This is a genomic window from Streptococcus sanguinis, assembly GCF_050225395.1.
Lineage (GTDB): Bacteria > Bacillota > Bacilli > Lactobacillales > Streptococcaceae > Streptococcus.
Window position 1 is genome coordinate 920,459 of record NZ_CP071431.1, and the last position, 114,813, is coordinate 1,035,271.

The 114,813-nt window shown below is 44.1% G+C and carries 111 protein-coding genes and 5 pseudogenes (2 of these 116 only partly in view); 104 read left to right on the forward strand and 12 right to left on the reverse strand.

All coding sequences use genetic code 11. The features are described 5' to 3' along the window. From aroB to J1C81_RS04845, 36 genes and pseudogenes are all read left to right on the forward strand, one after another. A protein-coding gene (gene aroB / locus J1C81_RS04670) for a 3-dehydroquinate synthase (protein ID WP_002914847.1) crosses the window boundary here: on the forward strand, positions 1-857 show its 3' portion. 211 nt of this gene lie to the left of the window's left edge; only the last 857 of its 1,068 coding nucleotides appear in the window; its start codon lies beyond the left edge, outside the window; its stop codon occupies positions 855-857. A gap of 90 nt (positions 858-947) precedes the next feature. Then, on the forward strand, positions 948-2,114 hold the full coding sequence (gene aroC, locus J1C81_RS04675) for a chorismate synthase (RefSeq protein ID WP_002914848.1): 1,167 nt from the start codon (positions 948-950) through the stop codon (positions 2,112-2,114). A 16-nt stretch (positions 2,115-2,130) separates the two neighbouring features. Beyond that, entirely contained in the window at positions 2,131-3,237 is a 1,107-nt protein-coding gene (locus J1C81_RS04680) for a prephenate dehydrogenase (protein ID WP_002914849.1), read from the forward strand. Between the two features lie 18 nt (positions 3,238-3,255). Further along, positions 3,256-3,594: a YlbF/YmcA family competence regulator gene (locus J1C81_RS04685; protein ID WP_002897285.1), complete on the forward strand. Its 339-nt coding sequence runs from the start codon at positions 3,256-3,258 to the stop codon at positions 3,592-3,594. A gap of 133 nt (positions 3,595-3,727) precedes the next feature. Beyond that, entirely contained in the window at positions 3,728-5,011 is a 1,284-nt protein-coding gene (gene aroA, locus J1C81_RS04690; RefSeq protein ID WP_002914850.1) for a 3-phosphoshikimate 1-carboxyvinyltransferase, read from the forward strand. After that, entirely contained in the window at positions 5,004-5,480 is a 477-nt protein-coding gene (locus J1C81_RS04695; RefSeq protein ID WP_002914851.1) for a shikimate kinase, read from the forward strand. Before aroA ends, J1C81_RS04695 begins: the two co-directional genes overlap by 8 nt. Then, a complete protein-coding gene (gene pheA, locus J1C81_RS04700) occupies positions 5,477-6,310 on the forward strand; it encodes a prephenate dehydratase (protein ID WP_002914852.1) in 834 nt (277 codons plus the stop codon). Before J1C81_RS04695 ends, pheA begins: the two co-directional genes overlap by 4 nt. Positions 6,311-6,328: 18 nt before the next feature. Further along, a complete protein-coding gene (locus J1C81_RS04705) occupies positions 6,329-7,678 on the forward strand; it encodes an LCP family protein (RefSeq protein ID WP_002914853.1) in 1,350 nt (449 codons plus the stop codon). An 84-nt stretch (positions 7,679-7,762) separates the two neighbouring features. Then, entirely contained in the window at positions 7,763-9,133 is a 1,371-nt protein-coding gene (gene rlmD / locus J1C81_RS04710) for a 23S rRNA (uracil(1939)-C(5))-methyltransferase RlmD (protein WP_080556968.1), read from the forward strand. A gap of 199 nt (positions 9,134-9,332) precedes the next feature. Then, on the forward strand, positions 9,333-10,232 hold the full coding sequence (locus tag J1C81_RS04715) for an ABC transporter ATP-binding protein (protein ID WP_002897293.1): 900 nt from the start codon (positions 9,333-9,335) through the stop codon (positions 10,230-10,232). Next, positions 10,222-10,962: an ABC transporter permease gene (locus J1C81_RS04720; RefSeq protein WP_002897294.1), complete on the forward strand. Its 741-nt coding sequence runs from the start codon at positions 10,222-10,224 to the stop codon at positions 10,960-10,962. The genes J1C81_RS04715 and J1C81_RS04720 overlap by 11 nt, the downstream gene beginning before the upstream one ends. Continuing rightward, positions 10,955-11,536: an ABC transporter permease gene (locus J1C81_RS04725; protein WP_002897295.1), complete on the forward strand. Its 582-nt coding sequence runs from the start codon at positions 10,955-10,957 to the stop codon at positions 11,534-11,536. Before J1C81_RS04720 ends, J1C81_RS04725 begins: the two co-directional genes overlap by 8 nt. Positions 11,537-11,702: 166 nt before the next feature. Next, complete coding sequence (gene gggC / locus J1C81_RS04730) at positions 11,703-13,244, forward strand: streptosactin export ABC transporter GggC (RefSeq protein ID WP_002914855.1); 1,542 nt, start codon at positions 11,703-11,705, stop codon at positions 13,242-13,244. A gap of 186 nt (positions 13,245-13,430) precedes the next feature. Then, positions 13,431-14,102: a CPBP family intramembrane glutamic endopeptidase gene (locus tag J1C81_RS04735; protein WP_032909697.1), complete on the forward strand. Its 672-nt coding sequence runs from the start codon at positions 13,431-13,433 to the stop codon at positions 14,100-14,102. Between the two features lie 300 nt (positions 14,103-14,402). Then, the gene (locus tag J1C81_RS04740; RefSeq protein ID WP_002914857.1) at positions 14,403-16,151 is read left to right on the forward strand and encodes a glycoside hydrolase family 13 protein; all 1,749 of its coding nucleotides are present in this window, start codon (positions 14,403-14,405) and stop codon (positions 16,149-16,151) included. Between the two features lie 161 nt (positions 16,152-16,312). After that, on the forward strand, positions 16,313-16,855 hold the full coding sequence (locus J1C81_RS04745; protein WP_032909698.1) for a ClbS/DfsB family four-helix bundle protein: 543 nt from the start codon (positions 16,313-16,315) through the stop codon (positions 16,853-16,855). Positions 16,856-16,888: 33 nt separating this feature from the next. After that, positions 16,889-17,734 carry a DUF4300 family protein gene (locus J1C81_RS04750; RefSeq protein WP_002914859.1) on the forward strand — a complete coding sequence of 282 codons (846 nt, stop codon included), beginning with the start codon at positions 16,889-16,891 and terminating at the stop codon, positions 17,732-17,734. Between the two features lie 46 nt (positions 17,735-17,780). Further along, positions 17,781-18,092 (forward strand): annotated as a pseudogene (locus J1C81_RS04755) (hypothetical protein). A gap of 200 nt (positions 18,093-18,292) precedes the next feature. Beyond that, positions 18,293-21,574, forward strand: coding sequence for an ATP-dependent nuclease subunit B (gene rexB, locus J1C81_RS04760; protein WP_002914861.1), 3,282 nt, complete (start codon positions 18,293-18,295; stop codon positions 21,572-21,574). Continuing rightward, complete coding sequence (gene addA, locus J1C81_RS04765) at positions 21,571-25,245, forward strand: helicase-exonuclease AddAB subunit AddA (RefSeq protein WP_002914862.1); 3,675 nt, start codon at positions 21,571-21,573, stop codon at positions 25,243-25,245. Before rexB ends, addA begins: the two co-directional genes overlap by 4 nt. Positions 25,246-25,278: 33 nt before the next feature. Next, positions 25,279-25,584: a DUF4298 domain-containing protein gene (locus J1C81_RS04770; RefSeq protein ID WP_002914863.1), complete on the forward strand. Its 306-nt coding sequence runs from the start codon at positions 25,279-25,281 to the stop codon at positions 25,582-25,584. Between the two features lie 470 nt (positions 25,585-26,054). Next, the gene (hisC, locus tag J1C81_RS04775) at positions 26,055-27,113 is read left to right on the forward strand and encodes a histidinol-phosphate transaminase (protein WP_002914865.1); all 1,059 of its coding nucleotides are present in this window, start codon (positions 26,055-26,057) and stop codon (positions 27,111-27,113) included. A 55-nt stretch (positions 27,114-27,168) separates the two neighbouring features. Beyond that, complete coding sequence (locus J1C81_RS04780) at positions 27,169-28,158, forward strand: ATP phosphoribosyltransferase regulatory subunit (RefSeq protein ID WP_002914866.1); 990 nt, start codon at positions 27,169-27,171, stop codon at positions 28,156-28,158. Continuing rightward, entirely contained in the window at positions 28,155-28,799 is a 645-nt protein-coding gene (gene hisG, locus J1C81_RS04785; RefSeq protein WP_002904747.1) for an ATP phosphoribosyltransferase, read from the forward strand. The genes J1C81_RS04780 and hisG overlap by 4 nt, the downstream gene beginning before the upstream one ends. Next, positions 28,796-30,088 (forward strand): histidinol dehydrogenase, encoded by a 1,293-nt coding sequence (gene hisD, locus J1C81_RS04790; protein ID WP_002914867.1) that lies wholly within the window; start codon positions 28,796-28,798, stop codon positions 30,086-30,088. Before hisG ends, hisD begins: the two co-directional genes overlap by 4 nt. A gap of 10 nt (positions 30,089-30,098) precedes the next feature. Beyond that, positions 30,099-30,683, forward strand: coding sequence for an imidazoleglycerol-phosphate dehydratase HisB (gene hisB / locus J1C81_RS04795; protein ID WP_002914868.1), 585 nt, complete (start codon positions 30,099-30,101; stop codon positions 30,681-30,683). Positions 30,684-30,717: 34 nt separating this feature from the next. Further along, positions 30,718-31,341: an imidazole glycerol phosphate synthase subunit HisH gene (gene hisH / locus J1C81_RS04800; protein ID WP_032909699.1), complete on the forward strand. Its 624-nt coding sequence runs from the start codon at positions 30,718-30,720 to the stop codon at positions 31,339-31,341. Next, on the forward strand, positions 31,319-32,041 hold the full coding sequence (hisA, locus tag J1C81_RS04805; RefSeq protein ID WP_002914870.1) for a 1-(5-phosphoribosyl)-5-[(5-phosphoribosylamino)methylideneamino]imidazole-4-carboxamide isomerase: 723 nt from the start codon (positions 31,319-31,321) through the stop codon (positions 32,039-32,041). Before hisH ends, hisA begins: the two co-directional genes overlap by 23 nt. A 2-nt stretch (positions 32,042-32,043) precedes the next feature. Further along, the gene (gene hisF / locus J1C81_RS04810) at positions 32,044-32,802 is read left to right on the forward strand and encodes an imidazole glycerol phosphate synthase subunit HisF (RefSeq protein ID WP_002914871.1); all 759 of its coding nucleotides are present in this window, start codon (positions 32,044-32,046) and stop codon (positions 32,800-32,802) included. Further along, positions 32,802-33,146, forward strand: coding sequence for a phosphoribosyl-AMP cyclohydrolase (hisI, locus tag J1C81_RS04815; RefSeq protein ID WP_002914872.1), 345 nt, complete (start codon positions 32,802-32,804; stop codon positions 33,144-33,146). The genes hisF and hisI overlap by 1 nt, the downstream gene beginning before the upstream one ends. 116 nt (positions 33,147-33,262) lie before the next feature. Further along, positions 33,263-33,577, forward strand: coding sequence for a phosphoribosyl-ATP diphosphatase (hisE, locus tag J1C81_RS04820; protein WP_002914873.1), 315 nt, complete (start codon positions 33,263-33,265; stop codon positions 33,575-33,577). Positions 33,578-33,610: 33 nt separating this feature from the next. Next, the gene (locus J1C81_RS04825) at positions 33,611-34,360 is read left to right on the forward strand and encodes a PHP domain-containing protein (protein WP_002914877.1); all 750 of its coding nucleotides are present in this window, start codon (positions 33,611-33,613) and stop codon (positions 34,358-34,360) included. Between the two features lie 11 nt (positions 34,361-34,371). Next, positions 34,372-34,842: a GNAT family N-acetyltransferase gene (locus J1C81_RS04830; RefSeq protein WP_002914880.1), complete on the forward strand. Its 471-nt coding sequence runs from the start codon at positions 34,372-34,374 to the stop codon at positions 34,840-34,842. A gap of 16 nt (positions 34,843-34,858) precedes the next feature. After that, the gene (locus tag J1C81_RS04835; protein ID WP_002914882.1) at positions 34,859-35,785 is read left to right on the forward strand and encodes a helix-turn-helix transcriptional regulator; all 927 of its coding nucleotides are present in this window, start codon (positions 34,859-34,861) and stop codon (positions 35,783-35,785) included. Positions 35,786-35,868: 83 nt separating this feature from the next. Then, entirely contained in the window at positions 35,869-36,234 is a 366-nt protein-coding gene (locus J1C81_RS04840; protein ID WP_002914884.1) for a nuclear transport factor 2 family protein, read from the forward strand. A gap of 197 nt (positions 36,235-36,431) precedes the next feature. Beyond that, positions 36,432-36,830 carry a hypothetical protein gene (locus tag J1C81_RS04845; RefSeq protein ID WP_002914886.1) on the forward strand — a complete coding sequence of 133 codons (399 nt, stop codon included), beginning with the start codon at positions 36,432-36,434 and terminating at the stop codon, positions 36,828-36,830. Between the two features lie 74 nt (positions 36,831-36,904). On the opposite strand, the gene J1C81_RS04850 is transcribed toward J1C81_RS04845, so the two are convergent. Continuing rightward, positions 36,905-37,075 (reverse strand): DUF3042 family protein, encoded by a 171-nt coding sequence (locus J1C81_RS04850; RefSeq protein ID WP_002895160.1) that lies wholly within the window; start codon positions 37,073-37,075, stop codon positions 36,905-36,907. Between the two features lie 82 nt (positions 37,076-37,157). On the opposite strand from J1C81_RS04850, the gene miaA reads away from it, so the two are divergent. The 27 genes and pseudogenes from miaA (at position 37,158) to J1C81_RS04985 (ending at position 63,018) form a co-directional block, all read left to right on the forward strand. Then, a complete protein-coding gene (miaA, locus tag J1C81_RS04855) occupies positions 37,158-38,042 on the forward strand; it encodes a tRNA (adenosine(37)-N6)-dimethylallyltransferase MiaA (protein WP_002914888.1) in 885 nt (294 codons plus the stop codon). Between the two features lie 31 nt (positions 38,043-38,073). Then, on the forward strand, positions 38,074-39,312 hold the full coding sequence (gene hflX, locus J1C81_RS04860) for a GTPase HflX (RefSeq protein WP_002914889.1): 1,239 nt from the start codon (positions 38,074-38,076) through the stop codon (positions 39,310-39,312). Further along, complete coding sequence (locus J1C81_RS04865; protein ID WP_002914890.1) at positions 39,305-39,928, forward strand: hypothetical protein; 624 nt, start codon at positions 39,305-39,307, stop codon at positions 39,926-39,928. Before hflX ends, J1C81_RS04865 begins: the two co-directional genes overlap by 8 nt. Before the next feature lie 10 nt (positions 39,929-39,938). Continuing rightward, positions 39,939-40,868: a ribonuclease Z gene (rnz, locus tag J1C81_RS04870; RefSeq protein ID WP_002914892.1), complete on the forward strand. Its 930-nt coding sequence runs from the start codon at positions 39,939-39,941 to the stop codon at positions 40,866-40,868. Further along, a complete protein-coding gene (locus tag J1C81_RS04875; protein WP_002914894.1) occupies positions 40,865-41,620 on the forward strand; it encodes an SDR family NAD(P)-dependent oxidoreductase in 756 nt (251 codons plus the stop codon). Before rnz ends, J1C81_RS04875 begins: the two co-directional genes overlap by 4 nt. Positions 41,621-41,626: 6 nt before the next feature. Next, a complete protein-coding gene (locus J1C81_RS04880; RefSeq protein ID WP_002914895.1) occupies positions 41,627-42,337 on the forward strand; it encodes a class I SAM-dependent methyltransferase in 711 nt (236 codons plus the stop codon). A 116-nt stretch (positions 42,338-42,453) separates the two neighbouring features. Next, positions 42,454-42,909: pseudogene (locus tag J1C81_RS04885) on the forward strand (hypothetical protein); the annotation flags it as partial. Between the two features lie 65 nt (positions 42,910-42,974). Continuing rightward, a pseudogene (locus J1C81_RS04890) lies at positions 42,975-43,571 on the forward strand (HD domain-containing protein). A 99-nt stretch (positions 43,572-43,670) separates the two neighbouring features. Then, positions 43,671-45,893 (forward strand): single-stranded-DNA-specific exonuclease RecJ, encoded by a 2,223-nt coding sequence (gene recJ / locus J1C81_RS04895; RefSeq protein ID WP_002914898.1) that lies wholly within the window; start codon positions 43,671-43,673, stop codon positions 45,891-45,893. A 275-nt stretch (positions 45,894-46,168) separates the two neighbouring features. Beyond that, positions 46,169-46,681, forward strand: coding sequence for an adenine phosphoribosyltransferase (locus J1C81_RS04900; RefSeq protein WP_002914899.1), 513 nt, complete (start codon positions 46,169-46,171; stop codon positions 46,679-46,681). Positions 46,682-46,828: 147 nt separating this feature from the next. Next, positions 46,829-47,770 (forward strand): homoserine O-acetyltransferase MetA, encoded by a 942-nt coding sequence (metA, locus tag J1C81_RS04905; RefSeq protein ID WP_002914901.1) that lies wholly within the window; start codon positions 46,829-46,831, stop codon positions 47,768-47,770. An 8-nt stretch (positions 47,771-47,778) separates the two neighbouring features. Beyond that, entirely contained in the window at positions 47,779-48,459 is a 681-nt protein-coding gene (locus J1C81_RS04910) for a DnaD domain-containing protein (RefSeq protein WP_002914903.1), read from the forward strand. Positions 48,460-48,526: 67 nt separating this feature from the next. Then, entirely contained in the window at positions 48,527-49,315 is a 789-nt protein-coding gene (gene yghU / locus J1C81_RS04915) for a glutathione-dependent disulfide-bond oxidoreductase (protein WP_002914904.1), read from the forward strand. Between the two features lie 145 nt (positions 49,316-49,460). Further along, entirely contained in the window at positions 49,461-50,150 is a 690-nt protein-coding gene (locus J1C81_RS04920; protein WP_002914905.1) for a tRNA (adenine(22)-N(1))-methyltransferase, read from the forward strand. Continuing rightward, entirely contained in the window at positions 50,137-50,934 is a 798-nt protein-coding gene (locus tag J1C81_RS04925; protein WP_002914906.1) for a Nif3-like dinuclear metal center hexameric protein, read from the forward strand. Before J1C81_RS04920 ends, J1C81_RS04925 begins: the two co-directional genes overlap by 14 nt. An 11-nt stretch (positions 50,935-50,945) precedes the next feature. Continuing rightward, on the forward strand, positions 50,946-52,040 hold the full coding sequence (locus J1C81_RS04930; RefSeq protein ID WP_002914908.1) for an NAD(P)/FAD-dependent oxidoreductase: 1,095 nt from the start codon (positions 50,946-50,948) through the stop codon (positions 52,038-52,040). 1 nt (position 52,041) lies between these two features. Beyond that, a pseudogene (locus J1C81_RS04935) lies at positions 52,042-52,552 on the forward strand (NUDIX domain-containing protein). A 22-nt stretch (positions 52,553-52,574) separates the two neighbouring features. Then, on the forward strand, positions 52,575-53,399 hold the full coding sequence (gene tmpA / locus J1C81_RS04940) for a ZIP family manganese transporter TmpA (protein WP_002914911.1): 825 nt from the start codon (positions 52,575-52,577) through the stop codon (positions 53,397-53,399). Positions 53,400-53,533: 134 nt separating this feature from the next. Then, on the forward strand, positions 53,534-54,403 hold the full coding sequence (gene rfbA, locus J1C81_RS04945) for a glucose-1-phosphate thymidylyltransferase RfbA (RefSeq protein ID WP_002914912.1): 870 nt from the start codon (positions 53,534-53,536) through the stop codon (positions 54,401-54,403). 4 nt (positions 54,404-54,407) lie between these two features. After that, positions 54,408-55,001, forward strand: coding sequence for a dTDP-4-dehydrorhamnose 3,5-epimerase family protein (locus J1C81_RS04950; protein WP_015605114.1), 594 nt, complete (start codon positions 54,408-54,410; stop codon positions 54,999-55,001). Between the two features lie 242 nt (positions 55,002-55,243). Next, positions 55,244-56,290: a dTDP-glucose 4,6-dehydratase gene (rfbB, locus tag J1C81_RS04955; RefSeq protein ID WP_002909476.1), complete on the forward strand. Its 1,047-nt coding sequence runs from the start codon at positions 55,244-55,246 to the stop codon at positions 56,288-56,290. 203 nt (positions 56,291-56,493) lie between these two features. Beyond that, on the forward strand, positions 56,494-57,093 hold the full coding sequence (locus J1C81_RS04960; RefSeq protein ID WP_002914914.1) for a hypothetical protein: 600 nt from the start codon (positions 56,494-56,496) through the stop codon (positions 57,091-57,093). Between the two features lie 90 nt (positions 57,094-57,183). After that, positions 57,184-58,044 carry a GNAT family N-acetyltransferase gene (locus J1C81_RS04965; protein ID WP_002914915.1) on the forward strand — a complete coding sequence of 287 codons (861 nt, stop codon included), beginning with the start codon at positions 57,184-57,186 and terminating at the stop codon, positions 58,042-58,044. Positions 58,045-58,108: 64 nt separating this feature from the next. Continuing rightward, entirely contained in the window at positions 58,109-58,741 is a 633-nt protein-coding gene (locus J1C81_RS04970; RefSeq protein WP_032909700.1) for a copper homeostasis protein CutC, read from the forward strand. 34 nt (positions 58,742-58,775) lie between these two features. Next, a complete protein-coding gene (locus J1C81_RS04975; protein ID WP_002914917.1) occupies positions 58,776-59,447 on the forward strand; it encodes an MmcQ/YjbR family DNA-binding protein in 672 nt (223 codons plus the stop codon). Between the two features lie 87 nt (positions 59,448-59,534). Continuing rightward, complete coding sequence (locus J1C81_RS04980) at positions 59,535-61,277, forward strand: ABC transporter ATP-binding protein (protein ID WP_002914918.1); 1,743 nt, start codon at positions 59,535-59,537, stop codon at positions 61,275-61,277. A 1-nt stretch (position 61,278) separates the two neighbouring features. Next, positions 61,279-63,018 carry an ABC transporter ATP-binding protein gene (locus J1C81_RS04985; protein ID WP_002914919.1) on the forward strand — a complete coding sequence of 580 codons (1,740 nt, stop codon included), beginning with the start codon at positions 61,279-61,281 and terminating at the stop codon, positions 63,016-63,018. 49 nt (positions 63,019-63,067) lie between these two features. On the opposite strand, the gene J1C81_RS04990 is transcribed toward J1C81_RS04985, so the two are convergent. Continuing rightward, positions 63,068-64,387: a PLP-dependent aminotransferase family protein gene (locus J1C81_RS04990; RefSeq protein ID WP_002914920.1), complete on the reverse strand. Its 1,320-nt coding sequence runs from the start codon at positions 64,385-64,387 to the stop codon at positions 63,068-63,070. Between the two features lie 39 nt (positions 64,388-64,426). Between J1C81_RS04990 and J1C81_RS04995 the strand changes: the two genes are divergently transcribed. Beyond that, positions 64,427-65,293 (forward strand): pyridoxamine kinase, encoded by an 867-nt coding sequence (locus J1C81_RS04995; protein WP_002914922.1) that lies wholly within the window; start codon positions 64,427-64,429, stop codon positions 65,291-65,293. After that, positions 65,274-65,840 (forward strand): ECF transporter S component, encoded by a 567-nt coding sequence (locus J1C81_RS05000; protein WP_002914924.1) that lies wholly within the window; start codon positions 65,274-65,276, stop codon positions 65,838-65,840. Before J1C81_RS04995 ends, J1C81_RS05000 begins: the two co-directional genes overlap by 20 nt. 64 nt (positions 65,841-65,904) lie before the next feature. On the opposite strand, the gene trhA is transcribed toward J1C81_RS05000, so the two are convergent. Together trhA and J1C81_RS05010 are read right to left on the reverse strand one after the other, a co-directional pair. Next, entirely contained in the window at positions 65,905-66,552 is a 648-nt protein-coding gene (trhA, locus tag J1C81_RS05005) for a PAQR family membrane homeostasis protein TrhA (protein WP_032909701.1), read from the reverse strand. After that, the gene (locus J1C81_RS05010; protein ID WP_002914929.1) at positions 66,536-66,997 is read right to left on the reverse strand and encodes a DUF1836 domain-containing protein; all 462 of its coding nucleotides are present in this window, start codon (positions 66,995-66,997) and stop codon (positions 66,536-66,538) included. Before J1C81_RS05010 ends, trhA begins: the two co-directional genes overlap by 17 nt. A gap of 129 nt (positions 66,998-67,126) precedes the next feature. On the opposite strand from J1C81_RS05010, the gene J1C81_RS05015 reads away from it, so the two are divergent. From J1C81_RS05015 to J1C81_RS05055, 9 genes are all read left to right on the forward strand, one after another. Then, positions 67,127-67,711, forward strand: a complete 585-nt coding sequence (locus J1C81_RS05015; RefSeq protein ID WP_002914932.1) for a VanZ family protein — start codon at positions 67,127-67,129, stop codon at positions 67,709-67,711. 16 nt (positions 67,712-67,727) lie between these two features. Continuing rightward, positions 67,728-68,456: a peroxide stress protein YaaA gene (gene yaaA, locus J1C81_RS05020; protein WP_002914933.1), complete on the forward strand. Its 729-nt coding sequence runs from the start codon at positions 67,728-67,730 to the stop codon at positions 68,454-68,456. 64 nt (positions 68,457-68,520) lie between these two features. After that, on the forward strand, positions 68,521-68,820 hold the full coding sequence (locus J1C81_RS05025; protein ID WP_173334373.1) for a TIGR04197 family type VII secretion effector: 300 nt from the start codon (positions 68,521-68,523) through the stop codon (positions 68,818-68,820). After that, positions 68,820-69,179, forward strand: a complete 360-nt coding sequence (locus tag J1C81_RS05030) for a hypothetical protein (protein WP_002914937.1) — start codon at positions 68,820-68,822, stop codon at positions 69,177-69,179. The genes J1C81_RS05025 and J1C81_RS05030 overlap by 1 nt, the downstream gene beginning before the upstream one ends. Further along, the gene (locus tag J1C81_RS05035; RefSeq protein WP_002914938.1) at positions 69,170-70,804 is read left to right on the forward strand and encodes a polymorphic toxin type 44 domain-containing protein; all 1,635 of its coding nucleotides are present in this window, start codon (positions 69,170-69,172) and stop codon (positions 70,802-70,804) included. Before J1C81_RS05030 ends, J1C81_RS05035 begins: the two co-directional genes overlap by 10 nt. Continuing rightward, complete coding sequence (locus J1C81_RS05040; RefSeq protein ID WP_002914939.1) at positions 70,801-71,298, forward strand: hypothetical protein; 498 nt, start codon at positions 70,801-70,803, stop codon at positions 71,296-71,298. The genes J1C81_RS05035 and J1C81_RS05040 overlap by 4 nt, the downstream gene beginning before the upstream one ends. Positions 71,299-71,360: 62 nt before the next feature. Beyond that, positions 71,361-71,915, forward strand: coding sequence for a hypothetical protein (locus J1C81_RS05045; protein WP_002914940.1), 555 nt, complete (start codon positions 71,361-71,363; stop codon positions 71,913-71,915). A gap of 97 nt (positions 71,916-72,012) precedes the next feature. After that, a complete protein-coding gene (locus J1C81_RS05050) occupies positions 72,013-72,555 on the forward strand; it encodes a hypothetical protein (RefSeq protein ID WP_002914941.1) in 543 nt (180 codons plus the stop codon). Continuing rightward, positions 72,552-73,097, forward strand: coding sequence for a hypothetical protein (locus tag J1C81_RS05055; RefSeq protein ID WP_002914942.1), 546 nt, complete (start codon positions 72,552-72,554; stop codon positions 73,095-73,097). Before J1C81_RS05050 ends, J1C81_RS05055 begins: the two co-directional genes overlap by 4 nt. 226 nt (positions 73,098-73,323) lie before the next feature. Here the strand turns inward: J1C81_RS05055 and J1C81_RS05060 are convergent, their stop codons facing one another. Both J1C81_RS05060 and J1C81_RS05065 read right to left on the reverse strand, forming a co-directional pair. Further along, the gene (locus J1C81_RS05060; RefSeq protein WP_002914943.1) at positions 73,324-73,872 is read right to left on the reverse strand and encodes an NADPH-dependent FMN reductase; all 549 of its coding nucleotides are present in this window, start codon (positions 73,870-73,872) and stop codon (positions 73,324-73,326) included. 85 nt (positions 73,873-73,957) lie between these two features. Continuing rightward, complete coding sequence (locus J1C81_RS05065; protein ID WP_002914945.1) at positions 73,958-74,404, reverse strand: MarR family winged helix-turn-helix transcriptional regulator; 447 nt, start codon at positions 74,402-74,404, stop codon at positions 73,958-73,960. 114 nt (positions 74,405-74,518) lie between these two features. Between J1C81_RS05065 and J1C81_RS05070 the strand changes: the two genes are divergently transcribed. The 12 genes from J1C81_RS05070 (at position 74,519) to J1C81_RS05125 (ending at position 86,037) form a co-directional block, all read left to right on the forward strand. Then, complete coding sequence (locus J1C81_RS05070; RefSeq protein WP_002914946.1) at positions 74,519-75,007, forward strand: DUF5590 domain-containing protein; 489 nt, start codon at positions 74,519-74,521, stop codon at positions 75,005-75,007. After that, entirely contained in the window at positions 75,004-76,185 is a 1,182-nt protein-coding gene (locus J1C81_RS05075) for a pyridoxal phosphate-dependent aminotransferase (RefSeq protein WP_002914947.1), read from the forward strand. The genes J1C81_RS05070 and J1C81_RS05075 overlap by 4 nt, the downstream gene beginning before the upstream one ends. 265 nt (positions 76,186-76,450) lie before the next feature. Beyond that, positions 76,451-76,918 carry a hypothetical protein gene (locus tag J1C81_RS05080; RefSeq protein WP_002914948.1) on the forward strand — a complete coding sequence of 156 codons (468 nt, stop codon included), beginning with the start codon at positions 76,451-76,453 and terminating at the stop codon, positions 76,916-76,918. A 233-nt stretch (positions 76,919-77,151) separates the two neighbouring features. After that, positions 77,152-77,625 (forward strand): hypothetical protein, encoded by a 474-nt coding sequence (locus J1C81_RS05085; RefSeq protein WP_002914949.1) that lies wholly within the window; start codon positions 77,152-77,154, stop codon positions 77,623-77,625. A gap of 232 nt (positions 77,626-77,857) precedes the next feature. Then, positions 77,858-78,277, forward strand: coding sequence for a hypothetical protein (locus J1C81_RS05090; RefSeq protein WP_002914950.1), 420 nt, complete (start codon positions 77,858-77,860; stop codon positions 78,275-78,277). A 14-nt stretch (positions 78,278-78,291) separates the two neighbouring features. Beyond that, a complete protein-coding gene (locus J1C81_RS05095) occupies positions 78,292-78,885 on the forward strand; it encodes a hypothetical protein (protein ID WP_002914951.1) in 594 nt (197 codons plus the stop codon). A 9-nt stretch (positions 78,886-78,894) separates the two neighbouring features. Then, a complete protein-coding gene (locus tag J1C81_RS05100) occupies positions 78,895-79,245 on the forward strand; it encodes a hypothetical protein (RefSeq protein WP_002914952.1) in 351 nt (116 codons plus the stop codon). Between the two features lie 179 nt (positions 79,246-79,424). Beyond that, on the forward strand, positions 79,425-79,790 hold the full coding sequence (locus J1C81_RS05105; protein WP_002914953.1) for a VOC family protein: 366 nt from the start codon (positions 79,425-79,427) through the stop codon (positions 79,788-79,790). A 21-nt stretch (positions 79,791-79,811) separates the two neighbouring features. Continuing rightward, positions 79,812-81,158 carry an asparagine--tRNA ligase gene (gene asnS, locus J1C81_RS05110; protein WP_002914954.1) on the forward strand — a complete coding sequence of 449 codons (1,347 nt, stop codon included), beginning with the start codon at positions 79,812-79,814 and terminating at the stop codon, positions 81,156-81,158. A gap of 125 nt (positions 81,159-81,283) precedes the next feature. Continuing rightward, positions 81,284-82,471: an MFS transporter gene (locus J1C81_RS05115; RefSeq protein WP_002914955.1), complete on the forward strand. Its 1,188-nt coding sequence runs from the start codon at positions 81,284-81,286 to the stop codon at positions 82,469-82,471. Positions 82,472-82,568: 97 nt separating this feature from the next. Next, positions 82,569-84,311 (forward strand): ABC transporter ATP-binding protein, encoded by a 1,743-nt coding sequence (locus J1C81_RS05120; RefSeq protein ID WP_002914956.1) that lies wholly within the window; start codon positions 82,569-82,571, stop codon positions 84,309-84,311. Further along, on the forward strand, positions 84,301-86,037 hold the full coding sequence (locus tag J1C81_RS05125) for an ABC transporter ATP-binding protein (protein ID WP_002914957.1): 1,737 nt from the start codon (positions 84,301-84,303) through the stop codon (positions 86,035-86,037). The genes J1C81_RS05120 and J1C81_RS05125 overlap by 11 nt, the downstream gene beginning before the upstream one ends. Positions 86,038-86,122: 85 nt before the next feature. Here the strand turns inward: J1C81_RS05125 and J1C81_RS05130 are convergent, their stop codons facing one another. Both J1C81_RS05130 and J1C81_RS05135 read right to left on the reverse strand, forming a co-directional pair. After that, positions 86,123-87,331 (reverse strand): hypothetical protein, encoded by a 1,209-nt coding sequence (locus J1C81_RS05130; RefSeq protein ID WP_002914958.1) that lies wholly within the window; start codon positions 87,329-87,331, stop codon positions 86,123-86,125. Positions 87,332-87,421: 90 nt separating this feature from the next. Continuing rightward, positions 87,422-88,954, reverse strand: coding sequence for an ATP-binding cassette domain-containing protein (locus tag J1C81_RS05135; protein WP_002914959.1), 1,533 nt, complete (start codon positions 88,952-88,954; stop codon positions 87,422-87,424). A gap of 604 nt (positions 88,955-89,558) precedes the next feature. On the opposite strand from J1C81_RS05135, the gene J1C81_RS05140 reads away from it, so the two are divergent. The 6 genes from J1C81_RS05140 (at position 89,559) to J1C81_RS05165 (ending at position 98,219) form a co-directional block, all read left to right on the forward strand. After that, a complete protein-coding gene (locus tag J1C81_RS05140) occupies positions 89,559-89,750 on the forward strand; it encodes a hypothetical protein (RefSeq protein ID WP_002914960.1) in 192 nt (63 codons plus the stop codon). Positions 89,751-89,863: 113 nt separating this feature from the next. Further along, positions 89,864-91,648: a serine hydrolase domain-containing protein gene (locus J1C81_RS05145; RefSeq protein ID WP_002914961.1), complete on the forward strand. Its 1,785-nt coding sequence runs from the start codon at positions 89,864-89,866 to the stop codon at positions 91,646-91,648. Between the two features lie 234 nt (positions 91,649-91,882). Then, positions 91,883-92,695 (forward strand): CPBP family intramembrane glutamic endopeptidase, encoded by an 813-nt coding sequence (locus J1C81_RS05150; RefSeq protein ID WP_032909793.1) that lies wholly within the window; start codon positions 91,883-91,885, stop codon positions 92,693-92,695. Positions 92,696-92,797: 102 nt separating this feature from the next. After that, on the forward strand, positions 92,798-94,579 hold the full coding sequence (locus J1C81_RS05155) for a serine hydrolase domain-containing protein (RefSeq protein WP_002914963.1): 1,782 nt from the start codon (positions 92,798-92,800) through the stop codon (positions 94,577-94,579). Positions 94,580-94,643: 64 nt separating this feature from the next. Continuing rightward, positions 94,644-96,422, forward strand: coding sequence for a serine hydrolase domain-containing protein (locus J1C81_RS05160; protein WP_032909702.1), 1,779 nt, complete (start codon positions 94,644-94,646; stop codon positions 96,420-96,422). A gap of 18 nt (positions 96,423-96,440) precedes the next feature. After that, positions 96,441-98,219, forward strand: a complete 1,779-nt coding sequence (locus J1C81_RS05165) for a serine hydrolase domain-containing protein (RefSeq protein ID WP_002914965.1) — start codon at positions 96,441-96,443, stop codon at positions 98,217-98,219. Between the two features lie 57 nt (positions 98,220-98,276). On the opposite strand, the gene J1C81_RS05170 is transcribed toward J1C81_RS05165, so the two are convergent. Both J1C81_RS05170 and J1C81_RS05175 read right to left on the reverse strand, forming a co-directional pair. Then, positions 98,277-99,017 carry an amino acid ABC transporter ATP-binding protein gene (locus J1C81_RS05170; RefSeq protein WP_002895249.1) on the reverse strand — a complete coding sequence of 247 codons (741 nt, stop codon included), beginning with the start codon at positions 99,015-99,017 and terminating at the stop codon, positions 98,277-98,279. Next, positions 99,017-101,185 carry an ABC transporter substrate-binding protein/permease gene (locus tag J1C81_RS05175; RefSeq protein WP_011837081.1) on the reverse strand — a complete coding sequence of 723 codons (2,169 nt, stop codon included), beginning with the start codon at positions 101,183-101,185 and terminating at the stop codon, positions 99,017-99,019. Before J1C81_RS05175 ends, J1C81_RS05170 begins: the two co-directional genes overlap by 1 nt. A 195-nt stretch (positions 101,186-101,380) precedes the next feature. On the opposite strand from J1C81_RS05175, the pseudogene J1C81_RS05180 reads away from it, so the two are divergent. The 7 genes and pseudogenes from J1C81_RS05180 (at position 101,381) to J1C81_RS05210 (ending at position 107,971) form a co-directional block, all read left to right on the forward strand. Then, positions 101,381-102,313, forward strand: a pseudogene (locus J1C81_RS05180) (CPBP family intramembrane glutamic endopeptidase). 79 nt (positions 102,314-102,392) lie between these two features. After that, positions 102,393-103,340, forward strand: coding sequence for a CPBP family intramembrane glutamic endopeptidase (locus tag J1C81_RS05185; RefSeq protein ID WP_002914973.1), 948 nt, complete (start codon positions 102,393-102,395; stop codon positions 103,338-103,340). Positions 103,341-103,500: 160 nt separating this feature from the next. Then, positions 103,501-105,489 (forward strand): excinuclease ABC subunit UvrB, encoded by a 1,989-nt coding sequence (gene uvrB, locus J1C81_RS05190; protein ID WP_002914974.1) that lies wholly within the window; start codon positions 103,501-103,503, stop codon positions 105,487-105,489. 21 nt (positions 105,490-105,510) lie between these two features. After that, positions 105,511-106,008: a GNAT family N-acetyltransferase gene (locus J1C81_RS05195; RefSeq protein WP_002914976.1), complete on the forward strand. Its 498-nt coding sequence runs from the start codon at positions 105,511-105,513 to the stop codon at positions 106,006-106,008. A gap of 36 nt (positions 106,009-106,044) precedes the next feature. Continuing rightward, a complete protein-coding gene (locus tag J1C81_RS05200) occupies positions 106,045-106,590 on the forward strand; it encodes a DUF1697 domain-containing protein (protein WP_002914978.1) in 546 nt (181 codons plus the stop codon). A gap of 572 nt (positions 106,591-107,162) precedes the next feature. Next, positions 107,163-107,630, forward strand: a complete 468-nt coding sequence (locus J1C81_RS05205; RefSeq protein ID WP_002914982.1) for an 8-oxo-dGTP diphosphatase — start codon at positions 107,163-107,165, stop codon at positions 107,628-107,630. 44 nt (positions 107,631-107,674) lie between these two features. Beyond that, positions 107,675-107,971, forward strand: coding sequence for a hypothetical protein (locus J1C81_RS05210; protein WP_002914984.1), 297 nt, complete (start codon positions 107,675-107,677; stop codon positions 107,969-107,971). 117 nt (positions 107,972-108,088) lie between these two features. On the opposite strand, the gene J1C81_RS05215 is transcribed toward J1C81_RS05210, so the two are convergent. Continuing rightward, complete coding sequence (locus tag J1C81_RS05215; protein WP_002914986.1) at positions 108,089-108,619, reverse strand: transcription repressor NadR; 531 nt, start codon at positions 108,617-108,619, stop codon at positions 108,089-108,091. Between the two features lie 20 nt (positions 108,620-108,639). Continuing rightward, positions 108,640-109,164: an ECF transporter S component gene (locus tag J1C81_RS05220; protein ID WP_002914987.1), complete on the reverse strand. Its 525-nt coding sequence runs from the start codon at positions 109,162-109,164 to the stop codon at positions 108,640-108,642. Between the two features lie 274 nt (positions 109,165-109,438). On the opposite strand from J1C81_RS05220, the gene J1C81_RS05225 reads away from it, so the two are divergent. From J1C81_RS05225 to J1C81_RS05245, 5 genes are all read left to right on the forward strand, one after another. Then, positions 109,439-109,777: a zinc ribbon domain-containing protein YjdM gene (locus J1C81_RS05225; protein WP_002897401.1), complete on the forward strand. Its 339-nt coding sequence runs from the start codon at positions 109,439-109,441 to the stop codon at positions 109,775-109,777. Positions 109,778-109,784: 7 nt separating this feature from the next. After that, positions 109,785-110,417: a Pr6Pr family membrane protein gene (locus tag J1C81_RS05230; RefSeq protein WP_002914990.1), complete on the forward strand. Its 633-nt coding sequence runs from the start codon at positions 109,785-109,787 to the stop codon at positions 110,415-110,417. Between the two features lie 137 nt (positions 110,418-110,554). Then, a complete protein-coding gene (locus J1C81_RS05235) occupies positions 110,555-113,095 on the forward strand; it encodes a pneumococcal-type histidine triad protein (RefSeq protein WP_002914991.1) in 2,541 nt (846 codons plus the stop codon). A gap of 232 nt (positions 113,096-113,327) precedes the next feature. After that, positions 113,328-113,846: a bifunctional pyr operon transcriptional regulator/uracil phosphoribosyltransferase PyrR gene (gene pyrR / locus J1C81_RS05240; protein WP_002900180.1), complete on the forward strand. Its 519-nt coding sequence runs from the start codon at positions 113,328-113,330 to the stop codon at positions 113,844-113,846. An 8-nt stretch (positions 113,847-113,854) separates the two neighbouring features. Further along, on the forward strand, positions 113,855-114,813 hold the 5' portion of the coding sequence (locus J1C81_RS05245; RefSeq protein WP_002900181.1) for a uracil-xanthine permease family protein. It continues 325 nt past the right edge of the window; 959 of the gene's 1,284 nt are visible here — the first part of the coding sequence; its start codon is at positions 113,855-113,857; its stop codon lies off the right edge, out of view.

Sequence of the window (114,813 nt, forward strand, 5' to 3'; positions counted from 1 at the left end):
AGGGTGAAGCCAGCAAGAACTTAAAGACGGTCAACAAAGTCTATGAGTTTTTGGTCAAGGTTGGTCTGACCCGCAGTGATGGTATCGTGGCCTTGGGAGGTGGCGTTGTTGGTGATTTGGCAGGATTTGTTGCTTCTACCTACATGCGGGGCGTTCATTTCGTGCAGATTCCTACCAGTCTGACAGCTCAAGTGGATTCCTCTATCGGCGGTAAGACAGGTGTCAATACACCTTGGGCCAAGAATATGGTCGGGACTTTTACCCAGCCTGACGGAGTTCTGATTGACCCAGAAGTCTTGCATACCTTGGGCCAGCGGGAACTGATTGAAGGTATGGGCGAGGTGGTCAAGTACGGCTTGATAGAGGATAAGGAACTCTGGGATGAGCTTTCGGAAATGGATGGCAGTCCAGAGTCGATTTTGGAGCATGCAGAGAGCATCATCTACCATTCCTGCGATGTCAAGCGTAAGATTGTGGTCGAGGACGAGCTGGATAATGGCGTTCGCCTCTATCTGAATTTCGGCCATACTATTGGGCACGCTATTGAAGCAACAGCAGGCTACGGAAAAGTCATGCACGGTGAAGCTGTGGCGATTGGCATGGTACAGGTTTCTCGAGTCGCTGAAAAGAAATGCCTCATGCCAGCCGGGATTACAGAAGATATCATCCGTATGTGTCAGAAGTTTGCCTTACCGGTGGATTACCAGCCATGGAATGAGAATGCTCTCTATCAGGCACTGACCCATGATAAGAAGGCTAGAGGCAACTCTATCAAGCTAGTACTGGTGCCTGAGCTAGGTTCGGCTAGTATTCACCAGATTCCGCTGGAAGAGATGAAAGAATTTCTGAAGAAATAAGTGCCAGATGGAGTTTAAGACGATTGGACAGTTTGGATAAAAATAGACAGGTTGTCCATATCTTTCCATCCCAGAAATAGGAGAAAATGTATGAGATACTTAACAGCAGGAGAATCGCACGGACCACGTCTGACAGCTATTATTGAGGGAGTGCCAGCTGGTCTTCCTTTGACCGCTGACTATATCAATGCTGAGCTCAAGCGCCGTCAGGGTGGGTACGGTCGCGGTGCCCGCATGAAGATTGAGAGCGATCAAGTCGAGATTACATCTGGGGTTCGCCATGGCTTGACCATGGGCGGCCCGCTTACCCTCAATGTCACGAATCTGGATCATCAGAAGTGGCTGGAGATTATGAGCGCGGCAGATGTGGATGAAAAGAAAAAAGGGCTGCGCAAGATTACCAAACCACGCCCTGGCCATGCGGACTTGGTTGGTGGTATGAAATACCGCTTTGACGATTTGCGAAATTCCCTAGAGCGTTCTTCTGCCCGCGAAACGACCATGCGTGTAGCAGTCGGAGCAGTAGCCAAGCGTTTGCTGGAAGAAATCGGTATAGAGGCAGCCAGCCATATCGTGACCTTTGGCGGTATTGATATTGATGTCCCAGATCAGCTCACTGTAGCAGAAATAAAGGAAAGAGCTGCCCAGTCAGAGGTTTCCATTGTCAATCCCGAGCGCGAAGAAGAAATCAAGGCCTACATTGACCAGATTAAGAAAGACGGGGATACCATCGGTGGTGTCATTGAAACTGTCGTTGGTGGTGTGCCGGTTGGTCTGGGCTCCTATGTCCAATGGGACAAGAAGCTGGATGCCAAGATTGCTCAGGGAGTCGTGTCTATCAATGCTTTCAAGGGAGTTGAGTTTGGCGTAGGCTTTGAAGCCGGTCGTCTCAAGGGCAGTCAAGTCATGGATGAAATCCTCTGGTCTGAGGAAGATGGCTTCACTCGCAGGACTAATAATCTAGGCGGTTTTGAGGGCGGTATGACCAATGGTCAGCCAATCGTGGTTCGCGGTGTTATGAAGCCCATTCCGACCCTTTACAAGCCACTGATGAGTGTGGATATTGAGACCCACGAGCCTTATAAGGCGACAGTGGAACGGAGCGATCCTACGGCTCTGCCAGCGGCGGGTGTAGTCATGGAAAGCGTGGTGGCAACAGTTTTAGCCACCGAAGTTCTGGAGAAGTTTTCTTCGGACAATCTGGAAGAACTAAAGGATGCAGTAGCCCGCCATCGGGAATTTGTCAAGAACTTTTAGAAGTAAGGAGAAGGGCATGGAGAGAAAAACAGTCTATATCGCAGGTCTGGGACTGATTGGAGCTTCCTTGGCTCTGGGCATCAGGCGAGCTCATCCTGAGATAGAGATTCTTGGCTACAATCGCAGTGAGGAATCGCGCAGAGTTGCCTTGGAACGTGGAATGGTAGACCGGGTAACGGATGATTTCGCCTCCTTTGCTCCATTGGCTGATGTGATTATTCTGGCTGTGCCCATCAAGCAGACCATAGCATTTATCAAGGAACTAGCGGAGCTGGACCTGAAGGAAAATGTTATCATCTCTGATGCTGGATCGACCAAGGCAGAGATTGTGGCAGCTGCAGAAAAGTATCTGCAGAATAAGCCCGTCCGCTTTGTCGGAGCTCACCCGATGGCCGGAAGTCACAAGACCGGAGCCAATGCTGCCCATGTCACCCTCTTTGAAAATGCCTATTATATCTTCACCCCCTCTAGCCTGACCAAGCCTGGCACGCTTGAGGAAATGAAAGACTTGCTGAGTGGTCTTCATGCCCGCTTTATCCAGGTGGACGCAGCCGAGCACGACCGAGTTACCAGTCAAATCAGCCATTTTCCGCATATCCTAGCCTCCAGCTTGATGGAGCAAGCTGCAGCTTATAGCCAAGAGCATGAGCTGACCCAGTCTTTTGCAGCCGGTGGTTTTCGAGATATGACTCGGATTGCGGAGAGTGAGCCGGGTATGTGGACCTCTATCCTCTTGACTAATCCTCAAGCTATCTTGGAGCGGCTGGAAGATTTTAAAGACCAGTTAGACAAGGTTGCCGCAGCGATTGAGGCTAAGGACGAGACAGCTATCTGGGAATTTTTCGACCGAGGACGGCAGAGCCGCAAACAGATGGAAATTCATAAGCGAGCCGGTGTGGACAGTTTTTATGACCTCTTTATTGAGGTGCCCGACGAAGAAGATGCGATTTTGGGTATTTTGGAGCTTCTGCGCGGAATTTCAGTCGTCAATATTCGTATTAACGAGGAAAACCGTGAAGATATCAACGGTATTCTGCAAATCACCTTTAAAAATCACCAAGATTTAGAAAAATCTGCTAAAATAGTAAGAGAACATACGGATTACCTAGTGTCCGTAGACTAATATAGATTGGAGAACTCTATGTCAAATATTTATGATTTAGCCAATGAACTGAGCAGAAATCTGCGTGATTTGCCTGAGTACAAGGCAGTCGCAGAAAGTAAGAAAGCAGTGGATGCTGATAGCGAAGCGAAGGCTATTTTTGCGGACTATCTGGCTTTCCAGCAAGAGTTGCAACAGCTGGCTCAGACTGGTCAGGTACCGACTCAGGAGGTGCAGGACAAGATGACTTCCTTTGGCGAGAAGATTCAGGGCAATGCTGTTCTTTCTGAATTTTTCAATAAGCAGCAACAGCTGTCCATCTATCTGGCGGACATTGAGCGTATTATCTTTGATCCGGTGCAGGATTTGCTTAAGTAAGCTAATAAAAAAAGAAGAATCTGGGCTGAATATCTGGATTCTTTTTGCTTCAGCTAGGATTCCAGAAATTTTAAGAATTTCTGGTCTTTTTATGATAAAATAAGAAGCAACAAAGGAAAGTACGAGGTCACCTATGAAATTATCAATCAATGTAAGAGGCCTGAAGGGCCGTATCCGCGTACCTGGAGATAAATCTATCAGCCACCGTTCCATTATTTTTGGCAGTTTGGCCAAGGGGGTCACTACTGTTCGCGACATTTTGCGAGGAGAAGATGTGCTGTCTACCATGCAGGTTTTTCGTGACTTAGGCGTGCAGATTGAGGACGATGGAAATTTAGTCAAGATTCATGGCGTAGGATTTGAAGGCCTGCAAGCACCGAAAAATAAGCTGGATATGGGCAATTCTGGAACGTCTATCCGTTTGATTTCTGGTGTTTTGGCCGGTCAGGATTTCAAAGCGGAGATGTTTGGTGACGACAGTCTATCCAAGCGCCCTATGGATCGGGTGACCATTCCTCTGCGGCAGATGGGAGTCGAGATTGCTGGTCGGACTGAGCGTGATTTACCACCGCTCAAGATGAAGGGCAGTAGGGAACTGAAGTCTATTCATTATCAGCTGCCAGTGGCTTCTGCTCAGGTTAAGTCAGCCTTGATTTTTGCTGCCCTGCAGGCTCAGGGAGAGTCGGTTATTATAGAAAAGGAAATCACTCGTAATCATACAGAAGATATGATTGCCCAGTTTGGCGGGCAAATTGAGGTTGAGGGCAAGGAAATTCGCATTCAGGGCGGTCAGGAATTCACTGCTCAGGAAGTGACGGTTCCAGGAGACATTTCCAGCGCGGCCTTCTGGCTGGTAGCTGGATTGATTGTGCCGGACTCTAAGATTGTTTTAGAAAATGTTGGCATCAACGAAACTCGTACAGGTATTCTAGAAGTAATAGAGGCTATGGGCGGACGGATGACGCTGTCAGATGTCGATCCAGTAGCCAAGTCTGCTACCATCACCGTTGAGACGTCTGATCTTAAAGGAACGGAGATTGGCGGCGAGATTATCCCACGCTTGATTGATGAGTTGCCGATTATTGCTCTTCTGGCGACGCAGGCTCAGGGACGGACTGTCATTCGTGATGCAGAGGAGCTCAAGGTCAAGGAAACAGATCGTATCCAGGTAGTAGCAGACGCTCTCAATAGCATGAGCGCAGCTATTACCCCGACGGAAGACGGCATGATTATCGAAGGGAAAACACCTCTACACGGTGCACGGGTCAACACCCTTGGCGACCATCGCATCGGGATGATGACGGCAATTGCTGCTTTGTTGGCTCAAAGCGGTCAGGTAGAACTTGAGCGGTCTGAAGCCATTAAAACCAGCTATCCAAGCTTCTTCAGCGACTTGGAGGGCTTGATGCATGGCTAAGATATTGCTGGGCTTTATGGGAGCCGGAAAATCTACAGTGGCCAGAGGCTTAGCCCAAGACTTTGTTGATATGGATGAACTGCTCTGTCAGAGGCTGGGCATGTCTATCAAGGACTATTTTGATCAGCATGGTGAAGCGGCCTTTCGGGCTGCTGAAGCCCAACTCTTGGCTGAGTTGATCGATAAGGACTTGGTCGTCTCAACTGGCGGCGGTGTAGTCGTCAGCCCTGAAAACCGCAGATTACTGGCTCAGAATGCTGACAATATCTACCTGAAAGCAGATTTTGAAACGCTCTATCAGAGAATCCAGCAGGATGCTGAGCAGGAACGGCCCTTGTTCTTAAACCAGAGCAAGTCAGACTTGCAGCAGATTTTTGAGCAGCGTCAGGCCTGGTATGAGGAAGTGGCGACCCAGATTGTCGATACGAGGCTTAAAAGCCCGCAGGAAATTATTGAGGAAATTCAATGAAAATAGCATTTTTAGGTCCTAGAGGCTCCTTTTCTCACCATGTAGCCCAAGCTGCCTTTCCCAGCCAGGACTTGGTGCCCTATCAGAATATCACTGAGGTCATGAAGGCTTATGAGGCTAGGGAAGTGGATTACTCGGTTGTTCCGGTGGAAAATTCCATTGAGGGCAGTGTCCATGAAACCTTGGACTATCTCTTTCATCAAGCAGACATTCAGGCGGTGGCTGAGATTGTGCAGCCCATCAAGCAGCAGCTTTTAGTGACGGATTTAGAAAAGCCAATTGAGAAGATATTTTCTCACCCGCAGGCTATTGCCCAAGGAAAGAAATACATCCGCCAGCATTATCCGCAGGCTGCCATTGAGGTAACAGCAAGTACAGCCTATGCAGCTCGTTTTGTGGCAGAGCATCCTGAAAAGAATTTTGCGGCTATTGCCCCGCGCACGGCTGCAGCAGAGTACGGGCTCAAAGTAGCAGCCAGCGACATTCAGGAAATGGAAGAAAATTATACCCGCTTCTGGATTCTAGGTCATGAGGTGCCTGAGCTTCAACTGACCAAGACAGGAGACAAGCAGACATTAGCCTTGACCTTGCCTGACAATCTGCCAGGTGCCCTCTACAAGGCTTTGTCGACCTTCGCTTGGCGTGGGATTGACCTGACCAAGATTGAGAGTCGGCCTTTAAAAACGGCTCTGGGAGAGTATTTCTTCATTATTGACATTGACAACGAGCAGAAAAAATTGGCGGATTTTGCCTATCAAGAGTTGACAAGTCTTGGAATTACTTATAAAATTTTTGGTAGCTACAGTGTGTTTCTGATTCAGGACAAGTAGCAGTAGATTGGAGAAGAGATGAAGAAACCAGAAAATCTTAGCCATCATGAGCAGCTCCGCTTAGATTATCTTTACAAAAATTATTATTATCTAAACGATAAAGAAAAGAAAGAATTTGACTATCTGCGTCAGAAGTCCAAGGGGATTGGCGGTTCAGCCAGTGCGCCTGACCATGAAGAGCAGCCGCATACAGTTAGCGACGACTATGAGCAAGAGCCAGTGGAAATGGATTCTTCTGGCATCTTGCCCAAGTACCCTGAGCGTTCTTCTCGCAGTAGAAGGCAAAAGAAGGCGCCGGAAGCTCTGGCAGAAGCTAGTCTGGGACAAGACAAGCCCAAGAAGCCTCGCAAAAAAATCCGCTTGAAACGGATTCTGCTTTGGGCAGGGATTTTCCTGCTGATGGTCTTGGGGGGCATGATTTTCATGTTTATCAAAGGCTTGACGACAGCTCACAATGGCAATTCTAAACCAGCAGAAACAGAATTTTTTGACGGCAAGGATACTAAGGACGGAGTGAATATCCTCATTCTTGGGACGGATGGCCGGGTTGGTGACGACTCGACTGAGACGAGGACTGACTCCATTATGGTCTTGAATGTTGGCAATAAGGATCACAAGGTGAAACTGGTCAGCTTTATGCGTGATACCCTTATTCACATCGATGGCGTCAGCAATGAGTACACGGATCCGTCGCAGGCAGATTACTATGACCAAAAGCTCAATTCTGCCTACACGATTGGGGAGCAAAACCACAACCGCGGTGCAGACTATGTCCGCCAGATGCTCAAAGATAATTTCGATTTGGACATCAAATATTATGCACTGGTAGATTTCCAGACCTTTGCAACAGCTATTGATACCCTTTTCCCAAATGGTGTCAGCATGAATGCTCAGTTCTCAACCATTGATGGGGAGAAGGTGACAGAAGTTGAAGTGCCAGATGACCTGAATATGAAAGACGGTGTGGTGCCTAATCAAACAATCAAGGTTGGTCAGCAGCAGATGGACGGTCGGACCTTGCTCAACTACGCTCGCTTCCGTAAGGATGACGAGGGTGATTTTGGCCGGACCCGCCGCCAGCAGGAAGTTTTGACAGCTGTTTTCCAGCAGGTCAAAGATCCGACCAAGCTCTTTACCGGGTCAGAGGCTCTTGGTAAGGTCTTTGCCTTGACTTCGACCAATGTGCCTTACAGCTTCCTTTTGACTAATGGTCTCTCTATGGCAGGAGATTCCCGCAATGGGGTTGAGCGCCTGACGATTCCGGAAAATGGCGACTGGGTGGATACCTATGACATGTACGGTGGTCAAGGGCTCTTGATTGACTTTGAAGCCTATAAAGAAAGACTGCAGCAAATGGGTCTCAGATAAGATATATGATATAATGAAAGGTAGGACGATGTTCCGCCTTTTCTTTTGGGAAATGGCAGAGCGATAAAGCAGAAAGAGAAAAATATGTTAAAAAAGAATGATGTGATTGAAGTTGAAATCGTGGATCTGAGCCACGAGGGAGCAGGGGTGGCCAAGGCAGAAGGCTTGGTTTTCTTTGTGGAAAATGCCCTGCCGGGTGAGCTTATCCGTATGCGTGTGCTCAAGGTCAACAAAAAAATCGGCTTTGGCAAGGTAGAGGAATTTCTCCGTACCTCAGACCAGCGCAATGAAAATCTTGATATGGCCTATCTGCGTACGGGGATTGCCGACTTGGGGCATCTCAACTATCCAGCCCAGTTAGACTTCAAACGTAAGCAGGTCAAGGACAGTCTCTATAAGATTGCTGGTGTGTCCGATGTAGAGGTGCCGCCGACACTTGGTATGGAGCAGCCGCTGGGTTACCGCAATAAGGCTCAAGTGCCTGTCCGCCGTGTCAATGGCCAGCTGGAAACAGGATTTTTCCGGAAAAATTCCCATGACCTCCTGCCGATTGAAGATTTCTATATTCAGGATCCAGTCATTGACCAAGTTATCCTCTTTACACGCGACTTGCTCCGTCGTTTTGACCTCAAACCTTACGATGAGCAGGAAAAGACTGGACTTATTCGCAATCTGGTTGTCCGCCGTGGCCATTATTCAGGGGAAATCATGATAATCCTGGTGACAACCCGTCCTAAAATATTCCGAGTGGAGCAGCTGATTGAGCACTTGACAGAAGCCTTCCCAGCTATCAAGTCCATCATGCAGAATATCAATGACCAGCCCGGCAATGCGATTTTCGGAAAAGACTGGCGAACGCTATATGGTCAAGACTACATTACCGACCAGATGCTGGGAAATGACTTCCAGATTGCTGCGCCGGCCTTTTACCAAGTCAATACCGAAATGGCAGAAAAGCTCTATCAGACAGCCCTTGATTTTTCCGAGCTGACTGCAGATGATGTGGTGCTTGATGCCTACTCGGGTATCGGAACGATTGGGCTCTCTGTCGCGAAGCATGTCAAGGAAGTCTATGGTGTGGAAGTGATCCCAGAAGCGGTCGAAAATAGCCGAAAGAATGCAGAAATCAACGGCATTGCCAATGCCAGCTATGTCTGCGCTCCAGCTGAAGAAGCCATCCAAGACTGGCTTAAAGAGGGCATCCAAGCGGATGTCATCTTAGTTGATCCACCACGAAAAGGTCTGACAGAGAGCTTCATCAAAGCCAGCGTCAGCATGGAGCCCAAGAAAATCACTTATATCTCCTGCAATGTCGCCACTATGGCGCGTGATATCAAACTCTATCAAGAATTAGGATATGAGTTGAAGAAAGTCCAGCCGGTGGATTTATTTCCTCAAACGCATCATGTTGAGGCGGTATCACTGCTTGTACGAGCTGAGGTATCAGCGAAGTAGAAGTAGATGCTCCGACCATGGGATAGGACTCGTAGAATGAGGAGGGAAACCGACGAAATGATACGGTAAGTCCGAACCGCTGAGTGTGTAGCTCTGCTGGTGAAAAACTAGGAATATTTAAGTGAAAGTCATTCAAAATCCTTGTTTTTACATTCTTGGCAGTTCAAAGTATTAGTAATCGAAAGAGGTTAATGCAGCAATGAATGAAATTATTGTACGCAATCTAAAGAAAAATTTTCGTGGTAAAGTTGCATTGGACATTCCTAGCTTTGAATCGTATTCAGGAGAGATTGTTTCTATAGTGGGCACCAATGGTGCGGGTAAATCAACTTTCATAAAAATTATCTCTGGCTTAATGTTACAAGATGCAGGTGATGTATTTGTTTTTGGCAGTAAGAATACTTCGAAAGATATTCATAACAATGTCAAGCTTGTACTAGAAAGCGGTAGAGGCTACTACGAATACCTGACGGCAAATCAAAATATTGATTACTTTTTACATCTGAATAAAAGTTCGCGTAGTCAGGTTAAGGATGAATTGGAGGATTTATTTAATAAACTAGCTTTCCATCCCTATGTTGATGTATTGGTGTCCGAATTGTCACAAGGAACGAGACAAAAATTGTCTTTGATTATTGCGTTACTTTGTAAGCCAAAAGTATTGTGTTTAGATGAGCCAACCAATGGTCTGGATGTCATTGCCAAAAAGCAGTTTGCGAAATTATTACTAACTCTCAGTCAAGAAAAAGGAACCATTGTTCTCATGACGACTCATGATATCTATTTTGCAAAAGAAATATCAACAAGAATTTGTATCATGAGTAGAGGGAAAATAATACAGCAAGGTAGTTTTTCAGAAATCTTTGGGAAAAATACTAGGTGGATTAAATATAGAATTGGTATTTCTGATTCTGAAAAAGATGCTTTTGAGAGACTGTTTCCTGATTTATCTTATCAAGTAGAAAACGAAAGGTTGATTGTTGAAGTAAAAGATAGTCAGTTAAAAAATAATATCTTTAATAATTTTGAAATTATATTTTTTGAAGAAGTTGAAGAAAGCATCGAAGAAATATTGTATGAGGTTATCAATGATGATTAAAGAAATAAGAAGGGAGTTAAAGAGGCAGCTGCAAGAGATGATGCAGTTTAAATTTAATTTATTTTTTTCAAATTTTGGAATTTTGATAATGGTTTCAGCTTATCTTCAATACTTTAAAGATACACAAAGTAAATTTTTATTGTTATGCTTGTTATTTACTTGGTATTTTACGAGTCATAGTATTACGCATCCAACTTTTTTTATTGAGGATGACCTTTATGACAGAACTTTGATAAGTGTAATCCAGAGTAGTAAGAGTGTTTTTCATGTTTTAATGTTTAAAATTATTGTTCAGATATTGGTGGATCTAGTTAAAGCCATACCTATATTTATTATTTTATCCACGTTAAATGATATTGATTTTCCGGATAGTATCTTAAAGTTAGTTGCGAGTCTCGCTGCATGTATGCTAACTATTATTAGCATATATGGTTTAGGCTTTTGCCTATCAAGCCTCTGCTTCATTTTTAATCGTACTTCTAGCATTACATCGTTAATTTCTTATTTCATGCTGTATTTTACTGGCATACTAACACCGCTAGGTGGTTTATTTGGCTTTATAGGAAAGCTATTCCCTTACTATGCCTTGAGAAATTTTATTATTTCTCCGTCCTATCAGAGTATCTTTTTTATTATAGTTTATTGTGCAGTATATTGGTCAGCTGGAACTTTCCTATTTTTCACTTTATTGAACATTGCTAAAAAAAGAGGGAGTCTTTTCCATGTTTAGTGAATTAAGAAGATATTTTAATTATAGAGTTCGATACACGTTTGATAGTATTTGCGAAGTGATTTATTCCATGATTTTTATTACAGGAATCATTATTATTTTCAATAGTGATAAACCGATAAATCTACTCTATTTTTTTATTTATTATTCCATAACTAATGTGATATTGCTTGCTAATGAGGAGTTGGAATTTGAAATTCGCACTAATCAATATACAAATATCAAAACAACTAGACGTACACCAATGATGATTTATATTGCTAGATCAACAACTTATTTTATTTGGTCAACGCTCATTTTTTTGATTTCAATTATTCTATCTCATATGTTTTTTAATGGAAAATTTTTTATGCCCTCATTCCATTTAGTGGATTTGATTTTGATGTCAGTACTTAATTATGCTGTATTTTTTGTCTTATATACCATGGCAATTAAGTTAACAGAGCACTTTAAACGAGTATCCGTCTTATTGAATTTATTTAATACCATAATGCTATTTTATTCTGGACTAGTATTTCCAGCTCCCTTTGTTAGCTATGCAGATATGTTGAATATATTTTTGAATAAAAAATAAAAGTAAATTGCTATGTTTAGAACTAGTCATTTAAATCTTTCTCTGAAAGATTATAAAGTAGCCCTACGTTTAATGGTTTCATTCAAATATTCAGGCTCCAATTATATTCCCGTCTAGAAAAAACGACTATCTAAGTTGGTAAAAAACTTCAGGAGGTTTATACGCTATGCTTAGAGCTTATGTAACTAAAAAGTATTTATTCTTCTATTTCGTGGCGATTATGATTACTTGGCTGGAGGCTGTTATTACTCCAGCTTTGATTCAGTATATTGTCTCTAGTTTTACCAATCACCAGTTGCAGTTGCTGTGGCAGGTCTTGATTTGGGGGATTGTGGGGAATTTTATTCTCTTGCTGGGTTTGGCGGGGAAACGCTATTACTATGCACGAGTGCTGACGGACTTCAAGTCGGGTATTAAGCAGGCTATCTTTCAGACTTTCTTATATAGCCGTCGGATAGCGGATGAAGAGGTTTTGTCCGACCTGGAAAATGATGTAAAACAGCTAGAAGATAACTATATTGAGCCGACTGTCATTATCATTTCTTCTTTGGGATTTACAACTGTCTCCATCTGTTATGCACTCTGGACTAATTTTTTTCTAGGCTTGCTCTTTATCGTTTTTTATTCGATACCTGTCCTTTGTAGTAGCATAGGTTCCAAACGCTTGAATGCGATTACTAAGCAGAAGTTCCTAGCTAACCAAGGCTACGTCTCTCAGGTGACCAATATGATTGCTGGCGCTCGTTCCATACGGCATTATCTGGGACAAAGCTTGTTTTACAAACTGTTTTCCAAAGATTTGCATAAAGCTTTAGAGCAAGAAATCGCCTATGAAAAGCAACGGACGCTAAACAGTCTCTTTATCAATGGCATTGATGCCTTTTGCTCGGTTGCGCCGATTGTGATTGGTGGTTTTATGACCTATTATAACTACCTATCTGCAGCCAGCTTTGTTGGGATTTACCTAGTATCGCACAATATCGGCTACCAATTTCAGGAGCTATCTTACTTTATCAATACTAGGAAATCAGCCAAGTCTCTCTGTGATAAATATCAAAAATTGCTGGGAGAAGAGTTGACAACGCCTTCTGTTCTTAAAAGTTCCGTCTTTCCTATCCAGCTAGAGCAAGTCAGCGTAGAGCGTGATGGTCGAGAAATCCTAGCCCCTTGCGACCTTACCATTGAGGAAGGGGAAAAGATTGCCATTATTGGAGAAAGTGGGTCTGGGAAAACAACCTTACTTAACCTTATCTATGGAGAAATCAAGCCTAGTCAAGGTCGGATTCACTATCACGGACAAGAGCTAAACTCGGATGAACTTTATCAGGCAGGAGCCTACATTCTCCAGTCCAGTCATGTTTTTGATGGTTTGAGTCTAGAGGAAAACATCGCTTTGGGACAAGAACTGGATTCTGTAAGGATGGAAGAGATTCTGCAGCAAACTGGTTTGAAAGATCTCCAAGGGAAAACACCTAGCAATCAAACTCTGTCAGGTGGTGAGAAGCAGCGGCTAGAAATTGCCCGCGCTCTCTATCACAATCGTCAATTTATCCTGGCTGATGAAGTTAAAGCCAATCTGGACCTTAAAAACCAAGAGAAAATCAGTCAGCTTCTCTTCTCCCTCCCACAAGCACTTGTAGAAGTGATTCATCACTATAGCGAAGAGGACTTGAAGCTCTATGATAAGGTGATAAAACTGGAGAGATAGGTGGAGGCATAGATTTCAAAAAGGAGTGGCAGAGGCCACTCTTTTTGCGGGTTGTAAAATAAGATGATTAGATTTTTTTCCATTTATAATATACAATAATATTGATTCCGATTAGGAGATTGGAATTTATATTGTTCGATAAAAAAATATTGATGATGTCTTGCTAAATCAAGGAGGAATATTGTTTTGACTGATTCTGCTAAAATTGATAGAAAGTATTTTTATACTACAATCATTGGTTTATTTCTAATGGCAGTGTTGTCTTTGACAAAGATAATACCTGAACTTTCTTTATCAGGTCTCACTGTACTGATTGGTATTTTCTTTTTCTTTGTTCTTGAACATTTTGATAAAAAATCACATATAGAATCGGGCTTGCGCTTTAAATCATTTTTCGATGATCTTAAAAAACAAGGAGTAATTCTTTTGGTCTTGCTTCCTGTAGGATCTGCTGCAGCAACATTGCTTATTGGCGATATGGTATTTAAGGGTGCTTTTGCTATTCATGTTTTGGGAAGAGCGAATGGTATGTTATCCTTTGATAAAATACCAATCCTTATGGTTCAAATAGTAATCGCAGCCTTGGGGGAAGAAATTGCATGGAGAGGTTTCTTTCTTGGTAAGTCAATGAGAATTCTACCATTTTGGCTTTGTGCCATTCTATCTTCTTTATTGTTTGCGATAGCTCATATTTCTAGTGGAAGTATTGAACTTGTAAGCTATGATATTTTAATGATTTTTGTTGATAGTATCATCTATGCAATGATTTATAAAAAGTCTGGGAATTGTTTGATTTCTGCACTTTCTCATATTCTAGGAAATACTACAGGAATTCTTTTGATAATGATGTATAGCTAGAAAGGTTTTAATGTTATCTAGCTAATAAAGAATTTTCATTATAGGGAGGAAATAGTCACTATGATGAAAAGTGGGCTAAATGACTTGATTTATAAAAGTAAGAAATCTTTTTAAAAATTTGGATAACTAAAAGCCTTGTCTCCAAGGCTTTTTAATATTCCCTGATATATCTCCTATTCCCAAACCAGAACAATAGCTTGCAATCCTTTTTTTAAAATAGTATACTAGGGCTAGTCTATGGAATCGTTTGCATAAAATTGAAGCGACTTTAAGAAAGAGAAATATTTAGGAGATAAAAATATGGAATTAACAGCCATTTATCATAGACCAGAGTCGGAGTACGCTTATCTTTATAAAGAAGGTCAAGTGCATATCAGAATAAGGACTAAGAAAGAGGATATAGAGAAAATCCTTTTGCACTATGGGGATCCCTTTATTTTTCTTGAGGATTCTTATGAAGATACGAAAGAGATGGTCAAAGTGACTTCTGATGCCTTATTTGATTATTGGCAAGTAGCTGTCTCTGTGCGCTTTGCTCGGATTCAGTATTTGTTTGAGCTTGAGGATAAAGAAGGTCAAAGCATCTTGTATGGAGATAAAGGTTTCACTGACAATAGTCCGGAAAACCTTGCTTTAGAGGGCAACAGATTTAAACTCCCTTATATTCACGAAATTGACGGCTGCCAGGTTCCTGATTGGGTTTCAAAAACGGTCTGGTATCAGATTTTCCCAGAACGATTTGCCAATGGAAATGCTGAACTTTCGCCAGAGGGAGCGTTATCTTGGAATGCTGCTATCAGTCCTAAGACTACGGATTTCTTTGGTGGGGATTTACAAGGGATTATTGATCATCTGGATTATTTGCAAGACCTAGGAATTACAGGGCTTTACCTCTGCCCCATCTTTGAATCGCCAAGTAATCACAAGTACAATACGACGGATTACTTTGAAATTGATCGACACTTTGGGGACAAGGAGACTTTCCGTCAACTGGTGGAGCAAGCTCATCAGCGTGGCATGAGGGTGATGCTGGATGCGGTTTTCAATCATATGGGCGATCAATCTGCTCAATGGCAGGATGTTCTCAAGCATGGTGAAAAGTCTGTTTATAAAGACTGGTTCCACATTCAAAAGTTCCCAGTGACGAATGACAAGCTTATGAATCCCAAAGAACTGCCTTATCATACTTTTGCCTTTGCTAGCTATATGCCTAAGTTAAACACGGCTAACCCTGAGGTGAAAGACCATCTCTTAAACGTTGCGACCTATTGGATTGAACATTTTGATATTGATGCTTGGAGATTGGACGTGGCCAATGAGGTTGATCATCAATTCTGGCGAGATTTTCGTAAGGCTGTTTTGGCCAAAAAGTCTGACCTTTATATTCTTGGAGAGGTTTGGCATACCTCTCAGCCTTGGCTGAATGGTGATGAATTTCACGCTGTTATGAATTATCCCCTATCCGATAGTATCAAGGACTACTTTTTGAGCAGGCGCAAGAAGACCAGTCAATTCATAGCTGAGATTAACTGCCAGTCCATGTACTACAAGCAGCAGATTTCTGAGGTCATGTTCAATCTCTTGGATTCGCATGATACAGAGCGCATCTTGACGACAGCTAAGGGTGATATCCAGCTGGTCAAATCCGCACTCGCCTTTCTCTTTTTACAAAGGGGAGCGCCTTGCATCTATTATGGGACCGAGCTAGAATTGGGCGGAGCTATGGACCCGGATTGTAGACGGGTCATGCCTTGGGACCGGGTTTCAAGTAGCAATGATATGCTCAATTTTATGAAGAACTTGATTCAGCTTCGCAAAGATGTTGCGGACATTATTCAGCATGGGAAATTTACCTTAGAAGAAATCGCTCCTGATGTGCTGGCTTTAGAATGGGAACATGATCATCAAGCAATCTGGGCTATTTTTAATCTGTCCAAAGAGAATTATCTCTTAGACAGAGATTCAGCTGATTTGGTGAGCCATTGCCAAACTGATGACGAGAAACTTGTCATCTTACCAAAGGGATTTGTAGTTTATTCTAGCCTCTAACCGTAGCAGTAATTATCTTTCTTTTCTTCTTTCTGTTATAATATTATCAAATTTCGTTTTCGCGGGATGGAAATTATCCTACTTTAGGGCGTTCCTTCTTGATGATTATTGTAAGGTGATTGTTTATAAGCTGAGAAACTATGCAAAGGAGTGCAATTCTTATGCCCAGACCGAAAATTAAAGAAGATTTGATACTAGCTGCTAAGGAAAACTTTGAGAAGTTACAAACTCTCATTTCTAAGATGTCTGATAAAGAGTTAAATACGCCCTTTGATTTTTCTCGGGATGAAAAGAAGAAAGAGGCTCATTGGAGGCGGGATAAAAATCTAAGAGATGTTTTGATTCACCTCTATGAATGGCATCAGCTCTTGTTGAATTGGGTGCATTCCAATCAAAAGGGGCAAGAGCAGCCCTTTCTTCCTGCACCTTATAACTGGAGGACTTATGGCGAGCTGAATCTGGAATTTTGGAAGAAACATCAGAATACTTCTCTTGAAGAGGCAACTGAAATCTTTCATCAGTCCCATCAAGATGTTTTGGACTTGGCAGACACATTTACAAACGAAGAATTATTTTCAAAAAATGTTTATAAATGGGTCGGAGGGACTGTACTAGGTTCCTATTTTATAAGTGCTACTTCCAGCCATTATGACTGGGCCATGAAAAAGTTGAAGGCTCATCAGAAAAATTGTAAGGCAAAATAGTCTGTAGAAGACAAGAATTAGAGAGAAATAAGAATGAAGAAATACAGCAAAATAATCATGTCCTGCGCCTGCCTGGCTTTAGCTTTTGGGATGGCAGCATGTGCTAGTTCGCAGAAAAATAAAGAAACAAGTCAAACTACATCAACCTATTCAAATCTAAACAGTAAAAAGAGTGTCGAAGAAGTCAAGAATTTGTTGGCTGCCAACTTGGATAAAGACAGTGTCGATAACTTTGTCAATCTAGTCAATGACTACAATGGGCTTGTTGGCTCTACTGGATTAAGGGGTGATTTCACTAAATTCACCAAAACCGAATATGATGTAGAAAAAATCAATCCTCTATGGCAGGCAAAGAAGGGCGATTTTATCGGGACAAATTGCCGGATTAATACCTATACTTTGCTGAAAAATAGCCTCGACATCCCTCAAATAGAAAAAGATGATGAACTCTTGTTCATAGATAATGATTCGATTGACAAGGGCAAGCTCTTTGATGCCAAGGATAAGGAAGAGTTTAATATTCTATTCTCAAGAGTCAAGACTGAAGCGACTCAAGATGTAAAAGTCCATGCTAAGAAGATGGAGGAATACTTCAAGCAGTTCAAGTTTAGTGAAAAAGCACGGATGCTTTCAGTCATTGTTCACGATAATCTTGACGGCGATTCTCTCTTTGTAGGCCATGTCGGTGTCTTAGTTCCAGATAAAGACGGATATTTATTTATCGAAAAGCTGACCTTTGAAGAGCCATACCAGGCAATCAAGTTTGCGACCAAGGAAGATGTCTACAAATACTTGCAGACAAAATATAAGGACTACACAGGGGAAGGACTGGCCAAGCCTTTTATCATGGACAATGATAAGTGGGTAGAGGGTAAGTAGTGTGCTTCAGTTAGCATTAAGAAAATAGAACTGGGAGATTTAGCGTATGGAATTAAAAGATTTTACAGAAAAGGAACAGGAGCAGATTAATCAAGGGCTCAGCACTGCAGAAATTTCCGATAAGGAAGCTGCCCAAAAGATTCTGGCACTTGTGCCCCGAGAGTGGATTAAGAGGATTCCTTTCTTCGTGAGAGGGCATGCGACGACCAAGACGGTTGAGCGAGTTGCCAAGTAATATCCTGAACTTTATGCTGTCGCCAAGCAGCAAGGCGAACTTCCTGACAAGGAAAGAGAAGAATTGCGCCTGATAATGACAAGCATTTTTGAAGAAAAGATGAACAAGCATAAGATAAAATGAGTTCTTACTTTGAGAGAAGTAAGAGCCTTTAGGAAGTCACTGGAGGCAGTGGCTTTTTCATTTGTTTATGGACATGAAGAGGATGTCAATAAAGTCCTCTTGATGGCTGAGTACTAATTGGGATTTGGGATTATTCTCCATGAGAATTATTGGTAAAAATGGTATAATGTTCCTATATTTTCTAGAGGAAAAGGCAGGCTATGAAATTACTTTATACAGATATTCGCCATTCTTTGACCAAGGTTTTGGTGTCTGAGGCTGAGAGCTTGGTGGCGGCTGGTAAGCGAGTCTTTTATATTGCGCCTAATTCGCTTTCTTTTGAGAAGGAGCGGGCGGTTTTGGAGTGCCTAGAGAACAAGGCTTCCTTTGCCATTACGGTGACGCGCTTTGCCCAGATGGCTCGGTACTTTGTCCTCAATGATGTTCGGCAAGGGCAGAGTTTGGACGATATTGGTCTGGGAATGTTGATTTATCGGACCTTGACAGAGCTGGATGATGGAGAGCTTAAGGTCTATGGCCGGATTAAGAAGGATGCCCAATTTATTCAGCAACTGATGGATCTTTACCATGAACTGCAGACTGCCCAGATGTCCTTTGCGGATTTGGAATTTCTTGAGGAGCCTGAGAAGCGGGAGGATCTGGTCAAGATTTTTACAGCGGTAACTGCTGCTCTGAATAAGGGCGATTTTGATTCGTCTTCTCAGATTGCTGCTTTTACCCAGCATATTCTGGCTGGTGATGCGGATGAGGAGTTGGAGAATTTGGCCCTGGTCATTGATGGCTTTACTCGTTTTTCTGCCGAAGAGGAATACCTGGTCGGTCTCCTGCATCGAAAAGGTGTGGAGATTGTTATCGGGACCTATGCCAGCCAAAAAGCCTATCGAGCAGCTTTTCGTGAGGGCAATCTCTATCAGGCAAGCGTGGATTTTTTGAGAAAGCTGGCCGAGGACTATCAGGTCAAGCCTGACTATATCTCTCATGCAGAAGCAGAAGATGCCTTTGGACGGATTTCTAAGATCTTAGAGAGTCGTTATGACTTTTCAGAATCAACTGTTAGTCTTAGTGAGACAGACCGCTCGCAGCTCCAAATTTGGGCTACTATGAACCAGAAAGAAGAGCTGGAGTATGTGGCTAAGTCCATCCGACAGCGGGTTCATGATGGTGTGCGCTATAAGGATATTCGTCTGCTTTTGGGAGATGTGGAAGCCTACCAGCTTCAGCTCAAGACCATTTTTGATCAGTATCAGATTCCCTACTATCTGGGGCGCAGCGAGTCGATGGCCCAGCATCCGCTGGTCCAGTTTGTTGAGTCCTTGGAGCGGCTCAAGCGCTATAACTTCCAACTGGAAGACCTGCTCAATCTCTTAAAGACGGGGCTCTACGGCGATTTGACTCAAGAGGAGCTGGATCATTTTGAGCAATATCTGCGCTTTGCGGACATTAAGGGAGCAGCCAAGCTAGCCAAGGATTTCACGGCCAATAGCCAAGGGAAATTTGACCTAGACCGTCTCAATCATATTCGTCGTCGGGTCATGACTCCGCTGCAAGACTTTTTCAAATCCCGCAGTCAGACGGCGTCGGGGCTCTTAGCTAAGTTTACGGAGTTCGTCCAAGCAGCCCGTTTGTCTGATAATTTGACAGCTCTGCTACAGGGAGCAAGTCAGCAGGAGCAGGAGCGTCATGAGGAAGTCTGGAAGGCTTTCAGTCATGTCTTAGAGCAGTTTGCTCAGGTCTTTGCAGATAGCAAGGTCAAACTGGACGACTTTCTGGCCTTGGTCCTGTCAGGTATGCTTTTGTCCAACTATCGGACGGTACCAGCAACGGTAGATGTGGTCAAGGTCCAGTCTTATGACCTGATAGAACCTTTAGCCGCTCCTTACGTCTATGCAATCGGACTGACTCAAGAGCGTTTTCCGAAAATCGCGCAAAACAAGAGTTTGCTTAGTGATGAAGACCGGGCTCGACTTAATGATGCGACGGATTCTCAAGCGGAACTGCAGATTGCCAGCTCAGAAAATCTCAAGAAGAATCGCTATACGGCTCTATCGCTGATGAATTCTGCTACCAAAGAGCTGGTCTTGTCTGCGCCGGCCTTGGTCAATGAGGTAGAGGATAGTGTGTCGACCTATCTGCTGGAATTGACTGCGGCTCCACTTTCCTTGCCCATCATTGTCAAAAAGCCTCAGGCTTCTAGTGACGATATTGGCAGCTACCGAGCTTTGCTTTCTCAAATCATCGAGCTCCACCAAGAGGAGATTGACCGAGAGTGGACAGCAGAGGAGCAGACTTTTTGGGCGGTGGCTGTGCGGGTTCTCCGCAAGAAATTGGCAGCAGAAGGCATCAGCATTCCGCAAATCAGCAAGGAACTGAAAACGGAGACTCTGCAGTCGGAAACTTTGCAAGCCCTCTACCCTCAGGAGCAGCCCCTCCGACTTTCAGCCTCTGCTCTCAATGAATATTTCCGGCATCAGTATGCTTATTTTCTCAAGTATGTTCTACGCCTGCAGGAAGAGTGGACCATTCATCCAGATGCTCGCAGTCATGGGATTTTCCTCCATCGGATCTTTGAAAAGGTCCTGCAGGATGATTCGTCTGCCGATTTTGACCGGCGTTTAGCGCAGGCCATGGAAGAGACCAGCCGAGAGGCCGAGTTTGAGAGCATCTACAGCGAGTCAGGTCAGACCCGTTTTGCGCGCCAGCTCTTACTAGATACGGCGCGGGCGACCGGTCGTGTGCTGGCTCATCCAAGCGGGATTGAGACTATTGGCGAGGAGACTGGCTTTGGCTCAGCTTCTACGCCTTTCCTGACCTTGGAAAATGGCAGAGCAGTAACCGTGAGCGGTAAAGTGGATCGGATTGACCGTCTGACCAAGACCGAGAGTTTGGGAGTGGTGGATTATAAGTCTGGCGATATTAAGTTCAGCTTTGAAAAGTTCTTTAATGGACTGAATTCTCAGCTGCCGACCTATCTGGCAGCGATTGAGGAGTTAGCAGACTATCAAGAGGATAAGGGGACTTTTGGCGCCATGTATTTGCAGATGACCGATCCGATTGTGGCGCTTAAAGATACCAAGACCTTGGCGGATGCAGTCAATCAGTCTATGAAACCACTCCAGTACAAGGGACTTTTTGTGGCTGATGCTGTCAAGGAGCTTGGTCCGCTCTATGAAAAAAATAAGACCAACTTGCTGAGCCAGGAAGACTTGGACTTGCTGCTGGCCTATAATGCTTATCTCTACAAAAAAGTTGCAGAAGGCATTCTATCAGGCCACTTTGCAGTCAATCCTTATACAGAGAATGGGCGAAGCATTGCTCCTTATGTGGAGCAGTTCAAGGCCATCACTGGCTTTGAAGCCAATCTCCATTTGGGACAGGCACGCCAGCTAGAAAAACTAGATGCAAGCAAATTTGATAGGCGGCCAACTGGTGAGAAGTTGCGCCAGGCCTGGCTAGAAAAGATGAGGGAGGAGATGGAAAAATGAAGAGAATTCCTTTTTTAACTGCAGAAGAAATTGCTCTTAAGCAAGCCCAAGAAGCTGCTTCGGACAAGCCACAGAAAAAGACGGCAGAGCAGATTGAGGCCATCTACTCCTCTGGCCAGAATATTCTGGTCTCCGCTTCGGCCGGATCGGGTAAGACTTTTGTCATGGTCCAGCGGATTATAGACCAGATTCTTAGAGGTGTTGCTGTCAGGCAGCTCTTTATCTCAACCTTTACCGTCAAGGCGGCAGGCGAGCTAAAAGAGAGGTTGGAGAAGGAACTGGGGCAGGCCTTGAAAGAGGCCGATAGTCCTGAACTCAAGCAACATTTGGCCCAGCAATTAGCTGACTTGCCCAATGCTGACATCGGTACCATGGACGCCTTTACCCAGAAAGTGCTTAGTCGCTATGGTTACCTGCTTGGTTTGGCACCGAATTTTCGGATTCTCCAGTCTGCCAGTGAGCAGCTGATTCTGCAAAATGAAGTCTTTAGCCAAGTGTTTGACCATTACTATGACAGCGAGCGTCAGGCTTTGTTTAGCCGTTTGGTAAAGAACTTTACTGGTAAGCGCAAGGATTTATCAGGTTTCCGAGAGCAAGTTTATCGGATTTACAGCTTTCTGCAGTCAACTAGCAGTCCTAAGCGCTGGCTGGAGGAAACCTTCCTCTATGGCTATGAGCACAGCGACTTTGCAGCAGAGAGAGAGCGGATATTTGACCAAATCAAATCAGCCCTTTGGGAGTTGGAAGCTTTCTTTTCTGCCCATCTGGAGCATGAAGGAAGAGAGTTTGCGGGCGCCAAGTATCAGGAGAATGTCCAAGATGCTCTGACCGTCTTAGCAGTCCTCAATGAGCTGTCATCGATAGAGGAAACGGCTCAGATTCTCAAACAGATTGTGGCACTTTCCCAACTGTCCAATGGCCAGGCCTTTACAGCTCGGGTTGGCAAGAATGCAGACGAGCTCAAAAAAGAAATGGCCAAGGATTACAATGAAGCCAGGAAGCCTATGATTGAGCGATTGCGAAGCTTTGACCAGCAGCTTTATCAGCTGGACTTTATCGAGCAGCATCAGGATGAATGTCTGCCTCTGGTTGAGCTTCTGCGGGATTTTGTGGCGGACTTTGCACAGGCTTATTTGGAGCGTAAGAAGGTAGAAAATGCCTTTGAATTTGGTGATATCAGCCATTTTGCTATTGAGATTTTAGAGATTTTTCCAGAGGTGCGTCGCTTTTATCAGGAACGCTACCATGAGGTCATGGTGGATGAGTATCAGGATACCAACCATACGCAGGAGCGCATGCTGGACTTGCTTTCCAGAGGGCAAAATCGCTTTATGGTGGGCGATATCAAGCAGTCTATCTACCGCTTCCGTCAAGCGGATCCGCAGATTTTCAGTGATAAGTTTAAGGCCTATCAAGAGGATAGCAGTCAGGGCAAGCTAATCGTCCTCAAGGAAAATTTCCGGAGTCATCTTGAGGTGCTGGAAGCGACCAATGATGTTTTTAAACGCCTAATGGATGAAGAAGTCGGGGAAATTGACTATAATGAAACCCACTATCTGGTGGCTGGCAATCCAGCTAAATGTGAGCCTAATCCAGCTAACCTCGCTTCCTTCCTAATCTATGAAGGATCCAAGGATAGCCTGGAAGAGGAGGGTGATGAGGGCTTGCCGCAGGCAGTATCAGCTGGGGAAGTGGATCTAGTTATCAAGGAAATTATCCGCCTGCACAATGAAGAAGGAGTGGCTTTTAAAGATATCACGCTGCTGACGGCTTCCAGAACCCGCAATGATTTGATTTTAGCTGCCTTTGAGCAGCACCAAATTCCGCTGGCACCAGATGATGGCGCCGCAAACTATCTGCAGTCAGTGGAGGTTTTGGTTATGCTGGATACCCTTCGGACCATCAATAATCCACTGAATGACTATGCCCTGACTGCCCTTCTCAAGTCTCCCATGTTTGACCTTGGTGAGGACGAGCTGGCTCGGCTGTCCCTGCAGGCCAGTCAAGAGCATTCTCAGGAAAATCTTTATGAAAAGCTGGTTAATGCCCTTGAAGGAAGAGGTTTGAACTCTGATTTAGTCACTCAGGAACTGCAGAAAAAACTGCAGCATTTCCATGAGACCCTACAAAGCTGGCGGACCTATTCCAAGACGCATTCCCTGTATGATTTGATTTGGAAGATTTATCAGGACCGTTTCTACTATGACATGGTGGGAACTCTAGCCAATGGTGCCCAGAGACAGGCCAATCTCTATGCTCTCTCTTTGCGGGCTAATGAGTATGAAAAGTCTAGCTTTAAAGGTCTCTCTCGCTTTATCGGGATGATAGACCGTATCTTGGAAAATCAGCACGATCTAGCCAGTGTGCCAGTGGCGGCGCCTAAGGACGCCGTTCGTCTCATGACCATTCATAAGAGTAAGGGGCTGGAGTTCAAGTATGTCTTTCTGCTCAATATGGACAAGGCTTTCAACCGTCAGGATAGCAGCTCTGCTATTATCCTTAGCCGGACCAAAGGAGTCGGCATCAAGTATGTGGCGAATGTATCGGTGTCTGTGGAAGACCCCTATGCGCCGAATCAGCTGCGCATTTCCATGGATACGCTGCCTTATCAGCAGAATCTAGCGGAGCTGCAGTTGGCTAGTCTGTCTGAGCAAATGCGTTTGCTTTATGTGGCCATGACGCGGGCTGAAACCAAGCTTTATCTGGTCGGCAAGGGCAGTCAAGAGGCCTTGGATAAGCGTCAGTGGGGCAAGAGCCAGCAAGGGCGTTTGTCTGCCAGTCTGCGCAGCCAACTCAACAATTTCCAAGACTGGCTCTATGCCATTCAGGCTGTTTTTTCCGATGAGAATCTCGCCTACGAGACCCGTTTTGTCACTGATGAGGAGCTAACTGCTGAAGAGATAGGGCAGATTAATGAGCCTGTGCTCTTTCCAGCGGATGATTTGGCAGATAATCGTCAGTCGGATGATATCCGTCGGGCTCTGTATATTTTAGAAAGCGTGGATCAGCTGAATAGCCAGTATCGTTCTGCTATTGAGCTGCCTAGTGTACGAACTCCAAGCCAGATTAAGAAGTTTTATGAACCAATCATGGATACGGACGGACTGGACATCATGGATGAGCGAGCAGCTTTTCGGCCTCAGCCTAACTTTGACTTGCCTGATTTTGGCAAGAAAGCCAAAGTAACTGGGGCTCAAGTCGGCAGTGCTGTTCATGAGCTTATGCAGCGGATTCCTTTGGATAGCAGTCCCAGCATGGCTGTACTTCGTTCTGCTTTAGCTCAGGTTCAGGCCGATGAAGCGGTCAAAAAGCAGATTCAACTGCCTAAGATTGCATCGTTTTTCGAGACGGATTTGGGGCGACTCTTGATTGAGAACAGTGATAGAGTTCGTCGAGAAGCACCATTTGCCATGCTCAAGCAAGATGAGGACAGCGGTCAGGAGTTTGTTTTGCGGGGGATTTTGGATGGCTATCTGCTCTTTGAGGACCGGATTATCCTCTTTGACTACAAGACGGATAAATACAAAGAGCCATCTGAGCTGATTGCTCGCTATCGAAGCCAGCTAGACTTATATGCTCAAGCTCTCAGCCGCTCTTATGGCATTTCGCAGATTGAAAAATATTTGATTCTGCTAGGCGGTGAGCAGCTTCAGGTGGTTAAGGTTGACTAATTAGTTTGTCGTGTTCAGAAAGGAAGGAATCCTGTGGAACAGTTAGAACGCATTCAAAAAATGGAAAAGCACCTGAATAAATATTCTCAGGTATTGGCAAGAGCCCAGGAAGCTTTAGCTGAGTTGGAGCACTGCCAGTCAGATTATATTCAGTTGAGGGACTACTATACTGGTCAGGAATTTTTTGATGATTTAGAGTTCTCGAATGGACCGGATTTCCCTGAAAATATAGCTTGCGGCGTCTTAAGCGAAGATGCTGTCTATGACCTGATGGGGGAGCATTTTGAAACAGCGATTAATTTGTTGGATTTGTCCAGTGCTATGCTGAAAGAGCGTTAATACATTTAGAAAGAAAAAAATATTTAATTTTTTTCAATTTTCCTCTTGCTTTTTAATAAAAATTCATGTAGAATATTCAACAATAAATTGAAAGCGATGAGAGAAAAAGTCTGAGACAAGAAACAGAGAGTGCCTAATGGTGAGACGGCATGCAATCCTTAGACGACACATTCTTGAGTGCGGATGCGAAATCAGTCAGCAGTCTGAGACTAGTGTCCGACGGCTGATTGCCGTTATCAATCTGGAGTCTCGTACTCCCAGAGGGTCCTCAGGCGACTGGGGTCCGAATAAAGGTGGAACCGCGTGTCAACGTCCTTGCAAAGTTTTTTTGCGAGGTCTTTTTATTATACTGAACTCAGAAGATTCCCCCATTTTCCTTTACCAAGCGGTAAATTTCGTCTTTCATTTATTAGAAGTTCTAAAAGATAATCAGAATCATATAATGGCTAGTGTGAAAGAGAGGTGGCAAGATGGTGAAGCTAAAAGGTCTCAGGCAGATCAACCCCTATGTAGCGGGGCAGCAGCCCAATGAGCCAGACATGATTAAGCTCAATACCAATGAAAATGCTTATGGACCGAGTCCTAAGGTGGCAGAGATCTTACAGAACTTTGATGCCCAGGAGTTGCGCAAGTATTCCAGTTTGGATCAGGCAGAGCTCTGTCAGGCTTTGGCGACAAACTTGGGTGTATCACCCGACCAGCTCATTATTGGTAACGGCAGTGACGACATCTTGTCCATGACTTTCCTGGCTTTCTTTAACAGCGGCGAGTCGGTCTTATTTCCAGACTTGACCTATGGTTTTTACAAGGTCTGGGCGAATCTTTACCACGTGCCTTTTCGAGAAATCCCACTGACAGATGGTTTTGAGGTCCATCCGTCCGACTATTTTGGGGACAATGGTGGCATTATCCTAGCCAATCCCAATGCCCCGACGGGGATCTATCTGCCGCTGGATCAGTTGGTGGAAATTCTGGCGTCCAATCAGGATGTGGTCGTGGTGGTGGATGAGGCCTATATTCACTTTGGCGGTCAATCTGCCCTGCCTTTGCTTGACACTTATCCCAACCTCTTTATCGCACGGACCTTTTCCAAGGATGCTGCTTTGGCTGGTCTGCGGGTGGGCTACGGCATCGGTCATCCAGACTTAATAGCTGTCATGAAAGCTGTTAAGGACTCCATCAATCCTTACTCAGTGGATATGTTAGCAGAGCGCTTAGCTCTTGCGGCAGTGGAAGATTGGGATTATTATCGGGAGACCGGCAGATACATACAAGAGACCCGAGATTGGTTTGCTGGGGAATTGGCTGCGCTGGATTTTCAAGTCCTGCCCAGTCAGACTAACTTTGTCCTAGCCCACCCTACTAAAATTTCTGCAACAGAGCTTTTCCAGCAGCTAGAGGAGCGTCGGATTTATGTGCGGTATTTTCCAAAAGCAGAACGAATCAAAGACTTTCTGCGCATCTCTATCGGACAGCGAGAGGAGATGGAAGCAGTCTTGGCAGCTATCAAGGAAATTTGCAGCAGCTGAGAGTTTGACTCGGAGCCAGCCAATGTAAGAATAGAGTAAGAAAGGAAAGCAGCCTATGAATAAAATCACCCTTCCGATTGGCATGCATGACAAGCTTTTCAAGAGGGCGCGTGTGATTTACGAGATTGAGCGGGACATCAGTGATTTTCTGATGGCTCAGGGTTTCAATCGGATTGACACGCCGACTTTGGAGCACTTCGAGGTCTTCAGTGACCATGTGGAGCCCCATCATTATCATCTTTTCGATAAAAAAGGCGAGCTATTGGTGTTGAGGCCAGATGTGACCAGCCAGATTGGTCGGGTTATTGCTTCGACCAGGGTGCATACGCCGACTAAGTTTTCCTATTCAGGCAAGGTCTTTCACTATCAAGAAGAGCTGCGCGGTCTTGCCAACGAGCTCAGTCAAGCAGGTATTGAGATTATCGGCTATCCAGTTCGCGAGGCGGTGCTTGAGGCTATCAAGACAGCCAAACAGTCGCTGGATTTGGCGCAGGTTAAGTCTTATCAGTTCGAATTTTCCCATGCAGCAATCCTGCAGACAATTTTAGAGAGTCTGGCCTTGACTTCGCAGGAGGAGGCCCAGCTACTAGATTATATTCGAAAGAAAAATAGGACGGGGATCTTTGAATTCACCCAAACCAGATCGAGTGAGTTTGATGATTTTTTACAAGAACTTCCCTATTTGTTTGGTCCTAGCCAACAGGTTTTAGCTAGGGCTAGAGAGATAGTTAACAACGAGCGGATATTGACGGCTTTAGATGATGTGGAGCAGGTTTTGCAGAGTCTGCCAGACTTGCTAGATCAGACAATCATGGACTTGGGTCAGGTAGCGACCATGCCTTACTATACTGGATTGACCTTCAAGGTCTTTGGCGACCGTGTGCCAGATGCTTTTCTGTCTGGTGGTCGCTATGACCAACTTTTCAAGCGCTTCGGGGCAGCAGAGCTGACAGCTATCGGCTGGTCCTTAGACATTGACAGTGTCTATCAGGCCATTCATGATGACCTACCAGACGAGGGCGGAAAGGAAGGTGATGGCAGATGAGTCAGATTACCATTGCCCTGACTAAAGGGCGGATTGAGGAAGATACGGTCAAGCTCTTGACCCAGGCTGGCTTTGATATGTCCTTCATGGCAGACAAGGGGCGCAGCTTGATTTTTGAAAGTCCAGACAGTCGCTTTCGCTTTCTCTTGGTCAAAGGGCCTGACGTGACGACCTATGTGCGCCATGGAGTCGCTGATCTGGGCATCGTCGGCAAGGATATTCTTTTTGAGCATCCGACCGGCTATCTGGAACTGCTGGATCTGAACTTTGGCCTTTGTAAATTCTCACTGGCCTCGGTGCCCAGCTATGACCCTCATGATCATAAGCGCAAGCGAATTGCGACCAAGTACCCAACGGTAGCGACTGATTATTTTAATCAAAAAGGGGAGGATGTGGAAATCATCTCCATCCAAGGCAGTGTGGAGATTTCACCGGTGCTGGGTCTGGCGGATGCCATTGTTGATATTGTGGAGACAGGGCATACCCTGTCAGCTAACGGCCTGCTGGTATTTGAAGACATTTGTCGGGTGTCGGCTCGGCTCATTGCCAATCAGGCTTCCCTGAAAAATAACCCGGATATCATGCCTTTTGTAGCAAGGATTGAATCCCTAGTAGGAAGAAGAGAGGTGGCTTTTAAATGACAATTATCAAGCGTTTAAGCGGAAGTAACGAAGAAATTTCACGGATTTTATACGAAGAGCAGCTGCAGCTCAGCCAACAAAACTTAGATGTGGAAGAAGCGGTGGCTGAGATTATAGAAACGGTCAAACAAGACGGTGACCAAGCTTTAAGAGACTATACCATGCTCTTTGACAAGGTTGAGGTGACAGATTTTGAGATTGGGCAGGAGCTGATTGACAAGGCCTTTGAGGAGATTGATCCAGAGGTCTTGGTCGCCTTGAAAAATGCCCAAGCTAATATCGAATCCTACCACCGCCAGCAGTTGGAGACTGGTTTTGAGGACAGTCCCAGTGAGGGCGTTATCCGTGGTCAGTTGATTCGGCCGATTGAGCGGGTCGGAACCTATGTACCTGGCGGCACCGCAGCCTATCCATCTTCCGTCCTCATGAATGTTATCCCAGCTAAGATTGCCGGTGTCAAGGAAATCATCATGATTACACCGCCCCAAGAGCACTTTACTCCAGCGATTTTGGTCGCTGCCAAGCTGGCTGGTGTGGATCGGATTTTCCAAATTGGCGGAGCCCAAGGTGTAGCAGCTTTAGCCTACGGTACTGAGAGCATTCCCAAGGTGGATAAGATAACTGGGCCGGGCAATATCTTTGTGGCTACGGCCAAGAAGATGGTCTATGGTGTCGCGGGAATTGACATGATTGCTGGACCTTCGGAGATTGGAGTCATTGCAGATAGCTCAGCCAGTCCAGTCTATGTGGCTGCCGACCTTCTTTCGCAAGCTGAGCACGACAAGCTGGCTCGGGCTATTCTGGTGACCGACTCGGAAGAGTTGGCGGACCAAGTCGAAGCAGAGCTGGACAGACAGCTCAAAGAGCTGCCGCGAGAGGAAATCGCGCGTGCTTCGATTGAGAACAACGGCCGCATCATCCTTGCGCCTTCTAAGGAAGCCATGTTTGATCTTATGAATCAGGTGGCACCTGAGCATTTGGAAATTGCCATGAATGATGCTTACAGCTATCTGGATCAGGTTGAAAATGCTGGCTCTGTCTTTCTGGGGCACTATACCAGTGAGCCGATCGGTGACTACTATGCGGGAGCCAATCACGTTTTGCCGACCACAAGCACCAGCCGCTTTTCATCAGCTCTGGGAGTCTATGACTTCATCAAGCGCATTCAGTACACTCAGTACAGCCGTGCTGCTGTAGGAGCAGCTGACAAGGATATTACCAGTCTGGCCTATGCAGAAGGCCTGCAGGGACATGCTAAGGCCATCGAAGCCCGCAGACAGGAAAAATAAAGGAGTTGCCATGAGACAAGCTGAAATCAAGCGAAAAACACAGGAGACCGATATTGAGCTGGCTGTCAATCTGGACCAACAGGAGCCGGTAGCTATCGAGACCGGTGTCGGATTCTTTGACCACATGCTGACCCTTTTTGCCCGCCACAGTCGGATTTCTCTGGCGGTCAAGGCTGAAGGCGACCTTTGGGTGGACAGCCACCATACGGTTGAGGATGTAGGCATCGTGCTGGGGCAGGCTCTGCGTCAGGCTTTGGGAGACAAGGCTGGTATCAACCGCTACGGCACTAGCTTTGTGCCCATGGATGAAACGCTAGGGTTGGCCAGTCTGGACCTATCCGGCCGCTCCTATCTGGTTTTTGAGGCTGATTTTGACAATCCCAAGCTTGGGAATTTTGACACCGAGCTGGTAGAGGAATTTTTCCAAGCCCTAGCCTTTAATCTGCAGATGAATCTGCACCTGAAAATCCTTCATGGCAAGAACAGCCACCACAAGGCGGAAAGCCTCTTTAAAGCGACTGGACGAGCTCTGCGGGAGGCTATTACGATTAATCCAGAGATTCATGGAGTCAACTCCACCAAGGGCTTGCTCTAGCTTGTCCTTCTGAGTGAAAGGAGTTGATGTAGAGATGATAATTGTCATTGACTATGATGCGGGAAATACTGCCAATGTTCTCCGTGCTCTGGCTCAGGTCGGAGTAGAAGCGCGCCTGTCAGCTGATCCGCAGGAAATTTTAGCTGCCGATGGCTTGATTTTACCAGGTGTCGGTGCTTTTCCTGCGGCTATGCAGGAGTTGGAAAGGCGAGGGCTGGTCTCCGTTATCCAGCAGGCTGTGGCTGATGGCAAGCCTCTCTTGGGGATTTGCTTAGGTATGCAGCTCCTGCTGGAGTCGGGATTGGAGAATGGTCAAAGTTCTGGACTGGGTTTGATTCCCGGTGTTTGCCGCCGGATTCCGGATCAGGCTGGTCTGCCTGTGCCTCACATGGGCTGGAATGACTTACAGGTCCAGCAGTCGTCTGCTTTGACAGCTGATCTTGAGGGCCAGTCAGTCTATTTCGTCCATAGCTACTATACGGATGTTCCGGAGGAGTATTTGGACGTGACGGCTGATTACGGGCTGCCTATTCCAGCTATGATTCACCGAGGATCGGTCTTTGGCTGTCAGTTTCACCCAGAAAAGTCAGGGACTTTCGGTCTCGGTATCCTAGAGAAGTTTAAGGAGTATGTCTATGAAAATACTGCCCGCTATTGATATCAAAGACGGCCAGGCCGTCCGCCTTTTTAAAGGGGATTTTAGCCAGAAGACGGTAGTCAATCCCGATGTCTTGGAGCAAGCTCGAGTTTTCAAAGAAGCCGGGGTTAGCATGATTCATGTGGTTGACTTGGACGGAGCCTTAGAAGGTCGGGCGGCCAATCGAGATCTGATTGCCCAGATTAAAGCGGAAACTGGTCTAGCTATCCAAGTAGGGGGTGGTATCCGCAGTCTGGAGCAGATTGAAGATTATCTAGCGGTCGGCATTGACCGTGTCATTATTGGCTCTATGGCTGTTAAGAATCCTGCCTTTGTTGAGGCCGCACTGGAGCGCTTTGGGAGTAGCAAAATCGTGATTGGCATTGATGCGAAAGACGGTCTAGTTGCGACTGAGGGTTGGCTGGAAACCAGCAGTCAGGACTATATCAGTCTGGCGCTGGCCATGGAAAAGCTTGGCGTTCGCCTCTTCGTCTATACGGATGTGGACCGAGACGGGACTCTTACTGGCCCCAATATCCAGCATTACCAAAAATTGCTGGCAGCGCTCAAGGATGCTCAAGTCATTGCCTCTGGCGGCATTCAGTCAGCAGAGGATTTGGAAGAGCTGAAAAAGCTAGGCTTGGCTGGTGCCATTGTGGGCAAGGCCTATTACAGTGGACGAGTTAGCCTAGAGCAGATCAAGGAAGCAGAAAGGGGCTAGCCATGCTGAAAAAACGAATCATTCCCTGTCTGGATGTCAAGGACGGCCGGGTGGTCAAGGGTATCAACTTTGTCAATCTGACTGATGTGGGCGATCCAGTTGATGCGGCCAAGGCCTACTATGAAGCCGGCTGCGATGAGTTGGTCTTTCTGGACATTACAGCCACCCACGAGGAGCGGGACACGACGGTCGAGATGGTCCGGCGCGTGGCGGAGCAGGTTTTCATTCCCTTTACCGTTGGGGGCGGCATTCGTACGGTTGAGGACATGAAGCGGATGTTACAGGCTGGGGCGGATAAGGTTGCGGTTAATTCATCAGCACTGGCAAATCCTCAGCTTTTAGCTGACTGCGCTGAGAAATTCGGCAGCCAATGTGTGGTGCTGGCTGTGGATGCTAAGAAAGAAGCGGATGGTAGCTGGCATGTCTATCTGGCTGGCGGCCGCAAGGACAGCGGTCGCGACCTGTTAGATTGGGTTCAAGAAGCTGTCGGTCTCGGAGCGGGGGAAATTCTTTTGACCAGTATGGATAAGGATGGGACCAAGTCTGGTTTTGACTTGCCAATGCTGGAAGCCGTCTCTCAAGTGGTTTCCGTTCCTATCATCGCCTCTGGTGGTGCTGGCAGTAGCCAGCATATCCTAGAAGTTTTTGAAAAGACTGCAGCGACGGGTGCCTTGGCAGCCTCGATTTTCCATTATGGTCAGGTCTCCATCGCTGAAACCAAAAAAGCCATGCTGGAAGCTGGATTGGAGGTGCGCATCTGATGACAGAAGTAAAGTTAGATTTTCAAAAGCAAGGTGGTCTCGTACCTGCCATTATCTTAGACCACACCAGCAAAGAAGTCCTCATGCTAGCCTATCTCAATGAAGAAGCCTACCAGCTGACACACACCAGCGGTCAGATGTGGTACTGGAGCCGGTCACGTCAGGAGCTTTGGCATAAGGGAGCCACCAGTGGCCACTACCAGACTGTCAAAAAAATCACAGCTGACTGCGACCTAGATACCCTGCTGATCGAGGTAGACCAGCTGGGAGCAGCCTGCCATACCGGTGCCAAATCCTGCTTTTTCCATAAAATTTGGGATGAGGAAGACAGCAAAACTGACTAAAAGCTCCCTTGCTTTACTTTAGTACTTGCTTAATGCAAAAATAAAATTAAGACATCAGCCTGCCATTGGAAAGAATTGCTTTTTATAGTAAAATAAGGAAGATATAAGGAGATACGATGCTAGCAAAACTCTATCAAGAAGCCCTCAACCGCAAAAAAGAGCCCAAGGAAGGCTCCTATACCAGCTATCTCTACGACAAGGGGCTGGACAAGATTCTAAAAAAAGTCGGAGAAGAAGCGACAGAAGTGGTCATTGCGGCTAAAAATGCTGACAAGGACGAGATGGCCAATGAAACCGCTGATCTGCTCTACCATCTGGCGGTCGCTCTCGTCGAAACTGGCGTCAGTCTGGATCAGGTAGAGGCCGTCCTCCAGGCCCGACAGGGCAAGCAGAGCCGGATTCATGATCGACCTGAAATTGACCATTACTAAAGGGACACAAGATTTGCAGAAAGGCGGTCCAGCATGCGCGACAACCATCTTCATACCTATTTTTCCTATGATTCTGAGGCGGATTTCTGTGACTATCTGGACCATTACGAGGGCGAGATTGTCACCACTGAGCACTATGATTTGTCCAATCCCTACCCTTACGAAGCTGCCTCGCCCCACGATGATGTGCCTGACTATGAGGCCTATTCAGCAAAAATAGCAGAGCTGAACCAGCAATATGGCAACCGCATTAAAAAGGGGATTGAAATTGGCTATTACGCTCCGCGTAAAGACGATATCCTAGCTTTCCTAGCGGACAAGGATTATGACCTCAAGCTCCTGTCTGTCCACCACAATGGCAGTTTTGACTATCTGGAAGATCCAGTCTTGCAGCTGGATAAGATGGAGCTGATTCCCTCCTATCTGATAGAGTTAGAGCAGGCTATTGAGGCTGTGCCAGCAGATGTACTAGCTCACTTTGACTATGGTTTCCGGAAATTCGAGCTTACCGTAGAGGAGTTAAAAACTTTTGAACCAGAGCTGCGACAGCTTTTTAAAAAGATGATTAACCATGGTCTGGCCTTTGAGCTTAACTGCAAGTCCATGTATCTGTATGGTCACGAGGAACTTTATATCTACGCTCTTTCGCTAGTCAAGGAGCTGGGCGGCCAGCGCTTTTCAGTGGGATCAGACGGCCACAAGCTGGAGCATTTCCGATTGCAGTTTGACCGAGTGGCCAAAATCTTAGCAGAGGCAGGCATAGGTGAAGAGCAGTTGATCTAGAAGGAGAAATCATGGCCGAGATTAGGCCCTTAAAATCAGAGGAAATCCCGCTCTTAGAGGAATTTCTTTACCAAGTTATTTTTATTCCCCAAGGTCTAGCGCCGCTTTCTAGAAGCATCCTGAAAGAGCCATATTTAGAGATGTATATCAAGGACTTTGGTCAGCAGCCAGATGATTGGGCTTTAGCAGCAGAAGTGGACGGTCAGCTGGTCGGAGCCGTTTGGGTTCGAATCATGAAAGATTACGGCTATTATGACGACCAGACTCCCTCTCTGTCCATTTCATTCCTGCCTGAGTTCAGAGGTCAAGGTCTAGGGCAGCAGTTGATGACGGCCATGCTGGACTTACTCAAGTCCAAAGGCTGCCCAAGTGTCTCCCATTCTGTTTCCAAAGACAATCCTGCCGTTGGCTTTTATCAAAGACTGGGTTTTTTAACGGTTGAAGAGAGGGAAGATGACTATTTGATGCTGTGCCGATTGTAATAAGAAAAGAAAACTCATGAAATTAGAACGATTAATTTATATTCTGCTAGCCCTTTTGAATAAAAGACAGATAACAGCTAAAGAAATTGCTGAACGTTTTGAAATATCTACCCGCACAGTATATCGAGATATGGATACGCTCAGCTTAGCTGGAATCCCTATCTACTCTGAACGTGGGGATAAGGGTGGTTTTTCTATACCAGATGACTACAAGATGGACAGTAGCTTTTTCACAGAAGAAGAAAAGCAGTTTATCATCAATATGAGTCAAAATGTTGGCAAAATTGTCGGTCGTCCAAATTTTGACAGTATCGAGCATAAGCTTTCTTCTCAAGAAGCGACCGACAAGGTTAACCCTTTTTACTTCGATCTTACTTCCTGGTCTCTCAATACAAATTATTTACTTGAAATTGAACAGGCTATACAAACTGGGAAGAAAGTTTCCTTTTCTTATTTTTCTAAAAAACAAGAACAAAGCCAGCGAACGATTCTTCCTTATCGTCTGATTTTTAAACTAAATGCTTGGTATGTTATCGGCTATTGTTTAGAAAAGTTAGATTTTCGCTTTTTCAAACTCAGCAGGATTCGTGATTTGCAGCAACTAGAAGAGGGTATCGAAGCTGGAGATTACCCTCTTTTATCTCAAGAAAAGCTAGATCTTTTTCTAAATCCATCCAAAGATAAAGTTGAAGGCAGTAAAGAAGAAGTGGAGTTGATTTTCACAGAATCTGCGCTTCCAAAAATTTATGACCATTTCACAGAAGAAGAAATCACTGTTGAGCAAACCAGAATAAAGGTCCATGCTTTCAGAGCATTGACACCGGCCTTTTTCGAATTGATTTTAAGTTTTGCTCATCAAGTAAAAGTCATATCCCCAAAAAAATTGCAGGATAAATTAATTATTACTCTTCAAAAAAATCTTCAGCAATATGACAGACTGTAGTCATATTGCTTTTTGTATACTCTTAAGTGGGCTCAAGCTTTCATTAGTTTGAAAATTGCCTAAATTATTTTTGGAGGTTCCAAATGGATACAAGAAGATTAGCAGAAAGCTATTTTACCGCAGTCAATAAAGGTGGCTGGGAAGATTTCGTAGCTGAAAACTTTAATTATGGAATGTGCGACAGTCAGGAGATCAGGCAAGGGCGTAATGTTTATCTGCAAGGTGCAGGTCAATTCTACGCTTTGAGCCAGCATCTTGAAGTGAAGAAGTTATTGGTAGAGGGACGAGAAGTAGCTGCTTTAAATCGCTATCGCCTGCAGTCGCCGAGCGGAAAAGAACTAGAATTAGATGTCGCAGAATTTTTAAAATTTGACGAATCAGACAAATTAATTGCATCTAACATTTACTTTGATACTCATCGTTTCCAAGAGTTTATGCAAGGGAGATAAGCATGTAGAAAAGTCACCGAAAGGTGGCTTTTTTCAGTAACCAGTGACTCCTACAAATGCTTTATCGTATTATTTGTAAGTTTTCTTGCCAAGTGGTAAAATAAAGCCGAAATAAAATATGTTCTCCTAGAGCAATCTAATCGATTAAGAACAATTAATTTGACTGTTCTTCGTAGTCATATAAAGGAGTTGATTTTATGACTAATGCTAGGCGAGCAGTGCTAGCACTGAGCTTGGGTGTTTTGTTATTGTTAGCAGCGGGAATTCTACTGCAGGTTCATTTCTGGAGAATGATCATTTTGCTAGGTCTATTCTTTTTTGCGGAAGTATTTATCATCTGGTACTCGGGAAGTAAGTCTAAGTCGCAGATCAGTAGCAGGCAAAGCCTTGAACTCTTCTGGCTTTATATCAAACGCTTGAAAATTCTTTATATCATACTTATGTGTGTCGCGATTCCTTTCGTTTCTCTGTCTTCCAGTCCTGCTTTCGATTTGTTTTTTGTGCTTGAGTTGTTAGTATTCTTGCTCTTAAGCAATTATATCTTTAGCTCTTATGGCATTCAACCGCCCAAGAAAGAGAGGATTTTAAAAGTCTAATAGCTTTGATTACTGTTTTTTCAAAAAAGCAAAAAGCCTGGATTTTTCCAGGCTTTTTAGTGAAATGAGCAAGCTTAGTGTGCTACACGTTTGCGAGCTGCTTTTTTACGGTTTTCTTCGATGAAAGCCGCTTTTTGTTCTTCAGGTTCGATGACTTTTTTCTTGACGGCATAAACTGCGCCTGCCACAGCAGCAACAGTAGCTGCAACTCCTGTAAGAACGCCTTTTCCAAATCCTTTAGCCATGTGATTTCTCCTTTTCTGAACTTTTATTATTTATGTTATAATTAATAGTAACGAAAAATCAAAATTTTTTCAAGGAAAAAAGATGAAAACCAAGATAATTGTGATAGTGGGACCTACGGCAGTTGGAAAAACAGCTCTGAGTATCGAGGTAGCCAAGCGCTTCAATGGCCAAATCATCAGCGGTGATAGCCAGCAGGTCTATCGTGGCTTGGATATTGGCACGGCCAAGATTCGCCCTGAGGAGCAAGAGGGCATTCCCCATCATCTGCTGGATGTGCGTGAGGTTGGAGAGAGCTACTCGGCCTATGATTTTGTGACTGAGGCAGCTCAGGCTATTCGTGAGATTGAGGCCCAAGGGCAGCTTCCCATCATTTGCGGCGGCACAGGGCTCTATATCCAGAGCTTGCTTGAGGGCTACCATCTGGGCGGCTCCGTCCCTCACGAGGAGATTCTGACCTATCGGGCGCAGCTGGATAGTTGGTCGGATGAAGATTTGTTTGGGAAAATAGCAGAGCTGGGTATCGGGATTCCACAGATAAATAGACGCAGGGCTATGAGGGCGCTGGAGATTGCTCAGTTAGGTGGTCAACTAGAAAACAATCAACCAGACTATGAAGCACTGCTGATTTGCCTCGATGATGAGCGAGAGCGACTTTATGAGCGAATCAATCAGCGAGTTGATCTGATGATAGAAGCCGGACTTTTAGAAGAAGCCCGCTGGCTGTATGAGCGGGCTCCGACCAGTCAAGCCAGCAAGGGTATCGGCTACAAGGAACTTTTTCCCTACTTTGAAGGTCAGATGAGCCTAGAAGAGGCCTTGGACAAGCTCAAGCAGAATACCCGCCGTTTCGCCAAGCGCCAGCTGACTTGGTTTCGCAACCGGATGTCCGTGACCTTTTATCAGGTGGGAAATCCAGACTATAAAAATCAGGTCATGGAAGACATCAAGAATTTTCTGGACAAGTAGCTGGCTGACCAAGTCTTAGTAAGGATATGAGATGATAGAAACAGAGAAAAAAACAGAGCGTGTCTTTCTGGTCGGTGTGGAACTAGCAGACACGGAGAATTTTGACCTATCCATGGAGGAACTGCAAAGTTTAGCTAAGACGGCAGGGGCTGAAGTAGTCGGCTCCTATAGCCAGAAGCGGGAAAAGTATGATAGCAAGACCTTTGTTGGCTCTGGTAAGTTAGAAGAAATCCGGCAGATGGTTGATGCCGAAGAGATTTCGACCGTCATTGTCAATAACCGTCTGACACCTCGCCAAAATGTCAATCTGGAGGAAAGCTTGGGGGTTAAGGTCATTGACCGTATGCAGCTGATTTTGGATATTTTTGCCATGAGGGCTAGGAGTCATGAGGGCAAGCTGCAGGTGCATCTAGCCCAGCTCAAGTATCTGCTGCCTCGCTTGGTTGGCCAGGGGATTATGCTCAGCCGTCAGGCTGGTGGAATTGGCTCCCGCGGGCCTGGTGAAAGCCAGCTGGAGCTCAATCGACGTAGCGTCCGCAATCAGATTCATGATATTGAGCGCCAACTCAAAGCAGTGGAGAAAAATCGGGCTACCGTTCGTGAAAAGCGGTTAGAGTCCAGTATTTTCAAAATCGGCCTCATCGGCTACACCAATGCGGGCAAGTCCACTATCATGAACTGCTTGACCAGCAAGAGCCAGTATGAGGCCGACGAACTCTTTGCGACGCTAGATGCCACGACCAAGAACATCAACCTCAGTGGTCAGCTCAATGTCACGCTGACTGACACGGTCGGCTTCATTCAGGATTTGCCAACAGAGTTGGTCTCTAGCTTTAAGTCCACACTGGAAGAGAGCAAAAATGTCGATCTGCTGGTTCATGTCATTGACGCCAGCGACCCTCACCATGAGGAACACGAAAAGACTGTCCTCGACATCATGAAAGAGCTGGACATGCTGGATATTCCACGGCTGACTCTTTATAACAAAGCGGACAAGGCGGAGCATTTCACTCCGACCCTTACTCCTTATTCTTTGATTTCGGCTAAGGCGGACAATAGCAGAGCTCTTTTGCAGCAAGTCCTGCTGGAGCGGATGAAAGAGTTATTTTTACCTTTTACCATCAAGGTAGCGCCGGCTAAAGCCTACAAGATTCATGATTTAGAGAAAGTCGTGATTATGGGGAATCGAGAATACATAAACGATGTCGAAGTCATTTCAGGCTGGATTGCCGAGAAAAACAAATGGAAACTGGAAGAATTTTATGACTGATTATATTGACTTGGCCTTGAAATACGGCGGTTTTACAAGCCTAGACAGGGTCTACTTAGAGCAAGTATTGGCTGATCTGACAGAAGAGCAGAAGCGTAGCTTCATCACACCGCCACCCAGCGTTATCAATGCTTACTTTGCTGAGCTTTATCAAAAGAAAAGTCCGGAAGCCGCGACAGCCTATTTTTTAGAGATTAGCCAGGCGCTGGACTTGTGGAATGCGGAGCCTAGCTTTGTAGAAAATAAACCTTTTGTACGGCTTAATCTTTCTGGCAAGTCCTATGGATTTTGCTATGAGAGCGAGGAAGTCGGCTTGGTCTTTCCTGAAAAGCCAGAGCCAGTAACAGCCGATTTACTCTTTGAAATTGCCCAAGTCTTTCCACAGTACTTGGTCTACGAAGAAGCTGGGAGAATAAAAACGGCACCTCTCAAAACTGAATCTCAAGTCGTGGACAGTCAGGCGCTTACTGCTTTGACCGATTGGCAGCAGCTAGCGGATGGCGGTCAGAGAGTTCTGGGCTACAATCAAGATGAAGTCAGTCAGCTGGCTCAGTCCTATGCTGGAAAAAAATACTATCACTCGCAGAATCGCTCTGCCATGATTTATATCATTTAGAAAGAAAAACATGCAATTACAATTTTTAGGAACCGGAGCCGGTCAGCCCTCCAAGGCTCGCAATGTGTCCAGCCTTGTCCTCAAGCTGTTGGAGGAAATCAATGAGGTCTGGATGTTTGACTGCGGTGAAGGTACCCAGCACCAGATTTTGGAGACGACGATTAAACCGCGCAAAATCAGCAAGATTTTCATCACGCATCTGCATGGCGACCATATTTTTGGCTTGCCGGGCTTTCTATCCAGTCGTTCTTTTCAGGCTAATGAAGAACAGACAGACCTAGCAATTTATGGTCCCAAAGGCATTAAAAACTTTGTCCTGTCTAGCCTGCGCGTGTCTGGTTCTCGTCTGCCTTATCGGATTGATTTTCATGAGTTTGATGAAAATAGTCTGGGCAAGATTCTTGAAACGGACAAGTTCACTGTTTATGCGGATAAGCTGGATCACACGATTTTCTGTGTGGGTTATCGGGTGATGCAGAAAGATTTGGAAGGAACGCTGGATGCAGACAAACTTCGGGCAGCGGGCGTACCTTTTGGTCCCCTCTTTGGCAAGGTCAAAAACGGTCAGGATATCGTCCTAGAAGATGGGACCAAAATTATTGCAGCAGACTATATCTCAGCTCCTCGTCCGGGCAAAACCATTGCTATTTTGGGTGATACTAGGAAGACACCTGCCAGCGTTCGCTTGGCTGTGGCAGCAGATGTGTTGGTCCATGAAGCGACCTATGGCAAGGGAGACGAAAAATTGGCCCGCAATCATGGTCACTCTACTAATATGCAGGCAGCAGAAGTAGCCAAGGAAGCCGGCGCTAAGCGCCTCCTTCTCAATCATATCAGTGCTCGCTTTCTAGCTAAGGACATCAGCCAAATGCGCCGCGATGCCAGCGCTGTCTTTGAAAAGGTCCATGTGGTCAAGGACTTGGAAGAGGTGGAGATATGAGAACCATCATCATCACAGGGGCTAGCGGTGGACTGGCTCAGGAAATGGTTAAGCTCTTGCCCCATGACCGACTGATTTTGGTCGGACGGAGCAAGGCTAAGCTGGAAAAACTATATGGAGAAAGAGAAAATCTTGACCTAGTGGAGCTGGATATCACTGACAGCTCAGCTTTGGAAAGATTTGCTGAACGGATTGACAGCCAGTACGGTCGTGTTGATGTCCTGGTCAATAACGCTGGCTATGGGATTTTTGAAGAATTTGACAAAATCAGATCCAGTGATATCGAGGCCATGTTTGAGGTCAATACCTTTGCCCTGATGAATCTGTCCCGTATCTTTGGAGCTCGCATGAAGCAGGCAGGTCAAGGACATATCGTTAATATCGTTAGTATGGCCGGCCTCATTGCAAGTAGCAAATCAAGTCTTTACTCAGCGACCAAGTTTGCGGCGATTGGCTTTTCTAATGCCCTGCGTTTAGAACTCCTGCCTTTTGGGGTCTATGTCACGACGGTTAATCCAGGTCCTATCAAAACAGCCTTTTTCGATCAGGCAGATCCTGATGGTTCCTATGTAAAAGCAGTGGATAAGTATATCCTTGAGCCTGACTTTGTAGCTGGAAAAATCGTCAGTTCCTTTGGCAAAATGAAGCGGGAAATTAATCTACCTGGGATTCTCAATCTAGCTCACAAGCTTTATACCCTTTTTCCAAGAATTGCCGACAAGATGGCAGCCAATATGTTTAACTATAAGTGAGGTTTTATGACAGTTAATCTACAAGCTTACAAGGCTCATCTGCAGGCGCCTTGGGGCAAGCTTCAGTATGATATTGTTTTTGCCTTTCTAGAGTCACTTAATGGCCAGAAAATCCTTGATTTCGGCAGCGGTTTTGGAATTGTGGCTGATTTTCTAGCGGAAAAGAACCAAGTGACCGCCATCGAGCCGAACCCAGAAATGATTGCTGAGCGCAAGCAGGACTTTTTCTATGAGCAATTGCAAGGCAGCTTGGATCTTCTGCAAAAATTCCCTGACCAGTCTTTTGATGTCATCGTATGTCATAATGTCTTAGAGTATGTATCTGACCCTGCTCTTTATTTAGCAGAATTTTCCCGCCTCTTAAAAAAGGACGGCAAAATTTCTCTGGTCAAGCACCACGAGGTTGGGCGCATTATGCATACAGTGGTTTTTGAAAATGACCCAGAAAAGGCCCAGCAACTTTTGGCAGGTGAGGCATATCAAACTCACAACATGGGTGCTGCTAAGGTCTATCAGATTAAAGATGTGATTTCAGGTCTTCCGTTAGAAGTTGAGGATTATCAGGGAGTACGAATTTTTTACGGGCTGCAATCCAATGACTATAAAACTGCCCCTGACTGGTCTGAAAAGATGCTTGAAATGGAGCTGGCTGTCTGCAACCAATCTCCTTATCGTGACATTGCTGCCTTTCAGCATGTTTGGCTAGCCAAGTCCTAGGTCAAAGGAAAAAAGTGCTCATTTACATCTTAAACAAACCTCGTAAGGAGAATGCTTGATGCGAAGGAGAGAAGTCGTAGGGCTGGGGCAGCCAGTCAATTATGCCCTGCTCAGCATTTTTCACTAGCAGGAATGGCCTCTTCTATACGCCCATTTTTATCTATTTAGGCTACTTTCTAGCTGATTACGGGCAGATAGCCTTATTTCAGAAAAAACGCTGGCTGTCTCTTTTGTTGGCAAGTCTTTTCCTAGCAGGCGAAGGAGTACTGGTTTACATCAGGCAGGGACTGGATAAAAATTTTTTCTTTGCTCTCATTCCCTTTACGCTCTTCTTATTCAATTGGCTGTTAAAAACACGGTGGAAGCGTGAAAAAAATTGGCGACATTTAAAAAATCTAAGTATCTTTTATTTCTTCCTCCATCCTATCTTTATTGAGTTATCTTTTTTTCTGCTCAAATCCCAACAGCTGACCAAGTGGGAAAATGGCCGTTGGGCCTTCCTTTTGACGATTATCCTGACCCACCTGACGTCAGAGTTGGTGATTGGATGGCGAGGGAAGAAAATCATATAGAGCGTTAAGAGCAACTATCAATTTTGAATAGAATTAGCTATAAAAACATTTCAAAGGAGTTCCATATGCTTGAACGTCTACAGCAGCAGCTGGCTTTTACCAATGAGCTGGAAAAACTGAAAGCCACTCATCGCAACAATCGAACCTTGGACGCCTATCGTTTTGAAAATTCTGCTGAGCATAGTTGGCAGGGGGCGCTCATGGCGCTAGTCTTGCGAGAATACATCTCCGAAGAAGTCAATCTGGAAAAGGTCATGTCTATGTTACTGATTCATGATTTGGGCGAAATATATGCTGGCGATACCTTTATCTTTGACGACGTGGGTAAGAGAGATTCTTACGATAGAGAGCTGGAGTCCTTGAAAATCAGTTTGGACAAGTTGCCGTCAGATCAGCAGGATTCCTTTTTAGAGCTTTGGCAGGAGTTTGAAACTGGCATTAGCATAGAGGCTAAATATGCCCGAGTGTTGGATGCTCTGGTTCCTCTGCTCAATCACTTGGAAGTCGCTCAGCCCCATGACAACCCTCATGGCCTGACCAAGTCGCAGGTCATCGCTAAGAAATCCTTTATCTAAGAAACCTCTGAAACTCTTTGGGAATTAGCCCAGGAAGTTATTGACCAAAGCGTTGCCAAGGGGCTTTACCTAGATGAGGGAGACTGAGAGTTTTGCTCGTAGATAGAAAGTTTGAGACTGGTTGAACCAGTCTTTTCATGTTATAATATTCAGACAAGATTGAAGAGAGAAAGTGTATCATCCATCATGATTAGCTCAAAATATGACTGGCAGTTTGCCACTAATTTTACAGACGAAAAATTTTTAAAAAAGGCTAAGAAAGCTGGATTAGAACCTGCTGCTGCCAGTCTTCTTTACCAAAGAGGTGTGCAGACTGAGGAGGCTTTACAGGAATTTTTGGAGCCTGGTTTAGACCAGCTTCACGACCCTTATGATCTGCATGATATGGAGCGGGCAGTGGAGCGCATTCGCGCAGCGATTGAGAATTACGAGCAGATTTTAATCTATGGTGATTATGATGCTGATGGGATGACCTCGGCATCTATTGTCAAGGAAGCCTTGGAGCAGCTGGGGGCTGAGTGTCAGGTTTATCTGCCCAATCGCTTTACGGATGGCTATGGCCCTAATAGCAGTGTTTACAAATATTTTATTGAAAATCAAGGCATCTCGCTCATTATTACAGTAGATAATGGAGTGGCGGGCCTTGAAGCTATCGAACTGGCCCAGTCTCTGGGCGTGGATGTCATCGTGACGGATCACCACTCCATGCCTGAGGAGCTGCCAAATGCCTATGCTATCGTCCATCCGGAACATAGCGGAGCTGATTATCCTTTCAAGCATTTAGCTGGTTGTGGGGTGGCTTTTAAGCTGGCAACAGCCTTGTTGGAAGAAGTCCAAGTCGAACTTTTGGACTTAGTTGCTATTGGTACCATTGCCGATATGGTCAGTCTGACGGGGGAAAATCGGATCTTAGTCAAATACGGCCTTTCCGTCCTCAAAAATACCCAGCGGGTAGGACTTCAGGAACTTTTCAAAATTGCAGGCATTCAGCCAGACGAACTGGATGAAGAAACGGTTGGCTTCCAGCTTGCCCCCCGACTCAATGCCTTGGGACGGCTGGATGATCCCAATCCGGCGGTTGAGCTTTTGACAGGCTTTGACGATGAAGAAGCTCGTGACATTGCGCTCATGATCAACCAGAAAAATGACGAGCGTAAGGAAATCGTCCAGCAGATTTATGAAGAAGCACAAACCATGCTGGACCCTAAGAGACCAGTGCAGGTGTTGGCTAAGGAAGGCTGGAATCCTGGTGTGCTAGGGATTGTCGCTGGGCGCTTGTTGGAAGAGCTGCACCAGCCAGTCATAGTGCTTAATATTGAGGATGGCATCGCTAAGGGCAGCGCCCGCAGTATTGAAGCAGTCAATATTTTTGAGGCCTTAGACAGCCACCGTGACCTCTTTGTAGCCTTTGGTGGCCATGCTGGAGCAGCTGGAATGACTCTTGAAGCAGAAAAGCTAGCGGAGCTTGCTGACATCTTGACAGTTTACATTTTAGACAATGATTTGGATTTGACTGGCAAAACAGCCCTGTACTTAGATGAGGAGCTGCATCTGCCGGAACTGACCCTGGATACGCTCAAAAGCTTCGAAAAACTGGCTCCTTTTGGTATGGATAATAAGAAGCCGCTTTTTTACCTCAAGGACTTTAAAGTGGACAATGCTCGGACTATGGGGGCTGGCAATAGCCATCTCAAGCTGAAAATTTCCCAACAAGATGCATCTTTTGAAGTAGTAGCTTTTGGGCAAGGAAGCCTGGCGACAGAGTTTGCCCAGACCAAGAACCTGGAGCTGGCCGTCACCCTCTCTGTCAATAAATGGAATGGACAGACTAGTCTTCAGCTCATGCTGGTAGATGCACGTGTTGACGGAGTTCAGCTTTTCAATATCCGCAGCAAAAATGCGACGCTGCCTGACAAGGTTCCTGTCTTGCGTTTCACAGAGGAATTGCCGGATTTGACAAATAGCAGAGCAGTTGTGGTTTATGACCTGCCTGATGATTTGCGGGTCCTGAAGAATATTCTTCAGTCTCAGGATTTTGAAGCTATTTACTTTAAGAGTGAGATTGCCAAGCCATACTATCTGACAGGTTATGGTACCCGAGAGCAGTTTGCCAAACTCTACAAGACTATCTATCAGTTCCCCGAGTTTGATGTTCGCTATAAACTCAAGGATCTAGCAGCTTACCTGAAAATAGATCCTATTCTCTTGGTCAAAATGATTCAGATTTTTGAAGAGCTGGGCTTTGTCAGCATCACAGAAGGCGTCATGAAGGTCAATAAGGAAGCTGAAAAGAAAGAAATTGACAACAGTCACATTTACCAAGATCTCAAGCGCCTGGTCAAGGAACAAGAACTCATGGCACTGGGCACTGTGCAGGAGATTTATGATTATTTGATGGAAGCGGATTGAAAATTGTGCAGCTAATCTCGTTAAAAAGTGAGTGGCTTGGACCTATGGCTCAGCCTGTTAGCGAAAAGTAAGTTTCGTTCTTGGAGCTAGTAGAAGATGTGATTATAAAGAATAACCAACTCAATCCCGTCCTCAATATGATGGTCTATAAATGGCTCAGACATGATTTTTCAGATTAAATAATAGATACCAATAAAAAGTAAGTTTTCTGTTACCATTTGGATGAAAAAGTGATATAATAGAGAGTAAAAAATTTTTTTGAAAGAAAGTATATCATGAATTTAAAAGACTACATTGCAACAATCGAAAATTATCCAAAGGAAGGCGTGACATTCCGTGATATCAGCCCGCTGATGGCAGACGGAAATGCTTACAGTTACGCTGTTCGTGAGATTGTTCAATATGCGACAGACAAGAAGATTGACATGATCGTTGGACCGGAAGCTCGTGGCTTTATCGTGGGCTGTCCTGTTGCCTTTGAGTTAGGAATCGGCTTTGCTCCAGTCCGTAAGCCTGGCAAGCTTCCTCGAGAAGTTATCTCAGCTGACTATGAAAAAGAGTATGGTATGGATACCTTGACCATGCATGCGGATGCTATCAAGCCAGGTCAGCGCGTTCTGATTGTCGATGATCTTCTTGCGACCGGTGGAACAGTGAAGGCAACGATTGAGATGATTGAGCGCCTTGGCGGTGTAGTGGCTGGCTGTGCCTTCCTTATTGAACTGGATGAACTCAAGGGCCGCGAAGCTATCGGTGAATACGACTACAAGGTTCTGATGCACTATTAATACATAGTTTCTAGCTATATCTAGTTAGAGAAAAAGTATAATTGAAAACTATATCTCTTTTCAGTATAATGAAAGTACATTGGATAAACAAAGAATAGGCTGGAAAAGTATTTCCAAGCCTTTCTAACGATTGAAGGAGATATTTTCATGCCAATTAAGATTGATAAGAAACTGCCAGCTGTTGACATTTTAAATTCTGAGAATATCTTTGTCATGGATGACGATAGGGCGGACCATCAGGATATCCGCCCTCTGAATATTCTGGTACTCAATCTCATGCCCCAGAAAATGGTGACGGAGACTCAGATACTGCGCCATTTGGCTAATACTCCGCTGCAGTTGACTATTGACTTCCTCTACATGAGCTCTCATCAGTCTAAAACGACACGCGCAGAGCATATGGAGACTTTCTATAAGACTTTTGATGAGGTTAAAAATCGCTATTTTGATGGCTTGATTATTACTGGTGCGCCAGTAGAACATCTGCCATTTGAAGCAGTGGATTACTGGGAAGAGTTCCAGCAGGTGATTGAATGGTCCAAGACCCATGTCTTTTCGACTCTGCATATCTGTTGGGGAGCTCAGGCTGGACTTTACGCTCGCTACGGCGTTGACAAGCACCAGATGATGCGCAAATTATCGGGTGTTTATAGCCAGTCAGCTGATAGCAGCAATCTGCTTTTCCGTGGCTTTGACGATGAGTTTTATGCACCGCATTCCCGTCATACTGAAGTTCTGAAGGAAAATATTGTCAACCTGACCAATCTGGAAATTCTCTCATATGGTGAAGATACCGGCCTCTCCGTGCTGGCTAGCCGAGACTTGCGAGAGGTGTATAGCTTCGGTCACATGGAATACGACCGCGATACTCTATCCAAGGAGTATTTCCGCGATTTAAAGGCGGGCAAGAATCCACACATTCCAGAGAATTATTTCAAAAACGATGATGTCCATGCTACACCGGCCTTGCGTTGGAGTTCAGCCGCGGCACTCTTTTTCAGCAATTGGGTCAATTATGCTGTCTATCAGGAGACGCCTTTTGACTGGGAAAGTCCTGAAAATGATGTATCGTTTTTTGCTTATCTATAAGAGGTGACATGACTTATTTATCAGCTTTTAAATCGGGCAATCTAGTAATCCCGAGTGCCCTTCTTTTATATTTTAAGGACATCTTTGATTCCAGCGATGATTTTTTGGTCTGGCAGTTTTTCTATCTGCAAAATACGACTTCTCTGGAAGAGCTGGCGCCTAGTCAGATTGCGGAGCACATTGGCAAGACCTTGTCAGAAGTCAATCGCTCCATGTCCCATCTGACGGAGAAAGGTCTCCTGCAGTATAAGACCATTGAGCTGAATGGAGAGACAGAGGTTATCTTTGATGCTTCACCGGCTTTAGAAAAGCTGGATGAACTGCTGGCAGCTAAAAGCGGTCAGCAGACTGTGGCAAAGGCGCCTCAAAATGTTTTGAAAGACTTGGTGGAGACCTTCCAGCAGGAGCTGGGCCGTCTCCTGACACCCTTTGAAATTGAGGACTTGACCAAGACTGTTCAAGACGACAAAACCAATCCTGACTTGGTCAAGGCTGCCCTTCGTGAGGCTGTGTTTAATGGCAAAGCCAACTGGAAGTATATTCAGGCTATCTTGCGCAATTGGCGTAAAGAAGGCATCACTACACTTGCTCAGGTAGAAGCCAAGCGGGAAGAACGTGAAGCAGCTAATCCTCAAAACGTGACAGTTTCAGATGATTTCCTCAATGCCATGAATTTGTGGAAGGACTGACTTTATTTGATTTATAGTGGCCTGTTAGATATGACAGGCCCTTGGTTTTATAAAAAAGGAGAAAAGTATGACCTATCAATTACCAAAAGTCTGGTCTGCTGCGGACAGCGACCAAGGAAAATTTTCAGGTATCAATCAGCCTACTGCAGGCGCACGTTTTGAACAGAAGCTTCCTGTCGGTGAAGAGCCTTTTCAGCTTTATTCGCTTGGGACTCCAAATGGGGTCAAGGTGACGATTATGCTGGAGGAACTACTGGCAGCGGGTATCACTGAGGCTACCTATGACCTCTATAAGATCAGCATCATGGATGGCGATCAGTTTGGCTCAGATTTTGTGAAAATCAATCCCAACTCTAAGATTCCGGCCTTGTTGGACCAGTCAGGTCATAAGCCGATTTCTGTCTTTGAGTCTGCGAATATCCTGCTCTATCTGGCAGAGAAATTTGGGAAGCTGATTCCTTCAGATTTGGCTGGTCGGACTGAGGTGCTCAACTGGATCTTCTGGCAGACAGGCGCGGCGCCCTTCTTGGGTGGTGGGTTCGGTCATTTCTTTAACTATGCACCAGAAAAACTAGAATATCCTATCAACCGCTTCACGATGGAAGCCAAACGACAGCTGGATTTATTGGACAAAGAATTAGCCAAGAAAGCTTATATCGCTGGAGATGACTACAGTATTGCTGATATTGCTATCTGGTCTTGGTATGGTCAGTTGGTGCAGGATAGGCTCTATCCAGACGCAGCTGAGTTCTTGGATGCTGCATCCTACAAACATCTATCTGCTTGGGCGGAGAAGATTGCAGCTCGTCCGGCAGTCCAGCGCGGTTTAGCTGCTGAGTATCAGGAAATCAAATAAATAAGTGTCGGGTAGGAACAAACACCCCATCATCAAGTGGCGAGACAAAATCAGTTTATCAACAAGCTGATTTTTCCTCCGCTGCTTTTTTTATGCCCTTAAAAATGATATACTGAATAGAAGAATGTTTAGAAAAGAGTAAGCCATGCAAAAAAAGACTATTTCCCAACGCTTGGAGCGAGTAGCTGCTTTTGTGCCGGATGGGGCAAAGTTGCTGGATGTTGGGAGTGATCATGCCTATCTGCCTATTTACCTGATTCAGGAAGGACGGATTGAGAAGGCTCTGGCCGGAGAAGTGGTAGAAGGCCCTTTTCAGTCTGCCCAGAAAAATGTGTCAGAGCATGGGCTGACGGAGCAGATTGAGGTTCGCTTGGCTAATGGTCTGGCGGCTTTTGAAGCGGAAGATCAGATTGACACCATCGTTATAGCTGGCATGGGTGGTCGCTTGATTTCAGAGATTTTGGAAAATGGCAGAGCTAAGCTTGGAGCTATTTCCCGCTTGATTTTGCAGCCCAATAACCGAGAGGATGAACTTCGCAGCTGGCTGGTATCTAATGGCTTTCGCTTGCTGACTGAGGATAACTTAGAAGAGGCTGGTAAGTTTTACGAAATCCTGGTAGCAGAAGCTGGCCAGCAAACTTTGACAGAGCAAGAAAAACGCTTCGGACCTTTTCTGCTAGAGCAGCAATCGCCTGTTTTTCAGCTAAGATGGCAGAAAGAACTGAAGAAACTAGAAGGAGCTCTAGCCCATATCCCAGAAAAGAATGAGCTGGAACGCTCTGCTATGTCTCAAAAAATCGAAAGTATCAAGGAGGTGCTCCATGCTAGCAAGTAAAATCATTGCCCGTTATGAAGCCTACTGCCCGCAAGAACTGTCCATGGAGGGCGACATTTCAGGCTTGCAAATCGGGACTTTGGATAAGGAAGTGGACAAGGCTCTAGTGTCATTGGATATTCGCGAGCAGACAGTGGCGGAGGCCATTGAGGCTGGTGCTGGGCTGATTATCGTTAAACATGCGCCTATCTTTCGCCCGCTCAAGGACCTAGTGGCGGATAAGCCGCAAAATCAAATCATTTTAGACCTCATCAAGCATGATATTGCTGTCTATGTCAGCCATACCAATATTGATGTCGTGGAGGACGGGCTTAATGACTGGTTCTGTCAGCTTTTAGAGATTGAGGAGACAAGTTTTCTCAGACAAACGACGCCAGAAAACGGCATTGGACGTGTGGGGAGGATTGCTCCTCAGACCTTTGGGGACTTTGCGGCTAAGGTCAAGGCAACTTTTGGACTAGATAGTTTGCGTCTGGTTACTTATGAAAAAGCGGATCTCGAACGTGTGATTGAGCGTGTAGCTATCTGTGGCGGCAGCGGTCAGTCCTTTTATCCGGAGGCCATTGCTAAGGGAGCGCAAGTCTACATAACAGGTGATATTTACTATCACACTGCTCAGGAAATGCTGACAGAAGGGCTTTTGGCGCTGGATCCTGGACACCATATCGAGGTTCTTTTTACGGAAAAATTGAAAGAAAAATTTGAACTTTGGAAGTCAGAAGAGGGATGGGAGATTGAGATTCTAGCTAGTCAGGCTTCGACCAATCCTTTCCAGCATATTTGAGAGGGAGTGACATGAAAAGAGTAGCAGTGATTGGAGCTGGAATTGTTGGCTCAACAGCGGCTTATTATCTGTCCAAATCCCCATACGTGGAAGTGACTATCTTTGATGACGGCAAGGGGCAGGCAACCAAGGCAGCTGCAGGCATTATCAGTCCTTGGTTTTCCAAGCGTCGTAACAAGGCTTGGTACAGGATGGCGCGTTTGGGCGCTGATTTTTATCAGGACTTGATTACGGAACTGAAAGCAGCTGGAATCCAGACAGACTTTTACCAACAGACAGGTGTTTATCTGCTGAAAAAGGATGAGAGCAAGCTGCAGGAGCTTTATGATTTAGCTTCTAATCGCCGAGAAGAGTCGCCCTTAATAGGGGACCTGAGTCTTCTCAGCCGTCAAGAAGCCCAGGAGAAATTTCCAGATTTGCAAGGTTTTGAGTGGCTTCTCTATGCTTCCGGTGGTGCCCGTGTGGAGGGAGCACTCTTGACGGAGACGCTTCTGAAGGTCAGCAAGGCAGATCTGGTTGAGAAAAAGGTAAGCCTGGTAGTGGAAGGCGAGCAACTTCTTGTGGACGGACGCAGCTTTGACTGTGTCATCTTAGCTGTAGGGGCTTGGCTGGGAGAAATCTTGCAGCCACTGGGCTATAAGACAGATGTTCGGCCGCAAAAGGGACAGCTACGTGATTTCAAGCTGACTGAAAAGACAGATGACTATCCTGTTGTGATGCCTGAGGGCGAGCTGGACATCATTCCTTTTCTAGCGGGAAAGGTCAGCGTCGGTGCCAGTCATGAAAATGATCAGGGCTTTGATTTGACAGTTGATAAGACGGTATTGAATCAGTTGCAGCAAGAAGCGGAAACTTACTTGCCGAGGTTGGCTACTGCAGAGATTTTAGGTGAGCGCGTGGGAACACGGGCTTATACCAGCGACTTCGCACCTTTCTTTGGAGCTGTTCCAGACTTACCGCATGTCTACGCTGCCAGTGGATTAGGTTCTTCTGGTCTGACAACTGGCCCGCTTATCGGACGCCAATTGGCCCAGATGGCTCTAGGAGAAGCGGGGCTGCTGAATCCAGCTGACTATCCTATCGAACGGTATGTGAAGAAGGTTTGATATGACAGAAACCATTTTGAATTGGGTCAATATTTGTGTAAAAAAAGATGAAGAAATCCTACTGCTTAATCGCCAGCATGATAACTTTAAAGGGTGGATACAACAAGGCGGCTTCACCAGTCTGGGGATAGAAAAAGCTTAGCTTTTTACCTTCGTAAGAGTTTCCAGAATCTTTCTTCGAAGCTGCAAGGCGCGAATTAAAAGAAGAAACAGGGCTGACTGCTCTAAACATGAAATTGAAGGGAATTTCAGGCTTCACTAATCCGAGTAAAAAAGAACGGTATGTGTATTACGATTTTCTTTGTACTGCCTTTGAGGGGCAAGTCAGGGGAAACGATCATGAAGGGGAGCCCAAATGGTGGAAGATTTCGGAACTTGGCCAAATAGATATGCAGGACGACATACGTGAACGTTTGCCTCTCTACTGGCGGAAAGGCTCTTTCGAGCGGATTCATTACTGGAATGAGGAAGAACACTGTATCGGGGAAACCAAGACGATTTTGTATGATTGACTTTAGAGAATAAGGAGAAGTTATGGACTGGTTACGATCGCAGCCTGTGGTTATGCAGGCATTCTTGGCTGGGCTTTTTACATGGGGATGTACCATTGTGGGCTCGGCTGTTGTATTTTTCTTTAAAAAGGTCAGTCGCAAGTTACTGGATATTATGATGGGCTTTGCGGCAGGCGTCATGATTGCGGCTTCCTTTTGGTCGCTTCTGGCACCGTCAATTGAATATGCGCAAAGTTCTTATGGCAAGCTGTCCTGGCTGCCGGCAGCGATTGGTTTTTTAGTGGGAGGTTTTTTCCTAAGGCTGATTGATGCAGTAGTGCCTCACTTGCACTTGAGCAAGGACATTTCGGAGGCAGAGAGTGTTCCTGAGCATAGCCGAAAGAAGCTGTCCAAGACGGCTCTGCTTTTCTTAGCCATTACTATTCACAATTTTCCAGAAGGTTTGGCAGTCGGAGTAGCCTTTGGTGCTTTGGCCGCCAATCCTAGTCCAGAAGCCTTTGTCGGCGCGATTGGTCTAGCTTTGGGAATTGGACTGCAAAACGTCCCAGAAGGAGCGGCTCTGTCCATTCCGATTCGGACAGACGGTAAGTCTCGACTTAAAGCCTTTTACTGGGGTTCCATGTCTGCGATTGTAGAGCCAATCGGTGCAGTACTAGGTGCAGTTGCTGTGATGGCCATGACGGCTATTCTGCCCTATGCCCTTTCCTTTGCAGCAGGAGCTATGATTTTCGTGGTGGTAGAGGAGCTGATACCGGATTCGCAGACCAATGGCAATACTGATGTGGCGACTTTAGGTCTCATGGTGGGCTTTGTTCTCATGATGGTCTTAGATGTGGCTTTGGGTTGATATCGACTTAGAATCAAAGAGCGGAAGAAAGCGGAATTTCCGCTCTTTTTCTTTTATTTAAGGGAAGTGAAAAGGATGACATCCGCTTTCAAAAATGGTAGAATAAGGAGAATACATTAAGAGAGGAAACTCATATGAAAGGTATTATTCTTGCAGGTGGTTCTGGTACACGTTTGTATCCATTGACCCGCGCTGCATCAAAACAGCTCATGCCGGTTTATGACAAACCCATGATTTATTATCCACTTTCAACTCTTATGTTGGCTGGTATCAAGGACATCTTGATTATCTCCACTCCGACGGATCTGCCTCGTTTTGAGGATTTGCTGGGAGATGGCTCTGAGTTTGGCATCAAGCTCTCTTATGCAGAGCAGCCAAGTCCGGACGGATTGGCACAGGCCTTTATCATTGGGGCTGATTTCATTGGAGATGACCGCGTGGCGCTGATTCTTGGGGATAATATTTACCATGGACCAGGTCTGAGTAAAATGCTCCAAAATGCTGCTGCTAAGGAAAAAGGAGCAACTGTTTTTGGCTACCATGTCAAGGATCCAGAACGCTTTGGTGTTGTAGAATTTGATGAAAATATGAATGCTATCTCCATCGAAGAAAAACCAGAGCAGCCGCGCTCTAACTATGCAGTGACAGGACTCTATTTCTACGATAACGATGTTGTAGAGATTGCCAAGAATATTAAGCCAAGTCCTCGCGGAGAACTGGAAATCACTGACGTTAACAAGGCTTACTTGGATCGTGGCGATTTGTCTGTAGAGCTTATGGGACGTGGTTTTGCTTGGTTGGATACAGGAACTCACGAAAGTCTCTTAGAGGCAGCTCAATATATCGAAACAGTCCAGCGGATGCAGAATGTTCAGGTGGCAAATCTGGAAGAAATTGCCTATCGTATGGGCTATATCACTAAAGAGCAAGTGCACGAATTGGCGCAGTCGTTGAAAAAGAATGAATATGGCCACTATCTCTTGCGTTTGATTGGAGAAGAATAAGAAGATGACGGAACAATTTTTTGATAAGGAATTAGCAGCGCGTGAGGTTCCTGGAATTCCTGGAATGCTGGAGTTTGATATCCCTGTTCGCGGGGACAACCGAGGCTGGTTTAAGGAGAATTTCCAGAAGGAAAAAATGCTGCCGCTAGGCTTCCCTGAAAGCTTTTTTGCAGAAGGAAAATTGCAAAATAATGTCAGCTTTTCTCGTAAAAATGTCCTGCGTGGTCTTCATGCTGAACCATGGGACAAGTACATCTCTGTTGCAGATGACGGCAAGGTTTTGGGATCTTGGGTAGACCTGCGTGAGGGTGAGACTTTTGGCAATACCTACCAGACAGTAATCGATGCCAGCAAGGGTATTTTTGTGCCACGCGGCGTAGCCAACGGCTTCCAAGTCCTTTCTGACACGGTTTCCTATAGCTATCTGGTGAATGACTACTGGGCTCTGGAACTCAAACCGAAGTATGCCTTTGTCAACTATGCAGACCCAGCTCTAGGCATACAGTGGGAAAACCTAGAAGCAGCAGAAGTCTCAGAAGCAGACAAGAACCATCCGCTACTTAAGGATGTCAAACCTTTAAGAAAAGAAGATTTGTAAAAAAGAATTCTTTTTTGATTTATTATTGATACTGAAATATATGATTTCACTCAGCTCCTATCCGAGCGAAGCGAGTGGAAGAAATGATTGCCGCTGTGGTGTGTAAGTCACGTAACAAATTATTTAGTTTGTTACATGACAGGGGATTTTTGAGACATGAGGCTCAAAAATAAGTAATGAAACCGGAGGTTTGCTTGCGTCCCCACCACTTAAGGCAATTATAAAAAAGTTAAGGAATAAAAATGACTGAATACAAAAAAATTATCGTGACAGGCGGAGCTGGTTTTATCGGTTCTAACTTTGTCCACTATGTTTACAATAACTTTCCAGATGTCCATGTGACAGTGCTGGACAAGCTGACTTACGCGGGTAATCGTGCCAATATTGAAGAAATTTTAGGTGACCGCGTTGAGCTAGTTGTTGGAGATATTGCTGATGCAGCCTTGGTAGATAAGCTGGCAGCTGAAGCTGATGCTATCGTTCACTATGCGGCAGAAAGCCACAATGATAACTCGCTCAATGACCCGAGTCCATTTATCCACACCAACTTCATCGGAACTTACACACTCTTGGAAGCAGCACGTAAATACGACATTCGTTTCCACCATGTGTCGACTGATGAAGTCTATGGAGATCTTCCTCTGCGTGAAGATTTGCCAGGTCATGGAGAAGGTCCAGGTGAGAAATTTACGGCTGAAACCAAGTACAATCCAAGCTCACCTTACTCATCAACCAAGGCAGCTTCAGACTTGATCGTTAAAGCTTGGGTGCGCTCATTTGGTGTGAAAGCGACTATTTCTAACTGTTCAAACAACTATGGTCCTTACCAGCACATCGAGAAGTTTATTCCGCGCCAGATTACCAATATCCTGAGCGGTATCAAGCCAAAACTTTATGGCGAAGGTAAAAACGTTCGTGACTGGATTCATACTAATGACCATTCATCAGGTGTTTGGACGATTCTAACCAAGGGACAAATCGGTGAAACTTACTTGATCGGTGCTGACGGTGAGAAGAACAACAAGGAAGTTCTGGAGCTGATTCTCAAGGAAATGGGACAGCCAGCTGATGCTTATGACCATGTGACAGATCGTGCCGGCCACGACCTCCGCTATGCCATTGATGCCAGCAAGCTCCGCGATGAGCTAGGATGGAAACCAGAGTTTACTAACTTTGAAGCAGGTCTCAAAGAGACCATCAAGTGGTACACGGACAACCAAGACTGGTGGAAATCTGAAAAAGAAGCAGTTGAAGCCAACTATGCTAAGACCCAAGAAGTGATTAAATAAGAATTGGCTATCTATGATGAGCCTTGTAAAACTAGCGCTATGTGATTGAGAGGCTGGGATTATCTGTCCCAGCCTTTTCTCACAGGATTGTTAGCTTTTTAATATGTTTGTTACAGAAAATTATGCAAAAATAGTGTAAAATAAGATAAATCCTTGCTGTGTTTTTAGCTAAAGGGATTTTCTCAAATTAAAGGAATACAAACATGAAAATGGTAAAAAGAGTAGTGGGAATTGCTTTGGTGCTGTTGCTTGCAGCGGTGCTATTTCTGGTTCCTGCATCTGTTAATCAAAGTGAACAATTAAAAAATGTTCAAGGCAGTGCTTCCTGGATGAGTATTATTGAGCCGGCTTTGAGCAATGCCAATGTGACGGCACAGGGAGTTAGCACGGAAGTTTCTCTCAATAGCGTCCAGCTTAATCAGGTGCTCAAGTCTTCTCTGGCTGACTCTGAGAATCAGGAGCTGCTGAACAGTGTTTACAGTATTGAAGGCAATAAGCTGCGCATCCAGTATCCGGTCAAGCTTCTCTTTATTGATAGTAAGCTGGACCTAGAGGTGGATGTGACGGTGAGAGATAATGTCTTGCACATCACAATCGATAGTGCCAAGCTAGGCTCTCTTCCTATCCCTAAATCTTGGGTGACAGGCATGCTGAAGCAACAAATGCAGGCCTCTAATTCATCTATCACGACGGAGGGAGATAGTTTTCTTCTAGCTCTGCCGCAGAGTCAATTCAGCATTAACAAGATCAGCTTCCAGAACGGAGCTGCTAAAATCCAGTTCAGCATGGGTTATGGAATCTAAAAAAGAAAACTTCATTTGAGGAGGAGTCCTTCCGAATCAAATGGAGTTTTTATACTATTATTTGAGTAATGTCATTGTGAGGGGGAGAAGATGCCTATTCCTAATATCCAGCAAGAGGAGCTGATTGTTATTGATGACAATCTGCGTTTGCGGGCCTATGATGGCCAGTTTGAGTTAGCCTTAGATTGGTACCAAGATCCAGATACGATTTATATGATTGATGGCAGAAGAGACCCCTATCCGCCGGAGCGAGTTCAAAGAATGTATGAATATCTTGCTAGGCAAGGTGAAGTGTATTTTATTGAAGTATGGGAGCAGGAGTGTTGGTTGGCTATTGGGGATGTGACCTTTTGGCAAGATGATTTGTCTATTATCATTGGAAATGCGGACTACCGTAGGAAAGGAGTTGGCAAGAAAGTTCTTTCTGCTTTGATGCAGCGCGCACGCAATCTAGACTATCAGAAACTAACAGTTCAAGAAATTTATGATTTCAATCAGCCCTCTCGCAGTCTATTTGAGTCGCTTGGTTTCTATCCAACTCATGCTAGGGAGAGAGGTAGGTCCTATACACTTGATTTGACCTTGCCCATAGCGCAGATCCAGCCCAGTCAGTTCTACCTTTCACGGGAAAAGCTGGACAGGATTAGCATTGATTTTGACCAACAAGAACTTGAAGCTTTACCTGTCAAGCGCATGGATGGAAAAGTTTTCTTTACTGATGGACATAGCAGAGCCTTTAAGGCATATCAGGCTGGCCTCTCTCATATCCCCATCTATTATGATAGGGATGAGCTTAACTGGGATTTTTATCAATACTGTGTTCAGGCTTGTCAAGAAAGAGGTATCTTCTCGATAGCTGATTTACAGAACCGTATCTTGTCCAAGGAAGACTATCAGACCAAATGGCTTGATTGGTGTCAAAGAGAAGCTAGAAAATTTGATAAGAGCTGATATCACGATGTTCTTGTGTTATAATAGATAGAGGGAATCAATATATTAAATCAGAGGTGAGATGATGCTTTATGAATTTTGTGCGGAAAATGTAACCTTGTTAGAAAAGGCTATGAAGGCGGAGGCTCAACGGATTGAGCTCTGTGATAACCTGGCTGTCGGTGGCACGACGCCCAGCTATGGCGTAATTCAAGCTGCAATTGACTTAGCCAAGCCTTACGGTGCGACTGTGATGACCATGATTCGGCCTCGGGGCGGAGATTTTGTTTACTCGGATCTTGAAATTGAGATTATGCTGGCAGATATCCAAAAAGCCAAGGAAGCCGGCAGTCAGGGAGTGGTCTTTGGTGTCTTGACGGAGAAGAACGAAATAGATGTTTCGAAGATGCAACGCCTGCTAGAGGCTTGCAAGGGACTGGAAGTAGTCTTCCACATGGCTTTTGACTCAATCCCAGCTGAATACCAGTTTGGCGAAATGGACTGGCTGATTGAAAACGGTGTCCAGCGAATTTTGACCCACGGAGGACCTGCCAGTGAGCCGATTGAGGAGCATTTTGCTTGGCTGGACGAATTAATCGAGCATGCTGCTGATCGGATTGATATCATGCCGGGCGGTGGCATTCATCTGGGCAATCGTCAGCAAATTATAGATAGTCTGGCAGTTGACCAGCTGCATGGAACTAAAATTGTGTTTTAAGGAGGAGTAAGCTGCGCTAGCAGCGGCTAAGTAGATGTTGGAACTATTTAAAAAATACAAGGCTAATCCAGATAAGCTTCAGACTTACGGTTTTAAGGAGTCTGATGGAGCTTACCATTTTTCGCAGGAGATTATGAAGGGTGACTTTCGCTTGGAAGTAACTATCAGAGATGGGAAGCCAGATTATCAGGTCTTTGACTGTGATACTGATGACGCCTATCTGCAGGTCAAGATGGAGCAGGTGACGGGTGAGTTTGTTGGGCAGGTTCGTGAAGCTTGTCAGGCAGAACTGCTGGCTATCCGTCAGCACTGTTTTGATGAGGTTGGCTTTCTCTATGAGCAGAGTAAGCGACTGCGGGATCATGCATCTGAGGTTTATCAGGGGCAAATAGAGTACCTCTGGGAGAAGTCGTCCAAAAAGAGCTCGACTAAAGCTGGGGTTTTCCGCCATCAGGACAGTAAAAAATGGTACGGAGCCTTTCTGACAACAGACTGGTCTAAGTTTGAAGCAGAGCGAAGCGGCGCTATTGAGGTGCTGAATGTTAAGAATGACCATGTCGCAGAGCTGATTCAGAAAAAGGGGATTTACCCGGCCTTTCACATGAATAAGAAATATTGGCTCAGTCTGCCCTTGGATGATAGCCTGAGCGATCAGGAAATCTTTGATTTACTGGCTGTTAGTTACCAGCTGACCAGTAAAAAATAGAATCGAAGCACAGCGCTCCAATCCGCTGTGTTTCATTTTTCCTCAAAAAACAGTATAATAAAAAGACTAGTAAGAATAGGAGAAATTATGAATCTCATTAGAAAATTAGCCTGGTTTTTTAAGTTGGAAAAGCGGCGCTATATCATTGGTATCTTGGCCTTGTCCTTGGTAAGTGTCTTCAATCTGATACCGCCCAGAGTCATCGGTCAGGTTATTGACCGAATTGCTAGCAAACATCTGACTTCTCAAGAGCTGCTCTTTAATTTGCTGTTGCTGATTGCTTCAGCTTTTATCATGTACGGCCTGCGTTATGTCTGGCGCCTTTACATCTTAGGGACGTCCAATAATCTGGGACGGATTCTGCGTTCGCGGCTGTTTGAGCATTTCACCCAGATGTCTCCCTCTTTTTATCAGAAATACCGTACAGGGGACTTGATGGCTCATGCGACTAACGATATCAATGCGGTTGTCAGTTTGGCTGGTGGCGGAGTCATGTCAGCTGTGGATGCTTCTATTACAGCCTTGGTGACCCTGCTGACTATGTTTTTCATTTTGGACTGGCGGCTGACCTTGATTGCCATTGTGCCCATGCCCTTCTTGTCGTGGGGCACAGGCTTGATTGGTCGTAAAAATCATGAAAGTTTTAAGGCTGCTCAAGAGGCATTTTCGGATTTGAACAATAAGGTTCAGGAGAGTGTTTCAGGAATTCGAGTGACCAAGTCCTTTGGCTATCAGGAGGCGGAGACTCAGTCTTTTGCCAAGACAAATCAAGAAGTCTACGAAAAAAATGTTTTGGCTGCCAAGTACGATTCTCTTTTTGACCCCTTGGTTTTGCTTTTTATCGGTCTTTCTTATGTTTTGACCTTGATTTTCGGTGGAATTTTTATCTCCCAAGGACAGTTTACCATAGGAGAGTTGGTTACCTTTATCACTTATCTGGATATGCTGGTTTGGCCGCTGCAGGCTACAGGTTATCTTTTTAACATCGGCCAGCGAGGGGCAGTTTCCTATGAGCGGATTGAGAAACTGCTGGCTCAGGAGTCAGATGTCAAGGAAGCTGAACACCCCCTCTCTCATGCGGAAAATGGTCGATTGGATTATGACATTCATAAGTTTTCTTATGCCGAGGAGACTAGTTTATCGGATATTCATTTTTCCATTGAGCAGGGACAGACACTGGGAATTGTCGGTCAGACGGGCTCAGGGAAGACCACTCTTCTGCGCTTGTTGCTGCGGGAGCAGGATATCCAGGAGGGGGCTATCTATCTGAATGGCCATGATATCCGAGAGTACCGTCTCAAAGACTTGCGACGTCTCATCGGCTATGTACCACAGGAACAGATGCTCTTTGCTCTGTCTATTCGGGACAATATCCGTTTTGCTAATCCCCAGCTGACAGATAGTCAGGTTCTAGCTGCCGCTCAACTCTGCGGTGTGTATGAGGATATTCAGGCTATGCCAGAGGGGTTGGATACGATTGTCGGTGAGCGGGGCTTGTCTCTGTCTGGTGGGCAGAAGCAGCGCTTGGCGATGAGTCGGGCTATTATTACCAATCCTGAAATCCTGATTTTGGATGATTCCCTGTCGGCTGTCGATGCTAAGACAGAGCATCTGATTTTAGAAAATCTGAAGTCAGAGCGTGCTGGCAAGACAACCATCATCACAGCTCATCGGCTGTCGGCCTTGGTGCATGCAGACTTGATTTTAGTTATGGAAGAGGGGCGTATCAAGGAGCGGGGTACTCACCAAGAGCTGTTGGAGCAAAAGGGCTGGTATGCCCAGACTTATCATAATCAGCAGCTGGCAGAAAGCTTGAAGGAGGAAGATTAATATGAAAAAGAAAGCAACTTTTCATCGCCTCCTAGGCTATATGTGGCGCTACAGAATAGTGAGCAGCATGGCTTTGACATTTATCCTGCTGACGACTCTGGTCACAACAGCATTGCCGCTTCTGGCCCGCTATTTTATTGATCAGTTTATCGGCCGTAACCAAGCCTGGGCTGGCCTGCCTTTGCTGGCTCTTTATTATGGTCTTTTCCTCTTGCGGGTACTTTTTACTTTCTTGGGAAAGTATTTCTTTGCGCGTGTGGCTCAAAGTGTGGTTCGGGACTTGCGACAGGAAAGTTTTGCCAATATCCAACGCCTGCAAATGGCTTATTTTGATAGAACGCCAGCTGGTGCTATCGTTTCCCGCTTGACCAATGATACTCAGGCAGTCGCAGATATGTTCAGTGAGATTTTTTCTAATTTTTTGAGCTCCTTGCTGATTTTAGTTGTTACTTTGAGCGCTATGTTTGCCCTCAACTGGCAATTGACCTTGATGATCGCTCTCTTTTTGCCTCTGATGGCAGCCTCTATCTTGCTCTATCAGCATTTATCCAATCGTCAGCTGAAGCAGGTCCGAAATAAGCTTAGCGATTTGAATGTTAAGCTATCTGAGAGTATCGAGGGAATGCGGATTATTCAGGCATTTGGGCAAGAGAAGCGATTGCTGCGGGAATTTGAAGAAATTAACGGTCAGCATTTAGGCTTCACCAATCGCTATCTCAATATCAATAGTCTCTTTCTGAGGCCGGCCATGTCCCTGCTGAAAATCTTGGCTTATGGAGTGATTCTGACTTACTTTGGCTTGACTTGGCAAGTGGCGGGAATTACGGCTGGTATTATGTATGCCTTTATCCAGTATGTCAATCAACTTTTTAATCCTTTGATTGATGTTATGCAGAATTACTCTGTTCTGCAGACATCTATGGTTGCTGCGGAGCGGGTTTTTGAAATCATGGATCGCACAGATTATGAGCCTGAGCAGGCTAACCAAGACTTGCAAATCCAAGATGGCAGCATCGAATTCAAGCATGTTTCCTTTTCTTATGATGGAAAGCGAGATGTTTTGCGGGATATCTCCTTTTCTGTCAAAAAAGGGCAGACGATTGCCTTTGTGGGTTCGACTGGCTCTGGCAAGTCCTCCATTATCAATCTTTTCCTTCGTTTTTATGAGTTTGAGCGGGGGCAGATTTTGATTGATGGCCGTGATATTAAAGACTATAGCCAGGCGGAGTTGCGGCGAAAGATTGGCCTTGTTTTGCAGGATCCCTTCCTTTATCACGGTACAGTTGCTTCCAATATCAAGCTTTACCAAGAGCAGCTGACGCGAGAAGAAATTATAGAAGCGGCTAAGTTTGTAGATGCTCATGGCTTTATCAGTCAACTACCCCAAGGCTATGATGCCCCTGTGACTGAGCGGGGAGCGACTTTTTCCAGCGGTCAACGGCAGCTTCTAGCCTTTGCTAGGACCATCGCCACCAAGCCTAAAATCTTGATTTTGGATGAGGCGACAGCCAATATTGATTCGGAAACAGAGGAGCTGATTCAAGCCTCACTGAGAAAAATGCGGCGGGGTCGGACAACCATTGCCATTGCCCACCGTCTGTCTACCATTCAGGATGCCGACTGCATCTATGTCTTAGATAAGGGGTGCATTATCGAATCCGGCAGTCACGAAGAATTGCTAGCTCAAGATGGAACCTATAAGAAAATGTACCAACTGCAGGCTGGGATGATGGAGTCTTGAAAAACCTGATTATAAATGAAAGGTGTAGAATTCATTTGGAATTCTACACCTATTTTAAATAGTCTTTTAGTTTCTCTACATTTTCTTCTAAGTTATCATAAGGCAGCTTGGCATACTGGTAAGGGCAGCTAGCAAGGTAGCTCTGTTCAAAGAAGTCAAGCGGCAGACTGCTGTGTTTGAGAGCACTGACTGAAAAAAGTGACCTCAAGTCTAACAGAATGCCGTCCTTGGTCAAAAAGCTGGCTAGCGGCAGCTGAGCTTGCTCCAGTAGTATCTGGGCTTTTCTTGCTTCCTCTTCTTGAAGCTGCAGCAGCGCCAGCCTATTTTTTTCAAACATGAGACTGTCGATGTAGAGCGATAGGGCCTTCTGCATGATGAGGTTGCTGTCGTAGTCCACGGCGCTTTTGTAAGCGATGAAGGTTTTTTGAATCTGGGGTGGAAGGAGCAGGGCAGTAATCCTTAGGGCCGGGAAAAGGCTGGTAGAAAAGGACTTGATGTAGATGACTCGTTGGCTATTATCTAGATAATGAAAGGTCAGTTCTCGCCTGCCATCAAAGTCTGATAGATAGTCATCCTCTACAATATAGACATCATAGAGCTGTGCCAACCGAAGAATCTCTTCCTTGTCCTGACGACTGTAGGAGTGGCCCAAGGGATAGTGAAAACGCGGAATAGTGTAGAAAAACTTGATCTTTCCGCTTTGAAAAATCCTCTCAAGTTCTTGCAGATTAATCCCCTGTGGTGTCCTTTCAATGGTTTCATAAGAAAGTTTTTGCGCTAGCAGAAGATCATTAATCCGATGGTAGGTCGGCTGCTCTACTAAGATACGCTCTTTTTGGTTGGGAAAGTCAATCTGTGAGAGGATATAGAGGGCCTGCTGGGTGCCGGAAGTCAGTACCAGCTGATCCCTAGAAGCATAGACAGCAGAGTCCAGCATCAGTTTTTGCACAGAGCGGCGCAGATCCTCCAGTCCTTCCTGCTGAGGGTAGTAGTTGAAGAGATAATTTTCCCGACCGATCAGAGTTTCATTTACACAGAGTCGGAAATCCTCGTAGGCTTGATGGCGGTCGTCCCTCACAGGCAACTCCAAATCCTGCTTTTCTTCCTGAGCATTCTCCAGAACATAGTAGCCGCTTTTGGGAACAGCATAGATGTACTTCTGATACTTGAGCTCAATCAGAGCCTTTTGCGCGGTATCCTTGCTACAGTGATAACGCTCCGCTAGCTGTCGAACAGAAGGAATTTTCTGACCAGTAGCCAGTTTTCCCTCTTTAATATCCTTGGTAATCTTATCAACGATGCGTTGGTATTTTGCCTTGGTCATAAAACTGTCCCCATACAGATTTGATTTTTTCATATTGTAACTCATTTTCAGATATTTTACAATAGAGAGCAAGTAGGAGGAGTCATGAAAACAAAAACAGTCATTCTGGCTACAGATATTTCTGGCTTAGGTAAGGTTGCCGCAACAGCAGCCCTGCCGCTCTTTGCAATTTGCCAGCTAGAGGTTGCCCTCTTGCCAACCATGATTTTATCGTCCCATACAGGCGGTTTTCCAGACGTCTATATAGATGATTACACGCATGGGATGCTTGCTTTTTTGAAACAATGGCAGAGCCTTGAATTCGACTTTTCAGCTCTGGTAACAGGATATTTGAAGTCTGACATACAGGTGGAAAATTTGCTGCGCTTTAAAAAGGAAAAAAGCTTGCCCCTTATCGTGGATCCCATAATGGGGGACAAGGGGAACTTTTATCAGGGATTTTCAGATGCCCATCTAGACCATATGCGTCGCCTCTGCCAACATGCCGATTTGGTTCTGCCCAATTTGACGGAAGCCTGTTTGTTGTTAGAGGAACCCTACGAAGATAGTTTATCAGAAGATAGATGGGAGGACTACTGCAAACGTTTGGCTGAGTTAGGACCGAGCAAGGTCTTGTTGACTGGCTTGCCGATGAGAGAAAACCAGATTGGTGTGACTTATTTTGATGCAAGAACAGAAGAGTTTAACCTATTTTCCAGTCCAGCTCTGCCCCAACAATTTTTTGGAACAGGTGATATACTGACGACACTTGTAGCTGCGGCTTTTGTTCAGGGGCTTGATATCAAGCAAGCCCTGCCTGTGATTTTGAAGTTTATTGAAAAGAGCTTGTCACTTAGCTTTAAAGAGCAAATTGATCCAAAGAAGGGCGTTTTTTACCAGCCCTATCTAGGAGAGCTTTTCGCTGATTTTCAAGCCTTAATGGAGGAAAAAGATGAAGAAACAAACACTTGATTTGCAAACCTTAACCATGATTAGTTTATTTGCTGCTTTGATTTTTCTGAGCATTCAGTTTTTTAAAATTCCTGTGGGAGCTCAGTTTATTCACTTCGGAAATGCGCTGGTGGTAGTGGGCTGTCTGATTTTTGGCAGTAAACTCGGTTTTTTAGCGGCTGCTATTGGATTGGGAATATTTGACTTGTTAAATGGTTATGCAGCGGAAATCCCAGTTATCTTGTTAGAAGCACTTGCGGTGGCCGCGGTGATTCATTTTCTGTACGAAGGACTCTTTCAGAGAAAGGATAAACTAAGAAATATTCTTGTGACAGCAGTAGTAGCTGCTTTGGTGAAGATTGTACTCAATATCTTCAAGTACACTCTGACAGGAACACTGTTTGGTGGGAGTAGTTTACCAGCAGCCTTTTTGCTGGCAGTAGCTAAGATTACTGGTACATTTGGCTCCAGTCTAGCGACAGTCATCGCTGTCCCAATCTTATATCCAATCTTTAAGCAAGTCAGAAAAGCACACAAGCAAAGAAGGACTCCGGAAAAGCAAGGATGAATCAATAATCAGCATAAAAAAAGAAACCGTCTGAAAATCCTCAGACGGTTTTTGTGTTTTTCTATTACATAAAATAAACGATAGCAAGGTATTGCAGAGCAGAAGCCGCTAGAATGAAAAGGTGCCAAATCATGTGGAAGTAGGGCTTCTTTTGAGCATAGAAGCCGGCACCTACAGTATAGCAGAGGCCACCAGACAGCATGAGTCCCCAGAAGACTGGTCCGGTTTGACCGATAATCTGCGGAATGATAAAGACCACCAGCCAGCCCATAATCAGATAGAGAGCTAAACTGAATTTTTCATTGACCTTCTTAGCGAAAATCTTGTATAGAATGCCAAAGATGGTTGTGCCCCACTGGATGGCAATGATGAGATAGCCAAACCAGTTATTCATTAGCGACAGCACGACTGGCGTGTAGCTGCCAGCGATGGCGATGTAAATCATGGAGTGGTCGATAATGCGCAAGATATACTTGTGGGTTGAGCCATAGGACATTGAATGGTAGACAGTTGAAGAGAGGAACATGAGAAAGAGGCTGATGACAAAGATAGAAGTTCCGACAGCAGCCACCAAGCCGTGCTCTTCATAGCTATAAACGGCTGAGATAGGCAGCAGAATCAGCATCAGAACAGCCCCTACCGCATGGGTAACAGCGTTGGCAATTTCCTCTCCAAAGGATAGTTTTTTACTGAGTTTAAGCGCGTAGTTCAAGATTTTCTTCCTCCTCATTTGGTACTTGGATTAGGGATAAGGTCTTTTGATAGAGTTTAACTGTCTGGCAGGCTGTAGAAATGATGGGTGCCACCTCTAGCTTATTGCCATTCATGTAGTCAACGAAGTCATCATAAAGTTCTCGCGAATCTGCTTCTTTATGCAGCATATTTAAAGTAGCTGAAATTTCCTGGATAGAAAAGACCGTTTTTAAGGTCGTAATGGCAATCAAGCGAGCTACTTGGCGGCGTTGATATTTTTTCTTGACCGGCTTGGCAATATAGCCATGCTTGACATAGTTGTTAATCATAGAAGCGGTCAATCCCTTGTCAGCAGCTGAAATGGAAGAGCCACAGACATTGTTTACATAGAGCAGAACTTGGTCCAAATATAGGTCCAGTTCTGGTAATTCGTCCCACTTTGGAAAAACTTGTTGAGCGTTCAAATCTTTATCACTTTCTTATCTAGTCTTTATAACTAGATGATAACATCTCTGTAAATCAAAGTCAAGCAAAAAATAGAATGTCCCATTGAAATTTGATATAATTTTAAAAAGAAGAAAGGGAGGTTTCAGATGAAAAAACAAACAATCTTTGATATGGCAGCCTTCCTAGGCAGTCTGATTTTTTGGTCTTGGCTCTATATGCGCTTTTTTAATGCCTATGTAGCCGTCGTCTTTTACAAGAATCAGCCAGAGTGGAACCTGCTGATACCAGCTTCTATCATCCTAACATTGACAGCCATTAGCTCGCTTTTTATACGCGGCCTCTACAGTCGCCACATTCCTCGTTGGCTGGTGCTAGCCAGTTACACCCTCTATTTTCTCATTCTATTCTATGCCCTCTTTTTGAAAAATATCGGCAGGCAGGGCTTTAGTCTGGACTTGCAGTCTTTTACCTATAATTGGATTTATGGAGATAAGCTGGTACCCACCATGAATATCATTATGTTCATTCCGCTGGGCTTTCTCTGCAAGCTGTCATGGAAACATGTGGCTTATTTTACCTTGGCTATCAGTCTGGTTGAGGGGAGCCAATATCTCTTTCATCTTGGCATTTTTGACTTGGGTGATTTCTTGACCAATCTGCTAGGCTTCATTATCGGCAGCTATCTACTAGAGACAGCCTTGGGTAAATGGGTTGTCCACCATATTCACTAAATGAAAGAAGGAAACTATGAAAATTCTTATCCCAACTGCGAAAGAGTTGAATCTGACTGCGCCATCTGCAATCCCGAATCCACCTTCAGCACAAACTAAAGCTGTGTTGGATGAGTTGGCAGCCATGTCAGTAGCTAACTTGGCAACTTTTTATAAAATTTCTCCAGAAAGAGCAGAGGTAGAGTGGCAAGCTATTCAGGCTTTGCGAGAAGGAAATGCACAGTATGCTCCAGCCCTCTATCTTTTTGACGGCCTCATGTACCGCCATATCAAGAGAGAGGGTTATACTGAAGAAGAGAGTCGGTATATCGAGAAGCATCTTGCTATCACATCAGCCCTTTACGGTGTCATCCCGGCCCTGGAGCCCATAGTGCCCCATCGCTTGGACTTTATGATGCCGCTTAAGTTAGATGGGAAGAGTCTCAAGGCTTTTTGGAAAGAAGCTTATGACCAAGCTCTGGCAGAAGATGAGGTGATTTTCTCCCTCCTGTCCAGCGAGTTTGAAACAGTCTTTTCTAAGAAAATCCGCCAGCGCATGATAGGCTTCAAGTTTCTGGAAGACCGAGATGGCAAGCTGAAAGTCCATTCGACCATTTCTAAAAAAGCACGTGGCGAGTTTTTAACAGCTCTAATAACTAACCAAGTGACAGAAGTCGAACAAATGAAGAAATTAAACTTTGCAGGCTTCACCTACCGACCTGATCTATCTAGTGAACAAGAGTTGGTTTATGTCAAGGAAGTGTGAAAAGGGGAAATTAGTTCTTGTAATATTTTTGTAAAATTTCCGTGATAAAATTGTTATAAAACAAATGAAGTTTTTAAGGAGTTTCAGAACTATGGGAAAAATCAAGTCGGATACTATTTCCGCTCAGAATGCTATCAGTGAATTGGTTGGGGTAGATACAAGCGATAAGCAAAATCAGCAGATAGAGTTCAGCTATACTACAGAGATTGCTGGGATGGAAGCAGGTCGTCAGGCATGCAATCAAATGCTGCAGGCTGTCAGTGACTTTAGCGCAGCTGTCCTGGCTCAGGCTAATAAATTTCCTGATATAGCTTATAAAATTGAAAAGCGTGATGTAGAGCAGGCGCAACGTTGGAGCAACTGATGATAAAAGATAAAAATCAAGAAGAACGTGAACGATTGCATAAGCAAATCATTCAGCTTGAGAATCAAGAAGAAGATCTTTTAGTTCTCAAAAGGCGTTATGAAGAGAAGGTAATGGATTTTCGTACAGATATTTGGACGATGAATGCCCAAATAGAAAATTTGATAGATCCCGTATCAGAGACTAGTTCTACCAATCGTAAAATATGGGAAGAAAACCAAGCCTTGCAGCAAACAATTGACAGCTACGTAGAGCAGGAGTTGGACAATGTTTCCAAACAAACAAGGAAAGTTCAGCAAAAATTAGATGAAAATCGAGAAAAATTGACGAAAGAAAGGAACTCTTTACCATGGGAGTAAAGTACAGTGCGTCAGAGTCTTCACAGCTGATGGAGGCCATGGCTAATAATATTCAAGTGGCCAATGAGGTGACAGACCGATTGTCTCAGGGATGTGACCACCTGATAGCCACCCTAGACTCTGGAGAACTCATGGGAGCAGCCTATACAGCGGGTAAGGGCCTCTTTTCAGAGATTATCATTCCTGCCATTAAGAAACTGCAGGAAGCAGTGGATGACATTCAAACGGAGTTAAATTCATATAGGACTGCTGATGCTCAGGTATCAGGGTACGGAAACCTTGATCTGGAACAGCTGAAGAAGACAAAAGAATTGAGAGAGCAGCAGCTAGTCTCTGTCAAAAAGACTATTGAAGCAAAAGAATCATTCTTAGAGCGCATGAAGTCTATTGCTACATTTAATATCGTTTCTCACATGCAGTCTCTGGTGATTCTTTCTAGTGCAGAGTCGCAAATTGAATCACAAATCAAAGAATTGGAAGAAAAGATTGAAAAGCTGGAGTTCTTTGTTGCTCAAGTTTCTCAATATTTCAGCGATAGTCTAGAAGTTCTTCGTCTGGCTATCCAAGGAGCCAGCCATCTAAGCCAAGTCCTAGTAGACAGCAATGGAAACTACTATGTTGACGGAGTGGATATGAGCTGGGTCAAGAAGATGAAAGAGCAGAAGATTGAGAGCATAAAATATGATTCTTCTAAGAAAACAAAAGACTTGCATAAAGAGTATCAAAGTATTTTAGACAAGTTGGAAAAGGGCAAAGAGCTGAGCGATAAGGAATTTGAAACCCTAGAATCTTATGCTCGACGTTATCCGAAAGTTCAGTTACCAGAAATTGTCACCAACAAGCTGAAGACAGAAGCTGCTAATAGAGCTAATCCAGAGAAACTACAGGAAAAGGTTGAGAAAATCAAAAAGAGTGATAAAACTTCGACCGAAAAAGCAGACCTAATCGTTAAAGCTTATGAAGATTATCTGTTCTACAATAACAGAGAAGCCTTTGAAGAGTATTGGCGAATACGTAGTGCATACAATGGTAAGTGGGATCCATACTCAGATAATCCATTTATTAGAGAAACTGAGGGAATTTTCTTGGAATCAGTAAATAGAGAAAATATAAGAAAAATTGTAGCAATGATGGGAGACGATGTATTAGATGTTAAAAAAATAGAGGATAAAAAGAAATACGATTTGATTCAAAGGGGTAGAAGCACATGGAAAAGCCCAGGAGATAATGGTTTAGTAGATAATGCCATAGCTGTCGGTTCACAGTGGGGAGCTCTTCCTGCTGATAATTTAAACTTTATGGAGTTGGTGAACACAGGCCAGCCTTTGGATTTAAAAACACGAGTTTATAGAGAAGATTACCCTTTTTCAATTTGGAGTCGGCAATGGGAAGAAGGAATGGAGTCTGACTACCTTGGGAATTATCTTTTTGGCTATGTTGGTAAAGGTTATTTAGAATCTAGTGATACATATTTGAAAGTTGGTGCAGGAATGGCTCAGGGATGGTCAGATAAGAATCCGTTGAAATATTTAGAGAACGTTATTAATGGAAATTATGGAGATAATCCAGGAGATGCTAAGACAATTCAAGATGGTATTAACGATTATAGGGAGAATTACAAATGACCTATAGGAAGAAAAAAATCTGGAAATTAGGTTGTGGCTTGCTAATATTAATCCTAGCAACTAGCATTTTTGGACTATATTTATGGGCAAAAAACATTGGTAAGTACACTCTGCAACCAGGTCAAAGTGTTGAATTGAAAGTTTTTTCTAAAACAGAGCAGCTGGAGTATAATTCGGAATTGATTTTAGAAAAAAAAGATGATGCTAAATTAAAATTATCAGGCAGAAAAGGATGGGGGATGAAAGGAAGTAATACGGTTTATAATGTTGAGAAGCAGTCAATAACTGAGATTATTATTTCTAAAGATGGAACAGAGCGCAAAGACTTACCGAATGATAAGAGTAAAAGTATCTATTTAGAGAGTGATGGAATAGTGGTTCAAGGGGAAATAAAGGAAGTATTTGGGGTGACGGAAGAAACCCCCTACACGATTACCATTACCAATGTGGACGACAAACCAGCACGCTTTGAAGCTCAAGTGGTAGATAGGTAAAGTTTAGGAAGGATTTGATTTCTCTCAGTCCTAGTTTTTTATTAATATGATGGTATTGAAAAATGAAGAAAACGAAATCTATGGTTATCATAGGCGGCTTTCAAGGTCGAAACATCTTTTATGATGTGAAAAGAAAAAAAGTATATTCTAATAAAGTAAATGAGAGAGTTTTTCCTAATCTCAGATGGTTAGTAATCTCCTTTGGAATTCTAGGAAATGCTTTTCTCATTCAAGTAAACAATATAAAATTTGAATCCCCTATTTTCAAAGTAATTGTTTTATGTACGACTCTTATTCTTATATCTTTGGTTTGTCACTTTGGATTTAAAGATGAGTATTTAGGGCAAAACGTTGAGGTGTTTAATCCCAAATTATATGAACATGTTGGTTGGTTGAATTTTTTAGAAGAAGAGAGAAACCGATTATACATTCTGCTTATTACATTTGCAGTGAGTTCCTTCTTGACTGTTTTTCAAATGAGAGAATATTTGAACGCTCCTACTATGACAAACTTAATAGAAGTTATTGCCTTTTATTTTATATTTTATATGGCAATAGCCAAAAGCAATTTTATGAAAAGAATGACGGCAATAAAGCAATTGATGAAAAATAAATAAAGAGTTTTAGCTTATAATCTATGGATCAAGGTAATGTATGAACAATTATTGAATGGAAGTGCTATGATTATGAACCGTCTCTACTTGGAGTAAATCAATGAATAAGAATGTATTTTGGTTGAGTAATTTCGGAGATAAAAATATTTTTTATGATAGAAAAACTGGACAACTATACTCTATAGATAAGAAAGAAGAGAAAGCTCCTAATCTCACTTGGGCTATTCTTCCTGCTTCCTTTCTTTTACGAAACATTTATTCAGAAGCAACAGCACCTCAGGTTGCCAGTGTGCCTATCAGAATATTTATTTTGTGTTCGACTATTCTCTGCGTTTTAGTTTTGATAATATTTGTTCTAAGAAATATTAGAAAAGGAACTATGAAAAATTTTAATCAGAAACTTTATTTTGACTGGCCTAATTTTCTTTATAACCAACAAACACAAAGTAAAGGAATACTGTTTTTTGGGACTATACTATTTTTTACGTCAATTAAATTTATAATTGATTATTATTTTTCAGGAAGCTTCCTTTATTTTATGGGTATAATTGGTTTTCTCCCGGCATCTGGGCTCATGTTAATAGGAAATAGACCGTTAGAGAAATTGATTATCCTTAAAAGTTTGGAAAAGCAATTGAAATGAAGAAAGAAGAATATTTAACCTATCTCTTAACCTTTCAGGGTAGAAACTATTATTTGGAACTTAAAACTAATAAAATTTATGCAAATGTTCATAGTCCACAATTCCATCTAGATCTCACGAAATATGTTCCCGCAGCTAGCATTCTGCTGCTACATGGATTTACTTCTGTTTCAAATAGCCACTTGTCCTTCCTATGGAAAATAATCTTGTTAGTTTTGGGTTATGTTATTGTTGGGTATCTAGTAGAATTGCTTGCAAGGACAAGAAAAGAGCCGTCATTTAAAGAGTTTCATTTTGAAACACTACCTATAAAAAATGAGTTTTTATATATTTTTAGTCGAAATATATATGGGAAGTTTGGAATTGGCTTAATTTTTGCTGTTTTTGCCATCTATCAATCTGTTGAGTATTTAAGCAAAGGCAGCTATTTGTCTTATTTGCTAAGTGACATGGACTTCTTTATTGCTTATTTTGGTCTCATAAGGTCCCATTTATTCAAACAGATAAAAATTCTAAAAAGATTAAAAAAGAAGAATACTTAGAATATGATAATAAGGATGAAATTGTTTTATTGGGAATATGGCTAGATCAGAAAAGAAGATACAATCAAAGATAGAAGATAAATTATCTCAAATTCCTTATCCTAAATATTCTTTAGCTGATTTATAATACCTGTTCCTGTCAGTAAAGTATTCTAAAACCCCTCGCAATTATTTGCGAGGGGTTAGTGTCTTATAAGTTTTCTTTTCTTTTTATAATCTTCTCTTTTTAGTTAAGGGCTGCTAAAAGAGCATCAGCCTGTGCTGAGAGTTCAGCAAGTTTGTCTTCTGCGACAGTCAGTTGACCAGTTCCCCATGCTTCTGGGTTGATACCAACACCTGTGAATGGTTCTACCACGTTCATACGGATGAATGGCAGCAGGCTGCGGTAGTGCTTGAATACTTCATCTGGTGATGTGCCGTTAGCTACAGATGAAACAGTAACAACCTTAGCATTCAGAGCAGATGGACCAGTTGGGTCTGACAGATCCAAAGCGCGTGAAGCCCAGTCCAAGAGGTTTTTCACTACTCCTGGAATAGCCCAGTTGTAGACAGGTGAGAAAATCCAGATGGCATCAGCGGCCAAGATTTCTTCACGAACCTTAGCAACAGTAGCTGGAGCAGGACTTTCGATGTCTTGGTTGAAGAATGGTACATCTTTGTAATCAAGATATGAAACTTCTGCCTTGCCAGTCAAAGCTTTTTCAGCTTGCTCAGCCAATTGGTGGTTGAAAGAACCTTGACGAAGCGAGCCGACGATGAATAATACTTTAGACATTGCATTGTCTCCTTTTTTATAATATAAAGAGATATTTCTCTTGTTACAATATATGTTACAACATTAATCACTAGTTAGCAATTATTTAGCTCATTTTTTTGAAATTTTTTAGAATGCGAATCAAATCTTGTTTATCGTCTTCTTTGAGAATGGAAAGAGCTTGCTGAATGTTTTTGATATGATCAGGCAGGGCGGCTTCAATTTTAGCTCTGCCTTGTTCTGTCAAACCAATCAAAAAAGCCCGGCGGTCATTTGGGTCGCAGGTGCGGACAATCCAGCCGTCGCGTTCCATATTTTTGATGACAACAGTCATGTTGCCAGAAGTAGCCAATATGCGGTCAATCAGGTCCTGAATACGCAGTTCCCCTTTGCTGTACAAGGTTTCTAAGACGGAAAACTGAGTAGGAGTCAAATCATGCTTTTTAAAAATCTGGGCTTCAATGGCACGGATGGTTCTTGCTGCCTTGTGAAAGACAATCATAGTTTTCAAATCAAGCAGAGCTTCTTTGTTTAAATCGTCTGTAATCTTCATAACAATATTTTACCAATAAATAGTATCATATGCAAGGATATTGCTTTAGAATTTTGAGAATATTCTCATCAAAAAAAGATAGAAAAATAGGAGTATTTGTAGTATAATGACGGAGTGAAATATAAAAATAGAAATAAAGCCAGTTTTCCAATTTGGCAGTACCTTATCGGTATTTTTATCGTTCTCAGCGTTCTTGTCTTTTCATTTTTTGCAGTTTTGCAAGTATCTATGCAGCCGAGACAGTCGGCTAAGGAAGCAAGCAGACGCTTGGCCAAGGAATATGCAGATCTTGAAAAAGTGGATTCTTTTGCCATCTACAATGGGCAGGAATCCTACTACAGTCTGCTTGGCAAGACAAGTAAGGGTGTCAAAAAAGCTGTTTTGATTGCCAAAGATTCCAATGAGATTCGGGTCTATCGACTGGACGAAGGCGTCAGTCAGGCAGATGCGGAGAGCATTGCCAAGAAAAATGGAGCAGGAACTATTGATAAGGTGATCATGGGCTATTTTAAAGATCAGCCTATCTGGGAAGTCAAGTCGGGAGGCACCTACTACCTGATTGGTTTTGAAAGCGGACAGTTGGTCAGCAAGGAGGGACTATGAAATTATCAAATCGTGTCTTAAAGATGGAAGAAAGCGTGACTTTAGCAACAGCAGCGCGAGCTAAGGCTTTGAAAGCGCAGGGGCGGGATATTCTGTCTCTGACTCTGGGAGAGCCGGATTTTCCAACGCCTAAGAACATCCGAGATGCGGCTGTAGCAGCTATTGAGGATGGCCGTGCTAGCTTTTATACGGTGACTAGCGGTCTGCCAGAGCTAAAAGAAGCTGTAGTAGAGTATTTTGCCAACTATTACGGCTACACAATCCAGCCTAATCAAGTGACGGTTGCAACCGGAGCTAAGTTCTCCCTCTACACCTTCTTTATGAGTGTGCTTGACCCAGGTGATGAAGCTATCATTCCGACGCCTTATTGGGTAAGCTATGGCGACCAGATTAAGATGGCCGAGGGGATTCCTGTTTTTGTCCAAGCTACTGAGGAAAATAATTTCAAAGTGACGGTGGAACAGTTAGAAGCTGCTCGTACTGACAAGACCAAGGTCTTAGTTTTGAACTCGCCGTCCAACCCGACGGGGATGATTTATACATCAGAGGAGCTGCTGGTGATTGGAAACTGGGCTGTGGAGCATGATATTCTGATTTTGGCAGATGACATCTATGGACGTCTGGTTTATAACGGTAATACATTTACACCAATTTCCAGTCTATCTGAGGAGATTCGCAAGCAGACGGTGGTCATCAATGGTGTCTCTAAGAGCTATTCCATGACCGGTTGGCGGATTGGCTACGCAGTTGGTGAGCCGGAAATTATAGCGGCCATGAGTAAGATTGCAGGTCAGACGACTTCTAACCCGACAGCAGCTGCTCAATATGCAGCTATCGAAGCTCTGACTGGCAGTCAAGAGACGGTTGAGATGATGCGCCAGGCTTTTGAGGAACGCCTCAACACTATCTATCCGCTCTTGGCCCAGGTGCCAGGGTTTGAAGTGGTCAAGCCACAAGGGGCCTTCTATCTCTTTCCAAATGTCAAGAAAGCCATGGAAATGAAAGGTTATACAGATGTGACCGACTTTACGACAGCAATTTTAGAAGAAGTTGGTGTAGCTCTGGTGACCGGAGCAGGCTTCGGTGCTCCAGAAAATGTCCGTCTTAGCTATGCGACAGATCTGGAAACACTCAAAGAAGCCGTTGGACGTCTACAGCATTTTATGGAGAGTAAATAAAGCTCTCAGTATGGCATTGCTTGCTAAAGATAACCTACAAAAATTTATAAACAATAGATAAGGACGGACTCAGAGTTCGTCCTTTTCAATTCCCCTCAACTGCACTGGCAAATAATTTGACAAAATGGTAAAATAATATAGAATTCATAAAACCGCTTTCGTATTTTCTGGTCGAATTAAGAAGATTTTGGGCGACAAAGTAAAAGCTGGGAGCAGTTATAATTTAGCTGCTAGGTCTTGTAAACAGGAGTGAAAGGAGAAGGATTTGAAACGACATTTGATTTTCTTATTCATGGGAGTCAGTTTGGTTTTATTGGCCGCTTGTTCTGTTGTTGATTCAGAGCAAGGGTGGACCACAATTTCCCAGTCTAAGACGGATGAACCAAGCTACAGCTTACAAGCAAAAGATAATCACTATCGTATCCACTATTATGAGAATTCTTCGGCCCGTAAGGATTGGTACTTGAATAATTACCAGCCAGCTTTAAATTTAAAGATGCGAACTTTGAATAGTGAGCAATTAAAAAATACTGAAGGGGGATCTGCAAAGCAGCAACTTTCTGGGACGGGCTATGCGGATTTTACGATGGTTTATGAGACTCGCTATAATCCTCAGATTGAGCGAAGATATTTTAAAGTACATATTGAAGTTAATGATAAGGGAGATGTAGACACTAAGGAAAGTAGCATGACTTTTGACAAAACTGAAAAGGTTGATATAAAACAAGAATAAAAGCGAAGAGTAGCTACTAAATAAAAAGAGGGGATGAACTCAGAGTTCGTCCTTTTCAGTTCCCCTAAACTGCACTGGCAAATAGTTTGACAAAATGGTAAAATAATATAGAAAGATATGGAAGTGTTTTCACTCTAGCCAAAATTAGTAAGCTTTAGCATGAATAAATGTTAATTTGCTTCGCTTAGTATTCAGCTGATGAAGGATTTAAACAATAGTGGAAGGAGAACAATATGAAAGGTCGTTTGATTTTCTTATTCTTGCTAGGCGGTCTAGTCTTGCTAGGTGCTTATGTTTTCTTTAATTCAGAGGTGGGTTGGACCACTATTTCCGAATCCAATGGCTATAGTCTGCAAGTCAAAGGTCATTGCTATCGTATCCAATATTATGAGAATGACTCGGCCCGAATAGACTGGTATTTGAGCAATTATCAGCCAGAACTGAGATTAAATATGAGAATCTTAGAACGCCCAACTGCCCCCGGTTCTTACACTAAGGAGGAGATATCCGGACAGGGCTCTGCACGCTTTTTGATGGTTTGTAAAACTTGGGGTTCTGCAGAGAACAGTCAAAAGTTTTTAATTAAACGTGCCTATTATAAGGTTCATATTAGACTTAATAAAAAGATGGAGGTAGATACTGAGAAGAGCAGTATGACCTACTGGAAGACGGAAGAAGAGGTAAAGGATGATCCGCCTATTGATTAAATAGCAGCTATCAATGGCAGATTAACTATGTATAAGTCACTTTCTGATAGGAATCACCAGACGACTTAAAAATTTGAGGATTATTTAGTTGAAGACGAGGGTGTTTCGGTGTATAATAAAAGAAGTCCATTTGGTCTAGCCCTGCATTCTATTCATATGCAGTGTGTTCCTCATGGTCTTTTTACTTAAGTAATAATAGGGATGAAGATTATTTTGTACAAAAGGAGATAAAATGGGTTTTATCAGAAAGGAAATAGGGGAAAGAGAGAAGAAGCTTCTCGAGGATTTTTCTATTGAAGAAAAAGAACTGGCTCTGCCATTTTTACTAGAGGATGAGAAGAGAGGAATTTTTCTCTGCGTCAAGCAATTTCGTATTGGTGAAGGGAAATATCAAGTCTTAGCCATGATTCTCGGTGGGCACTTGCTTGAATTTCGCCTAGAAGAAGAGCGGGCCGATAGATATCCAGTTAGCAATGAGGAAGATCAAAGTGTAAAAGGTCTATCAACAGAAACAATCTCCCAGCTTGTGATTCCCAAGGTTTTAAAAGGACGAGAGGACAAAATCGTAACAGTGATTCAACATGCCCTGTCGCAAATTAACCCTTATTATGATACAAAGATAAGGGAAGTAAACCACGTGGAGTATAGATAAAGAGGAGATAGGATATGGGATTATTAGAAAAGTGTCTGGATTTTTTACCAACTAGGCGGGCTGTCAGTGACATAGAAGAAGATATGACTTGGGAGGAGGAATTTACCCCTAAAATAGTTCACCACAAAGAAGTCAGTAGTAGTCTTCAGAAGGAGACTGAGGGAACAGTGACTCTTCCCCAAGAAGGAAGTTGGAAGTTCGTGCACGAGATGATTTCTGAAGAAAGGATTGAGCTTTTAAAGAAAGCTGGCATTGATGACGAGCTAGTCTTTGAGATGGGCGATTGGGTCGCAGACCATGATTTGGGGATTTATCTGGTCCTTTATCGCTTTGGTGGCAGAACCAACTGGAAGAAGACTTATAAGCTAATCTTGCAAGGACAAGTGATTGAATTTAAGACTAAGACCATTTTTCATCAGCAGGATTTTTCTTATGAAGATGGGGAATTCACTAAGGGAGTGATTGTCAAAAACGTCTCCAATATGCTCCTGCCCTTGGCTTTCGAAGGTCAACAACAGCGAGTGCTCCATATCATTCAAGCGGCTCTCTCAGCATCTAGCCCAAGCTATGATACGGTCATTTACAGGGCGAACTTTGATTTGGTTTAGGAGGAGAAGATGATATATATTACAAGAGAAGATGTTTTGACTTGGTTGGACAAACATGAGCCGGTGGCCAATCGTCAGAAAGACATTGCGGCTTTTCATAAAGAACTGTCGTTTCGCCTGCAAAGAATGGACTTTCGACCGTCTACCAGTTCAAAAGATCCGAGGAGAGATGTTTGTGAAGATCCTGACCAAGAGCTGACTGTAGCCTTTACTCAGGATGGGGAGGGGAATTATGCGACGATTGACCAGAGTCCAGGAGGTCAGATTCTCAGTGATCAGCGTTTTAAGATGGCTTTGAAAAAAGTCTTGAACTATGATGATGACATGGTTGATCGACTGCTATATGGAACAAAAAATTAGTCCTCTTATTCAGAGAGAGTTATCCGCCAGCCTTTAGGAGGCTGGTTTTTTAATTTTTCTGAGAATTAGACTCTTCAAGGATAGCTATTGCAATCGCTTTATGGTAAAATATAGAACAGATGTCCAAAAGATTTGTCTTGAAATAAAGTGACATTTAGCAACCAATCTAGGAGGCAGATATGATTGATCATTTTGAGATAAAGGTCAGGAATCTACAAATTTCAAAAGACTTTTATACAAGTTTTCTTTCTCCTCTAGGCTACAAATTGGCTTTTAGCAGTAGTTCTCTACTCAGTTTTGTTGCTCCCAACAGCCCACATCCTGGTGGAGATTTTTGGTTGGGGGAGGGAGAGCAGTCTCCGATTCACTTTGCTTTTTTGGCAGAAAACCATGAGCAGGTTCAAGCTTGTTATGAGGCTGGTTTAAAGGCAGGGGGAAAAGACAACGGTGCGCCAAATTATCGGGGGAACCTTTCGTCATATTATGCAGCCTTTATCTTGGATCCAGATGGTAATAATGTCGAAGCAGTCTGTCATAAAGAATAAAAAATAGAAAAGAGAAAAAACGTGTCAAAGAAAATCGTAACAATTATTGATGTGAAAAATTATGTTGGTCAAGAAGTGACCATTGGTGCTTGGGTTGCCAATAAGTCAGGTAAGGGTAAGATTGCTTTCTTGCAGCTGCGTGATGGTTCTGCTTTTTTCCAAGGGGTGGCCTTCAAGCCTAACTTCATCGAGAAATTTGGCGAAGAAGAAGGATTGGCGAAGTTTGATACGATTAAAAAGCTTAGCCAAGAAACTTCTGTCTATGTGACAGGGATTGTCAAGGAAGATGAGCGCTCAAAATTTGGCTACGAGCTGGACATTACAGACATCGAAATCATCGGTGAGTCAAATGACTATCCAATCACGCCAAAAGAACATGGGACTGACTTCCTCATGGACAACCGTCACTTGTGGCTGCGTTCTCGTAAGCAAGTGGCAATGATGCAAATCCGCAATGCCATCATCTACGCTACCTATGAATTCTTTGACAAGAATGGTTTTATGAAGTTTGACAGCCCAATCTTGTCAGGAAATGCAGCAGAAGATTCAACGGAGCTCTTTGAAACAGACTACTTCGGAACTCCAGCATACTTGAGTCAGTCAGGTCAGCTTTATCTGGAAGCAGGTGCTATGGCTCTTGGCCGTGTCTTTGACTTTGGTCCTGTATTCCGTGCCGAAAAATCAAAAACCCGTCGTCATTTGACGGAGTTCTGGATGATGGATGCAGAGTATTCATACTTGACGCATGATGAGTCACTTGACTTGCAAGAAGCTTATGTTAAAGCCTTGATTCAAGGTGTGCTTGACCGAGCTCCTCAAGCTTTGGAAACGCTGGAACGTGATGTAGAACTCTTGAAACGCTATATTGCAGAGCCTTTCAAGCGTGTCAGCTATGATGAAGCGATTGACCTCTTGCAAGCCCATGAAAATGATGAGGATGCGGACTATGAGCATCTGGAAAATGGTGATGACTTCGGTTCACCGCATGAAACATGGATTTCAAACCACTTTGGTGTACCAACCTTTGTTGTGAACTACCCAGCAGCTATCAAGGCTTTCTACATGAAGCCTGTTCCTGGAAATCCAGACCGTGTCCTTTGTGCAGACTTGCTTGCTCCAGAAGGCTACGGTGAAATCATCGGTGGTTCTATGCGTGAGGAAGACTACGATGCCCTCGTTGCTAAGATGAATGATCTTGGTATGGATACGACTGAATATGAATTCTACCTTGATCTTCGTAAGTATGGAACAGTTCCACATGGTGGATTCGGTATCGGTATCGAGCGTATGGTAACCTTTGTAGCAGGGACTAAGCATATCCGTGAAGCCATTCCATTCCCACGTATGCTGCACCGTATTAAACCATAAAATGATTCAAACGCCCATGGGGCGTTTTTTCAAAGTACTAGAAAGAAGAGGTGGAGGTCATGTAAACAGCGGATTAACAAGTGACAAAGGATAGAAATTAGAGAACACTTGTTAAAGGAGAGAATATGTTTAAAAGAAGTTATCGTAGAAATATCGGCTTGATGGCTGGCGTTGAATTTTTTGCCTTTCTAGGCATTACTAGTTTTTGGATTTTATTTCTAAGTCAAAATGGCATGTCCCTTTGGCAGATTGGGCTTTTGGAAAGTATTTTTCATGCGACTAGCGTCATTTGTGAAATTCCTTCTGGGATGTTGGCGGATCGCTTTTCCTACAAGACCAATCTATATCTGAGCCGGATAGCTGGGATTGTGTCTTCTGTTCTCATGTTGGCCGGGCAGGGGAACTTCTGGGTCTATGCACTGGCTATGGTGATTAGTGCTTGGTCCTATAATTTTGATTCGGGGACAAGCGCAGCCATGGTTTATGATTCATCTGTGGAGGCTGGACTCAAGGAACGTTACCTATCCATCTCCAGCTTTATGTCTGGAGTGGCTGAAGCGACCCAGTCTTTGGGAACAGTCTGGGCTGGATTTTTTGTACATGGACAATTGCATCTGACCTACTATATCATGATTGGCACCTCTATCGTCGTTCTTTTCTTGACCTGGATGCTGAAAGAGCCAAGTGTCAAAGCAGAGAAAGCAGAACGTCTGACTATGAAAAAGATTATCTGGACGGTCAAAGAGGAGTTACAGAGAAATCCTAGTCTTTTTATCTGGATGATTCTGTCCCAAATCATCGGAACGATGATGTGTATGTTTTATTTTTACTACCAAAATCAATTGCCTGACTTAAAAGATTGGCAGATTTCTTTAGTCATGCTAATTGGCAGTGCTTTGAATATCTTGGCGGTCTATCTGGCTAGTATGATTGGAAAGAAGTATTCTGCCTTGAAACTCTTTCCTACTGTAGTTCTTCTAACTGGAGCAAGCTACCTGCTGTCCTATTTTGGAACGCCAGTTATCTATATTTTGATTTATCTAATCAGTAATGCCCTATACGCTCTCTTTCAACCGATTTTTGACAACGATTTACAAAAGCAGCTGCCAAGTGAAGTACGGGCTACCATGCTCAGTGTCTATTCTATGATGTTCAGCCTGAGTATGATTGTCATTTTCCCTATGACGGGCTGGTTGATTGATCACTTTGGCTTTGATTGGACTTTTATAGGTTTGGGCGGCTTCTTATTAGCAGCGACACCATTTTTGTATATGGTTCTAAAGAAAATAAGTCAGAACTTACAAGAAGTCTAATATTAATGTTCTCTTTCTGCTGGTCAGAAGGAGAATATTTTTTTAGCCTTTTAAAATTATGGTAAAATAAATACAGTTTAATGGAGAAGTAGGTTGTATGAAAGATTTATTGAAATATTTCAAGGGCTATATCAGAGAGTCTTTGTTGGGGCCCTTGTTCAAGCTCTTGGAGGCCAGTTTTGAACTGTTAGTTCCGATTTTGATTGCGGGGATTGTGGACGAGACCATTCCTAGACACGACAACTCCCATCTCTACTGGATGGTTTTTCTTTTGATGGGCTTGGCTGCTCTGGGCGTGGTGGTAGCAGTTGTGGCCCAGTATTATTCGTCAAAGGCAGCTGTGGGCTTTACTCGTCAGATGACAGGTGACCTCTATCAAAAGATTCTGCGATTGCCCAAGGCTAGTCGGGATGAGCTGACGACTTCTAGCTTGGTGACTCGACTGACGAGCGACACCTATCAGATTCAGACGGGCATCAATCAATTTCTTCGTCTCTTTCTGCGGGCGCCCATCATCGTTTTTGGCTCTATCATTATGGCCTTTACTATCAGTCCGGTCATTACCTTGTGGTTCTTGCTCATGGTGGCAATTTTAACGGCTATTATCGTTTTCATGTCTCGTCTGATGAATCCTCTCTACGCTAAGATTCGCCAATTGACAGATCAGCTGGTCAATTTGACTCGTGAGCAGCTGCAGGGCATGCGGGTTATACGAGCTTTCGGTCAGACCCAGCGCGAGGTTCAGACCTTTCGCAATCGCAATGAGCTCTATAAAACCTGGCAAATCAGGACGGGAGCTCTGGCTAGTCTGATTAGCCCCCTGACCTTTCTTACGGTGAATGGTACCCTAATTGCTGTGATTTGGCAGGGGAATACCTTTATTGGCAAGGGTTTACTGACCCAAGGGATGCTAGTGGCCTTGGTCAATTATTTATTGCAGATTTTGGTGGAATTGCTCAAGCTGGCGATGCTGGTCAACTCACTCAATCAAAGCTATATCAGTGCAGGTCGTATCAGTCAGGTCTTCGAGCAAGCGGAAGAAGATGTCTTGCAGGAATTAGTGCAGGAAACAGCTCTGCCGAATCAAGCTATTAAGGTCCAGCAGGTTAGTTTTTCTTATCCAAATGCAGCTAGTCCAGCCTTGACTGGTCTGACTTTTGATTTGAAAAGTGGTCAGACTTTGGGGGTTATTGGTGGGACAGGTTCAGGTAAGTCTACTCTGGTTCAGCTGCTGGCTCATCTTTATCCTGTGGCTGCTGGTCAGTTGACCATCTTTTCCCAAGGACGCAGTCCTAAAAATCTCAGAGAATGGCGGTCTTGGATTAGTCTGGTGCCTCAGAAGGCGGAGCTTTTCCAAGGAACCGTCCGATCCAATCTGACTTTAGGATTGTCAGCTAAGCCAACAGACGCAGACTTGTGGCAGGCTTTAGAGATTGCTCAGGCGGCGGACTTTGTCTCTCAGAAGGACGGGGGCTTGGATGCGACTGTAGAGGCCTTTGGCCGGAATTTTTCTGGCGGTCAGCGTCAGCGTTTAACCATTGCCAGAGCTGTCTTGCGGAGGGCGCCTTTCTTGGTTTTAGATGATGCAACCTCTGCTCTGGACTATCTGACAGAGGCTAGACTCTTGCAGGCTATTAAGAATGAATTGACAGAGACCAGTCTGGTCTTGATCTCTCAGCGAACCAATAGCTTGCGCTCGGCGGATCAAATTTTAGTACTAGATAAGGGAGAACAGGTGGCCCTTGGTCGCCATGAGGAACTCCTAGTCAGCTCTGCCATTTACCGAGAAATCCATCACTCACAGCATAGCCAAGGAGAGGAGGACAAGCATGAAGAATAAGACATCACCTAGCAGCTTGAGGCGTTTGACTCGAGATTTGCTGCAGGCGCGCTGGCTCTTTTTCCTAGCTAGTCTGGGAACGGTGGCTCAAGTGGCTCTGACTGTTCTTCTACCAGTTTTAATCGGGAATGCGGTCGATAGCGTTCTTCTGCCTCAAGCGGACCAGCATTTGGTGCCGATTTTGGGCCAGATGTTGTTGGTCATCTTAGCCAATACGCTGATTCAATGGCTCAATCCCTTGCTCTATAATCAGCTGGTCTATCGCTATAGCCAGCAGCTCCGACAAGGTGTCATCAAGAAAATTCATTATCTACCTTTGGCTTATCTGGATCGGCAGGGAACAGGCGATTTGGTTAGTCGGGTGACGACGGACTTGGAGCAGCTCAGCAATGGCCTGCTTATGGTTTTTAATCAATTTTTTGTGGGTTTGCTAACAATTTTAGTGACTATCATTAGTATGGCCAGATTGGACTTTTTTCTCCTGCTTTTGGTTCTGCTTTTGACGCCTCTTTCTCTCTTCTTAGCTCGCTTTATTGCTAGAAAGAGTTTTAGCTTTTTCCAACGTCAGACGCAGGCGAGGGGAGCGCAGACCCAGCTGATTGAGGAAAGTTTGACTCAAGAAAGTCTGATCCAGGCTTTTAATGCTCAGGAGCAGTTTGATTCAGCTTTTACTCGCAGTAATCAAACCTATGCAGACTATTCTCAGGCGGCTATTTTCTATTCTTCGACGGTTAATCCTTCGACTCGTTTTATCAATGCCCTGATCTATGCTTTGATTGTGGGCTTTGGGGCTGTACGAATCATTCAGGGAACAGGCTTTACGGTTGGGCAGCTGGTGACCTTCCTCAACTACGTCAACCAGTACACCAAGCCTTTCAATGATATATCGTCAGTCATGTCGGAATTGCAGAGCGCATTAGCTTGTGCGGAGAGGATTTACAGCGTTTTAGACCAAGAAGAAATAGCTGAGCCTAGTCGGGAAATCCTCCAGTCTGAAAATGTCAAAGGACAGATTAGCTTTGAGCATGTGGCTTTTGGCTATGAGCCAGGTAAAGAGTTGATTCAGGATTTGAATATAAGGATTCCAGCAGCTAGCAAGGTCGCAATTGTCGGTCCCACTGGTGCTGGCAAGTCAACCTTGATTAATCTCCTCATGCGCTTTTACAATGTAGACAGTGGTCTTATTTCCCTAGACGATGTTTCCATCACACATTACACTAGAGCCTCTTATCGTCAGCAGTTTGGTATGGTACTGCAAGAGACTTGGCTCAAGACGGCGACCATTCATGATAACATAGCTTTTGGCCGGCCAGACGCCAGCCGAGAAGAGGTTATTGCAGCTGCCAAGGCGGCCAATGCGCATTTCTTTATCCAGCAGCTGCCTCAGGGCTATGACACCTATCTGGCGGATGCTGGGGACTCCCTGTCTCAAGGTCAGCGGCAGCTATTAACCATCGCGCGCGTCTTCCTTGCTGTTCCTAAAATCCTAATCTTGGACGAGGCGACTTCCTCCATTGATACCCGAACAGAAGTCTTGATTCAGGAGGCTTTCAGCAAGCTCATGGTGGGTCGTACTAGCTTTATCATCGCCCACCGCCTGTCCACTATTCAAAATGCTGACATCATCCTCGTCATGGTAGATGGTGATATCGTCGAACATGGGAATCACCAGGAGCTCATGGATGCCAGAGGTGTTTATTATCAAATGCAGACGGCGCAGGAGTAGAAAGGGAGCTTTATTAAAGTTCACAGATTGATGCTAAACAAAACAAAAAGAGTTGGAATTTCCAACTCTTTTTGTTTATATAGTACTATGAAACAATAAAATAAATATTCTCATTGTCTATACATACATCTGATGTATGGTTGTAAATTTGGTTCAGTTCATTGAGCCTATCAATAAAAACAGATGTTTTAGCATTTTCTAATTTTTTGAATGATTTAATTATATCTTTTTCCATTTTCTTTGCGCTTTTATTTAGCTCTTCTCCGCCGTCTTGGAGAAATTCATCTACAGGGCCGTCCTTGATAAAAGGAATATTTCCTAAGAAACTGCCTATTGCTTTGCTTGCTTCTCCTACACCTTTCAATACATTGGATTCAATAGAGGATTCGCTCATTTTTTCTAAATAATTTAGACATTTTGTAAACATGGCAGAATAGGCAGAAGAAAGTTTTTCGATTTCTTCTTTGATAGATAATATATTTTTTTCAGCTAAATTTCCACTGAGCATAATTTCGATATAAGATGCCAGTGAATAGGTGTATAGAGATAAGCTGTAGTATTTAAATTTCTTACTAATTTTTTTCTTAGCTGATGAAACTTCTGATTGGATTATAAGAAGAGGGTTAGACTTTAAATCTTCTTCTAATTTCTTTTGGTAGGAAGTCATTTGCTGTCTCGCACTTCTCTGAATATCCATTACCATTTTATGGCTGCTGGAGACGAAGTGGCTATTGTCCCAATTATGCTTATATTTCCTAATTAAATCCATCAATGTCTCGGCATCGGCTTCAATTGAAGACTCTTTTTCGGTTTCTAAAAATGATAAAATTTGTTTCTCAAGTTCAACAATATTGTCTAATCTTTTCTCAACAGAATATAAGAGTGCAGCGACAATGATAACTTGTGGTTGAATCATCAATCCTTCATTTGCAAGTTCACTTATTTCTTGAAGTTGGACAAATTTCGAGCCTCCATCCGCTTTTCGCAGGGCTCCCCAGTAGTTACCATTTTTTGCCTTTTTTAAGGTATCGCCAGCAGCTTTATTAACAATGCGATAGGCTTTTTCGCCATTATTTCCTTGGACAACTTTTGTCAAATTAGGGATAAGAGAAGCTACAGTAGTTCCTAATTCTGACAACTCAATAATTGGTATCTTCATTGTAGTTGGTTGTTCAATTTCAGAACGAGTTTGTAAAAGTATCTGATCTGTGAGTTCAACGAATTGGGTTTGTTCGTTAAAAATCTCTTTTTTGTTAAGTGTGTTTTCAGCAGCAATATTTATGATATCTCCCATGTTTAAAACCTGAACTTTCTATGAAACTATCTTCATTATAAAGGAAGTGACCATAAGTAGTCAATAAAGACAATGAAGAAAATTTTTGAATTACTTTTCAAATTCAACATCTTCCAACCCTGTTTCTGTCAGTTTATAAATCTTCTGGCAGACTTCTTTGAGAAAGATCCGATCGTGTGTGACAGCGATAATGGCGCCAGGATAGGTTGCCAACAGATGGCGAACCTGCGGCTGAGAGGTGGGAGAGAAGTTGCGGGTTGGCTCGTCCAGCAGGAGGACATTGGGACGGTCTAGGACTAGTTTGAGCAGGAGTAGCTTGGCTTTTTGACCGCCGGAAAGCTGCCCAATCGGGTGGCGGGCCTCGTCGCGCGTGAACTGGAGACTGGCTAGATGCGTCAGGATTTTCTCCTCCTGGGACTTGTCGCCAGAGGGAGCCAGAAAATCCAAAGGGCTGCTCTCATCAGCCAGCAAGTCACCATAATGCTGGGGCATGTAGCCTACTCGCATGTCTGTCCGCTCACGCAGGATCTTCCATATTTCCTTAAGCAGAGTAGACTTGCCTACACCATTAGCACCAATCAGCCCGATTTTTTCCTGGCCGCAGACTTCCAGAGTCAGGTTCTTCGCCAGTTGTCGTTCGTTTGTTTCCAGTTTCATTCCTTCTAATTTGAGGATTCTTTTGGTCAATGGCAGAGCTTCTATGTCTGAGAAGTAAAGGCTGATGACATCTTCCTGTGTCGGGATTTCGGTCATTTCAGCACCTGACTTTTCAAATCGTTTGCCCTGTGAGAGAACATTTTTCATTTTTTTAGCCACCAGTCGACCTGCAGTAGCATCATGGGTGTTTCGTAAAGTATGCTCCACACTCTGCTTAACCCGTCGGTGTTTTTCCATGGTCTTGGCATGTTCTTCTCGCTCTTTTCGTGCTAGTTGTCCCTGTTTTTCAAAGGATTCCTGACGCTGATGGCGGTAATTTTCATAGCCCAGACTCTTGACGCTGGTTCTAGCCTCCTGCTTCTTTTTGATTCGCTCCAGATGAACAATCTTGGTCGCAGCTTGAGCGAGAAAGTGCTCGTCGTGAGAGACGAAAAGGACCGTTCTCTGGCTGTGGCTGATAAAGTTTTCCAGCCAAGTCAGAGTTTCGAGATCAAGGTCATTAGAGGGCTCGTCAAGAAAGAGAATGTCCCAATCGCTGGCTAGTTTCTTGATGAGTTGGACCTTGAGCTTTTCTCCTCCAGATAGGCTAGAGAGCTGCTGCTGACTGGCAAAACGCTGGCTGTCAAAGTTGAGCTCTCCAGCATAGCGATAGAGCTTGGCATAGTCTAGCTCTGTCTCAAAATCAGCAAAGAAATAGTCATTGAGCGTTAGTTGGGCATCCTCTGAAGGCAGCTGCTGGGGTAAGTAGACAGCAGCAGTATAGAACTTATCAATCTGTCCGCTGTAGCTGACATAGGAGCTGACCAGTCGCTCGTCTAGCAGGAGCTTGAGTAGGGTGGACTTGCCATTGCCCTCCTCACCGATAATAGCGACCTTGTCTCCTTGATTGACAGTCAGTGACAAATCTTTGGCTAACTCTTTCAGGTCTTTTAGGTGGGTGATCGTTAGATTTCTTATTTGAAGCATAGATGTCTCCTTCGTTTTATAACACAAAATACAGCCCTGCTTTATTTAGCAGAGCTGTTTTTAGTTGCACAAAGCAGACACAGGAGTGTCTAAGTAGGATTATTCGTCTATAAGGCTTCCAGCTTACACTGTCATAGGAGCGACAATAAGCAAATAGAAGTTAGAAAGCACAAAAAATGAACATCCCACGGATATGCAGAAACATGACAAAATCTACTAAATAAAGTTTCCTTTAAAAAATAGACTTAATTTTTCATGTCTCCGTGTACCTCCGAAATAGTTCTGCTTTAAGTCTAACAGAAGAAAGTAAATTCGTCAAGCGCTTTCAAATAAATAAAAATTTTTAAAAGATTTTTGGAGCAAATTTTTATAAACTCTCTAAGAATATTGATTTCAAGTCTTTTAAGCTGATTTTGATATATAATTTTTTAATTATATAAAAATTTGACATATACCAGATAATTATATATAATCATCTTGTATATAAAAATTATATATATAAAATGATTATACAAATAGGCCTAAAATTTGTAAAAGATAAGAAGAGCTGGAATGTGATAGATTCCGGTCGTCATTTTAAATTGTATCTAAGGAGTAAGAAACCATGCCAAAAACTTTATTTCTCTGGCTTTTAACAGTCCTAAGCATAGGGCTAGTAAAAACGCCTCAAGCTAAGACGATGGAGGAATCTTTGAAGTCTAACACGGCGGTCATTCAGATTAGCCAAAAGATTCAGGACTATGTCAAGAAAGATGAAGCGACAAGGGTGGCTGTAGAAACTGTGACCTTTGATTAGATGATGCAAATCATTGCTTAAGAAAGGAGAAAGCTATGTTAAGAATTTTTATCCGAATGGTATACAGAAGTATCGCCTATGCGATTGTTGAAGCTAAATAGAAAGGAAATATCATGAAAAAATCATTTATCCTAATACTTTTAACTATATTAACGCTTGGTTTGTTTCAGCCAGCTACTGCTCTAGCTGACTCGCAGAAGCTGCCGTCTGGTACGGACCGCGACAAAATCGGTCAGAAAATCGAAAATTTTGTCAAGGAACATGAAAAGACAACGGCCGGTATGGCAACAACTGTTTTTGACAAGGACGGGACTATTTATCAAGGTAGTTTTGGCTATATGAACAAGGAAAAAAGCATTAAAGCCGACGACAACAGCGTCTTTGAATGGGGGTCAGTAGGGAAACTAACTATCTGGGTCTCCGTCATGCAACTCTGGGAAGAGGGCAAGATTGACCTTGACGAAGATATTCGCACATATCTGCCAGAGGGATTTATGAAGACTTTGCGCTACGACAAGCCCGTTACTATGACAGACCTCATGAACCATCAGGCCGGCTTTGGTGAGTCTACCCACGCCTACAAGGAAGATAAGGGCTTGTCTATTGAGGAGATTCTGGCAGTTAATCAGCCAGAACAGTCTTACGAACCAGGCACCATGACAGCCTACTCAAACTTTTCAGCTAGTCTGGCAGCCTATATCGTCAAGAGAATCTCTGGTCAGGACTTCTCGGCCTATGTCCATGAGCATATCTTTCAACCACTAGGGATGAAAGACACTGCTCTATCAGCCGACTTTAAGGAAAATCCAAAGATTTACCAGAAGCGGATGGAGCAAATCTCTTATCGGGCGGACGGTCAGACATCTATGGGAACTAGCTATTTTCATCTAGGGCTTTACCCGGCAGGGAATGCCGTCTCCACTTTGGCTGACTTCCAGAAGTTTGCCCAAGCGCTTTTGAAGAAAGAAAAGCTCTTCAAGCATGCTGAGACTTGGACAACTCTCTACACAGCAACATCGAATTATCCAGGAACGGATATGCCGCTCAATATGCACGGTTTTTGGAAACGGGAGTACGGCACGACGCTTGTTGGCCATGGAGGAAACTCAACTGGCTACTCATCTTATATTCTGCTGGACTTGAAAAATGGTATAGGTATGACCATTATGACGAATCAAGATCATGAGTTGGTTTATAACTATGAAATGCCAGCCTTGGTTTTTGGACCTAAGAAAAAGACGGACTCAGCCACCTTTGACAAATTCCAGTCTGGTAATTACCGATCTGCTCGCTACTTTGCCAGTGGTCCTATGTCTATCTCCAGAACCTTGCTTTACACTCAGTTTGTCGAGAAATCTAAGGACAATCCGCTTTTGACCCAGAATTTTTCTGTAGTCAGCGGTAGTGGAGACGAGACTAAGGTAACAGCTTCCTATGGCGATAACTTCAGAGTCAAGGATAGCGAGTTCTTTACAGACTGGGCTCTGCTTATTTCAGCGGCAGTCGGACTTGTTTTCAGTATCATTCTCTTTTTGGCACGGGGCGGACTGGATCTCTTCCGCTTGGTCTTCAAAAAAGGCCAATCTAAAACACCAAAATCTCTTCGTATCTGGACTTATGTGACTTCCATAGCTGGAGTAGGTGTGGCTATAAACATCCTCCTCCTCTTTAACACATTTGCTACCAACGATCTGAGCTTTCTAGCTAGCTGGCGCTACATTGTCTTTGCCGGTCTGGGATTGATTCTAGCTGGTTGTGCAGTCTTCCCGCTTCTGACCAAGGCAAGAAAAGGACTGAGTAAGAGTCGACTCTACCTGACTGTCTTGACTAGTCTGTCAGCTCTGGCCATTGTTGTCAATATTCTCTACTGGTCGCTCTATCAGTGGTGGGCATTGTGATTATTTTCTTGTCTTTTCTGGGGGAATGGACAATCTTGTGAAGGAATATCTCATGAGGTAAATCGTTTGATTAATTCTTTTTACAATTTTAAGGTTAGTGATTTTTCAACAGGAGCTGAAGTACGATATCTGTCTTTTATACAGAGCGCGGCTAAACGAAGTAAAAAATCAAGGATCTTATCAGACTACAAAAAGCAAGCAGATAAAATCAAACCATTTAAAGGAGAAAATCAGATGACCAATGAAACAAGAAGCAAACCACAACCAAAACTAGTCTGGCCGTTCCTAGCCTGGAACTTCGGCTGGACTTGGGGATTTATGTTGCTAGCGATCATTCTCAAAAATCTCTGGCCGGAAAATCCACCTATACTCTATCTGACTCTGGAAGGCCTCCTAACGAGTCTCAGTATGTTCGGACCGGTGATAGCAAGCCTAATAGTGCTGAAAATAAAAGGCTTCAAAGCCATCTGTTCCTTTATCTTCTCAAGCAAGAAAGGGACTTGGCTCTATCTCCTACTCTTCAGTGGAGGTCTGGCAGTGACTTTTGCATTAGCTTCCGGAGGCAAGCTGGTAGATGGAGCTCTGCTTTCATTTATTGGATCCTTTATCTACCTTATGACCTTGGCTGGTGGCATGGAAGAGCCTGGCTGGCGAGGCTTTCTGCAGCCAACTTTGGAAAAGAAGTTCTCTATGCTTATCGCCTCCTCGATAACCGGACTAGCTTGGGCTTGCTGGCATATTCCTCTCTGGTTTTATAACCGCTTTTATGATCGAAGTCAGGATCCCTTTCTAGTCTATATCATTGTAACTATAGTCCAGTCCATCTGGTTTGCTGCGCTGCATAAGAAGACGAAATCCGTCCTTGCCTGTATGATTTTCCATGCCCTACTAGATATTCTGATAGAAACCTTTGTCGGCATCAACCTAGCTGATAAGTTTGATTTCTCTCAGGTTAACTCCCTAATTTACCTTGGCGGCTTGGGCATTCTGACCCTTTACAGTATTTATCTCTGGTGTCGGGCGGATAAAGAAGAGAAAAACGCATGATTAAAAAATAAGAATAAGCTGATTCTAAAATTGAAAGGAGACTGCACAAATTATCTGAACTTAGCTTCTGTGAATATTTGAGTTGAACAGAAAGGAAATGCTATGAAAAAATCTATTCTAATCATTCTTTTAACCATTTTGACGCTAGGAATTTTCCGACCGACCGCTGTTTTAGCTGACTCGCAGAAGCTGCCGTCTGGCACGGACCGCAGCCAAATCGGTCAGAAAATCCAAGACTTTGTCAAAGAGCACGAAAAGACAACAGCCGGTATGGCAACAGCAGTCTTTGATAAAAACGGAACCATCTACAAGGGAAACTTTGGATATGTGGATAAGGAAAACAAAGTCAAAGTTGACGATGACAGTGTTTTTGAATGGGCTTCAATCACTAAACTGACGGTCTGGGTATCGGTCATGCAGCTCTGGGAAGAGGGCAAAATCGACCTGGAAGCAGACATCAAAACTTATCTGCCAGAAGGCTTTCTCCGCAATCTTCGCTACGATAAGCCTATCACCATGCTGGATCTGATGAATCATCAGGCTGGCTTTGATGAAATGCCACTCTATAAAAAGGGTGACAAGAGCGACTTGGAAGAGCAGTTCCGTGATTACCAGCCTATTCAGTCCTTTGAGCCGGGTACGACGACATCATACTCTAACTTCAGCACGGCTTTGGCCTCTTATATCGTGGAGCGGATATCTGGGCAGAAGTATGCGGACTATGTCCATGAGCATGTTTTTGAGCCGCTGGACATGGATCGGACTGCTATCTTGCCTGACTTATCGGACAACGCTTATGTACAGGAAAAGCGCAAGGAGGATAAGGGCTATGATGACCAAGGTAAGCTCTTGGGAGATACACCATTTAAGCTTTGGATGTACCCAGTCGGTGGGGCTGTGGGGACTCTAGGAGACCTGCAGACATTCGCCCAGGCCTTGCTGGAACGTAAGACGCTCTTTCATCGTCCAGAAACTTGGACCGAGCTTTACTCAACAACCTCTACCCACCCTGGTACGGATATTGTTCGTAATGCTCATGGCTTTTGGGCCAGTCACTACGGTGTTACCTTGCTGGGACACAGTGGTAATGCTGATGGCTTTTCTAGCTATCTTTACTTGGATCTGAAAAATGGCATCGGCCAAGTCATCTTAACCAATCAACTGTATGAACAAGTTTACAATGTTCAAATGCCGGAGCTGATATTTGGCAAGATGCAGACTGTCAGCGAAGCTACTAAAAAGCAATTCAAGCCTGGCTCTTACCACTATCTGAGAAGCTATAATAGGGGACCACTGTCCTTCATGCTCATGATTCCCGGGGCCATCCAAAAGATCAACAAAGTCTCAGATCAGCCGGATCTGCTGAGCACTTTCTGGACTATTGACAAGAGCCAAGGTGCTGACCGCCTCGAATTTGGTGTCCTTAATGCAGAAAGGATTTCCGATTCAGTTCTCTTTAGACATTATCTAGTCGTGTTTCTCGGAGGTTTGGCACTCGTGTTTGCTCTGGGAAATGTCTTGATTAGTTTTCTGATTGGCGGTTTCCGTCTCATCCTGCGTAAAGCAAAAAGTTCGGGACCTCGCTCTTGGAAGGTCTGGAATTACCTGACTTCTCTAGGAATGCTCCTTTTTGCAGGCAATCTTATTCTGCTTTTACTGGCTGCCATGAATCAGGATTACTCAATTGTTCAATCTTGGCGCTATATGGTCTTTGCAGGACTAGGCCTACTTTTAGCAGGATGTGCGGTTTATCCGCTCTTTAGCAAGGCTCGCAATGGCCTCGGAAAAGGCCGCATCTTCCTGACAGTTCTGACTAGTCTATCCGCCCTGGCTATTGTTGCTAATATTCTCTATTGGTCTCTTTACCAGTGGTGGATGATGTGACAAGTTGCCTGCCTTCCTTTGGGAAGGTGGGCTTTGCCTGCATAATTCTGCAAAGGAGTATCTCATGAAAAAAACATTTATTTTCACACTTCTAACTATTTTAACATTGGGTCTTTTTCGTCCAGCCACTGCGCTAGCTGAAGAGCGGAAGTTGCCGTCTGGTACGGATCGAGACAAAATTGGTCAAAAAATCCAAGACTATGTCAAAGAGCACGAAAAGACAACAGCTGGCATGGAGGCAGCTGTCTTTGACAAGGACGGTACCATTTATCAAGGAAATTTTGGCTATATGAACAAAGAAAAGGGAATCAAAGCTGATGACGGCAGTGTTTTTGAATGGGGCTCCGTGACTAAGCTGACCGTCTGGGTCTCTGTCATGCAGCTCTGGGAAGAGGGCAAAATCGACCTAGAAGCAGACATCAAAACTTATCTGCCAGAGGGCTTTCTCAAGAATCTCCGCTATGACAAGCCCATCACTATGCTAGATTTGATGAACCATCAGTCAGGTTTTGACGAGGCTACCTTGTACATGCGAAGCGATAAAAGTATCGAAGAAATCCTTAAAGAACAACAACCTATTCAGTCCTTTGAACCGGGAACAACGACAGCTTATTCAAATTACGGTACTGGCTTGGCTGCATTGATTGTCGAGCGGATCTCCGGTCAGAAGTTTGTTGATTATGCCCATGAGCATATTTTCCAACCGCTGGGCATGGACAAGACAGCTATTTTGCCAGACCTATCAGACAATTCTTACGTCCAGAAAAAACGTCAAGAGGCCAAAGGATATGACATCCAAGGAAAAGTTCTGAGCAAGGATAGTTACATCGTTGGCCTCTATCCTATCGGTGCGGCTACTGGTACCTTGAAAGACTTACAGAAGTTCGCCCAAGCCCTGCTGGCTCGCAAGACGCTCTTTGAGCGTCCAGAGACTTGGAGTACCTTCTACAGCCCAAGCCTGACCTATCCTGGAACAGATACTGCCCGTAACGCTCATGGCTTTTGGGCTAACGAATATGGCACTACAGTGCTAGGACACGGCGGAAATACACTTGGCTTTAGCTCACGGATGATATTGGACTTGGAGCATGGTATCGGCTATATTGTCATGACTAATCAGAGTACAGAGCAAAATTATAATTTCCAAATGCCAGAGCTCGTCTTTGGGCCACGTAAAACAGCCAGCAAGGAAACCCAAGAGCAGTTTAGTCCAGGCTATTACCGCACTCTACGCAACTTTAATCAAGGACCGCTGGCTATCTTTAAAATGGTTTCAGGCTTTGCAAATAATTGGCAAAAACCTTCTGAAGATCAACGATTGTTAAATAACTTCTGGACCATTTATCAGAGCAAAGGCAAGCCCCATATCGCATTAGGTGTCGCAGACTACGAGAAAATTTCTGACTTTGATTTCTATAAAGACTTTATTGTTCTTGGCTCTGGTGGACTTGGTATCATCTATGCCCTTGGTCTACTCCTCATTAGTCTGATTCTAGGAGCCTATCGACTCATCTTCCGTAAAAAACAAGATCAGCCAGACCACGTGTGGAAAGTCTGGAACATTCTAACAGCTGTTGGGGTTTTGGCTTTTCCAATTAATCTCTTTCTAATGTTTGTGGCGCAGGCTTCAGGAGATTTTAGCGAGATTGCTCAGTGGCGTTACATACTCTTTGCAGGTCTGGGCTTGTTCTTAGCAGGCTGTGCGCTTTATCCGCTCTTTAGCAAGGATCGTAAGGATCTCGGAAAAGGACGCCTCTTCCTAACAGCCGTGACCAGCCTATCTGCTTTAGCAGTGGCCGCTAATATCCTCTATTGGTCCCTCTATCAGTGGTGGGTATTCTAATTATGAAAGGAGCCAGCTATGAAAAAAACATTTTCCCTAATCCTTTTAACTTTTCTGACTATAGGACTCTTTCGACCAATTACCGCACTGGCTGAAGAACAGAAACTCCCATCTGGTATCGAACGGAACCAGATCGGCCAGAAAATCCAAGACTATGTCAAGGAGCATGAAAAGATGACTGCCGCTATGGAAACAGCAGTCTTTGACAAGGATAGCACCATTTACCAAGGCAACTTTGGTTATATGGATAAAGAAAAAGGCATCAAAGCTGACAACAGCAGCGTCTTTGAATGGGGCTCCGTGACCAAGCTGACCGTCTGGATAGCTGTCATGCAGCTCTGGGAGCAAGGTAAGATTAACCTAGAAGAAGATATTCGCGCCTATCTGCCAAAGGGCTTTCTTAGAAATCTCCGCTATGACAAGCCTATTACTATGCTGGATTTGATGAACCATCAGTCTGGATTTGACGAAGCCCCTCTCTATATGCAAGGGGGCAAGAGTTTAGAGGATTTGCTGCTTCAATATCAGCCGGCACAGTCCTTTCAGCCGGGCACAACGACAGCTTATTCCAACTACAGTACGGGGTTGGCGGCCTACATTGTGGAACGAATTTCTGGGCAATCCTTTGTTGAGTATGTTCATGAGCATATCTTCCAGCCTCTGGGCATGGAGAGAACGGCCATAGCGCAAGACTTGTCTGACAATGCTTATGTCCAAGCCAAGCGCAAGGAAGTAAAAGGATATGCGACAGATGGCAGCCTGTTAGGCGATGCACTTTATGAAGTCGGCCTGTATCCAGTTGGTCGAGCCACAGGAACATTGAGTGATTTTCAAAAATTTGCTCAGGCTCTGCTAAGTCGTAAAACTATCTTTACTCGGTCGGAGACTTGGACGACTCTCTATTCGACGACAGCAACCTATCCTGATACAGACATCGTTCGTAATGCTCATGGCTTCTGGGCCAGTAAATTTGGCGTTACAGTGCTAGGGCACGGAGGGAATACAAATGGTTTTTCCAGCTATCTCCTGCTGGATCTGAAGGATGGTATCGGCCAGGTAATCATGACCAATCAAGGTGTAGAAGAAATTTATAATGATGGCATGCCAGAATTGATTTTCGGAAAACGTCCGACAGCTAGTGCAGATACTCAGAAAAAGTTCGAACCTGGCTACTATCAAATCCTTCGGAATTTTAATCAAGGTCCGCTTTCTTTGTATCAGCTCTTTGCAGGTAATTTGCTTCATATGAAGAAGCCGTCCTCGGAGAGAATGGATCATTTGTTTTGGACTATTTATAAAAGTGGAAATGGCAAAACGCGAATCGCTACTCCAGTCAGTGATTTCGAGAAAGTCCCTGACTGGGAAATCTGGACTAAGTTTAGCTTAATTGCTTTGGCAGCTTTAAGTGTCGTTTATGCTTTGGGTAATCTACTTGTTCGGCTTGTGCTAGTCCTTTATCGACTGGTTTTTGGCAAAGAAAAAAGCAAGCAAAATCGAGCTTGGAAATGGTGGCACATCTTGACAGCTGCAGGAGTAGTGGCCGCGGCTTGCAATTTACTCTTGCTCCTGCTTAGCTCAAGCGCAACAGATCTCAGTATCATCGCTCAGTGGCGTTATATGGTTTTTGCAGGTCTGGACTTGTTCTTAGCAGGATGTGCGGTTTATCCGCTCTTTAGCAAGGCTCGAAAAGGTCTCGGGAAAGGCCGCCTCTTCTTGACAGTTCTGACTAGTCTATCTGCGTTGACTATTGTCGCCAATATCCTCTACTGGTCGCTCTACCAATGGTGGGTGATGTAGTTTAAAAATTTTGAAACAAGAAAAGAGCCGGCATATAAGCTGGCTCTTCGTTTGGTTTTATACATTCAGCACCTTGTCCAAGAAGTCCTTAAGACGTGGATGCTGTGGATTGTCAAAGATTTGGTCTGGCTTGCCGTCCTCTAGGAATTCACCATCAGCGGTAAAGATAACGCGGTTGGCTACCTGACGAGCAAAGCCCATCTCATGGGTCACAATCAGCATGGTCATACCTTGCTGGGCCAGATCCTTCATAACGTTGAGAACATCGCCGACCATTTCAGGGTCAAGGGCAGAAGTCGGCTCGTCAAAGAGCATGATATCTGGATTCATGGCCAGACCTCGAGCAATAGCTACCCGCTGCTTTTGACCTCCGGACAGGCTGTCTGGACTGGCATCAGCCTTATCAGCCAAGCCGACCTTTTCCAAGAGCTCCATACCCAGCTTATTTGCCTCGTCTTGAGTCAAGCGCTTGTGCTCAACAGGAGCAAAGGTGATATTTTCCAGAACTGTCATGTGCGGGAAGAGGTTGAAGTGCTGGAAGACCATACCGATATTTTCTCGGACCAGATCCACATCAGTCTTTTTGTCCGTCAGATCAAAGCCATCAACCGTGATGGTTCCGCTGGTCACTTCCTCTAGCAGGTTGAGACTGCGCAGGAAGGTTGACTTACCAGAACCGGAAGGACCGATGATGCAGACCACATCTCCCTCGTAGAATTTAGCGGTAATTCCCTTTAGGACTTCGTTTTCCCCGTAATATTTATGAAGATCGTTCACATCGATTTTTAATTTTGCCATTACTTAATCCTCTTTTCTAAGCGTTTTGCCAAGCGGGTCAAGAGCGTGATAATGATGAGATAGAGCACGGCTAGGATAGCATACATCCGGAAACTCTGATAGTTGCGGGCGATGATGTCCTTACCCGTTTTGAAGAGCTCGGCCAGTCCAATAGCTGAGACAATCGTTGTATCCTTGAGCGCGATGACAAATTGATTGACAAAGTTTGGCAGCATAATCTTGGTTGCCTGTGGCAGGATAATCTTGCGCATGGTCTTTGAGTAGGAAATCCCCAAGCTACGGCTGGCTTCCATCTGTCCAACTGGAACGGCCTGGATACCTCCGCGGACAATTTCAGCGATATAGGCGCCGGCATTGAGAGAAAGGGCGATGGTTCCTGCGACGAAAGCATTGATTGGACTTTGTTGACCAGTCATGGATTCGATTAAGTTAGGAATCCCCCAGAAGATAAAGGCTGCTACAATCATCAGCGGAATACCACGAATGACATCGACAAAGATTTCTGCAATCCAGCGCAGCGGTTTATAAGGGCTGACGCTGAACATACCAAAGATAATCCCGATGACCATAGCAATCGCAAATGAAATCAGAGCCAAAGCAATCGTTACTCCCAGACCTTTAAGAAGTTCTTGGTAGTTGTTTTGCAGCAAGCCCCAAATAGTGGACTCATCTACAGTGGATTCCTTTTCTTCGCTAGCCAGATACTTGTCTAAAATCTCTTGGTACTTGCCGCTTTCTTTGAGGTTGGCTAGCCCATTGTTAAACATCTCAATCAGCTCAGGATTGCTGCCTTTTTTAACTGCGAAAGCGACTTGGCCACTTGGTGTACCTTCAATAGGTGTTTTAAGTTTCTTGCCTTGTTTGATAGCGTATTTGACAACGGGCTCATCATCCATCACAGCTGCGACTGAGCCAGTATTGAGACTGTCATACATGGAAGCCGCATCTGAGAAAGTTTTGATAGAGTAGCCGTACTTGCTCTTGTTTTCCTCAAGGAAAGTCTGAGAAGCGGTACCGGTTTTGACACCGACTGTCTTACCCTTGAGTTCCTCGTAGGACTTGATATTGCTGCTGTCCTTGACTGCCAAGATAGAGTTGGCTGTGTAGTAAGGGTCAGAATAGTCAAAAGTTTTCTTGCGGGCATCAGTGACAGACATGCCGGCGATAATTCCATCAGCCTGACCGGTCTGAACACTATTAATAGCTGCATCAAAGCCAGGGTTGGTTACTTCTACAGTAAAGCCTTGGTCTTTGGCAATAGCCTTAATCAGCTCCATGTCAATCCCAGTGTATTGGTTGCTGTCATCTTGGAAGACAAATGGAGCAAAAGATGAGTCGCTGGCAATAATGTATTTGTCTTTTGTAGGAGTAGCTTTTTGACCGGCAGGAGTAGAAGTCTCTGGAACAGCTGAGTCAGAGCTGCCTTTAGAAGCCGTCCATTTATTGATGATTTCATCCAGACTGCCGTCTTTCTTCATCTGCGCTAAAGCTTCGTTAAACTCAGTAACTAAGTGCTCATGTTTGCTACCTTTTTTGACACCGAAAGCAAAGCTACCAACAGCCTCACCTTTCATAGAAATTTTCAGGTTTTGACCTTGATTGATGGCGTACTCAATGACCGGCTGATCATCCATCACTGCATCGACATCACCAGCAGAAAGGCTGTTATACATCAAGTCACCTGTGTCAAAGGTTTTGAGAGTGAAGCCGTACTTATCCTTGTTCTTCTCAAGAAAGCGTTGGGCAGCTGTTCCTGTTTTGACACCGACTTTCTTTCCTTTCAGCTGTTCATATTTGCTGATGGTGTTTGCCTTGGTCGTCGCGATAACGACCTTGGTGTCATAGTAGGTATCAGACATGGTAAAGACTTTTTCACGCTCGCTTGTCTTAGTCATACCAGCCATGATAGCGTCCGCTTGGCCAGCTTGGACGGCATTGACAGCTGCATCGAAGCCCGGGAAGCTCATGTCAATGTCCCAGCCTTTGATTTCTGCGACCTTGTTGATGATATCAACGTCAATCCCCTTGTAAGTCTGATCAGAATCTTTAAATTCAAATGGTGCGTAAGCAGTATCGGATACGATTTTAACCGTATCTGCCTGGGCTGTCGCCCCTAACGCAAAAAATGGAAATAATGTTAGCAAGACTGCTAAGAATTTTTTCTTCATTTTCTTCCTCCTTTTTAGCATTCTAGCATTATAGCAAAAAAACACTGATTAGGCAAATTTCTCCTGTTTTTATGTTAGATTTTCTGACATAAAAACTCTCCGCATTTCTCAAAAATACCCAAGACTTTTCTTTGTTCTTAGAGTAAAGTCTGCTATACTGGAAATGAATGAAAGCAAGGTTAGAATGAGGTTCTTATGAAAAAATCACGTATCTTGGACGGAGTCAATCAAGCTCGCTTTGTCCCTCCTTATATTTTGTCTCTTTTACTAGCCGTTATTTTTGTGCAAGGAGGACAGAAGTTGGCCTATCTGGCTTTGGAGCCAATTTCGGCTGTGCTTAGTCTTATGCTAGGTTTCTTGGGGCAAGGCGGATTCTTTGAAATCTTCTTCTATTTTGCCCTGCCTTTTCTCTTATTCGGCTTTGTATTTATGATACTGGCTCTCTTTCTCTGGGTACGCTGGGCTGAAGGACGACCGCTCGCGACTCTGGGCTTTGTCAAAAAAGGAAGTTTAGTAGAGCTAGTCAAAGGATTGGCAGTAGGTTTTCTCCTCTTTAGTCTAGTTGCTCTGCTTATGCTGTTGAGCGGAGCCGGCTCTTTCGAATGGGGACAGCTGACGCTGGAACCTTTCCTCTATATCTTGATTTTGCTTCCGCTTTGGATGATTCAGGGTGGAGCAGAAGAGCTAGTGACACGCGCTTGGCTGCTGCCAGTTGCTGTCAAAAATACCAACCTCCCCATCGGTTTGCTGACTTCAAGCCTGCTCTTTGCCCTCTTGCACCTAGGCAATCCAGATATTGGTATTCTCCCCATTGTTAACATTGCCTTATTTGGCCTCTTTGCAAGTCTTTATCTGCTCTGGACGGACAATGTTTGGGGGATTATAGGCCTTCATACTGCTTGGAACTTTAGCCAAGGCAATATTTACGGTTTCAGCGTTAGTGGTACTGGTGTGGACGCGGCAGTCCTGAACTTTGTTCCTAAGTCGGAATGGAGCTGACTGACTGGTGGAGCTTTCGGCGCTGAAGCCTCTATTTTCAGCTCGCTCATTCTCTTGCTGGCTGTCCTCTATTTGCTTATCAAGATGAAAAAAGACGGTAGTTTGACTGAGTTAGTGGAAAAGAAGTAGAAACAGTACGAACGGCTCTCTTTTGCTCAACCTAAAATAATATGCTATAATAAATTAAAATGAGGAAAGGAATAATTATATGTTTAAATCTCGTATGTTGGATGCTATCAAGCAATCGCGTTATATTCCGCCGATTTGGTTGGCTATCTTGATTGCTATAGGCTTTGTTTATGGAGGAGGAATTTTAAGTTTTGTCGGAATGTTACCAATTGGTATCATTGTCGGACTCTTGTTTGGCTTTGCAGATCCGACGATTAATCGGACAGAAGCAATGGCAGCCATTAGTCACTATACGGTCTTTTTTCAGCTAGCTGGTTTCTTTTTTATCGCTCTCACTGTCTTTCTATGGGTTCGATATCGTGAGAAGCGGCCTTTTTCTAGTCTGGGATTTTATAAACAGGACTGGTTCAAAAATCTCCTCAAAGGATTCCTTATTGGCGCCGTTCAGTTTTCACTGGTTGTTGTCTTGCTCTTGGTAACGGGGACAGGCAGTCTGAAATTTGGTCAGCTTAACTTGCAGTCTTTGATTTTTGTCCTAGCTATCATTCCTTTCTGGATTCTCCAAGGTGGGACAGAAGAGCTAGTGACGCGTGGTTGGCTCTTTCCAGCAGTTAGCGCTAAGTCAAATATCTTCATTGGTATCTTGATTTCCAGCGCTCTATTTGGGGCTCTGCACCTCTTTAACCCTGGTGTGACCGTTCTTTCTATTGTCAATATCATACTAGACGGTATCTTTGCTTGTTTCCTTATGCTCAAGTATGACAATATGTGGGTACTGGCTGGTATGCACGGCGCTTGGAATTTTGTGCAAGGAAATATCTATGGCATTCAGGTCAGTGGCCAAGGAGCATCTACCTCTATCTTGAACTATAGCTCGCAATCTTCTGTCGATATACTGTCCGGTGGAGCCTTTGGAGCTGAAGGATCTATTTTTGCCAGTATCGTCCTGATTGGCTGCATTGCCTATCTTTACTGGTCATTAAAGAAAGAAAATCGCCTGCCTCAGGCGCTGATGTTTAAGAAATAAGCATTTCGCCCAGTTGAGCTGGGCTTTTTTATGTCTTTTAACGAGATGTGTGACAAGGGACAGACGATGGTAGAAGCGTGGCCATTCTACCTACACCCAAATCCAGAGAAAATAGGGCAAATATGGTAAAATGATAGAAGCACAATTTGAGGAATAAAAGATGATTAACAGAATTACAGATAATAAATTTGAATTGGTTTCTAGGTACGATCCTTCAGGTGACCAGCCTCAGGCTATCGAGCAGCTGGTGGATAATATAGAGGGGGGCGAGAAAGCCCAGATTCTCATGGGAGCGACTGGTACTGGTAAGACCTATACCATGAGTCAGGTTATTGCTCAGGTCAACAAGCCGACACTGGTTATCGCCCATAATAAGACCCTGGCCGGCCAACTTTATGGTGAGTTTAAGGAGTTCTTCCCCAATAACGCAGTGGAATACTTCGTTTCCTACTATGATTACTACCAGCCTGAGGCCTATGTGCCTTCCAGCGATACATATATTGAAAAGGATAGCTCGGTCAATGACGAGATTGACAAGCTCCGTCACTCAGCGACATCTGCTCTCTTGGAGCGCAATGACGTGATTGTCGTGGCTTCGGTCTCTTGTATCTATGGTCTAGGTTCGCCTAAGGAATACTCCGACAGCGTGGTAAGCCTGCGTCCTGGACTAGAGATTTCCCGTGACAAGTTGCTCAATGATTTGGTAGATATCCAGTTTGAGCGCAATGACATTGATTTTCAGCGGGGGAAATTCCGCGTTCGAGGCGATGTGGTGGAGATTTTCCCAGCTTCTCGGGATGAGCATGCCTTTCGGGTGGAGTTTTTCGGAGATGAGATTGACCGGATTCGTGAGGTTGAAGCTTTGACAGGTCGAGTCTTGGGCGAGGTGGACCATTTGGCCATCTTCCCAGCCACTCACTTCGTGACCAATGAAGACCACATGGAAGTGGCGATTGCTAAGATTCAGGCGGAGCTGGAGGAGCAGCTTGCTATCTTTGAGAAGGAAGGCAAGCTTCTGGAAGCTCAGCGCTTGAAGCAGCGCACAGAGTACGATATCGAAATGCTGCGTGAAATGGGCTATACCAACGGTGTTGAGAACTATTCTCGCCACATGGATGGTCGAAGCGAAGGAGAGCCGCCTTATACCCTTCTGGACTTTTTCCCTGATGACTTCTTGATTATGATTGACGAGAGTCACATGACCATGGGACAGATTCGGGGTATGTACAATGGTGACCGCTCTCGTAAGGAGATGCTGGTTAATTATGGTTTCCGTCTGCCGTCTGCCTTGGATAACCGCCCGCTGCGCCGAGAAGAATTTGAAAGCCATGTTCACCAGATTGTCTATGTATCGGCTACGCCAGGCGACTATGAAAATGAACAAACGGATACTGTTATTGAGCAGATTATCCGGCCGACAGGGCTTCTGGATCCAGAGGTGGAAGTCCGTCCAACCATGGGGCAAATTGATGATCTTTTGGGCGAAATTACTGCGCGTGCGGAGAAGAATGAGCGGACCTTTATCACAACCCTGACCAAGAAGATGGCAGAAGATTTGACGGACTACTTCAAGGAAATGGGTGTCAAGGTCAAGTACATGCACTCGGACATCAAGACCTTAGAGCGGACTGAGATTATCCGAGACCTGCGCTTGGGTGTCTTTGATGTATTGGTTGGGATTAACCTGCTGCGCGAGGGAATCGACGTGCCGGAGGTTAGTTTGGTGGCAATTCTTGATGCAGACAAGGAAGGTTTCCTCCGCAACGAACGCGGTCTTATCCAGACTATTGGCCGAGCAGCTCGCAACAGCGAGGGGCATGTGATTATGTATGCGGACACCATGACCCAGTCCATGCAGCGCGCTATCGATGAAACTGCCCGCCGTCGGGCAATCCAGATGGCATATAATGAAGAGCACGGCATTGTACCGCAGACCATCAAGAAAGAAATCCGTGACCTAATCAGTGTGACTAAGGCTGCCTTGCCAGACAAGGAAGAAACCGTCGAAATCGAAAGCCTCAACAAGCAAGAACGCAAGGACATGATTAAGAAACTGGAAGGTCAGATGCAAGAAGCTGCAGGACTTCTTGACTTCGAATTGGCCGCACAGATTCGCGATATGATTCTGGAAATAAAGGCGATGGATTGAGGGGTATAAAGGAGAGAACAAATGGTCATCACAATCAAAGCAATGGAAACAGCTGAGGAGATAGAAGGGAAATCCCGAGTTCATTGGCAGACATGGCGTGAAGCTTATGATGAGATTTTGCCTGCGGAATTTCAAGAGCAGATGACTTTGGATAAGTGCCGGTTTTATAGTCAAAAATATCCTGAAGATACTTTGATCGCTTTGGATGATGCTAAAGTGGTCGGTTTTGTTAGCTACGGTGATTTTCGAGATTCAGCTACGATAGCAGGTGAAATTTTCGCCTTATATGTCTTAAAAGAGTATTATGGCAAGGGTGTAGGACAGCAGCTCATGCAGGCTACTTTTGCTGCCTTGTTTAGTTATCCAGAGATTGTATTGTGGGTGTTAGAAGACAACAAACGTGCCATCGCTTTTTATAAAAAAATAGGTTTTGTTTTTGACGGTCAGGAAAAGGTCATTGACCTAGGAAAAGCCGTGAAAGAAAAACGGATGATTTACACTAGAAACTCTAACAGTTAGTTTGGGAATAATAGATATATTTGTAAGGAGCACTATATGCGTTATGCACTTTTACTCCGCGGCATTAATGTCGGCGGGAAAAACAAGGTCGTTATGGCTGATTTGAAGAAGGATTTGGCTGGGTTGGGTTTTGAAAATCCAGTTTCCTACATCAATAGCGGCAATCTTTTCTTTGATAGCGAGGAGCAGGAGGAAAGGATTCGGGAGATCTTGTCGGCTTATTTCAGTCAGTCTTACGATTTCCCTCTGCCTTTTGTCCTTGTCAGCTCTGCCATGCTTGAAAAAGAAATAGCCAATCTGCCTATTTGGTGGCAGGATGAAACAGTCTTTCGGCGCGATGTTCTCTTTTATCTGCCAGAGGTAGACAGGGAAAGCGTTCAAGAGCTAGCAGGCAGTTGGGCAAATGACAAGGAGCAGCTGCATTTCGGGCAGACGGCTTTCTTTTATAGCAATGCTGACCAAGCGGACTATCTCAAGTCCAACTACCATAAGAAACTGCTCAAATCTAGTTTTTACAAGCAACTAACCATCCGAAACGGCAAGACTTTCCAGAAGATTGTGGAGTTGGTTGGAAATGAGTGAGCTAAATATGGAAGATGAAAGGTGAGAAAATAGTGAAGCGATGGAAATTTTCGAGTAAAGTTATTTGGTTAGTGTTCTATATCTTGTTATTTATCTTTGTATTACTACATTTTATATTGAGTCTCTTTGGCTTGGCCTTTACGCCCCTCCTGTGGAACAAATGGCTTTTTCTTCTGGCAACTCTTATATTTTGCAATTTATGGTTTAACTTCCTTAAAAACAGAGAGTTCCGCTGGTTCCATCTTGTCTGGGCGATTCTGAGTGTATTTCCTGCTCTTTTTGCATGGTTCTTTGTTTTCTTTCATTTCTCCATCATCGGATCAGAAAATTCTGTCCCGATTAATATGGACTATGTTACTAATGACAGTGAAGTTATTTTGCGAAAGGGCTTTTTATTAGGTGAATATGATGAACACCATGATTTAGTAAATCCCTATATCATGAAAACCAAGGTCAATCGCGTTCGATATATTGATTAATAATTTGCAAAGGCTCTCTACTGAACAAACTTGCTACGAACTATTACAATGTCACTGTAAAATTCTCCATTTTGTGTCGAAAGGAAAAAATCCATGTCACGTTCCCAAGAAACAATCCTAACAAACATCTGCCTTGTTGAAGATAAGGCGCGAGGTAAGGTCTTGGTTCAGTATCGCTCTCCTAAGCGCTATCGTTGGTCTGGTTATGCCTTCCCAGGTGGGCATATTGAGAAGGGAGAGTCTCTCCATGATGCAGTTGTCCGTGAGATTTTAGAGGAAACGGGTTTGACCATTAGTCATCCCAAATTGGTTGGTGTAAAGAACTGGCATACGGATGAAGGGGTTCGCTACATCGTCTTTTGCTACAAAGCGACTGAATTCTCTGGTCAGATTCATTCGACAGAAGAGGGCGAGATTTCTTGGGTAGATAAGGATAGCCTGCCACAGCTGGACTTGGCTTACGATATGCTTGAACTTCTGCGTATGATGGAAGATGAGGAATTATCTGAATATTACTATCACGAGCGCATAGAAGGTGGCTGGCGCAAGAGTATGTATTAAAAAATGTTTCCTTTTGTGTTTGAAGTGCAAAGATAGAAAGGTAGATGACTGTCATGATTTCATTATGGATTGCTATTATTGCATTTTTTCTTTTGGGTTTAAACCATTTTTTTCCTTCTAGAAATGCTGGATTCGGTTTGAGATTTCCATTTGCTTTTCATACTTTAAAAGGATGGAAGCAGAGCCAATCTAGGTTTTATATATTAGTGATTTTGCTTAATTTACTCATTTTTCTTTATTCTTTCTACATAGATTTAAACGAGATTAGGGTCTTGGGCTTGTCAATTATTAGTATTGTATTTTCTGGAATATTAATTTTTTTAATTTCTTTTAAAGAATAGTTTGATTGTTTTATCAGTGATTTTTATAGCGACTATTTATTATTTGAAAGCCGGCTGGCGCAAGAGTATGTACTAAAAAGACTGACTAGGTTATATCCTAATCAGTCTTTTTCAATGTTATTCCAGCAAAAAACCTAAATCTCTCAAAGCTGCTTCGACATAGTCCAGATCTTGCTGGGAGTCGGCTTGTACTAGGTGATAGTGGACTCCATCTGTCAGCTCAGATAAGGGGCGAAAGGCACAGGATGCGACTTGCTGGAGAAAATGCTGGACATCGCGGCGGCAGGTCAGCTTCAGGTAAGTCTGGATTTCGCCATAAACTGGATGCTCAATCAAAATAGTCTGTACGCGTCCACCATTGTCCACGATAGCCAGCAACTCAGCTTCCATATCCTCAGCCCCATGCTGAACCTTGAAGAGCTGATGGACAGCAGCATTTTCTTGGCGGTCTTTATAAAGATAGCCACGATTGGTTGAGAGGATGGGGGCACCATCAGCCCGCAAGAGGGCGATATCTTGAACTATAATCTGTCTGGTCACATGGAAATGCTCCGCCAGTGACTGGCCATTGAGGGCAGCAGATGATGTTTTCAAAAGGTCTAATAGTTCTTCTCGTCTTTGCTTGGTCATAGCTTCATTGTAAACCAAAAGTCAGGAATCTTCAAGCTCTAGCGAATCTTTTTCAGCGCTTGATAGATGAACTTAGCAATGACAAAGTCGACCATGCTATGGATGACCGTACCAAGTCCAACCAGACCAAATAAGATATAGAAAGCATTAGCTGGATAGGCAGAAGTCGTGTAAAAGAGAATGCAGACGACCACTTCACCAAAGGCATGAATCAAGGCTAGTAGGAAATTAAATATCCAAGTCTTCTTCTGGCTGTCCAGTGTGTCCGGGTGCTTTTGCAGATAAAGAGCGCCGATGCTAGCAAAGAGCAAGTGGGATAGGGCTCTGAGCGTGATGATAAAAGGAAGTCCGGACATAAAAAATCCAATAGTAGAACCAATCACGACAATCACCGTCATGAGAGGGGAGATAAACATAGCCAAAAAGATAGCGACATGACTGGCTAAGGTGAAGGAAGCGGGCGGAATGACAATTTTAATCGGCATAACCAGCGGGATAACAATGGCTAGTGCAGTCAAAAAAGCGGTCAGTGTCATAAACTGATTTTTAGATCTTGGTTTCATAGTGACTCCTTTTTATCTGTATATACACTAGTATAGTACACTGTTTTTGCAGAAAGGTCAAGACCTGTAGGAAATCCTAAAAGAGATTTGTCAAAATCCTTAAAATAGCTTATACTAGAAAGGTGTGGAATAGGAGAAAACTAGATTTTTAGGATTTAGTTGATCTTCACATGGCTTAGTGTTCTGCTGGACTTGAAAAATGAAGGAAGAGCTTAATCATATATAGAAGGCTGGTATGGAAATTTAGTAGCCTTGACTAGAAATGGAGAAGAAAATGAACAACTTACCAAACTGCCCCAAATGTAATTCAGAGTATGTCTACGAAGATGGAACGCTCTTGGTCTGCCCAGAGTGCGCCTATGAGTGGAATCCTGCTGAGGTCCAAGAAGCAGAAGAAGGCCCAGTAGCGATTGATGCTAATGGTAATAAGCTGGCAGATGGCGACACAGTTACCTTGATTAAGGATCTGAAAGTCAAAGGAGCACCCAAGGATCTCAAGCAGGGAACGCGTGTGAAAAATATCCGCATCGTGGAAGGCGACCATAATATTGACTGTAAGATTGACGGCTTCGGTGCGATGAAGCTCAAGTCAGAGTTTGTTAAGAAAATTTGAGGTCTCTATGAATCGTCGTTTTATCTTAATTTATCGAATTATTCTTTTTATCCTGGCCTTTTTGGGTGTTTATCTGGAAATCACTAAGTATGGCGTGGGCATGCTCATGTACTATACGGTTTTGTCCAATCTCTTGGTCCTGCTCTTTACGGGCTATCTGGTCTATCTGATGATGAGACCTGGCGATGCTTGGAAGGCTCCGAAAATCTTGCGAATCAAGGGCGGGGTGACCATGTCCATCATGATTACTTGTGTCGTTTATCACCTCTTGCTAGCCCCAATTGCGACAGATTTTTACCGCCTAGAGAATTTTTTATGTCATTATATAGTACCCTTGGCGTTTCTTCTGGATACAGTAATCTTTGACAAATCGCGCCAGTACCGTTGGTTTGATCCGATTTCTTGGACGAGTGTGCCTTTGGTCTACATGGCCTTTGCTCTCTTTAATGGCTTTTTCTTGAAAATAGATATTCCAAGATCCAAGGACAATCCATTTCCCTACTTTTTCCTCAATGTCTTTAAGAAAGGCTGGCCCTATGTCATCCAGATGTCTCTGATTATTTTTGCGGCCTACCTGATCTTTGGTTTTGTCTTTTACGGGATAAAATCCATCTCTTTCTCAAAGAAGAAGACTTCTTAGAGACATGTACTTGTAGATGAAAAAACAGATTTGCTCTGTTTTTTTATTTTACTTCGATTTTTTCTTGCCAATATCAGATTTGTATGATATAGTTAACTAGTTAATGATTAACCGGTTAAACAAAAAAGGAGGAAAGAATGAAACACAATCAGAAACTGTTAGGATTAGCAGGGATCATTCTAGCTTGTAATCTTTGCTTGGCTGCTTGTCAATCTCAGACATCTCAACAGGAAAGCGGTCAAGAAAAGGTGAAGACCAAGCAAGAAGTGAAGAAGAAAAGCAAGGCGACCAAAAAAGGACAAGTTCCTGGTGTTGATAAGCCGACGGATGATGGTTTTCTCTTCAAAAGCGAGTCTCAAATTAAAGCTAGAACTAGTGAAGGTTTGATTTTAGAGCATGATGGCCATACGCACTTTATTTTTTATTCTGACCTAAAGAATAGTAAATGGGCCTATCTGATACCAAAAGATGGGCAAGTGCCTGCAGACTCCCCTCAGCTGGCAAATCAAATGAGCATTGCTGATGATGGCTATGTCTTTAATCCTAGAGACATTGTGTCAGAAGACCAATATGGCTATGTTGTGCGTCACGGGGATCATTTTCATTATATTTTGAAGCAGTCAGTGGGTAATCTTGCACAAGCACCGAGTTATCGTCCAACGCCGTCTAGCAATCCTACGGGGCATGTTTATCAGCCAACGCTTAGACCATCTATTCCCCAGCAGCAAGGGACAACTAAACGTCAGTTTGCTGGGATTGATTATCCTACAAGTGATGGATTCTTATTTAGAGGCACAGGGGTAACAGGCAAGTTATCTACTGGCTTGCTGGCAGATCATAATGGTCATACTCATTTCATCCCCTATGAGCAGCTGATTGCTTCACCTTGGGAGTCATTGATTCCAGCAGAACATAAGAAAGCTGCTGAAGATGCCTACTATGGCCGACAAGGGCAAGCACAGCCTTCACCAGAACCGTCGCCAGCACCAGCTCCGACACCTGATCCTGCGCCAAATCCATTAGACGAGGAAAAAGAAATTGCCAAGAAAAAGGCCTATTTGGCTCAGCAATTAGGAATCGATGAAAGTCTGATTCAGGTGAGCGATACAGATAAAGGAAAGGTATTTATCTATCCACATGGTGATCATAGCCATTCGACTTTGGTCAGTGAGATTGATCCGAGCAAGCCTTTTGACCCTCATGGAAATCCGCATGCTCATGACGCAGTTGGTATGGCAACCTTGAAAGCTCTAGGATTTGATGATGAAATCATTGAAGATATTTTACATGCTACGGCAGATACCCCATTCCCATCAGATGAGACGGATACGGAAAAGATGAAAGCCTGGCTGGCAACTGTGAAGTATCTAAATATCGGCCAGCGCAAAGATCCGCTGGAAAGAAAAGGCTTGGAACTGATGCCGAATATTGAGGTTCTGGGGATTGGCTTTACTCCGATAAAGGACATCAGACCAGTGCTGCAATTAAAACATTTGAAACAGCTGTGGATGACAAAGACAGGCGTTACCAACTATGATTTCTTAAAAGAAATTCCGACCTTGGAAGGCTTGGACATTTCCCAGAATGGCATCACTGATTTATCTTTCTTGAAGGATTATCCAAACCTCAAAACAGTGGCAGCAGCGGGGAATGACCTTACCGATATTACACCTTTGGAGAAGCTGAAAAATCTGGAGTCATTGAACCTTGACTACAACAATATCTCTGATATTTCTGCTTTGACCAAGCTTTCAAAATTAAAAGCGGTAAGTTTAGAGCACAATCAGCTGCACGATATTTCTGCTCTGAGCCAAAAAGAAGATTTAACAAGGCTTTTCTTATCCAACAATCCAAACTTAAATCTCAATTCGCTTAAGGCTTCCCATCTGGAAGAATTAACAGCTGACAATTCCAATGTTGAGAGCTTGAACTTCCTGAAGTCTAATCCAAATCTGACAACTCTAAGCTTAAATGGCAATCGTCTGACTTCGCTGGCAGGAGTTGAAGCTGCTAAGAATTTAGTAACTTTGTCCGCAAGTCAAAACAAGATTACATCTTTGGATATTCCAGCCGCTCAGTCTTCCTTGAAGAATTTAAATTTGGCTGAAAATGAGTTAAAAAACTTGGAAGGAATTAATCAGTTTAGGGCTTTAGACAATTTGGCTGTCAACAAGAATAAAATCACAACCTTGGCGCTGCAGGAACCAAATAAGACGGTGACTTATATTAATGTCAGCGACAATCACATCCCTAAAGCAGAGCTTGAATTGAATGAAAATAAAATTCCGAAAGCCTTGGCGCTGCATTTCCCAGATGTTCAGGGTGGCAGCATTGACAATAATAAGCCGGCTGATCCAAAAGAAGAAAACAAGGAAGCGCCTAAGGAAAGTGAGCCTAATAAGGCAGATGTCCAAGGGAAGCCAACATCCGATAAGCCAGCCTCAGCTCAAGCAAGCAACCAAGGAGCTTCAAATGATAGTGAGCATGCAGCTGGATCTCCTGAAGCAGAGTTAAACAATCGAGATGAGAATCTAGAAAACTCTTCTAAGCCGTCACCAGAAGAAGTGCCAACTGCTGAAAATCCTGAATTAAAAGACGAGCCAGCTCAAGCAGAAGACAAAGAAAATCCAAAGAATTCAAAAGATAAGGAAAAAGAAGAGAAAGAAGCTAATCACTAATCCTTACTTAGTCAAGTAGAAAAAATACAATTTTTTCTTGAAATAGTTTTGAATTTGTGATATAGTATAAAAAATTGAATAATCCTTTAATTCTATCCAGAGAGATAGACAAGGAGCAAGTAAAAAGATGGGTGGAGTGTAAGCAAGTGCGTCTTGTTTTAGCTTGCCTGACTAGATTTTTCTGAAGTCTCCTTGTATAAGGAGACTTTTTCTGTTATTTGAGGAGGAAAGAATGAAAACAAAAGAAGTTGTCGATGACATCACCATGAATCGCGCGATTACGCGGATTACCTATGAAATCATCGAGCGCAACAAGGACTTGAACCAAGTGGTCTTGGCTGGCATTAAGACCCGTGGGGTTCACTTGGCTCACCGGATTCAGAAGCGGTTGGTTCAGTTGGAGAATATCGATATTCCAGTCGCAGAAGTAGATACCAAGCCTTTTCGAGATGATATCAAGGTTGAGGAAGATACGACAGTGATTCCAGTAGATATTACCGACCGTCAAGTAATCCTGATTGACGATGTCCTCTACACAGGACGGACCATCCGAGCAGCTATCGACAATCTGGTCAGTCATGGACGTCCCTCTCGGGTTGGTCTGGCTGTCTTGGTAGACCGTGGTCACCGCGAGCTGCCTATACGGGCAGATTATGTCGGCAAGAACATTCCGACTAGCCAAACTGAGGAGATTATTGTTGAGATGACCGAGACAGACGGTCAAGATCGCGTTTTGATTATGGGGGAGTAATAAGCTAAATGAGTCAAGATGTTAAGTATGATGTGCATGATATGCCAAAGCCAGGTCTGCTTTTAGGACTATCCTTTCAGCACTTGTTCGCCATGTTTGGGGCGACGGTCTTGGTACCGATTCTGGTGGGAATTGACCCAGCGGTAGCCCTCTTTTCCAGCGGTCTGGGAACACTGGCCCATCTGACTGTTACCAAGTACAAGATTCCGGCTTACATGGGCTCTAGTTTTGCTTATATCGCAGCCATGCAGATGCTGATGAAGACAGATGGTATCGGAGCGGTTGCACAGGGAGCCATCACTGGTGGTCTGGTCTACTTTATCGTGGCACTGATTGTCAAGTTTGCTGGAAATGCTTGGATTGACAAGGTGCTGCCGCCAGTAGTGGTTGGGCCTATCATCATGGTCATTGGTCTGAGCTTGGCTGGAACAGCTGTTAGCGATGTGATGAATAAGACAGCAGCTAATGGTGAAAAGGTTTATGATTTGACCTACTTCATTATCGGTATGGTCACTCTCTTGGCAGTTATCCTCTTTAATATCTATGGTAAGAAGATTGTGGGAATCATCCCAGTCTTGCTAGGCCTGATAGTCGGCTACATCTTTAGCTTGATTCTAGGGGCTGTGACTGGGCAGGAAATCGTTTCTTTTGCCAAGGTTGGGGAAGCATCTTGGTTCCACCTTCCGCCTATGAGTCTGCCTTTCTTGGACTACGATGTGAAATTTTATCCTAGTGCGATTTTAACTATGGCGCCTATCGCCTTTGTAACCATGACAGAACACTTCGGGCATGTTATGGTGCTGAATAGCTTGACAGGCAAGGATTTCTTCAAGGATCCGGGTCTAGACAAGACTTTGACTGGTGATGGTCTGGCTCAGATTATTGCAGGGCTTTTCGGAGCACCGCCAGTGACTAGCTACGGAGAGAATATCGGAGTTATGGCGCTCAATAAAATCTACAGTGTCTA

What these genes read in the sequence shown, in the direction of transcription:
- J1C81_RS05030 (WP_002914937.1), top strand. Translation starts at nt 68,820, where the DNA reads ATGATAAAAGATAAAAATCAAGAAGAACGTGAACGATTGCATAAGCAA.
- pyrR (WP_002900180.1), top strand. Translation starts at nt 113,328, where the DNA reads ATGAAAACAAAAGAAGTTGTCGATGACATCACCATGAATCGCGCGATT.
- J1C81_RS04840 (WP_002914884.1), top strand. Translation starts at nt 35,869, where the DNA reads ATGGATACAAGAAGATTAGCAGAAAGCTATTTTACCGCAGTCAATAAA.
- J1C81_RS04680 (WP_002914849.1), top strand. Translation starts at nt 2,131, where the DNA reads ATGGAGAGAAAAACAGTCTATATCGCAGGTCTGGGACTGATTGGAGCT.
- tmpA (WP_002914911.1), top strand. Translation starts at nt 52,575, where the DNA reads ATGGACTGGTTACGATCGCAGCCTGTGGTTATGCAGGCATTCTTGGCT.
- metA (WP_002914901.1), top strand. Translation starts at nt 46,829, where the DNA reads ATGCCAATTAAGATTGATAAGAAACTGCCAGCTGTTGACATTTTAAAT.
- J1C81_RS04965 (WP_002914915.1), top strand. Translation starts at nt 57,184, where the DNA reads ATGCCTATTCCTAATATCCAGCAAGAGGAGCTGATTGTTATTGATGAC.
- J1C81_RS05135 (WP_002914959.1), bottom strand. Translation starts at nt 88,954, where the DNA reads ATGCTTCAAATAAGAAATCTAACGATCACCCACCTAAAAGACCTGAAA.
- gggC (WP_002914855.1), top strand. Translation starts at nt 11,703, where the DNA reads ATGCTTAGAGCTTATGTAACTAAAAAGTATTTATTCTTCTATTTCGTG.
- hisB (WP_002914868.1), top strand. Translation starts at nt 30,099, where the DNA reads ATGAGACAAGCTGAAATCAAGCGAAAAACACAGGAGACCGATATTGAG.
- J1C81_RS05160 (WP_032909702.1), top strand. Translation starts at nt 94,644, where the DNA reads ATGAAAAAAACATTTATTTTCACACTTCTAACTATTTTAACATTGGGT.
- J1C81_RS05115 (WP_002914955.1), top strand. Translation starts at nt 81,284, where the DNA reads ATGTTTAAAAGAAGTTATCGTAGAAATATCGGCTTGATGGCTGGCGTT.
- J1C81_RS04960 (WP_002914914.1), top strand. Translation starts at nt 56,494, where the DNA reads ATGAAAATGGTAAAAAGAGTAGTGGGAATTGCTTTGGTGCTGTTGCTT.
- J1C81_RS04865 (WP_002914890.1), top strand. Translation starts at nt 39,305, where the DNA reads ATGACTGATTATATTGACTTGGCCTTGAAATACGGCGGTTTTACAAGC.
- recJ (WP_002914898.1), top strand. Translation starts at nt 43,671, where the DNA reads ATGATTAGCTCAAAATATGACTGGCAGTTTGCCACTAATTTTACAGAC.
- J1C81_RS04825 (WP_002914877.1), top strand. Translation starts at nt 33,611, where the DNA reads ATGCGCGACAACCATCTTCATACCTATTTTTCCTATGATTCTGAGGCG.
- yaaA (WP_002914933.1), top strand. Translation starts at nt 67,728, where the DNA reads ATGAAAATTCTTATCCCAACTGCGAAAGAGTTGAATCTGACTGCGCCA.
- J1C81_RS05095 (WP_002914951.1), top strand. Translation starts at nt 78,292, where the DNA reads ATGGGATTATTAGAAAAGTGTCTGGATTTTTTACCAACTAGGCGGGCT.
- J1C81_RS04705 (WP_002914853.1), top strand. Translation starts at nt 6,329, where the DNA reads ATGAAGAAACCAGAAAATCTTAGCCATCATGAGCAGCTCCGCTTAGAT.
- J1C81_RS04930 (WP_002914908.1), top strand. Translation starts at nt 50,946, where the DNA reads ATGAAAAGAGTAGCAGTGATTGGAGCTGGAATTGTTGGCTCAACAGCG.
- J1C81_RS05045 (WP_002914940.1), top strand. Translation starts at nt 71,361, where the DNA reads ATGAAGAAAACGAAATCTATGGTTATCATAGGCGGCTTTCAAGGTCGA.
- J1C81_RS05155 (WP_002914963.1), top strand. Translation starts at nt 92,798, where the DNA reads ATGAAAAAATCTATTCTAATCATTCTTTTAACCATTTTGACGCTAGGA.
- J1C81_RS04695 (WP_002914851.1), top strand. Translation starts at nt 5,004, where the DNA reads ATGGCTAAGATATTGCTGGGCTTTATGGGAGCCGGAAAATCTACAGTG.
- J1C81_RS05145 (WP_002914961.1), top strand. Translation starts at nt 89,864, where the DNA reads ATGAAAAAATCATTTATCCTAATACTTTTAACTATATTAACGCTTGGT.
- hisC (WP_002914865.1), top strand. Translation starts at nt 26,055, where the DNA reads ATGGTGAAGCTAAAAGGTCTCAGGCAGATCAACCCCTATGTAGCGGGG.
- J1C81_RS05140 (WP_002914960.1), top strand. Translation starts at nt 89,559, where the DNA reads ATGCCAAAAACTTTATTTCTCTGGCTTTTAACAGTCCTAAGCATAGGG.
- J1C81_RS05225 (WP_002897401.1), top strand. Translation starts at nt 109,439, where the DNA reads ATGAACAACTTACCAAACTGCCCCAAATGTAATTCAGAGTATGTCTAC.
- hisI (WP_002914872.1), top strand. Translation starts at nt 32,802, where the DNA reads ATGACAGAAGTAAAGTTAGATTTTCAAAAGCAAGGTGGTCTCGTACCT.
- aroA (WP_002914850.1), top strand. Translation starts at nt 3,728, where the DNA reads ATGAAATTATCAATCAATGTAAGAGGCCTGAAGGGCCGTATCCGCGTA.
- addA (WP_002914862.1), top strand. Translation starts at nt 21,571, where the DNA reads ATGAAGAGAATTCCTTTTTTAACTGCAGAAGAAATTGCTCTTAAGCAA.
- J1C81_RS05220 (WP_002914987.1), bottom strand. Translation starts at nt 109,164, where the DNA reads ATGAAACCAAGATCTAAAAATCAGTTTATGACACTGACCGCTTTTTTG.
- J1C81_RS05210 (WP_002914984.1), top strand. Translation starts at nt 107,675, where the DNA reads ATGACTGTCATGATTTCATTATGGATTGCTATTATTGCATTTTTTCTT.
- J1C81_RS05200 (WP_002914978.1), top strand. Translation starts at nt 106,045, where the DNA reads ATGCGTTATGCACTTTTACTCCGCGGCATTAATGTCGGCGGGAAAAAC.
- J1C81_RS04720 (WP_002897294.1), top strand. Translation starts at nt 10,222, where the DNA reads ATGATGATTAAAGAAATAAGAAGGGAGTTAAAGAGGCAGCTGCAAGAG.
- J1C81_RS04875 (WP_002914894.1), top strand. Translation starts at nt 40,865, where the DNA reads ATGAGAACCATCATCATCACAGGGGCTAGCGGTGGACTGGCTCAGGAA.
- J1C81_RS05055 (WP_002914942.1), top strand. Translation starts at nt 72,552, where the DNA reads ATGAAGAAAGAAGAATATTTAACCTATCTCTTAACCTTTCAGGGTAGA.
- J1C81_RS05035 (WP_002914938.1), top strand. Translation starts at nt 69,170, where the DNA reads ATGGGAGTAAAGTACAGTGCGTCAGAGTCTTCACAGCTGATGGAGGCC.
- J1C81_RS05120 (WP_002914956.1), top strand. Translation starts at nt 82,569, where the DNA reads ATGAAAGATTTATTGAAATATTTCAAGGGCTATATCAGAGAGTCTTTG.
- J1C81_RS05015 (WP_002914932.1), top strand. Translation starts at nt 67,127, where the DNA reads ATGAAAAAACAAACAATCTTTGATATGGCAGCCTTCCTAGGCAGTCTG.
- J1C81_RS05075 (WP_002914947.1), top strand. Translation starts at nt 75,004, where the DNA reads ATGAAATTATCAAATCGTGTCTTAAAGATGGAAGAAAGCGTGACTTTA.
- J1C81_RS05185 (WP_002914973.1), top strand. Translation starts at nt 102,393, where the DNA reads ATGTTTAAATCTCGTATGTTGGATGCTATCAAGCAATCGCGTTATATT.
- J1C81_RS05235 (WP_002914991.1), top strand. Translation starts at nt 110,555, where the DNA reads ATGAAACACAATCAGAAACTGTTAGGATTAGCAGGGATCATTCTAGCT.
- yghU (WP_002914904.1), top strand. Translation starts at nt 48,527, where the DNA reads ATGACCTATCAATTACCAAAAGTCTGGTCTGCTGCGGACAGCGACCAA.
- hisF (WP_002914871.1), top strand. Translation starts at nt 32,044, where the DNA reads ATGCTGAAAAAACGAATCATTCCCTGTCTGGATGTCAAGGACGGCCGG.
- J1C81_RS05170 (WP_002895249.1), bottom strand. Translation starts at nt 99,017, where the DNA reads ATGGCAAAATTAAAAATCGATGTGAACGATCTTCATAAATATTACGGG.
- J1C81_RS04740 (WP_002914857.1), top strand. Translation starts at nt 14,403, where the DNA reads ATGGAATTAACAGCCATTTATCATAGACCAGAGTCGGAGTACGCTTAT.
- J1C81_RS05175 (WP_011837081.1), bottom strand. Translation starts at nt 101,185, where the DNA reads ATGAAGAAAAAATTCTTAGCAGTCTTGCTAACATTATTTCCATTTTTT.
- J1C81_RS05195 (WP_002914976.1), top strand. Translation starts at nt 105,511, where the DNA reads ATGGTCATCACAATCAAAGCAATGGAAACAGCTGAGGAGATAGAAGGG.
- rnz (WP_002914892.1), top strand. Translation starts at nt 39,939, where the DNA reads ATGCAATTACAATTTTTAGGAACCGGAGCCGGTCAGCCCTCCAAGGCT.
- J1C81_RS05105 (WP_002914953.1), top strand. Translation starts at nt 79,425, where the DNA reads ATGATTGATCATTTTGAGATAAAGGTCAGGAATCTACAAATTTCAAAA.
- J1C81_RS04985 (WP_002914919.1), top strand. Translation starts at nt 61,279, where the DNA reads ATGAAAAAGAAAGCAACTTTTCATCGCCTCCTAGGCTATATGTGGCGC.
- hisA (WP_002914870.1), top strand. Translation starts at nt 31,319, where the DNA reads ATGAAAATACTGCCCGCTATTGATATCAAAGACGGCCAGGCCGTCCGC.
- hisD (WP_002914867.1), top strand. Translation starts at nt 28,796, where the DNA reads ATGACAATTATCAAGCGTTTAAGCGGAAGTAACGAAGAAATTTCACGG.
- J1C81_RS05230 (WP_002914990.1), top strand. Translation starts at nt 109,785, where the DNA reads ATGAATCGTCGTTTTATCTTAATTTATCGAATTATTCTTTTTATCCTG.
- J1C81_RS04830 (WP_002914880.1), top strand. Translation starts at nt 34,372, where the DNA reads ATGGCCGAGATTAGGCCCTTAAAATCAGAGGAAATCCCGCTCTTAGAG.
- J1C81_RS04920 (WP_002914905.1), top strand. Translation starts at nt 49,461, where the DNA reads ATGCAAAAAAAGACTATTTCCCAACGCTTGGAGCGAGTAGCTGCTTTT.
- J1C81_RS05040 (WP_002914939.1), top strand. Translation starts at nt 70,801, where the DNA reads ATGACCTATAGGAAGAAAAAAATCTGGAAATTAGGTTGTGGCTTGCTA.
- J1C81_RS05130 (WP_002914958.1), bottom strand. Translation starts at nt 87,331, where the DNA reads ATGGGAGATATCATAAATATTGCTGCTGAAAACACACTTAACAAAAAA.
- J1C81_RS04900 (WP_002914899.1), top strand. Translation starts at nt 46,169, where the DNA reads ATGAATTTAAAAGACTACATTGCAACAATCGAAAATTATCCAAAGGAA.
- J1C81_RS05060 (WP_002914943.1), bottom strand. Translation starts at nt 73,872, where the DNA reads ATGTCTAAAGTATTATTCATCGTCGGCTCGCTTCGTCAAGGTTCTTTC.
- J1C81_RS04780 (WP_002914866.1), top strand. Translation starts at nt 27,169, where the DNA reads ATGAATAAAATCACCCTTCCGATTGGCATGCATGACAAGCTTTTCAAG.
- J1C81_RS05085 (WP_002914949.1), top strand. Translation starts at nt 77,152, where the DNA reads ATGAAAGGTCGTTTGATTTTCTTATTCTTGCTAGGCGGTCTAGTCTTG.
- J1C81_RS05100 (WP_002914952.1), top strand. Translation starts at nt 78,895, where the DNA reads ATGATATATATTACAAGAGAAGATGTTTTGACTTGGTTGGACAAACAT.
- J1C81_RS05065 (WP_002914945.1), bottom strand. Translation starts at nt 74,404, where the DNA reads ATGAAGATTACAGACGATTTAAACAAAGAAGCTCTGCTTGATTTGAAA.
- hisE (WP_002914873.1), top strand. Translation starts at nt 33,263, where the DNA reads ATGCTAGCAAAACTCTATCAAGAAGCCCTCAACCGCAAAAAAGAGCCC.
- J1C81_RS04835 (WP_002914882.1), top strand. Translation starts at nt 34,859, where the DNA reads ATGAAATTAGAACGATTAATTTATATTCTGCTAGCCCTTTTGAATAAA.
- hflX (WP_002914889.1), top strand. Translation starts at nt 38,074, where the DNA reads ATGATAGAAACAGAGAAAAAAACAGAGCGTGTCTTTCTGGTCGGTGTG.
- J1C81_RS04880 (WP_002914895.1), top strand. Translation starts at nt 41,627, where the DNA reads ATGACAGTTAATCTACAAGCTTACAAGGCTCATCTGCAGGCGCCTTGG.
- rlmD (WP_080556968.1), top strand. Translation starts at nt 7,763, where the DNA reads ATGTTAAAAAAGAATGATGTGATTGAAGTTGAAATCGTGGATCTGAGC.
- J1C81_RS05090 (WP_002914950.1), top strand. Translation starts at nt 77,858, where the DNA reads ATGGGTTTTATCAGAAAGGAAATAGGGGAAAGAGAGAAGAAGCTTCTC.
- rexB (WP_002914861.1), top strand. Translation starts at nt 18,293, where the DNA reads ATGAAATTACTTTATACAGATATTCGCCATTCTTTGACCAAGGTTTTG.
- J1C81_RS04685 (WP_002897285.1), top strand. Translation starts at nt 3,256, where the DNA reads ATGTCAAATATTTATGATTTAGCCAATGAACTGAGCAGAAATCTGCGT.
- J1C81_RS05165 (WP_002914965.1), top strand. Translation starts at nt 96,441, where the DNA reads ATGAAAAAAACATTTTCCCTAATCCTTTTAACTTTTCTGACTATAGGA.
- J1C81_RS04715 (WP_002897293.1), top strand. Translation starts at nt 9,333, where the DNA reads ATGAATGAAATTATTGTACGCAATCTAAAGAAAAATTTTCGTGGTAAA.
- uvrB (WP_002914974.1), top strand. Translation starts at nt 103,501, where the DNA reads ATGATTAACAGAATTACAGATAATAAATTTGAATTGGTTTCTAGGTAC.
- J1C81_RS04990 (WP_002914920.1), bottom strand. Translation starts at nt 64,387, where the DNA reads ATGAGTTACAATATGAAAAAATCAAATCTGTATGGGGACAGTTTTATG.
- J1C81_RS05205 (WP_002914982.1), top strand. Translation starts at nt 107,163, where the DNA reads ATGTCACGTTCCCAAGAAACAATCCTAACAAACATCTGCCTTGTTGAA.
- J1C81_RS04970 (WP_032909700.1), top strand. Translation starts at nt 58,109, where the DNA reads ATGCTTTATGAATTTTGTGCGGAAAATGTAACCTTGTTAGAAAAGGCT.
- J1C81_RS04925 (WP_002914906.1), top strand. Translation starts at nt 50,137, where the DNA reads ATGCTAGCAAGTAAAATCATTGCCCGTTATGAAGCCTACTGCCCGCAA.
- miaA (WP_002914888.1), top strand. Translation starts at nt 37,158, where the DNA reads ATGAAAACCAAGATAATTGTGATAGTGGGACCTACGGCAGTTGGAAAA.
- J1C81_RS04750 (WP_002914859.1), top strand. Translation starts at nt 16,889, where the DNA reads ATGAAGAAATACAGCAAAATAATCATGTCCTGCGCCTGCCTGGCTTTA.
- hisG (WP_002904747.1), top strand. Translation starts at nt 28,155, where the DNA reads ATGAGTCAGATTACCATTGCCCTGACTAAAGGGCGGATTGAGGAAGAT.
- J1C81_RS05050 (WP_002914941.1), top strand. Translation starts at nt 72,013, where the DNA reads ATGAATAAGAATGTATTTTGGTTGAGTAATTTCGGAGATAAAAATATT.
- J1C81_RS04950 (WP_015605114.1), top strand. Translation starts at nt 54,408, where the DNA reads ATGACGGAACAATTTTTTGATAAGGAATTAGCAGCGCGTGAGGTTCCT.
- J1C81_RS04975 (WP_002914917.1), top strand. Translation starts at nt 58,776, where the DNA reads ATGTTGGAACTATTTAAAAAATACAAGGCTAATCCAGATAAGCTTCAG.
- J1C81_RS04725 (WP_002897295.1), top strand. Translation starts at nt 10,955, where the DNA reads ATGTTTAGTGAATTAAGAAGATATTTTAATTATAGAGTTCGATACACG.
- J1C81_RS05150 (WP_032909793.1), top strand. Translation starts at nt 91,883, where the DNA reads ATGACCAATGAAACAAGAAGCAAACCACAACCAAAACTAGTCTGGCCG.
- J1C81_RS04910 (WP_002914903.1), top strand. Translation starts at nt 47,779, where the DNA reads ATGACTTATTTATCAGCTTTTAAATCGGGCAATCTAGTAATCCCGAGT.
- J1C81_RS05125 (WP_002914957.1), top strand. Translation starts at nt 84,301, where the DNA reads ATGAAGAATAAGACATCACCTAGCAGCTTGAGGCGTTTGACTCGAGAT.
- aroC (WP_002914848.1), top strand. Translation starts at nt 948, where the DNA reads ATGAGATACTTAACAGCAGGAGAATCGCACGGACCACGTCTGACAGCT.
- rfbB (WP_002909476.1), top strand. Translation starts at nt 55,244, where the DNA reads ATGACTGAATACAAAAAAATTATCGTGACAGGCGGAGCTGGTTTTATC.
- rfbA (WP_002914912.1), top strand. Translation starts at nt 53,534, where the DNA reads ATGAAAGGTATTATTCTTGCAGGTGGTTCTGGTACACGTTTGTATCCA.
- J1C81_RS05000 (WP_002914924.1), top strand. Translation starts at nt 65,274, where the DNA reads ATGAAGAAACAAACACTTGATTTGCAAACCTTAACCATGATTAGTTTA.
- J1C81_RS04745 (WP_032909698.1), top strand. Translation starts at nt 16,313, where the DNA reads ATGCCCAGACCGAAAATTAAAGAAGATTTGATACTAGCTGCTAAGGAA.
- hisH (WP_032909699.1), top strand. Translation starts at nt 30,718, where the DNA reads ATGATAATTGTCATTGACTATGATGCGGGAAATACTGCCAATGTTCTC.
- J1C81_RS05025 (WP_173334373.1), top strand. Translation starts at nt 68,521, where the DNA reads ATGAAGTTTTTAAGGAGTTTCAGAACTATGGGAAAAATCAAGTCGGAT.
- J1C81_RS04980 (WP_002914918.1), top strand. Translation starts at nt 59,535, where the DNA reads ATGAATCTCATTAGAAAATTAGCCTGGTTTTTTAAGTTGGAAAAGCGG.
- J1C81_RS04845 (WP_002914886.1), top strand. Translation starts at nt 36,432, where the DNA reads ATGACTAATGCTAGGCGAGCAGTGCTAGCACTGAGCTTGGGTGTTTTG.
- pheA (WP_002914852.1), top strand. Translation starts at nt 5,477, where the DNA reads ATGAAAATAGCATTTTTAGGTCCTAGAGGCTCCTTTTCTCACCATGTA.
- J1C81_RS04995 (WP_002914922.1), top strand. Translation starts at nt 64,427, where the DNA reads ATGAAAACAAAAACAGTCATTCTGGCTACAGATATTTCTGGCTTAGGT.
- J1C81_RS04850 (WP_002895160.1), bottom strand. Translation starts at nt 37,075, where the DNA reads ATGGCTAAAGGATTTGGAAAAGGCGTTCTTACAGGAGTTGCAGCTACT.